Here is an 84860-nt window from a genome sequence, read left to right as displayed (position 1 = left end):
GGCTCCCCGAACCGCCCGCGGAAAGCGAAGCCGCCTGGAACGGAAATCAACAGACTAGTTTAATGTAGCCAAACAAAAAAGACTGTCGATTTAAAACCCGAAATCCTTCGGATTTGTCGACAGTCTGAAGCAGGAACCCTTGTAGGGTTTCCTGCTTCATTTTTAAAGATTTACTTTTACATATTTTGCTACATAGATTTGTCCTTTTTGCTTGTAGTTTAGGAGAAATCCGGCAGGTACACAGTTGGACGTGATGGGTAATCCCACATCCGCGACAAGCCTATTTCCTTCTACTTTCCAGTTTACGGATTGATAGAGCGGGAATCGATGGTGATAATAAGTATTTTTACAAATATTGGCTGCCTTCCATTTTTGACCTCTCCCGGAAATTTGAATGGTTTTATTAGTTGCGGTAATTTTGAAATCACGTTCTATGGTGTGGACGGGGTTGTCGATGTCCATCTCCTCGTAAGCCTGCCTTCCATTTGTAGTTTCTACTCGCTGGAGAATGTGTGCTTCCTTCTGTACTACCCATGTCCCTGTGCCAAGAGTTATTATTACGACGACTTCTTTTATTCCATCATTATTGAGATCTATTACATGTAGTTCGGGAGTCCGTGATTCACTCATTGCCACTTCCCATCCGAATGTTTCTACCACTTCTTTCCCTATTTTGACTCGAAAATCAATATACAGTTCTTCTTTTGGATTAGGAGTAGCATATAAATAAACCTTTTCCTTCTCATTTGCTACGACGAGAGTTTGTCTCGGTTCGGTTGGTACCTCAGCAGATACTATATTTGATGCGATAAATATCATACAAGCTAGGATAGCCAGGATTCTTTTCAATGCTTGCCCTTCTTTCCATTCTTGTTGTAAAGTTTGTGGCATAGCTAAAAACATACTGTGAAATGCTTCCAAATTAATTTATTTTATTATGTGATTTTGAAGTGGAACTAGCTTGGTTTCCTTGATGCCTTCTAGCACTAGGCTTGCTATTTTCTGGGCACCGGTCTCCTTAAAATGTGTGTTGTCCTGAACACCATTTGGATAGTTCTTGTTCTCCCCAGGTTTTAGCCAAAGAAAAACATCCTTCGTCCTATCGGGTCCAAGCTCTTGAAACAATTCCTTGCTATTGGCAGTAAGGTCAATCACAGGTACATGTTCCTCCAAACCAAGTTCCTTCATAGCTGTTGGATACTCACCATGTGAATTACGTGCACTGCCTTCTTTGGTAAAGCTCCTTCGTTCAACGGGTGTAACAAGGACAGGAATAGCTTGTTTGGCACGCGCACCGTCAATAAATTGTTTTAAATAGCTTTTATATGTAGAGTACGGTTCAGTATAACGGCTCGGATCGTTTATTTTTTCGTCATTATGTCCAAATTGAATAAAAAGGTAATCCCCTTTCTTAATTTGCTTCAAGATGGATACGAGTCTCCTTTCAGCAATAAAACTTTTTGAACTCCTTCCTGGTATAGCAGCATTTTTCACCACAATGGTATCATCGAAATAGCGTTGAATAAATTGTCCCCAACCCGCTCGAGGTGCATACGAACTTGAATATTCAGAAACAGTTGAGTCTCCCGCTAGATATACTGTTATACGTTTTTTGTGGGGGTATTCGTTATTGGCCATTTTGGCAAAGCTATTTATTGATATTAATCCAAAAACTAGTAATAGCAAGGTTGCCATTACTATTTTCCAATTAACTTTTTTTCGCATACCACCACTCCTTGATGTTAACCTCTAGGTATATTATATCGGTGATTATGGACCAATTATGCATTATTGGTGACATTAATCGTTCGAGTGCCCCTATGTCAGGGAAAAAAATATTGGCGACCAAACCCATCAAAATGAAGGGGTCCAGTCGCCAATTGAGATGGATCCATTTCTCTGTATCCTTAGAACCTATTTCAGTTTGATACTATGTCTAAATTGATCATAATCCGTTTTAATAAAATGAAAGGCGGAAGCGTTTCCGCCGTGATCGGGGTGGGTTATTTTTAATAATTTTTTATACCTTGTTAAGACCTCTTTATCGCTCGCCATTTTTGAAAGTCCCAATTTTTGACGATAATCAATGGTGTGAGAAGGAGAAGGTGTATGGACTTTTTCTTCAAATTCAGGGTCTTTTTGTTTTCCTTTAAATAGTTCACCTTTTATTTTTAGCAGTTCATTCGTCAAATCAATATTCTCTTTTAGCAATTTCTTAGTTTCCATTTGAAATTCACTTTTCTCTTTTTCCAGTTTCATCAAATCTTTTTTTAAGATGTCTATTTGCTGGATTAATCTAGCTATTGAGGTTTGATGGAGATGTTCGATTCCTTTTATATGTTCATCCTGTGCCTTTAATTTTACTTTTAATTGACGGATCATCATATCCAAATCGGAAGGACGATTAGTTAACGGTTTTGATGCTGATTCTTTAAGCGGATAGGTAGGTTTCTGTATTCCACTGCCCACTTTTTCAATCTGTCCTTCACGCAGCATTCGACGAACGATTTGAACAGCTGTGCTATCGGCAACCCCTGCGTCCTTTAATAGATGAAAGGCTTGATCTGTATTGTTAAGTATGTACCCCGTATCCTGTCCTGAGCCCTTATAGGTAATCTTTCTTTCTCGAAACCAACGTCTAACGGTTTGAATACTATTATCTTCAGTGACTCCTGCTTCTATTAACAACTCGAAAGCTTGATCTGTGTTCAAAATGTTCCCCTTCATTCCCACTTTTTATCATTATTTTATATGAGGAAATTTATAATGTGAATGGATAAAAGAGACTATCATTTTCGACAAAGACCACTATCAATGGTCACGATTTACTATATAATTTAATAAATGCTTTAAAAAAGAAATATTGCGCGGTATCTCCTGCAATGATTCCATCGCCTGACAGTAATGTTCCCACATTTCTTTTCTAGCCCCTTCAGAACCTAGAATAGACACAAAAGTCGAGTTATTGTTTTCTGCATCCTTACCAATGGGTTTTCCTAATAAATTCGTATCCCCTTCAACATCAAGCAGATCATCCTTAATCTGGAATGCTATCCCGGCATGATGCGCGAATTTTTTTAAAGCGGCTATTTCGGACTCCTGCACTCGGGCAAGTATAGCAGGCATGATCAACGATGCTTCGAATGCTAAACCCGTTTTATAAAAGCACATTGTATTCAATTGTTCCAACGTCAATTGTTTCCCTTTAGAATTCAAGTCCATCGCTTGACCCATACACATAACTGCCGTCATCTCTGCCGAATAGTGGATTAATTGAAGGACAATGTTTGAATCAAATTGGTCAAGAGATGCTTGTTCTTCAATAGCTTTCTGAGTCAGGAAGAGGCCCGTTAACTCCGCGATCGAAACGTTAAATACCTGATGGAGAGTTGCGCGCCCTCTACGGGTAGAGGCATTATCCTGGGATGGTAAATCATCGAAGATTAAGGAAGCCGTATGCATATATTCTAATGATTTCAAAAGCGGCACGATGGCAGACCTATTTAATCCATATTCGTTTACTCCCATAACCCAAGTCATGATGGGCCTTAATCGCTTTCCATCCCCTTCTAGACTGTAATTGGCAGCATCAATTAGTGGCTCAACGTCCTTAGTTTTATGGATTTTCAAGAATTGATTGATCTCACTGCGAATGGATTCAACCGTATCTTTAAAAATTTCCTGCTCATTTCGTTGATTCCTCAGCGTTATTATCATATGGTCTCGGAGTAGTTTATCAAAGAAATCAACATCATCCGCTTTACGCACCATTTTTTGAATGACACGATTAAATGCAGGATTCCCAGCAGCAAAAAGCTGCATCACTTCTTTATATTTATCTCTGCCCATACGTTCTTTATAGCGCTTAAGGCCGTTTATTGCCCGATCGAGAATCACCTCACAGGCCTTGCTATCTGAATGATACACCTCATGGATCAAGTTGGAAATAACAGTCCAGTATACTTCAAAGGGATTTATCAAATCGGCACGTTGATCATGATATTTTAAATAATAGGTATAGGGTGTTACCCTGCCATCTTTCAAGTCTTCATACATATCAGCAAAATCATCCGCAAGCTGGTTGTAAATACCGTAAAAAAAGGTGCGATTATCAATGCCTTCATCTTCTGGAGCATTAATGACCGAGCGAACAATCAATCGAGATGAAGAGGATTTTAAAATGACTGGTATATATAATTCTTCATTTGTATAAGTTGGATTGGATAAATCCTTTATACGGTCTACTTCCTGAGAATGAAAAAACACGTAGGCCAGCTCGAAAAACTTCTGTCTAGTTTCTAGTCGCAGACTAGATGTTATGTACTCAAAGGCATCCCGAAGTTCGGAATGAATAAATCGGATCAGATTCACATTTTTTCCTGTCCAATTACCTAATTTAGGAACGATTCCTGTAATGAGACTGGTGCGTATCAAATTGGAATACTGTTTTTCCTCTTCTATAGATAAGATTCCTGCATCAAGAAGGTCGTCAATAAAGGGATAGGTCAAACCATAGGAATATCCTAGTCTAATTGCATCAGCAAGTTTCTGTGAGCGCTCTTCAGCTGATAACTCATCCCCCATTTCTTCCATTTCATTCATGAATACCCCAGCGATGATTTTAATGAGCTTGCGCTGAGCATTTTCAGCATCCATCCCGTTTGGAATATTAGCAGAGACAGTCTTGAGTTTGTTAAATACCCAAATCAGTGTGGATTCAATGCCCTCCTTTTGGGCCATACGGTATAATCCCGCCATACTAAACATCTCATTATTTGTCTTTCGTTCTGGAGAACCTGAATGAATCAGTTGATTTTTCAAGTTGTCAACAACACGTTTGACTCTTGTCTGTGTCTCTGGAGAATCAAGGGCCTTTCCTAAATCGCGCATGAAAATATAAGAAATGCTCCGATCTAAGTAATTATCTAATTTACCAGTGTAATTTAGCCATTGGATATAATTGTGATAAGTTCGAGAATCAGGTTTTCCCTTGCCACGAGATATGAAGGATAATATAGAGTGATGGATATGGTTACGTTTCCAGGATTGAATATCTTTTGTGATCGTCTGAACATAGCTTTTTTCTACAACCTGTTTATAAAGTGAATGAAAATAATGAGCAGCTTTCTGCTCACCAATCTGATAGCTTAAATTTGGTTTTTTTATTAACTCCTTATTCATACATTTCATTACCCTCTTCTTAAGGTTGTTTTATTCTAATTAACTATCAAACTATTCTAATTATATTTAATGTTATTGAGTTTAACAATATAGTTATTAAATAACGAGACCGTTTAAATAATAAACGGTCTTTAAAAAGTTAAAATAAAATTGTCGATAAAAATACAACTGTGGTTACTGTAATCGCGCTAAGTAAAGTAGATAACAATACAACTTGTGCAGCGTATTCTGGATGATTTCCATATTCTAATGCGAACAAAGCACTATTTCTTGATGTTGGAAACGAGCTTGCAATAAACAACGCCTGTGCTGTAGTTCCATCCAGTTTTAAAGTTAAAATAATAATAAATGCAATGGCTGGAGATAAGATTAAACGACCAAATATACTTAAAAACAGCGGTAAAGAAAAACGACTGATTTTTATATTAGCACTTTGTGCCCCTAATGTAATTAGCGCCACTGCCAAAAATGCATTGGAGGTATTGTTTATTGGAGTCCATAGAAAAGTTGGGACGTCGATATGATACATATGGAGGAACAATCCTAATAAAAAGGCATATATGACAGGGTTTTTTAGAAACTCCTTCATTGCATTTAATCCATTTTGATCAACGGAAACAGAATTCAGTAATCCATATGTGTAGGTAAGCAAATTTTGAAATATCATGACAACAATTTGTATGGATGCACCCAAAGGGTTATGTTGAAAAATGAGCTGACTAACAGGTAAACCAAAGTTTCCAGAATTATTTAGGACGACACTATTTTTAAAAGTGGAAGACAGTCCGTTATCAAATCTTGCCACTTTAGATATTAGACTACTTATAATCATTAAGCATGAACATTGTATTACTAAAAAGCCAAGAATATGCAAAAGTGTTTCCCCGCCAACATTATTTTGATAAATATTGACAAAACTGACACAAGGCATGAGAAAGTATGTATTTAGCTTTGATAAAGTGTTCATATCAAACTTAAATTTCCGATGGAGAAAGATACCAGCTCCTATTAAGGCAAATACAGGCAAAATGACATTTAATACAATAAGTAAGAATACTTCCATAAAACTCTCCTTTATTCTACTCCCTTAAAATCAAATTTAGTCCAAAAACTCTTATATGAGTCTTTGGACCATGATCTAACTTTTAGATTGGAATAATTGACAATAGAACCGCAACTAAAATCATCACCGCAGTTGATCCGCATGCCCATTTTAGAAATGTGCGCTGAAGATCGCCGAAATCTTCTCCAACCATACCAACTAATAAATAAGTGGACGGTACTAATGGGCTTAATAAATGAACCGGTAATCCTAATAGTGATGCTCTTCCAATCATTGCTGGATCAATTCCATACACACTTGCCGCTTTAGCAAGCAATGGTAAAACTCCATAATAAAAGGCATCATTGGACATAAAAAATGTAAATGGAGCACTAGCTATTGCTGTAATGAGGGCAAAATGGGAGCCCAAAACATCAGGAATATGAGTAATCATCGAATGTGCCATGGCATCCACCATTTTCGTCCCTGAAAGAATACCCGTAAAAATCCCTGCAGCAAATACCATGGAAACAACAGATAATGCATTATCCGCGTAGTGCATGATTCGTTCTTTTTGTTCATTTATATTTGGATAATTAAGCGTAATCGCAATGGCAAAACCTATCATAAACAATACGGTAGAAGGCAGTAATTCTTGGATTAAAGCAACTAAAAGTAGAATAGTTAATAGATAGTTTACAAGAATTAGTTTTGGACGTTTTAGATAAGCATCCTCAGAAGTAGCTGCCATCATTGACATCGTGCTATAATCTATTTCTGCAACTCCTACACGTTTGCGCTCTTTTCTACCAAGGCAATAAGCCATAAATAATACAAACAACACGCCGCCTATCATGCTTGGGATTACCGGTGTAAAGATATCCCCCATCTCAAGATGAAGTGCTGTCATTGCTCTAGCAGTTGGTCCTCCCCATGGAAGAAGGTTCATCACACCTGAAGAAGATACAGCAATTCCTGCCAGGACCAGAGGTCTCATGCCAATACGTTTATACAAAGGAAGCATTGCTGAAATGGTAATCATATATGTAGTCGTTCCATCACCATCAAGGGAAATTAATAACGCAAGGACAGCTGTTCCAATCGCTATTTTTACAGGATCCCCTTTTACGACTTTCAAGATTGTCGAGATGATCGGATCAAATACACCTGCATCTATCAAAATTCCAAAAAAGAGAATGGCAAAAAGAATCATGATTCCTGTTGGTGCTACGCTTCTTATCCCCTCAAGCGCCATTGGTCCTAATTCTTTTCCAAATCCACCTATTAATGCAAATACAACCGGCACCACCATTAAAGCGATCATAGCTGATAGACGTTTTGTCATAATAAGTATCATAAAAATAAAAATCATTAAAAATCCTAAAGTTGCCAGCATCATCTTCACCCCTTTTGTTAGTAAATTAATAATAATCTAAATATTCTAAGGTGAAAACGTTTCCAAAATAAAGTTATTATCGTACATTATTCTATATTTAGTTCATTTTGTTCACAGCTATCTTAACACGCAAAAAGGATGCCAATTAGCATCCTCACTTAACAGAATAATATTTTCTCTCTGGCCTCCCGACAATTCCATACACCACTTCCGCTTTTGCCTCTTTTATAGAGGAAAGATATTCAAGATATCTCCGTGCTGTAATTCGAGATGCACCAATTTCCTTTCCCACTTCTTCAGCAGAAAGACCCTGGTTTTTCAATTGAAGAGTGTTTTTCACCTTTTCAAGGGTAATTTCATCAATTCCTTTAGGTAATCCAGTACCCTTCCCCAACTTTTCAGTCGTATTTTTACCGAACAGAAGGTCAACATAATTCTGGTCAACCTCTTGGCCTGACGATAGAATAGAGTGTTTTTTAATAAATTCTAAGACCACTTCTTCAAATCTTTCTCTATTTACAGGTTTAATTAAATAATTTTCTACTCCGTAGCTTAAAGCTTTTTCGAGGAAAATCTTATCAGTCGCAGCTGTGACCATAATAATGCTTATCTTTGGGAAACGCTCTCGAATGATGGGAAGCAAATCAGACCCTAGCATATCTGGCATATAGACATCAAGAATATATAAGTCGGGGATTTTCTCCTTTAGCAGGTCTAGAGTTTGCTCACCATTTAATGACTTTCCCACAACCTCGATTTCCTTAAACTTATTTAAAAATTTTTCATGGATATCGGCTATTCGGAAATCATCTTCTGCAATCGCTACTTTTATCCTATTCAAGTTTTTCACTCCTCTCAATTTCCTTCGGCAGGTATACGGTAAAAATAGTTCCACTTTCCTTGGTACTCTGCACCTCAATCATACCATTCATTTCCAACACAGCATCCTCTGCATTGGATAGGCCAAATCCCCTCGGCTCAGACCCTTCTTTAGATGTAAACCCTCTTGAAAAAAGGAGTGGAATTTCCACATCAGTTATTCCTTTCCCATTATCCGAAATCTCAAATATGATATCACTGCCAATATCTGTAGCGAAGAATTTTACCGTGGGAGAATCCACACCATAAACAGCTTCAAAGGCATTGTCAATTAGGTTTCCAAGAATTACAATTAAGTTCGAAAGTTTAAAATGGGATGGCAATTCCTTTAAAAAGCTATCAGAAATGATCTCAAACTTTATTTTCTTTTCAGAAGCCTTACCCAATTTTCCTAACAGAATAGCTTGGACTTTCGTGTCTTTGATATGGTTAAAAACAATAGAATTCTGAAATTGCAACACCTGTGTTTCAGATTGGAGCATTTCAATGGCCTGTTCGGTTTCTCCTAGCTGCAGCAGTCCTAATAACACATATAACTTATTGGTATATTCATGTGTTTGCGCACGAAGATCTTCCGAATAGCTATTTACTTCTGATAGGGTGTTTAACATTTGCTCAATTTCTGTTTTATCACGAAAAGAAGCAACCACTCCACTTACGCCAGACTCTTCAAAGAGTGGAGTACAGTTGACAATAACAGTTTTATCTTTCCAGACCATTTCTTTATCAACTTGTGGGTTTCCTGATTTTAAAACTTCATATAAATAATCAGAAGGAAACAGGCCATCTACTTTTATATGACGGACTGACCCGTTTATTTGTAATAGTCTTTTAGCAGGCTGATTCATCATCGTGATGAATCCCTCTTTATTAATAGCTAAAATCCCTTCTTTCACTCCATGAAGTACAGCATTCTTTTCTTTATATAGTGCAGCAATTTCAAAAGGTTCTAGCCCCATGGTATCTTTGCGAATATTTTTTCCCAGAAGGATACTTCCAAAAAGAGAAACCAAAAATGCGAAAAGAGATACAAGAAGTACCTTGTTAAGATTATTTATAATTTGCTGATGGACATCTTCAAGCAAAAAACCTACAGAAACGATTCCGATCACTTCACCCTTTTTATTAAAAATAGGTGATTTTCCTCTTATTGAAGGCCCGAGTGAACCCTTAGCCTTAGACACATAATATTCCCCTTGCTTAATTGCCCTCTCATTATCTCCACCTTTCATTTTCTTACCAATCATCGATGGTAAAGGATGCGAAAATCTTGTCCCCTCTTTGTTTCCGATGACAACAAACTCTGCACCGGTTTCATTCCGAATCTTCTCTGCTAAAGGCTGTATTGTTTTGGATGGATCATTTGTCTGAACCGAAGAAATAATCGTGGGTATAAATGAAACCGTTCTCGAAATTTCAAGCGCCATCCTGCCCCTGTTTTCCTCTATTTGTTTACTTTCCATATAACTGAAAAATACTGTTAACAAAATGATTAAAAATAACCCTAGTAATAGAACAAGCCCAAATATTTTTATCTGTAGCGATATGTTTTTGGATTTCAGGTGGCATACCTCCTTATTGAACTGCGTGGAATCGCACAAAATTCATTATATCCTTTTAAGGCTCAGATTTCTTTGTGGAAGTTGCCGTTAGTAAAAATAAAAAAAGTACCCCTACGAAAGAGGTACATTGAGTAATTTAAACTATTTTAAAGTTGTAGCCACTGTACTTTCGGGTGATGTTACTTTGTCATAAAAATCGACGAATTTATCACGGTCGGCACTGTCACGGTAAGCCATGGCCACACGTGGATGTTCATTCAGTACACCTGAAATCATATAAGGAATGATATAGCCCCACTCCCACTTTTCACGCATTTCAAGCATATGTTTCTCAATAACTCCAAGAACTGGTTTAATCTCATAGCTTGATTTTTGGATGTAGCTAACGAGAAGTTCTGTATTACAGTTACCTGCTGCCCGTCCCATGCCATATACAGACGAATCCAAGTAGGTAACCCCATTTCTAAGTGCAGTTAATGTATTGGCAAAGGCTAACTGCATATTGTTATGTGTATGAATTCCCAGTTGTTTGTTAGGGATCATCTCTTTGAATTTCTTTACTTGATGCTCAATATCTACTGGGTCTAGACTACCAAAAGAATCAACAATATAGACCACATCAACAGGGCTTTGCTTCACCAATTCAAACGCTTTAATCAGCTGTTGTTCAGGTACACTTGATAATGCCATAATGTTAAGGGAAGTTTCATAACCCAAATCATGGAACATCTGGACAAGTTCTAAGCCCTTATCCACTTCACGGATATAGCAAGCCACACGAATCATATCTAGAACACTTTGTTCACGAGGGAGAATATCGTTGGGATCTACACGCCCAATATCTACTAGAGCTGATAGCTTGGTGAACTTTTTCACAGGGATAATTTCCTTCAAGAAGTTATCATCAAGAAATCTCCATGGATTTGGCTCGGTCGCATTAAGAAGTTTAGGAGAATTTTTGTAACCAATCTCCATGTATTCAACACCTGAAGCACTAAGACCTTCATACAAGTCTTGAACAAATTCGACACTAAAGTCCCAATTATTAACTAGCCCTCCATCTCGAATGGTACAGTCTAAAATTTTGCTACTTTGTTCCATAATCGTATTTCCCCCTGTATATTTCACTTTTTCAATATTATTTCACACTTTTATGCTTTTAAGCGCTAAAATTTCTTATTGTGTTTATATCACGGTTTGTCCAACGATGTCAACCTAATTTCCGAAAATTCGTAAAATCTTTGAATATATCAATATATTAGCCCTACTTTGATTTAAACATTTTCCCAGGATTTAATATACCAAGTGGATCAAATTGGTCTTTTATCATTTTCATTAGATGAATAGTACTAGCATGTTCTTTATATAGATAGTCAATTTTTCCAAGTCCAATTCCATGTTCGCCTGTAGCTGTCCCGCCACATTCAATCGCAAATTCTACAATTTTTTGGTTAACAGTATGTGCCATATCTGACTCAACAGGGTCCTTCGGATCAATCATAATTAATGCATGAAAGTTTCCATCTCCTACATGCCCTACGATACCGCCAATCAATCCATACTCTTCAAGTAACGAACTTGCATGAGAAATGGCATCCGGAAGCTTAGATAATGGTACACACACGTCCGTACTCATATTTTTCTTCGCTGGATAACCATGTTTAAAGGCATATGCAAGGGTATGACGTGCCTCCCACAACTTCGCTTTTTTCAGAGAGTCTGTTTCGTATTCAAATTGAGAACAACCTTCTAAGTCTGCTAATTCTTTCGCAAATTTAACATCGGCCTTTATCCCTTCTTCATTTCCGTGGAACTCCATAAATAGAGTTGGCTGCTCAGGGTATATAGTTTCGTTATGTATATTTACTTGTTTCATAGAACGAGCATCTACAAGTTCAATACGGGCTATGGGGATGCCTGATGAGACCATAGCATTCGCGGCCTTAATCGCATGATCGACAGAAGGAAAGACAGCTCTGCAAGCAAGTGTCGCTTCCGGAATTCCAAAAACTTTTAAAGTGATTTCAGTAAAAACTCCTAATGTTCCTTCTGAGCCAACAAATAAAGGTGTTAAATTATATCCTGAAGAAGATTTTGCCGCTAACCCGCCTAGGTTTACTATTTCCCCATTTGCTAAAACTACTTCAAGTCCTCTAACTACATCTTTCATGGCACCATATTTAACAGTGGTTGTACCTGAGGCATTCGTACTCGTCATCCCGCCAATCGTCGCGTCTGCACCAGGGTCAACTGGAAAGAAGAGACCATACTTTTTAAGTGCCTTATTTAATTGTTTTCGAGTCACACCTGGTTGTACCTTAATAAGAAGGTCCTTTTCCCTAACTTCAATGATATGATTCATGAATTGAAAATCCATTGAGATTCCGCCTGAAACGGGGATTGGATGTCCTTCTAGGCTGGAACCTGCCCCAAAAGGGACAACTGGTATTTTATACTTATATGCTATTTTCATAATTTCTGAAATCTCTATTTTACTTTTAGGGAAAACCACGATATCTGGTTTTACAGGTTGATGATACGATTCATCCTTGCTATGATGTTCTAAAATGGTAGGATTTTCACTTATTTGTTCATCAGGCAGAAGGTCTCTCAGAGCTTTTTTCCATTCCAAAGATTATACATCCTCTCATCGTAAGTAATTATTAATTCATTATTACTCTATTATTATCTTTTTACAAATAATTCACACAATTCTCCGCAATGTTTTTCTATTATCCAAATAGATTATGAAAAAACAGTGTTATTTTATCTTATGTTTGCTGGTCTAATTGTTTGGAGGCGACCAACTAATATAAAGGTAAATGTTAACGAATAATTTGCTATTAGACTAGTTGAAAAAGGCATTGGATTTTAAAATCCCAATGCCTGAATGTTTCCTTCTTTCATTTTAAACTGCTTTAGATAAGCTAATGTCTTGTACTTCAGTAGTTTTTCCTTTTTTCAAGCTAATCATTGCGATAAAGGAGATACAGTAGAGTAGTGCGAGATATCCCATTGCTGCCGTAACATTAGCATGCTGCAAGATATATCCTACTAATATTGGAGATAATCCTCCTAATGCTCGTCCAAAGTTAAAGATTGTGTTGGTTGCTGTGCTTCGAATTTCTACTGAATAGAAACTGCTTATTAATGCCCCATAACCCGCAAACATACCATTCGAGAAGAACCCGACGATTGCACCCCCGATTAATAGACCAGCACTCCCTGACGCATAGGCATATAAAAAGACAGCGACCGCTGATGCGAATAAGAAGACTCCATATGAGCGTTTCATCCCAAAGCGATCGATAAAGTGTCCAAAGGTTAACATTCCTGCAATCATACCAGCCGCAGTGCTAATCGTCCAAAGGGCAGAGTTTGAAACCGACAAACCTTGGGATTGTTGCAGCATAGATGGAAGCCAAATCATCAAACCATTATATCCAGCAATTTGGACAGTTGCCATGATCGCTAGAGCAATCGTTGTTACTGAGGTTCTTGGCGTCGCAAACAATTGCTTTAATTTCCATTCTCTGGGTACAAGTTGTTTTTTATTCTGGGTTTTCAACCATTCAGGTGATTCATCCAATTTCTTTCTGACGATAAAGGCGAAGATAACCGGAACCAATCCGGTGAAAAACAATCCCCTCCAGCCCCATGAAGGAAGGATGATTGCACTAAGAAGAGCAGCAAGAATCACACCGTATTGAGCACCAACGCTGACATAAGAAGAAGCTCGTCCTTGTTTATTTTTTGGCCACGCTTCCGCTACAAGCGCCATACCGATCCCGTATTCCCCTCCTGCACCTAAGCCGGCAATAAATCGAAAGATGTAAACTTGTTCAATATTTTCGGCTAAGCCGGTTAATGCGGTACCGATAGCAAATAGTAGAATTGTGTAAGTAAAGATTTTAACTCTCCCAAATTTATCTGCTAATATACCGAAAATGACTCCCCCAGCTAGCATTCCTAGATTTGTAATAGAAGAAATGAGACCGCCTGCCACCATGTCAATATGAAACTGAGCAATAATCATTGACATGGCAAAGGAGATAAACATGATATCCATGCCCTCTAATGTTAACCCTGCAACTGATGCGACTACTGTTTTTCTGCGATAATCCATTTCTGTCGTTCTCCTTTCAAGCCTCTCTGGACTATGATTAAAAGATAGTTGGCAAAAATAAAATGCCCTTTCATCCAAAGGACAAAAGGGCATTCATATACGTAACAAAGTATATATGAATTTTACTTTCGCCTTTTTGGCCTCTCTGGACCAATTTAAAGGAATTTAATTTCATCTAATAGTATCACGATAATTTTCATGTGACAATAAGAAATAACTAGTATTTTCTTTTGGAAAGAAGGTCATCACATTATTCACTTCTATTAAATGATTCACTAAGATTCTTTAACGTGTAAAGTCTGCCAGTTAACAGAAATAATTCATCGTAACTATTTTTTACGTATTCCTCAATAATTTTGAGCCCTTCTTTAAATTGATCCACTAAATAATACGTATACTTTTCATCCCAATCAAACTTATTAATTCTAAACAATTCATCTGAAAGGATCTGAAACTTATACTCTTCAATAAGAAGTTTTATTTGAAACAATTTGTCTGGTGCAAACCTGTTGCTGTTTTTATTGATATGACTTTTTTGAACATATGTTATAAACCCATTGATATTTTCAGCAAGCAAATTCGCCTTTTGCATCTCAAACTTCATAACGCACACTCCTCACTATCGAAAAAACATTATTATGAAGAGTGTATGTTTTGAGACATCAGTCTGACACCCTTTTTCTTTTTTAATGAATATAAAATGAATAAAAGAATGAACCAAACAGGTGTTAATAATAAAGCGGTACGAGTTGCTTCGGCAAATAGCATAATAATAAGAATGAGTGCAAATAACGTTAGGACGACATAATTGATAAACGGTGTGAACGGTGCTTTAAAAATCGACTTTTCATGTAAATCAGGACGTGATTTCCGGTAGCGCAAATGACAAATTAATATGATGCTCCAAACCCAAATAAAACAAATCGCACTGATCGTTGTCACGATACCAAAGGCTTGTTCTGGAATCAGTTTACTTAAAAGAGCACCGGCTGATAGAACAAGAGTGGAAATAAATAATGCGTTACTTGGTACATGGTTTTTATTTAATTTAGCAAATTTAGCAGGTCCCTGTTTATGACCACTTAAATTAAACAATATTCGGCTGGTTGAAAATAATCCGCTGTTACACGCTGAAGCAGCTGATGTCAAGACAACAAAATTAATAATTCCTGCTGCAATTGGAATACCTACTAAGCTAAACGTCTTAACAAATGGACTATTAGCTGCATTCAGTTCTGTCCAAGGATTGATACATAAAAGAATGAAAAGGGCTCCCACATAGAAAAATAGAATTCGCAACGGGATTTTATTAATGGCAGATGGAATATTTTTTCGAGGATTAGATGTTTCCGCTGCGGAGACACCCACTAATTCAACACCTACAAATGCAAAAACAACCATTTGAAAAGACAAAAAGAAACCTGATATCCCATTTGGAAAAAGACCACCGTGTCCCCAGAGATTCTTGATTGAAACTGTTCCCGAATCGGTTTGAAATCCAATAACCAATAAAATGATTCCTATTACGATTAAAGCTAGAATGGTAATTACTTTGATGATTGCAAACCAAAACTCTAACTCTCCAAATAGCTTTACGGTTAGTAAATTTAATCCCAATAATACAATTAAGCAGATTAAAGCAGGTATCCATTGCGGAATATCGAACCAATATTGCACATATACCCCCACAGCAATAATATCAGCCATGGCGGTCATGATCCAACAAAACCAATACGTCCATCCTGTCACATAACCAGCCCACGGTCCAATGTACTCTTCCGCAAAATCCGTGAATGATTGATAGCCCGCATTCGATAATAGCAGTTCCCCAAGTGCCCTCATCACAAAAAAACAAGCAATACCAACGATTAAATAAGCAAATATGATAGATGGACCTGCTAACTGGATCGCTCTTCCTGAACCAAGAAATAAACCTGTACCAATCGTACCGCCAATCGCAATGAGTTGTACATGACGATCTTTTAAATCTCGTTTTAATTCTTGCTGTGCCATTTTCATTTCCTCCTTATTTTTGTAAAGTTCATGTTGTGAATTGATGAGCAAAAGGTTAAAAACCATAAAAAAAGAGACTGGATCAGCTCCAATCTCATGGTCATAAGAATAACAAATAATATTTATCACTCTTTTATCAGAATAACAAATAAAATACGTACTCTTCTGTCCTTTTGCCTGAGATTGTGAACCCTTCGGCGCCGCAGATTTCTGCGGTCTCTCCAGAAGCTGCTCCTGCTATAGTTTGACCCATAGCAATCATAGCTTGCTTATTATTTAATTTTGAATAGAAGAACCAAAGGTTCAAAATCCCCACTAAAAATTATTCAACCATCATCAAGTCTTAAGATTTACATTATTGTTAAATAATTTTTAATTTTAGTAGTATTCAATCACTTTGTCAATACATATTTTCGGGGCCCAGATTGGAGAACAAAAAATAAACCCACCTCATTCGTGAAGGGGTTCATTTTTTTCTTAATCTCCTAGGACCAAAAAATATTGAATATGATTGGCTGAGATGGGAGTGACCGCCATAATGCGATAACCGATACTTAGTAATTGTGACAAAGTTTCTGCACAATTTTGCCGTGGCGGCTCAATTGGAGCATGGTAACTTTTATAAAGATTTAAGAATTGATTATGGTTTGTACAATGGAGCAAGATCACATGTCTACCAGTCCATGCTTGACCAATCATTGTTTGTGGTTGACCTTGAATTTCCCTTTTATTTCTCATAATGTACACCCTCGTGGATTGATACTATAGATTTTGGAAAAAACCTTGTACAATGTTCTTACCATTCCTAACACAAAACGATAATTCTATAAGGTGTGATTTGGGCGGGGATACTTTTGGTGGCTGGTCCATAAATGACAATAAGATTCCTGTTCGCGGGGTTTCTTGTAAAGGGTTGCCCATTTGTTAAAAGTATTTGGGTATATGGAGATATATTTAATCGTAACCGTCCATCACTACTCTCTAATTCACTATTAAAGTAATCAACTTTTACATTCTGATATGGGCTATCTTTAACCATGACAAGCGCTGGATATTGTGGAGGGTAAATAAGAATAGCAGGTGCATTTCCGTCATAATAACCAGTCACGCGATCTCCTATAGCCACAATTGCATGGTCAACAAAATAAGTCGTTGATGACACCACGAAATTCACAATTGCTCCCGTGCCGTTTTCTACAGATATTAATTTATTACAGCCTTCTCCTGTACCATTTTGACCTACAAGGTCAGTAATCATGGTGACAGTTCCATGAAACGAAAAAAATTTAGTCATCCATTTACCTCCTAGCTGATAAAAAATGCAGCTCGACACTAGTACGTACTGCTTAACTTTGTTCCAAAAATCTCTGTTGCCAATGATGTGGATATAAATTGAGTTCCATTCCATGTTAAAAGGTTTTCGACATAACCTAATGTATCCGCATTAGATGTACCAATAATCCGTTGAAGAACGAGTAAATCATAATTTATTCCTTTTCCATTTGTAACAATGGGATATAACGCAGTTGCTGCAAGAACCTCGCCCTGAACTGGCTGTTTTAATTTTCCATTTTCATCATAGAGCTCAGATAGATAATCATAACCTTTGTAACTAATGTCTAGGGTGAAAAGCAAATCTAACGAAGGGCTTCCTACAGTCACTTTATAAAAATCCTCATAATTGACTTTGAATCTATAACTTTTATTATATTTTTCAACATCAAACAATAGCATAGGGATATTATTTCTATAGGAGTAAATATAGAAAATACCGTATCCTCCGCTTCCCCCCGTTTCAATACTTACCAAAATATCCAATATATTATCATTAGAAAAATCCCCGAGAAAAAGCTGAGCATTATATCCAGTATTATTTTGAAGATTAATAGATGAAATCCGTTTCGAACGCCCGTCTTGAATGACGAGTGTAATTTGATCAGCAAAGACTTCAGTTTCACCGTTTTTTCTTCCATATAAATAGACGTAATCTGCTATACCGTCACCTGTAACATCACCTTTCCTCATGTCAAGCAACATAAAGTTTCCAGGATAAGTATCATTAACAAAGGTTTGTTCTTGAAATTGCCTGTACAAATAGATCCCCCCTTCAAACATTTGTATGACTTGATTTACCATATGCAGGTAAATGCCTAGATGACACCGTTTTTAGGTCCGGAAGGAGTTTTACTGAAAAATAAATACACTTATACGAAAGTACAAGTTGATAGGTAAATAACTATTGAATAACTTACGACAAATCCAATCGTTTACTTACTTTTAATAAGGCAACAGAAACTCAAAAGAGAGCGGATACTTTCCCCCTCTCTATTATTGATGCTTAGTTTTCATTCTTTTAGTCTAGGTTTAGCAGGATCACAGTTGGGTGGATCAAGTTTTGTCGATTCTGCTAACTTCATTAGATAATAACATTCTTCACGATACATATGATCCGCCATTAAGGGGGCAAAGGTACCTAATGCTTGCTTACTTAGTCTAAGTTCTTCTATTTCCTGTAGAAAGTTTTGAAATAACTTAATTTCTAATTGACTGTCTAAGTTCATTTTATCCAAAGCAGGAAAAGACGCTAAATTGGTTCTTAAATACCCTGCAAGCTCCACGGATTTTAAGTAGAAATTCTCAAAGTTCTTCAAATATGAATTACTTTTTTCTCTAAGTTTTTTTTCAACACCATCTAAATTGGTGGATATTGCTTCTGCATGCCCCGCCGCATCCAATAACCATAATAGGTGATGGTGGAGCTCGTGATACACAGGCGGGACTTCCCCAGCCTTTAAGTGCTCTAAAATTCTTAAATACTCCTCTAATTCATTTACCATATGATTTATAAAGGTAGGTGAAAGGTGAATTTTTATTTTTCCAATCAGATGTTTTCTTAATAATTCCAATTTAAATTCTCTTAATTTTATAACTTCGGATTCAGCTTCCCTGGATAATGTCCATAAATTTGCGGATTCCGTACGCTCAAGTAATGTGTCAAATTCTCTTATAAATGTTAAAGTCGTTTCAATTTCCTCTGTTTGAACGGGGGCTAACGATTCGTATATAAACCTTGAATGATCACCTAATATTTGGAGCCAGAAACGGTGTTCGAATCTAGCTGTTTTCTCAAAAACATCATTCATGTTTATTCCTCCCAAATAGTAATCCACACACTATATTAATATTATTCTTCTAACTTGCTTCTTATGAACAAAGTTAGGAAAAAGAATCAAGCATAACCCTGCCGCGAAAAGGTATAAACATCTTCTTGAAGGACTAGCATATGATTAGTAAGTAAAAAGGAGACCTATGTTTATTGACATTGGTCTCCCTTAAGTTTCATAATTTATTTGTATATTATTTTATGTCCTTCAGTAAATCCTCATAAATTTCGTTATATTCCTTAGCAGATTGCAACCAACTGTAATCTTGACCCATTGCCTTTTTTACTAAGTTAGTCCAGTATTCTTTTTGATGATAAAAATAAATGGCTCTTTTAATGGTATGGAGCATATCATGGGCGTTGAAATTCTTAAAAGTGAAGCCGTTACCATTACCAGTAAATTCATTAAAAGAATGGACGGTATCATTTAAGCCACCGGTTTCTCTGACAATGGGGATTGTTCCGTACTGTAAGGCAATAAGCTGTCCTAATCCACAGGGTTCAAACTGTGAAGGCATTAAAAATAAATCAGCCCCCGCATAAATTTGATGTGCCAGCGTTTCATTAAAGCCCAAGTATACTCGTACTTTATCCGGATACTTATGTGCCATTTGCTTTAAGAAGTTTTCATATGTAGGGTCTCCTGAACCAAGCACTATGAATTGGATATCTTCCTGAATCATATTTTGAAATACATGGAGTACTAAATCCAAGCCTTTTTGACTTGTTAAGCGTGTGACCATGGCAATGATTGGCGTACTTTCTTTTTCTGGCAGCCCAAAATATTGCTGTAATTCTTGTTTATTTTCCACTTTGCCTTCTAGGGATTCGAGGTCATAAGGTAGAGCAATATCACGATCTATTTTAGGATTATACACTGTATCATCAATTCCATTTACAATTCCAATTAGCTTATGACTATATTTTCGTAATAACCCGTCAAGTCTTTCCCCAAAATATGGATTTTGAATTTCCTCTTTATATGTGGGGCTGACAGTGGTTACAATATCAGATGCAATAATACCACCTTTCATAAAGCTAATATTCCCATAAAATTCAAGTTGTTCACTATTAAAATATTGATGGCCTAATCCTAGCTGCTCACTCATCACCTCATATGGAAAAATCCCTTGAAATTGTAAATTGTGAATCGTAAAGACTGTTTTAATATCCTTATACATTGGTATATGACGATAATTAGCATCTAGTACAAAATTTACCATTCCTGTATGCCAATCATGGCAATGGATCACATCTGGAATGAAATCGAGATGCGGAATACACTCTAGAACGGCCTTAGAGAAAAATGAGAATCGTTCACCATCATCATAATGACCATATAAGGAATCTCGAAAAAAATAATATTCGTTATCAATCAGATGATAGGTTATTCCATCATGCTCAGCAGTTAGGATACCGCAGTATTGACTGCGAAATCCTAACTGTACATTTATCGCTTGTTGAAAATGAAATAAATTTTTAAGTTTCTCAGGAATTAAACTGTAATTTGGTAAAATAACACGTACTTCAGTCACTAATTTTTTTAACGCCTTAGGAAGTGCACCCGCTACATCCGCAAGGCCCCCTGTTTTGACAAACGGAACACACTCTGATACTGCAAATAAAACTTTCACGTATTCTCAACGCCCCTTTTGGACTTTCCCTTTTTCTACTAGGTAGGGTTTCTCTCTCGTACCTACCAATTGTACACCATTATCAATCTTGACATCCTTATCCAAAATTACACTATCTAGAATACAATTCTCTCCTATTTGACACTTCTGCATAATAATAGAATTACGAATCACAGCTCCTTTTCCAACTTTAACCGAACGGAAAAGAATACTATTATCTATTTCTCCTTGAATAATACAACCATTTGCAATCATCGAGTTCGTAACCTTTGCAGCATTTTTATATTGTGTTGGCGGCTCATCCTTTACCTTCGTAAAGATTGGCTCATTCTTAGTAAAAACCTGCTTCCATACGGTTGGCTGCAGCAAATCTAAACTATTTTGATAGTAGCTTTGGAGAGAGTCAATTGTGGTAATATAGCCAGCCCATTCATACATATTAATTTTAAATTTATGACGTTTATCATGTATAACATCAAAAATCGTGTAATATCCTTGATTTTTGTATTGTTCAAACAGAGAGAGTAATAAATTCTTGTCCAAAATGTAAGTTTGCAGCGATTGTCCATTATGAAAAACTTCAGTAATATCTGCTTCATTTTCGATATGGTGATCTAATATTTTACAAAAATCAATGGATCCGATTGTATTGCAATTCGTAATTACTACGTATTTTTGTTTACTTCGTAAAAAATAAGTAATATTTTTCGCAAAATGGGCAAAGGAACCAAATCGCTCGATTCTAGAAGTGCCCTCAGGAGAAAAGACAAACAGACCATCACGCTTTCTGTCCAAGTCCCATTGTTTACCGGATCCTAAATGATCTATCAGTGAACGGACTTCTTTTCCCGTAAAAATAGCTACATTCGTAATGCCTGAGTTCACCATATTTGATAACATAAAATCGACTAATCGATATCGGCCGGCAAAGGGAAGTGATGCGAGAGACCGATGAGCAGTTAGGTTTTTAAACGTGTCAAATTCATTAGTTGCATTAATAATTCCAAGCATTGAGCACGGCATAGAATCGCCCTTCCTTTTCTGAATTTTTAACTAATCTTCCTCCGCATACAATATGACGGCATCACTGTTCTTTGAAGGGCGAATTACGGCATTGTCCTCCACTTTCATTCCTGGAGCGATAATAGCGCGCTCAATCACCGCATTTTTCCCGACTCGGGCATCTGGCATGATCACAGAGTCATGGATTACACTTCCTTCTTCCACTGTAACTCCTTGGAACAAAACGGAATGCTTAATTGTCCCTTCTACAATACAGCCTTCATTTATTAATGATTCTTCGATGTGAGCAGTCGGTGCGATATATTGTGGCGGATGGTTTGGATTAACCGAGTAGACTCTCCAATTCCGGTCATAAAGATCCAAGTTCGTTTCCTCTTTTAATAAGTCCATATTCGCCTCCCACAGGCTGCCTACAGTCCCAACATCCTTCCAGTAACCTTTGAATGGATAAGCCACAACCTTTTTCTTTTCTTCGAGTAGTAGTGGAATTATATCCTTGCCAAAATCATTGGATGATTCAGGGTTTTTATCATCCATTTCTAAAAAGGTTTTTAAAACCGGCCATTTAAAAATGTATATTCCCATCGATGCTAAGTTACTTTTTGGATCTTTCGGTTTTTCCTCAAACTCAATAATGTCTAAATCCACATTTGTATTCATAATCCCAAAACGGCTTGCTTCCTCCCAAGGCACCTCAATGACAGAGATGGAAACATCTGCCTCCTTATCAATATGATAATCGAGCATTTTAGAATAATCCATTTTATAAATATGGTCTCCAGACAGAATGAGGACGTATTCTGGATTGTATTGTTTTAAATAATTTATATTCTGATAAATCGCGTTCGCCGTACCTTTATACCACCTAAGACCTGCCGTCTCCGAATAGGGAGGCAAAACGGTAACGCCGCCACTAATTCTATCTAAATCCCAGGCGTTTCCAATTCCAATATAAGTATGCAATACAAGGGGCAGATACTGAGTCAATACTCCAACCGTATCAATTCCTGAGTTTGTGCAGTTACTTAATGGAAAGTCAATAATTCGATATTTCCCTCCAAATGAAACCGCCGGCTTTGCTTTATCTCTTGTTAGTGCACTCAATCGGCTACCTTGACCGCCTGCTAGCAGCATGGCTACGCACTGTTTTTTCTTTCCCATATCTTTTACTCCCCTTTCTTGTTTTCACTGGTCGTAAGATGGATATACCGAAAGGCGGGATAGTCATTTCTAGATGACTTGTCTGGTTATGAAACGCTTTATCAACGGATTTGATCTTCTTTTTATTTATTTGCCCAGAGCCACCAAAGGAAACCGCATCACTATTAAAAATTTCATGGTAATAGGTGTAGGATGGAACCCCAACTTTAAAATTTTCATATACGATTTCGGTAAAATTACAAACGATAATAAGAAGATCACTTTCTTTTTTTCCTTTTCTTATAAAAGAGAAAATACTTTGATCTTTGTTATTAGCATCAATCCACTCAAATCCTTCATTTGAATGATCTAGCTCCCACAATGCTTTCGTACGTTTGTAGAACTGCATCAATTCTTTAAAGTAATGATGTAAAACGCGGTGCATCTCAAATTCGTCTAATTCCCAATCTAAATCCTCTAAATCCTTCCATTCATCAAACTGACCAAATTCTCCACCCATAAATAGGAGCTTTTTACCGGGGTGCGCCATTAGAAACCCATATAATAAGCGTAGTTGGGCAAATTTCCGCCAATAATCGCCCGGCATTTTATTTAAAAGTGATTTTTTACCGTGTACAACTTCATCATGTGAGAAAGGTAGGACGAAGTTTTCAGAGTAAGCATACATAATGGAGAAAGTTACTTTATCATGCAAATACTTTCTATCCCGAGGTTCCGCCTCCATATATTTCAAAATATCATTCATCCAACCCATATTCCATTTATAGTTAAAGCCTAAACCACCTTCATAAGTAGGTCCTGTAACAAGCGGCCAATCTGTCGAATCTTCTGCAATCATTAAGACTGTAGGATCTGTCTCAAAAACTACTTCATTCAGACTTTGTAAAAAGGAAACAGCGTATTCATTTTTTTGAAATATACCCCCAGCATTCCAGTACAGCATATTGGCAACCGCATCCACACGAAATCCATCAACGTGGTAGTATTTCATCCAAAATAAGGCGTTAGAAATTAAAAAGCTTTTTACTTCACCTTTCCCCAAATCAAAATTTGCTGTTCCCCACACCTCATTCTCTCGGACAAATACATCTTTATATTCATAGGCAGGCCGGCCATCAAACATATATAAACCATGGGCATCCTTACAGAAATGTCCAGGAACCCAATCAAGAATAACACCGATACCATTTTGATGGCATTGGTCGATAAAATACATTAAATCGTGTGGATTGCCATATCGACTTGTCGAAGAAAAGTATCCTGTTCCTTGATATCCCCATGAACGATCATACGGATGTTCAACGAGAGGCATCATTTCAATATGTGTAAAATGATGCTCTAGTACGTATGGAATCAGTTCATCAGCTAACTCGCTATATGTATAAAATGTTTCCTTATCCTTTTTCCTCCAAGAACCTAAATGAACCTCGTAAATGGCAAGTGGTTCTTCGTAAACACTTTTCTTTCTTTTATTTTCGAACCATTTTTGATCTTTCCAATTATATCCTTCAATATTATAAATAACAGAAGCAGTATGAGGCCTGAGCTCTGAATAAAATGCATAGGGATCTGCTTTTAAGAACGTATTTCCGGCGGCTGTATAAATTTGATACTTATAGATTTCATCTTCTAGGAGGCCTGGTATAAATATGGACCATATTCCTTCGTTATTGAGCTTAGACATTCCATGATTGCTGCCATCCCATTTATTGAAGTTTCCGACCACTTTAACTTCAATAGCATGAGGAGCCCAAACAGTGAAGCGAGTACCCTTTACCCCTTTTTGCGTTTCAAGATGAGCACCAAATACTTTGTAGCTTTCATACAAACTTCCTTCATGAAAAAGGTGTACTTCATAATCTGTAGGATTTGTTACATTCACATTTTCACCTCTTTCTTTCAATGTTTTGGCTCTCTTGTAGTTTTTCATAAATGAAGTGTTTAATGCATAACAAATAGAGTTTGCAAGAAGATGAAAACGACTCCGAAAAATCAGAGTCGCCTATATTAATTATCAGTATTTTTCAAGAAATAATTTATTACTTTTCTATACCGCCAAATATCTTTAGTATCAACTGGGAATTCCTTTATATCCCAATACGTTTGGTATTTCCTATGCGCAGTCAGTGTACCATCAGGATATTGCATAAAGGTAAGTACTCCATTATTTTCTTCATCTTCTATGGCGATGTAGTGTTTAGAACCATCCCAGCTCGCCAAATCACCAAATCTCTCACAAAACTGCTCCACATTTGCTTTGCTTCGAATAATCATAACATTCCCTCCCGCCTCATTTTAATTTGATAGTATTATAACATACTAGAATGGTATTGCATTATTACAAGAGTTATAAAAGTCATAAAAATTCGCAATATTCATTAGATTTAATCATAGAAATAGTACAGAAGTATTAATTCGTTCCGTTCAAGCTCCAGGAGGGGAAATGAGCATGGTATTGGCAAGTAAACAGACAGAGTCAATTCAAACCATTAATGTGGTACTTGAGGCGATGAAAACCCACACCATATTAAAACTAACAATAAAAAAATCCCCAGCTAGATAGATATGAATATCTAACGCTAGGGGATTTTTTATATTATTAAAATCGTCTTTTTCGATTACGTAAGAACGCTGGAATATCTAGAGATTCTTCTGGCTGTTCTGGGTGTCTGTCATAATCTTGCATTGGTTCACTTCGGTGGATTGGATTACGTTGTACTCGTTGCTCCCTTTGATATGGATTGGGTATTTCTTCAATTGACGGCTGGGTAGCTGTTGGAATTATTATATCTTCTTTCTCAGTGAAACCAGTGGCAATAACCGTCACAATAATCTCTTCTACTAAGTTCTCGTTTATAACTGAACCAAAAATCATATTTAATTCTTCATGAGAAGCAGAAGCAACGATATCTGCTGCCTCCTGTACTTCAAACAGACTTAAATTATTCCCCCCAGTTATGTTCATGATTACACCATGAGCACCATTAATAGAAGTTTCAAGTAATGGACTATTTAAAGCTTTCTGTGCAGCCTCAACAGCACGATCTTTACCTTTGGCAATCCCAATTCCCATTAACGCAGTTCCCTTATGGGACATAACCGTCTTCACGTCAGCAAAATCCAGATTGATTAAACCTGGTACAGCAATTAAATCGGAAATTCCTTGAACACCCTGACGTAGTACATTATCCGCTTCACGGAAAGCTTCAATCATCGGTGTCTTTTTATCTACTATCTCTAATAAGCGATCGTTAGGGATAATAATCAAGGTGTCTACCGCTTCCCTCATACCGCTAATTCCATTTTCTGCGTTAGTTGCACGCTTTTTGCCTTCAAATTTAAACGGACGTGTTACAACCCCAATTGTCAGGGCACCAAGATTTCGGGCAATTTCAGCAATGGCAGGCGCTGCGCCTGTTCCTGTTCCACCTCCCATTCCTGCTGTAACAAAAACCATATCTGCGCCTTCCAACACTTCCTTGATTTGCTGTTTACTTTCTTCCACAGCTCTTCTGCCTATTTCCGGATTTGCTCCTGCTCCCAAACCCCTTGTCAATGCTGTACCGATTTGCATTGTGACGGCTGCCTTTGATTGATGAAGAGCTTGTGCATCGGTATTAACGGCAATAAATTCTACACCCTCAACGCCTTCTTCAATCATACGATTCACGGCGTTATTTCCCCCGCCGCCTACACCGATGACTTTAATCGTGGCGAGTTGGTCCATAGATGTATCAAATTCTAACATGTTCATTTCTCCTCTATAGTAATTTAGGTGGCAGGATTTTTCCTGATGCTTTCCAATAATCGCAGACCAAAAATTTTTTTCCAGATCGAAAAAAAAGGCGGCATTTTTGATTTAGTTGTAGTCTACTTAACTATAAATATATTGTCCAGTTAAGATACACCTATTTATCTGATAAAAAAATAGTAAAAAAAACTCACCTTCAATTACTGAAACTGTCTTCTCTTTTTTATTATTTGGCTGTGTTAAACAAGTCTTTTGATTTCCGTTCCAGGCACTTCGCTTTCCGCGGGCGTGCCGGGGAGCCTCCTCGTCGCTTTGCTCCTGCGGGGTCTCCCCTGCCCCGTACTCCCGCAGGAGTCTTCGTGCCTGGAACGAAGAGAAACAGAGTGTTAATATCAACATTAATCTTTAACACAGCCTATTATTTAAAAGTAAAAAAAGGGAAACCAGTGTGGTTTATTCACATTGGTTTCCCTTTTCATTCATACCTTTAAGCGATTATTATAATGAGTAAGTCTGTCTAAATCCGCAGTCATTCTACGACACCTAATATAGTCCTTTTTACGGCGTTTTTCGACTCTCATTCTCACTGTATGATCTCTACTGTAGTCTTCATAACCTACTCCATGGGCACTACGCATCGCTTTTTCCATTTCGCTCGTATAACTTAATTGTAAATGATTAATAACAAAATCATTCCTTTCAGTTTTTTTCACTTGGCGAATTGTTCTTTAATGTAGGTTTCATCTTATCATTGAATGCTGGGTCACACAAAGTCGAAAAAACGGTGTATTTTGCTGTATTAAGGAATGTCATCCAAACTCGAGAATATATCTCAGACATTCTAACTTTTTTAGCCATATCCTTCCATATAATGCTTAACCTATAATTCCCATTACTGATTATCAGTGACTGAGTTGACCATCAAATAAAGAAAACATCTATATAGTTCAGAAGATTGATTTTCTAACAAATAAAAGGAAATTCTCAATGAATTATAGAAATGTTAAATTGGAGGTGCAGTGTTATGACGATCATATATACACCTAGTGACGTACAGGAATTGCTTGGAATTGATGCAATTACATTACGGAAGTATGCTACCCACTTGGAAGGTCATGGGTATCTCGTTCAGCGTAATAGTAGAGGACATAGAACATATTTTGATAAGGATGTTCTCACCCTCCGCAAAATAATCGAATTCACTAAACAAGAGGGTATGACGATGGACCGTTCTGTCGAAGCAGTACTGGCATTGGCCTATGAAGAAAATAATTCGGTAACCTTTAAGGAAGAAGTGCCCATACAGACAATTAATGATGGCGATGCTGAGCAGAATACTAATACTAATACTAATGAGCTATTGAATCGTATAGAACATTTGGAGGAAATAAACGTAGAATTAATCAAACTTTTGAAGGAGAAGGCAGTACGGGAAGCTAAGCAAGAAGAGAAAATTAATCAAATATGGAAGTATGTAGACCGGATGGAGCACCAGGAGAAGGAACGCGGGCTAATGATTGATGAAGAAACAAGAAAGCAAATCGCAGCCGCAGAGCAAAAGAAATGGTGGCAGTGGTGGAAATGAGAAGAGCCGTGCTAAAGATAAGCATGGCTTCTTTTTACAAGTATATGTCAGCAATGAAAAATTTTTTCATCTCGGGCATTAGTCGCCTCCACTTGTTACCGGTGTTGTTGATTTCTTGTTTGCACTAGCCGGCTCCGGCATTTTGACCTTCCCACCTGGCTCATACACAGTCACTACACTTATAAAAATAACAACAATCCCCCAAATTAATCCTTTACTACCTAATACCTTTTTCCTTGATTCAAGAGCTAATGGTATGATGATAATACCGAACGGCTGATACTCTCATTTGCATACAATCCTTTGTAAAAATCATTTAATCCTATCAATAGCGAAATGAAAAATTTGAACACGCACTTCTTCATTACATAGTGAAAAAAACTATACTGTAAAATTTATTTAGTTTCCCCTACCTTATTTTATTAGGAAAAAATTATCTTTTCTTTTCCATACTAAAAAGAAGAATTACTATTATACTTTTTCTAAAGTGAACAAGGCACTACAAAATACTAAAAATAATTATTAAATTATCATGAAATTAGGTTGACCTCCCTTGGCCGGAGTCAACCTTAGATTACCAGTTAAAATTTATCTAATCGACTCTTGACTTACTAAAGGTTTCAACCCAGCTGTTTCCATATAATCTTTTCCCCAGTTATACATAGCATCGAGAATCGGCATCAAGCTTCTCCCTTGCTCAGTAAGGGAGTATTCTACTTTTGGAGGAACCACGGGATAGACTTCGCGTTTTACAATCAAGTCTTCTTCCAGTTCACGCAATTGATTAACTAGCATTCTCTGTGTGATCCCTGGCATAAGAGCTTTCAGTTCACCAAATCGCTTCGTTCCCTCTTTGCCTAGATGCCATAATATAAGCATCTTCCATTTACCACCGATAACGGAAAGAGTTAATTCTTTTTCACAATTAAACATCTTATCCTGCATTCGTGACATTTCACTTCACCTCCATATTTATTATAACTCACAGTATACTTTTTTCACTATATAAAATAAAAGTATGTACTTGTAATATACTTCCATACATTATATATTAGCAGTGAATACAGAATTCTATTCTGCTGCTCAAGAAAGGAGTTAAAAAAAATGGAACAATTTAAAGCATTGATGATTGATAAAAATGAAAACGATTTTTCTGTTCAAGTCAAAAATATTACCTTAAATGAGTTACCTCAAGGTGATGTTTTAATCAAAGTTGTTTATTCTGCTATAAACTATAAAGATGGTTTAGCAAGTATTCCGAATGGGAAAATCATTACAACCTATCCCTTTATTCCAGGTATTGATTTAGCAGGGGTAGTCGTATCCTCTCAAGACCCACGTTTCCGTGAAGGGGACGAAGTCATTGCAACAAGCTATGAAATTGGTGTTTCCCATTATGGTGGTTATAGTGAATTTGCCCGAATTCCTGGTGATTGGATTGTCCAATTACCCAAAAATTTAACGTTGAAAGAATCAATGATTTTGGGGACAGCAGGTATTACTGCAGCCCTCTCCATTCAAAGGTTAGAAGATAACGGTTTAACACCAGAAAAAGGCAAAGTTCTTGTTACAGGAGCAACTGGCGGCGTAGGTAGTTTAGCTGTTTCCATGCTTTCAAAAAGAGGATACGAAGTAGTCGCTAGTACTGGTAAAAATTCTGAGCATACTTTTTTACATAAGATCGGTGCAAAAGAGATTATTTCTCGTGAAGATGTCTTTAACGGTAAAATCAAGCCCCTTGATAAACAAATATGGGCTGCGGCGGTTGATCCAGTAGGGGGGGAGACACTTGCATCCATCTTAAGTAAAATCCAATACAATGGTTCTGTTGCGGTCAGTGGTTTAACTGGTGGAGGAAGCATTCCTACCTCCGTGTTTCCGTTTATTTTACGTGGCATAAACCTTCTCGGTATTGATTCTGTTTATTGTCCAATGGATGTTCGGCAAGAACTATGGAATCGCATGACAACCGATTTAAAACCTTCTACTCTTTCTGAAATTATACAGAAAGAAATTACACTTAAAGAATTACCTCAAAACTTGCCTACTATTTTAAAAGGACAAGCAAGAGGTAGAATCATTGTAAAGATATAAAAAAAAATAAGAGAAGAGAGGGACTCAAATTCTCTCTCTTATGTTCTTACCTACTTAACATGACCACATTTTTACTTGATCTAAAGTGATCACCAAGTCAGTCATTCCAACAAACAACCCATTTTCAACGACTCCCGGTATCATGTTAAGCATTCGTTCTAACATTTCAGGCTGAACGTGCTCAGGAATTTGGCAGTCAAAAATATAGTTCCCATGATCTAATTCTTTGCCAAACTTTCGTGATCATTGGCAGAGGGAGGTTGTTCCATCCATCCCTTTTCTATTAATAGATTTATACTTATACCATCTTCAGCAATTAAGGCAACTTCGTTAATCATTCGTGCGTAATCTGCCGTTAAGTCTCTTCTTTGTCCCATTGAATGGTTATTTCGGAAACTAGTGAGATCTCTCAATATGAGCACTTAAAATGTCTTCTATTGTAATTCCAAGTAATTTCTCCAGGAACCCTATTGTTCCTATTATATTTTCCTCCGTTTACCATACTGTGTATTTATCATTTTTGCATCCAATACATTCATGGACTTCACATCCTTCTCTACCATCATATTCATTATTTTCATTACCATTTCACAAATAATGAGCTATTTTTCTTCACCTATTTTTATTGACTCTTTTTCTATTAAATGTGACAGATGTAATTTGTTAATTTTTTTCAACAACATGTCCACCAAATTCGGTACTTAATGCAGCTACCACTTTACCTGTAAAAGTATCGCTGTCTAATGAACGGTAACGCATCAAAAGAGACATTGCGATAACAGGAGTGGCTGCTTGTAAATCTAAAGCTGTTTCAACTGTCCATTTCCCTTCACCAGAAGACATGATAGCAATCAGGCAGAAGGAACTTCTTGAATCACTCAGTTAATGTCGGTACCAAGAACATCAGGTTCTTCAGGAAAGCAAATATTTATACCTATTCAGCCAGAGCATACATTCGAACAAACAAGAAAAATAAATACCTTTGTTGCACATTATTTTGCAGAGCAAATGCCGCAAAAGGTAACTCTTGAACGAGTCGTTTCCAAAAGGGGGAACAAGCTTTATTTTGATTACATGCAGCTATAGAGTGGACGGACGATGCCGGTGGGGTTACTCGGCTAGAGCCAACTCGGAAGCAAATGGGGCCAAACGCTTACCTGGTCAGAGGTAGAAGCGGGTATTAAGCCTACGGATTTTACCATTTTAAATACGAAGACAAGGATTCAAGAAAAGGGGGATTTGTTTAAGCCAGTACCAACAGAAAAACACAATCAGTCTCTAAAAATGATATTCTTAGATTTATTGAAAAAAACAAACTTTAGCTGGTCAAAAACAGTGTTAAGTCATAAAAGAGACCCCCAACCAAATCGGTTGAGAGCCTTTAAAACTCCACAATTAACGTTTTGAGAACTAAGGCGCACAGCGGGCACATTTAAGATCATTTTTTTCGCTCAGATTATATGCCTATTGAAATGTATTTTACTTCCAAAAATTCCTCAATACCGTAATGGCCGCCTTCACGTCCTAAGCCGCTTTCTTTTAATCCACCAAATGGTGCCTGTGAAACAGATGGAATACTGTCATTCACACCAACGATTCCAAATTCCAAGCCCTCACTTACACGAATCGAACATCCAAGATTTTCAGTATATACATATGCAGCTAATCCATAAGGAGAGTTATTTGCACGCTCAATCACTTCTTCTTCCGTTTTAAAGGTCGTAATCGGTGCAAGCGGTCCAAATGTTTCTTCTTTCATACAATCCATTTCATCTGTTACCCCACTTAACAACGTTGGTTCAAAATAATAGCCGTTCTTTGCAACAAGCTGATTGCCCCCTACTAATACTTCAGCGCCTTTATCGACTGCATCAGAGATATGGCTTTTCACTTTTTCTATTGCATTGTAGTTAATGAGCGGACCGATGTCAGTACCTTCTTCAAAGCCGCTACCGACTTTTAATAACGCAGCTGCTGCAGCGAACTCTTGTATAAATGATGCAGCGATGCCTTCTTGCACATAAATACGATTTGTACATATACATGTTTGACCTGCATTTCGGAATTTTGATTGAATAACGCCCTCGACCGCTTTTTTGATATTGGCATCAGACATAACAATGAACGGAGCATGACCGCCCAATTCAAGCGAAACCTTTTTCACGGTATCTGCTGCACGCCTCATCAAATATTTCCCCACTTCCGTAGATCCGGTAAAGGTAATCTTCTTTACACGTGGATCATCTAGCCAAACATTTCCGATTTCTTTCGGATCTCCTGTAACCACATTGATAACCCCTTTGGGGATACCTGCTTCGTGTGCGAAGTTCGCTAATAGCAAAGCGGTTAACGGAGTAGATTCTGCTGGTTTAACAACAACCGTACAACCAGCCGCTAATGCCGGGGCTACTTTTCTTGTAATCATAGCCGCAGGAAAGTTCCAAGGCGTAATCGCTGCGACAACGCCAACTGGCTGTTTTTGAATAAGCAGGCGTTTATGTGAATGAGAAGCTGGAATCGTTTCCCCATATACACGCTTAGCTTCCTCAGCATACCATGATAAAAAACTATTGGCATACTGCACTTCACTTAGTGCTTCTTTTAATGGTTTTCCTTGTTCCATCGTCATCGTTTTAGCAATTTCTTCTTGATTTTGCTCGATGAGAGTAAACCAATTTTTTAAGTATTCACTGCGTTCATATGCTGTTGTTTTCGACCACGTAGAAAATGCTGCATGTGCCGCATTTACTGCAATTTTTGCTTCGTCACTCCCACCATTTGGAACTGACGCAATGATTTCTTTTGTGGCGGGATTTTCCACTTCTAATACGTTACGGGTGTTAAACCACTCGCCGTTTATGTACATGTTGTAATGTTTCATCCTTCTTTCGTCTCCTTTTTACTTAAATACTTGTCATCTGTTATAAAAGGATAAAAAATAACAGAAGAGACGACTTAGCGCCTCCCCTGTATGATATCAAACAAAACTTGACGGTCTATTTTATTACTAATGCTTTTTCTTTCATTAAGATATCTTGAAGAACTTCTTCTAAGTATTTAACAAATACCTCATAATTTTCACTCATTGGAAAATGCCCGATTCCCTTCATTTCCACAAATTTTGCTCCAGAGATTTGATCGGCAGTACGTTTTGAATCCGCAGGAGTAGATAGGTAATCATATTCACCTGTCATTAAATATACAGGGCATTTTTCAGCATCGATTAGGTGTAGTTTTCCACGAAGGTCATGATCAACACTATAGAAATAAAGATCCCCCTTAAAAACACCTGGTGCTCCTTGGCTATAATACCACCATGTTAGACGACGATCTTTTTCAGGGCTTTGTGGCGCCATAAGACCCCAGGTCCCAGATGCACAAACCTCTCCGCCATGCGTATGAGGATGGTTCCACCAATCCACGAAATAGCCTGGAGTATAATCGGCTCCTTCGACAGGAATGGTTGCTCTAAAGTAATCCGGGTATTCAAGAGCGAGTTGCAGGGCTACATTTCCACCAAACGAACTTCCCATGAATACAGGATTTTCAAGTTCAAGCTCCTCACAAAAACTTCTAACAAATTGAAGAAACCACTGGGTAGTAAGTTTATATTCTTCCTTCCACCACTCAACAGCATGTGGAGGATCTGATTTTCCATGACGTGGTAAATCATAAGCAATAACCCTGAAATTTTTGGTTATGTTTCCATCCTCTAAAAGTCCGCGCCACTGGCGGTTATCAGAACCTGCCGTATGTTGACAAACAAGAGGGATACCTCGGCCATTTTCCTCAAAGTAAACCTTGTATTCAACATCTTGTACATTTACGTAAACATAACGACCTTTAACCGTAGATAATTTACTCATTTTTCATCCTCCTTTTTATGCTACTGTAAGTTGAACTTCTCTTGTTACATCTAGAAGGCGAGTCATTGCCCGTAGGTTTGCCATTAACTCCTTGATATCGCCATCTATCTGTAAGTTACCTTGGAACATGGCAGCGAATAATTCGTGATACATTGGAGGTGGAGTCGGCTGAGTAAACTTCACCCAAGCGTCTTCTGTTCCACGGATTGCAAATTTCCAAGGTTCGAGTGGAGTTGGATTTGAAATAATATTCTTAATTTTTCCTTCTAAAACTTCAATCACGTAACTCTTTGGGCCAATCTGCCAAAGGAATTTTGTAGTGAAGTACTTTCCAATAACATTAAGTTCCTGGTCATTGTTTACCGTTTTCTGGAACTGACCCATCCATTCTATTGTTCCAACATGCATATTGCTTGTCCCCCTTATGAAATTGTTAGCCTTATAAGCGGCTACACTATTTATTAATGCAATTACCATGCCAATTAATTATAGTATTCAAAATAGAGGGAAAAAGCAGATTAGAACAGTCCTGTTCATTTTTTAATACAAGATTCCGCCTTCATATCGTGTATATTTGACCGGTCTATGTTCGGACGAGTGAACAGTATATATACCATTTATTCGATACTATATTTTTGGATTTTCCGATACAAAGCACTGCGAGATATACCCATTTCCTTTGCAGCCTCAGTACGATTGCCATTCGTTTTGTGGAGAATGTATGTGATATATTCACGCTCACTAGTTTTTTCAGCTGATTGGTCTGCTCTTAAAAACTCATGTGCATGAAATGAATCGAACGTATCTTCATCGTGTAGATAAACAATTCGTTCAATTACATTTCTGAGTTCCCTTAAATTCCCCGGCCATGTATGTTGTTGAAATAAACTAATTGCTTTTGCAGTGAGGGAGATTTTTTTTCGTTGCGCTTTTTCGCAAGCTTTGAACAACATGGTATTAAAAATACTTTCTAAATCTTCGATTCGTTCTCTTAAAGAAGGGATCTTTATATTAAACACGTTTAAGCGATAGTAAAGATCTTCTCGGAATTCCCCTTTTTCAACTAGTTCTTTCATATTTTTATTTGTAGCAGCTAAAAAACGTACATTAACTGGAATTGGTGTAGTACTGCCAACCCTTATGACTTGTTTCTCTTCCAAAGTTCTAAGAAGAGTAGCTTGTAAATCTAATGGCAAATCTGCTATTTCATCTAAGAATATTGTGCCTTTGTTAGACGCTTCAATTTTCCCTTGATTCCCTTTGAGTTTAGCACCTGTAAAGGCCCCGCCTTCATAACCAAATAACTCTGTACTAATTAGTTCTCGCGGCAATGCTGCACAATTAATTGCGGTATAAGGATAGTCCCTTCTTTTGCTTTGATTGTGAATAAAACGAGCCATATAATCTTTCCCTACTCCACTTTCCCCTTGTATAAGAATGCTTGCATCACTTTTTGAAACCTTTACAGCCATTTGTATGGTCTTCTCAAAAGCTTCATTTTTAGTATTAAAGGCAAAATAATCGGGGTTTACTATAGTATTGGGTAAAGTTAACTTTGTTTTGGGATGTATAAATATGACGGTAGCTAACTGTTTGTCTTTACTCAATATTACTTCTGAATCGATAGCAAATTTCTTCCCATCCACTTCAATTTCATTCAATACCGAACCATTATCAAAATTACTAAATATTTTCTTTTCTTTTGATTTCAAATCAAATTTGTTTTTTTCAAACAACATTAAAAAGTCTTGAGCCGGCTTATTTTTGAATAACTCAATACCATTTTTATCAAACGAAATAATACCTGTTTTTTCGTTCAACTTATTAACGTAGTCGGTTAATACACTTGATAAAACCTGTTCTTTGATTTTTGTTTTATTAAACTGGTATCTTTCCGTAACGGCACGAGCACCGGCACCTGCCAGTGTATATAACTCTTTCAAATCATTTTTGGGACCTATGCGGCAAACGTCAAATGTTCCTATATAAACTCCATCAACAAAAATAGGACATGCAGAACAATCCCAGCCCCGAAGAGCTAAACAGTAATGCTCATTCCCTGAAGTAGCCATAGCAGTCCGTGTTCTAAGCGCAATTGATAATCCTGTAGAACCAACATTTTCTTCTGTCCATCGTGCCCCAGGACATATTCCGGACCGGTCAGCTAATTTTTGTGATTTATGATCGGCCATCACTTCTAATAAATATCCATCTGCATCCGCAAGCAAAAGAAGGTATCCTCCCCCTTTTAAACGTTTACAAAATTCCTCCATAACTGGTACTGCGGCGTTAATCAGGTCGAAATTTTTTTGTTGTCTGCTTACAAAATCACTTTGTTTAAGATGTGAAAAAATTTCTTCCTTTTCATAGGAAACGCCCAATTGCTTACACCTATTCCACGAATCTAAAATTTCTTCTCTTACGTTGATATTAGTAGTTCCCTCAAGAACAAACTGTGTCCAATTCTCATCTGCCATTGTCATATATATTCCTCTCCGCAAAACTGAATTTTTTATATCCTGTTACAGTCAATGTATATATTTACCAGATCCAATAGCCTTGATAAGGTTCAAAAAAAAAGTTTCTTGTTTTGATGTGAACCGAATATTAACGAATATGGATAAAGCCCTTTTCTAGTATCGGGAAGGGTTTTTTTTACATTTTAAAGATCTCTCATTAAAGCTTTCTATAAATTTTCATCATAAAAATGCCATTTTATCAGCTATTTCATCCAGAACCATTCCGCTTTAAGATAAAGGCATAATCAAGTTTATTCTTTGATGTTGAAGGACGACCCTCGAGTCTTCCTTTCATCATACCAAAATTAATAGAATCCACTTCCTTTGAACAAATCGTATCAAAAAGGATTTTTAAAGTAAATTTTACAGTATTAATTGTTAGATTATTTTGTCTATATTGTCACACCATACATCAAGTGGTCTAGGGATTTCCCAAATAAACAAGACCCCCAACCAAATGGGTTAAGAGCCTTTGAAACCTAAAACCTATAACAGTAAGTAATAATTAGGAAAATTCTCCCCCTCTTGAAAGTAGTTGCAGTTAATAGAGGAGATTGGAGTAGATTTATGATATTTATTCTCAAAGCACACTCGATTAGCAACATTATATTTTCGAGGGATTACCTGAGTTCTTATATTAAGTCTTCTAAGGATCTCCTTAGTGTCCTTGGATACATATTTCTTATTTCTTGGTTTTCCATCCCGTCTTTTTAAGGTGGAATCTTAAACAATTGGAATTTTTGGATTGAAGCATCAGAATACGCTACAAACATTCCATCCCACCTAAATATGATTTAATACTAGCTTAATTGTACTAAACCAGAAGTTTACTGGAACACGATTGAAGAAACTAGAAAAACGAAGAAATATCAAGGAAATCTCATTAAATAATTGGATTTGCGGGTAAATTCACTTTTTTAAAGATTAAAGAGAACAGTCATTTGACTGCTCTCTTTCACTTTCCTAAATATATTTCAAGGAAGATTCAACCTCTGGGAAGGTCAACTATAATGAAGCTTAAATCATTTCATTCAAAACTCGTTTTTAAAAAGCAAACGATGATTACGATAGGGATTCCTAGACCGCCTATAGGTGGGTCTTGCCTTTTCCCCCTCTTGAGCCACTTTCTTTGTGTAGTAGGCAATGTGCTTCATTTGCTTATTCATTCTCATTGCTTCTTAAAAAGTAATAGAAGTAAGCTAATCACACCATTCCGCTACTTAGTGAAGGGAGGGCTCATAGTTAAAAAGCAATTGGCTCCATGTGCTCGCTTTCCGCGGGCGAGCCGGGAGCCTCCTCAGCGCTGCATCTGGAGTAAATCTTCCCAATACCTCTGTTGATATACACATTCAATCCCTTCTCTCTTGTCTATCCTCAAAATTTCTATAAAATGTCCAAAGGCATTTTTCTAGTCGGTTGCGGAAATACTTCATCAAGTCTATTTAAATCCTCTTTTGTTAATTCAATAATAGCAGCTTCCGCATTTGCTAGTACATGTTCTTCTTGAACAGCTTTTGGAATAGCCAGACAATTGTTAGAACGGATTGTCCAAGCGAGAGCGATTTGTAAGGGTTGTACAGTGTATTTTTCTGCAATCTCTAAAATGGTTGGATCCGTTAACAGTTGTCTTCTTAAAGAACCTCCTTGAGCTAGCGGGCTATATGCCATAATAGGCATGTGATGTTCTCGCTGCCATGGTAAGAGATCATACTCTATACCCCTTGAACCAAGATGATATAATACTTGATTAATCATACAATTTTTTCCGTTAGTGGTGTTCCATAACTCTTTCATATCATCGGAATCAAAATTGGAGACTCCCCACCTTACTATTTTTCCTTCCTTGCGTAGCTTTTCCATTCCTTCAATGGTTTCTGCTAATGGCACACGTCCTCGCCAGTGTAAAAGGTACAAATCAAGAAGTTCGGTTCCCAGCCTTTTTAGACTGTTTTCACACGCTTTGGCAATCATATCTAATCCTGCATGATGAGGATACACCTTTGATACTAAAAAGACGTCATCTCTTCGTCCTTTAATTGCTTCACCTACTAAGCGTTCAGAATCGCCATCACCATACATTTCCGCCGTATCTATTAGTTTCATGCCTAATTCTATTCCGAGTTGTAAAGCTTTGATTTCCCTTTCTCTCATTTGAGGATTTTCTCCCATGTACCAAGTTCCTTGTCCTATTCTTGGCATAGAAGTTCCATCAGGCAATGTAACTACACGACTTTCAAGGGAATTTTTTATTTTTGTTAATTTATTTTCGTCCTGTACACTCATTAAAAATCAACACTTCCTTTTGTATCTTTTTCATGTACCTAATAACAAAAAAGGCGGCAATACTCTTTTGCAGTATTGCCGCCAGTAAATTACTTAATTCTTAACTTATTTCTATTTTAGTTAGAACCGCTGCTTGGCAGGGTGATAAGCTTCAATTCAACATCCATTTAGGCCATTATACTAAGTGGGCTCCACCATCAATAAGAACAGCCGTACCAGTAGTAAAACCATTTTTAGCAAGGTATACATAGGTTTCAGCTATGTCTTCCGGCTTTGCAATCCGTCCAACAGGGAGCTGTTGTGCAATGCCGTTGAACAGTGCTTGCCTCTGATCATCTGGCATTCCTGCATAGATTGGAGTGTCTACAATTCCAGGTGAAACCACGTTTACCCTAATAGGGGCTAGGTCTACGGAAAGTCCTCGAACCAATCCTTCAATGGCTGAATTGATTGCCGCTAACGTAGTAGCGCCTTGAGGAGGACGAACGCCATATACACCAGAGGTTAAGGTGATTGAGCTCTCATTGTTTAAATATGGAAGTGCTGAGCGGACGGTAATATATTGCCCCCAGAACTTACTATCAAACGCCTCTTTAGCACTTGCCACAGGCAATTCGCTAAAGTGCCCCATTGCGCCTTCTCCTGCTGTTACCACAAGGTGGTCAAATTTTCCAACCTTGCTGAAAAATTCTGCTACTTTTTCTTCGCTTCGAAAATCGATTTCATTTCCTTCTACATTGCCACCAAGAACTTGTTTTGCTTCATTTAATTTGGAAACAGAACGGCTGGCAATGATCACTTGAGCTGATTGATCGAGAAACGCTTTGGCAGTTGCTAAACCAATACCAGAAGTACCCCCTAAAACAACTACTCGTTTACCATTTAATGACATAGTAAAACCCCTTTCTTATTAAAACCTTTTTTGTATTGAAATTTATTGTGAAATATTAATTTCTAAAACGATACTATTGAGTACTTACGCTATTATTCAGCTAATAATTTTAAGGATTCACGATTAAAGGCAGGAATGTCATCCGGAAAACGGCTTGTTACAATATTATTGCTTACCACAACTTCTTCATCTTTGTAGTTAGCACCTGCATTTTTGAGATCATTCCTTATTGATTTGAAACCTGTTATGTCGACGCCTTTTAATAGGTCTGTATCAATTAATACTTGTGGGCCATGGCAAATGGCAAAAACAGGTTTACCTTCTTGTATAAATGCTTTTGCAAATTCACCAAAACGGTCGTCTTCTCGTAATAAATCGGGAGAGAAGCCGCCAGGGATGAGTAAAGCATCAAAGTCTTGAGGATTAACTTCCCCAATTCCTTTATCTATTTTTACTACTTCACCTTTTTTACCAGTAATATCTTTTCCAGCCTGTATGTCGATTGTGATCACTTGATGACCAGCATCTTTAAATGCTTGTGCTGGTTCTGTGAATTCTACATCTTCAAATAAGTCTGTTATTAGTGTAGCGATTTTTTTGCTCATTATGATGAGCCCCCTTATAATTGTAAAAGCATCGTTGGTATTATTCTCATTTAACACAATAAATACAGTAATCTACTGTGTTTATTATATGATACTGCTAGATATATGAAGGTATAAAAACATTTAGTATCGCTCTGTCACGTGTTTAATGATGGTGATGCCCTTTGGAAGAATTCGTGATGTCAAATCCTGCTTGCGGCACATAGAAATACTTGATTCAAACCCCATCTAAAAACGGTTCCCTTTTATCAAGTAAAACATCAATGCCTTTGTTTGTTTTCAAAATTTCATCATGGTCCGTGGGCGTATCAAGTTTTACTTCATAATGGGCATGGTCCCCATGGTCCAATGTAACGTAGACACGAACCATTTTCCCTTCAGCCTCTTCACTTTCCAACATTTGTTTCAGCACTTTAGCAGCATTTCGGTTAATTTTGCAGTTCATATCATTGTCTCCTATTCTAACAACTTTTATCTTTTTAATTAAGGAATCCTGTAAACAACCTCATAACCTGATTTCACGGTTTCATCCATATTCAATTCCCTAGAAAAATCAAAAAGGTTTCCTTGCTGATGTCCTCCTTTTTACCTTTCGCTTTTTGTAATTTCTGCCAGAAGCTCGTATGAATGCAGGCGAGCTTTGTGGTCGTAAACTTGGGCAATGGCCATGATTTCATCTGCCTGGCTCTCCTCCAAAAATGTATGCAGCTTGTCCTTTACCGTCTGCTGACTGCCAACATTCGATGAGCCTAATTGCTGCTCGAGAGCCTTTAATTGGTAGCTGCTGGCCACTTCGGATATGTCATCTACCGGTGGTTGAAGCGGTGTAAGGTTGCCACTCATCAGATTCAAAAATTGCTGCTGTATTGTTGTAAAAAGGCGCTTTGCCTCTTTATCCGTTTCTGCTGTAATGATATTCAATGCCACCATCGCATACGGCTTATCGAGAACATTCGAAGGCTTAAACGCCTTGCGATAGATCTGTAGAGCACCCAGAGTGTTAAGTGGCGAGAAATGGGCGGCAAACGCGAATGGCAAACCCAGTTCTCCGGCCAGCTGCGCACTGAAGCCGCTTGAACCCAGCAGCCAGACTGGAATATTCAAACCTTCACCTGGAATCGCTTTTATAGGGTTCCCTTGTGCCAGTGATGGATCAAAGTAACCGCGGAGTTCCGCTAATTGCTCAGGAAAGTCATCTCCGGTACTTCCCAAGTCGCGTCTCAATGCACGAGCGGTCCCCTGATCTGTACCGGGTGCCCGCCCCAGACCAAGGTCAATTCGCCCAGGATATAATGATTCAAGAGTGCCAAACTGCTCAGCGATGACGAGCGGTGCGTGATTCGGCAGCATGATTCCTCCTGAACCAATCCTGATTTTTGATGTACCTGCTGCCACATGGGACATCACCACAGAAGTGGCGGAACTGGCGATAAACGGCATATTATGATGTTCTGCGAGCCAAAAACGGTTGTAACCAAGTTTTTCAGCAAGCTGTGCGAGTTCCAATGTATGGCGGAAAGAGTCAGCAGGAGTACTTCCGGCTGTTATCGGTGAAAGATCAAGCACCGAGAATGGAATTTCGTTTAGTTTATTTGCATGTTTAGACATAAGTTCATCTTCTTCCCTATCTAATTTTTTAAAAAACTAATCTAATACTGGAATTTTATGCGTCGGAAAGTAAGGCAACACAAACTCTCCAAGCTCCTGGATGACTTCCTCGGGAGGGCGCTTTGAAAAATACAATACAAATGCCAGGTGATTGACACCAATGGATTGAAATTGATATAGAATTTCTAATAACTGTTTGCGCCCTACACGAAATCCTAACGGAATCGGAACAGGAAACGAATCGATATTTTCCGATAAATCGATAAATAAAGTCTGAGTGAAAGGTTTAAACACTCCTGGAGCGTGAATTTCCGACAACTCGCGATATTCGTTAATCAATTGAGTTTGTTGTGGGAAAATCCTCGGGTACTGGATCCAGCCGTCCCCATTCTGGGCGATCCATTCAATCGATTGATTGCTGAATCCTGTCACCATGGTCGGAATCGAAGAAAAAGGTTTGGGGATCATTCTCATATCCGTTCCATCGATGATGCCTAAATCGCTGTTGATTGTCGGATTGTCCTCCTTTAACAGCCGTTCAAGGAATGCATAATTCTTTTTAAACAGCCCTCCACTTTCCAGCTTGGATATTCCCAAAGCTGTGAAATCTTTATCCCGGTCTCCTGAAGCCACTCCCATGATCAGGCGTTCAGGAAACAACCGGTCAATAGATGATGCTTCCTTTGCCACTCGGACAGGATGGCGCAGCGGGAGGACCACACTCGCCGTCCCAAGTGCAATATCCTTGGTATGGGCCGCAAGATAGGTCAAATAAATCCATACATCATACATTTGACCATTATCATCAATATTCAAATTCTGAATCGTAACGTCCCGAAGCCACAATGCCGCGAAACCATGGTCTTCAATTTTGCGGGCAAGCGACAGCTGATTTTCCATAATCGGATATTTGGACATCCTTGCCGTCGGAATCGCGAAACCAAGCGTCATTTTATCCTGTTGGTACAACCTGTTAAATGCTCGATGCTGTAATAAACTCACTTCAATTCTCCTTATATTTTTGTACCAATGTATTTTTCGAACTTTTTAATCGTCTCCTCATTACGGCGATAATACGTCCATTGTCCGATTCGCTTCATTTCAACCAGTCTGCTTTGCAGCAGAATCGATAAATACTGTGAAGTAGTGGATTGCGAAATCCCGGCCTTGCTTCGGATATCCCCTACGCAAACCCCGCCTTCAAATCCTTCATCAGCAATAATATGGGCTTGCGGTGAAAAATGACTGTCGGGATCTTTTAACATTTGAAGAATGCTCACCCTCGTCTGGTTCGACAATGCCTTAAAAATTTCAACGGCTTGTTCATCATTTAAGCGTTCCAATTCCTGCTTCAATGTCATTTGCCTCTTTCTATATCGATTATCACTATCCCAATGGAAGCTGGATAGATGATCTGAAAGTATAACGCCAAATCGGTAATTCGCGATATTAATATATTAGCCATCTGGTCCGTCCAAATCAAAAGATTTGTTTCGAAGGAGATACGGCGAAAAACTCCCATCTTAAAAAAGACGACTAAAAAACCTGCATATAACAGGTTTTTCCGACGGTTCCGCCACTCCATCTTTGTAAACTTATTCCATTATCTTTAGCTTATACACTTCTCTAGTTGATACAAGGTCTGCAATATTGTTCCTGTATTCCTGATAATGAGCCGACTGAATATGGTGTTCCAGCGCTTCCTCATCCTTCCACACTTCATATAAAACAAAAGTTTGGTCTTCAGATTGGTGCAAGTCATACTTTATACAACCCGCCTCTTCCCTTGATGCAGCTTGGACCTTTTTGAGTTCTGATAATAGTTGCCCCTGCAGGCCTTCTTTTGGTTTTAATACAGCAGTAATTACAATATGCTCCATTTTCATCCCCCTTAATAATGAATAGTTTGTCCGTGTTACGATATTTATAAAGTTTTACTAGGTCGTCTTTTAAAGGTATATTTTTTACACGATGCTGGGTTCATATTGAATCAGAGTTAATTTTTGGTGTATTTTTCTTACATTTGGATAGCCGAAAGCCTACGAACCCGAATAATGGACACTTAAAAAAAGTCCCTTATTCGGGTTATTGTTTTCGCTGGACAAAAACCCGTTTATAATCATTTAGAGGAATAACCGGAGGAAATTTAAAATGAGTAAAATTATATTTAACGAGATTCAGATAAAATTATTAGAGAGTAATCCGAATGTGGACCATGTGTCCGAACGTTCTATTTCTTATACACCCGACTTTAAAATAAGAGCTGTAAAAGAGAATTTTAATGGAAAGGGCCCCGCACAAATTTTTATTGAGCAGGGGTTTGACCTTCAAGTTATTGGTTCGGCCATATCGGTCAATCCTGTTGATACAAAGGTACGTGCTCCTAAGGAAAGAGTTGAGGAAGTTCCTAAAATTCTAGGTTGGGATGTAGCAGGAGTCGTCGAAGAGACAGGACCGGACTGTTCATTGTTTCGTCCGGGAGATGAAGTTTTTTATGCTGGCAGTATTGCACGACAAGGAGGAAACAGTGAATACCATCTGGTCGATGAACGAATCGTTGGGCGCAAACCTGTTTCCTTAAGATTTGTGGAAGCCGCAGCTCTTCCCCTAACCTCCATTACAGCTTGGGAAGCGTTATTTACCCGAATGTCTATTTCCCAAGATCCGGGCCCTAACAAAGGAAAGGCTCTGCTGATCATTGGTGCAGCCGGGGGTGTAGGTTCCATTGCCACTCAGCTTGCAAAACAAGCGGGGCTTACTGTAATCGGGACTGCTTCCCGGTCGGAAACTGTTAGCTGGGTTAAATCAATGGGCGCTGACTATACCATTAATCACCATGACCCGCTCCTTCCACAACTTCAAGCAATTGGATTTACAAACGTTCCGTACATTTTTTGCCTTAATGCTTTGGAAAAACACTGGGCCGGTATTACCGAAGCTATTTCTCCGCAAGGAGTTGTGTGCGCAATCGATGATCCAGCCTCTCCGCTGGACCTCAAATTGCTTAAGCAAAAAAGCGTCACCTTCGTGTGGGAGTTTATGTTTACTCGCCCTGTTTACGAAACAGATGATATGATTGAGCAGCATCTATTGCTTAATCGTATTGCTGATGCTGTGGACCATCAAAAATAAAAGACAACACTGGCCGAAGTCCTTGGACCGATCTCAGCAGAAAATCTCCGTCTAGCCCACAAACTTTTGGAGAGCAATAGGACGATTGGTAAAATTGTACTAGAAGGTTTTGTTTAAAAACCTGTTTGCAGAGAGTATAAAAAACAATGAGGTTTCCCGATAAATAGGTGATTCGATAATTGCAATTGGATATAAATATAAAGCCGACTGATCGCAGCCGGCTTTAATTACACAAAGAAACTTTCTTTTACTTATGATATGGTCCAGATGGTACTTCTTTAAAGATACTTCCTATACTGATTGATTCCAACGTTCTATCCCAATCTGAAACACAAAAATAAGATCTTTTTTAGGATATACATTAAACCTAAACTTTGAACTAAGAGTACTCTAGTTTAGGATACTATGTTTAAGGGGTCTCTGCTTGGGTGTTGATGGCTGACCATACTAGAGGCCGCATTATTTAGAATAGCGCATTTCACACCGGATGAACAATACTCGCATTTAAACTCCCAATATAAGCTCTATGTAACCCCACTACGTATTTTTTAAGTATTAACACAAGGAGCACTTCCCGGTCTTACGCTATGTAAGAATCCGCTAAATTTTGAGGATCCTCAGGTGAACGGATAGAATATTTTACAAACTGTTCCTGCGATTCCTTAATTTCCTGCTTAATTCGTACTACTTCAAAAATTGACATAGATTCCATTTCTCCAAACTCCCTTTCCTTCTTGTTTTTCGTTTTTCCATTTTTTCTTTTGCTTTGCGAAGCGAGTCGGGAATAAATGTGATTCAACGCTCCTCACACAGCAGGGAAGGTTCATACGTTCCTCCTGGACGAGATGCCCAAGTGAGCTGGAATGGGCCTGATTTAATTTTTAAAAATAATTACAACCAGCCTATCCTCATTCAGGCGAAAACACTAGAGGACAAATTGATTGTTAATGATTATTCTTCTGATGTCATTACTTATAGGCCTAAAAATGTTCCATCTCTTCCAAAGGATTGAAATTACATGCCCAAGTGAGGTTGCTTACTTGGGTTTTTATGGAAAATTTAATCTTTGAAGTGTTAAGAAGGATATCTCACCACTACATGTAACACGGCCTCTTCATCACCGATATTCTTATAAAGATGTTTGCTCGCAGCTTCAAACTTAATGGAATCAAACTGTTTGAGTTGGTATACCCTCTCCTCGACTTTAAAGCTGATATTTCCCCTCATTACCGTCACAAATTCCATTGCTCCTTGATGATGCGGCTCCGGCGAGTACATGGCTTGCAGTCCAAGAAATGCTCGATATATTTCCATTGTTGGTCCATCTGTATTCCGAAAAACTGTCTCTACTCTCCATGTTTGGTCTGGCCCATAAATCATAAAGCCCTCTCCACATCTCGAAAGATCGACATGGTCGTCCATTACTAAAATTCTTGTTAAAGGGATCGATAACCCTTCTGTAATTTTCCATACAACTCCTAATGTAGGATTCGTTTCTCCCCTTTCAATCTTTCCTAACGTGAGCCTGCTAACACCTGTTTTTTCGGCAAGCTCCTCGAGGCTCAATTTTTGTTCGCTTCTAATGTTCCGAAGCAGCCCGCCCATTTGTTGAATTAATTTTCTTGTTTGTTCATCTTCTAATCCCATCATTAGGTCCTCCATATTTTCGTATATTATTATATACATTTTATCAGTTTTAATATATTATACTATACTGTAGCTTATTTTAGGAGTGAGTACTTTGTGGAAGAAGAATATTGTTGAATTTCCCCGATTATTATCGATTGGAAATATTTCAAATGGTTTTGTGGCCTGGCTATTCGGCGCAACTGGACCATTACTGATTGTTTTACAAGCTGCTTCGAAAGGCCACCTATCTGATTCAGCGATTACATCCTGGATCTTTGCTATTTATGGAATTGGGGGATTGCTATCGATTGGTCTCTCCTTTTATTACCGCCAGCCGATTGGATATGCTTTTTCAATTCCTGGTGCAATTCTTGTCGGAGCATCCTTATCTCATTACACATTTAGCCAGGTAGTTGGTGCCTATCTCGTTACAGGCATCGTCATTTTTCTTTTAGGAATATCTGGAATGATCCATAAATTAATGAAGGTCCTACCTATGCCAGTCATGATGGGAATGGTTTCCGGCGTCCTTCTTCCCTTTGGTACAGATATGTTTCGTTCTGTTCTCGACAATCCCTTGTTAAATGGAATTCCTTTTCTAGTATTTCTTGTTATTTCTTTTTTCGGCAAGCTGTCAAAAAAATTCCCTCCCATTGTTGGGGCAATTCTCACATCTATTGTTTTATTAAAAGTATTACCAGGAATTCAAGTTCATGGTGTATCATTTTTTTTGGCGGTACCGCACGTGGTCTTTCCTTCCTTTAATTTATCTGTGATGGGCGAACTGGTTATTCCGTTAGTGCTTACGGTCATCGCAATACAAAATGCTCAAGGAATTGCTGTTCTGGAGAGTGCGAATTATCTCCCGCCCATTAATTCTATGACGAGTTGGAGCGGGATTGGATCGATTCTTAATGGTTTTATGGGCGGCCATTCTGCTTGTATTGCCGGTCCAATGACTGCCTTATTAGCAAGTAAGGAATCTGGATTGAAAGAAAATCGTTATGCCGCTGCAATCGTATTAGGAATTTTGTCATGTTTATTAGCTGTTTTTGCACCAATGGCAGCAGCCGTTCCCCATTTGATTCCCTCCTCATTAATTAAAATGCTGGGGGGGCTGGCCATGATTAATGTCCTGATTGACTCTTTGAAGACGAGCTTTTCAGGGCGTTTTAAAACAGGTGCTTTATTTTCATTTTTGATTACGATTTCTGGAATTTCTCTCTTTCATATCGGGGCACCTTTTTGGGGATTGGTTGGAGGAACCTTAGCTTCCTTCTTCTTAGATCGAACAGATTTAAAAACTTCTGCTTCACAGGATCAAACAACTCAATCGGTTTAATAGTCACAAAAAATGGCTTGGAGTTTCCTCCAAGCCATTTACCATTATTCCCCTTTTGTAATATCTGCCAAAATTTCATGAGAACGAAGGCGGGCTTAGTGATCATACACCTGGGCAATCGCCATAATTTCATCAGCCCCGCTTTCCTCTATAAAGTTCTGAAGCTTTTCTTTCACTGTTTTAGGGCTGCCCACAATAGATAAACCTAATGAATTTTGAAGAGCCTCTATTTCATAGTTGCTTGCCATTTCATGAATGTTATCAACTGGTGGTTGGAACGGCACATCCTTACCACGCATTAAATTCAAAAACTGCTGTTGGAGAGTAGTTGCAAGAAGCTGTGCTTCTTTATCCGTTTCTGCTGCAATCACGTTTAACCCGACCATTGCATACGGCTTGTCCAGTACTTTAGAAGGTTTAAATGAACGTCGATATAAGTTTAGAGCAGGCAGCGTGTTATGTGGTGAGATATGGCCGGCAAATGCGAATGCAGACCAAGTCCTCCGGCCAGCTGGGCACTAAATCCGCTTGAACCTAACAACCAAATTGGAATATTCAAACCTTCAACTGGAACAGCCTTAACATATTTGTTTCCTTGTACTAAGTCAGGATCAAAGTAACCGCGGAGTTCAGCTAACTGTTCTGGAAAGTCATCTCCAGTACTTCTCAAATCACGTCTTAATGCACGGGCAGTAAGCTGATCTGTACCTGGCGCACGGCCAAGACCAAGGTCAATTCGGCCAGGATATAAGGATTCAAGGGTCCCAAACTGTTCAGCAATCACGAGTGGCGCATGATTCGGCAGCATGATCCCGCCTGAACCTACCCGGATTTTTGATGTACTTGCAGCGACATGTCCTATCAATACAAAAGTGGCAGAGCTGGCGATAAACGGCATATTATGATGTTCAGCGAGCCAATAGCGTTATACCCAAGTTTTTCAGCAAGCTGTGCTAACTCCATTGTATTGCGAAATGAATCAGCTGGTGTGCTTCCGGCCACAATCGGTGAAAGATCAAGTACCGAAAACGGAATTTCATTTAGTTTTTTTATATGGTTAGACATACGTTCATCTTCTTCCTTAATGTTTGATTTATAGAGGATAAATACCTGGGTTAATTCAGCATGGAGGCAGTCGGCCTTTTTAGGGGTCCGATGCCCCTAAAAAGCCGCCAACACACTTTTAGTCATTAGGAGCAATGCATAGCGAGCGACACGATTCCTGGCGTAGCCGGGAATTTTCTATGCTCTTAGGTACACTAAAACATCCGATTAACATCTTCCCATTCGTCCAAACAAAGCTACTCCGGTCTGTTGTTGTTTTAGAGGATCCTTCATTAACGCTATCGCGGCAACAACTGCCATAAATGCCTTTTGTGCTGATTCTCAATCCTGAGCAAATTTCTTACTGTCGGGTATGTTCCTATCCTTATTTTTATTTCTTCTCCCACTGCTGAATTTGATGGATGCTGCTGAAGTCGCTGTATAAATTCAAATTTTTTTGAATTTTGTTGAATTTTAGCTTATAATTATTGTCGACTGATTTCATTAAAAATTTACATTGTCCTAATAAACGAATATTTCTAAACAATCCTCTTTTCTTATTTAACGCACTTTATGACAAAAAACGTAAGCGTATACACTATCCCTAATTTTTAAAAGAGGTGATATAGAATGAAAAGTCAATTTATTTCATTAAATGTTAACGAATCTCCAACCGATGAAAAAGTGAGGCTTTCAAAAGTTTGGGGAAATTTTGTTTCCGGAAAAGAATTGGATGTAAAAGTGAGACCTCTAACCCAGCAATCATGGATTCGTTCCTTAGAACACGGTATCAATCCGATAAGAGGAATAGCCCCATTTACTTTAACAGAGGAAAAGATTTTAGAATATAAATCGTCTATGCCTCTTTATTCCATTATAAAACCTATATTTTCAGAATTAAAAGAAGTAGCTATCGACTCAGGTCATCTAGTGGTTTTTTGCAATAATAATGGAGAAATTATTGATTTAGAAGGAGATTCGTTGCTTAAAAGGGCAGCGGAAAGAATGAATTTTACAGTTGGAACTTCATGGTTAGAAAATAATATTGGAACTAATGGTATTGGTACTGCTCTCGCTACAGGTTCTCCTATGCAAGTTTTTGCTAGTGAGCATTTTTGTGAACCCGTCCATAATTGGACATGTTCAGCCGCTCCTTTTAGAGATCCTGCAACAAATGAAATTATTGGAGTAATTAATTTAACAGGGGAATGGAGGCTGATACATCCTCACTCGTTGTCTACTGCTATTTCAATAGCACAGACCATTGAAGGGAAACTTCTTAATATACTTGAACTTGAACGGTATAAGTTATTGGACCATTATATGGAATCAAGTATTAGAAACCCAAATAGAGTAACAGCAATACTTGATCGTGCAGGTCAAGTAATAAAGGCTAACCATCTTTTTTATGCAAATGGATGGGTCGAGGACAATAGCAACTGTATAACTGATCTAGAAAATCTAAATTTAATAAATGAGCAAAGATGGCAGTCGAAAAAAAGTGAAGGTTGGTGGTTCGAATTAGTTCCTTTTTATTATAGGAATAAACGAATCGGATCCGTTGTACAGGCTATTTCACCAAAGGTTTCCGCGAAGATTTCTGAAAATAATGTAAAATATTCTTTCTTAAATCTTATTGGTGAATCTAAAGATTTTCAATCTGTGATTTCAGAAGCTCGTACTATTGCAGACCTAAATTTACCGGTACTTATTGAAGGAGAAAGCGGAACCGGAAAGGAATTATTCGCACAATCTATTCATGCTGCTAGTTCTCGTTCTTCAGGACCCTTTATTGCTGTTAACTGTGGGGCAATTCAAAAAGACCTTGCAGAGAGTGAATTATTTGGTTATGAAGAGGGAACCTTTACAGGAGGACAAAAGGGAGGAAGATCAGGGAAATTCCAACAGGCCGAAGGCGGAACTATATTTCTAGATGAAATAGGGGAAATGCCGTTAAATTTGCAAACCATTTTACTACGAGTTCTTGAAGAAGGAGAAATTGTTCGCCTTGGTGGTAAGAAGCCTATAAAATTAAATGTAAGAGTTATTGCAGCTACTAATCGTGATTTAAAAAAAGCTTCACAAGAGGGAACATTTCGTCTTGATCTTTATTATCGACTGAACATTCTTTCGCTACAGATCCCACCATTGCGTGGTAGATCGGAAGATATTCCTCTGCTACTAGACCATTTGTTAAAAAACGTTTGTAGGCAGATGGGACGCCCCCAACTTAAGATCGATAATGAAGCATTACAATTCCTTGAACAATACGAATGGCCTGGGAATGTTCGAGAACTGCGAAATTTCGTTTATAAAATGGTTGTGAAAGTACTAGATAATAATCCAATAACTATTTCTGATCTTCCAAAAGAAATTATTGATCATAAAAACAATAAACAGCATGACTATAATACTTCAAATCATAACAATACTAAATATGGGCAATCTCTCTTAACCCCACAATATGATTCCAAAACTAATATCCAACTTTTAAAAGATCAGGAACTACAGACAATATTAAAGGTGCTTGATGACGTAAATGGTAATGTTAAAGAGGCTGCTAAAAGACTAGGAATACATCGAAGTACAATATACCGAAAGCTCTCGCGTCTTAATGAACTTAAAAATCAAGGGAATGTTACTACGTTTACTACATAAAGTACTTACACGAAAAATGTTGTGAATTATATAAATTTATAAAATAAAAAAATCACAAAGTCATTTCAGAGAAGTGATATTATTCCTTTTGTGTAGACAGTTTAGACCTATGGCTATCCTAGGATTACAGCTGTCATCAGATAAAATTCCTATTCTTTATTTTTTAGAACTTGACTGCAGACTTTTCGGTGAATAACTACCTTTTTAGAATTAAGGACAGACGTAATTTCTAGCGTCTGTCCTCAAGAAATGTTCAGTTTTATGGTACTAAGATAGCTCGGCCATTTATTTTACCTTCATGGAGTAATTGTAGAACTTCGTTCACTTGATCAAAAGGAAACTTAGTAGAGTGAAGTTTTACTTTACCTCGACCAAACAGTACCATAAGTTCGTACAATTCGTTATAGTTACCAACTAAGCTACCAACAATGCTATATTCATTATTTATAATATTTAAAGATGGGACGTTTACAGTTCCACCATAACCAACCACAAAATAATGCCCACCCTTTCGAAGCATCTTCATACTATCAGCATGGGTTTGGTCCGATCCCACAAAGTCTATAATGATATCGGGTCCTTTGTCTTCTGTTAATGTTTTTATGTTTGGAATCATGTTATGGTCTGCTTTTACTGCGTTGGATGCTCCTAATTCCAACGTCGCATTTAAACGTGCTTCATCTCTATCAACAGTGATAATGTCAGCGTTTCCAAGTTCGCGCATGATTTGTACACCAATATGTCCAAGTCCGCCCATCCCGATCATCACAACTTTAGTTCCAGGCATAGCTAATGGTGCTGCTTTACGAACCGCACGATAAGCTGTAATGCCTGCATCTGCGAATGGAGCTACATCCGCAGGATCCACAATATCAGGTAATTTAATTAGTGCACGTTCAGAAGTTTTTAGGTATTCTGCATATCCTCCATCAACGGTAAGTCCGGAAAATTTTAATTTTTCACAATGCATATCTTCTCCAGCTCTACAACTCAAACATTTTCCACAACTAGATACAGGATGAAGAATTACTGGATCTCCAACTTTAAAATCAGTAACAGCGGAACCCACTTCATGAACCCATCCAGCATTTTCATGTCCAATAATATGAGGCAATTCAGTTTCTAAGGTTTCAGCCCATACGCCTTCTATTAAATGTAAATCGGTATGACAAACCCCAGCGCCAGCAACTTTAATAATGACATCCGTCGGGTCGGTTATCACTGGATTGGGGACCTCTTCAATAACTAATGGTTTGTTATATTCATATAATCGTGCTGCTTTCATTCATTTCCATCTCCTTTTTCTGATTATTTTGTTTGATAACGTGTATCCAGTAGGCCACGACAATAGATACCATTAAACTCCATTGACATACGTGTTCTTCTAGCTTCTAATAGATAGTCTTTAAGTTCTAACGGTTCGATTCTTTCTCCTGTATGCTTTTTAAAAGCTAAATCATTAGGATGACTACTTAATCCTAAATCTTTATTAAGGGTTAAATAACGATTTAAAACTGCTCTATCTTGAATAGCAGAATGGGATTCTAGTTCATTTATAGTAAGGCTTAATAATTCCTTATCCATTCCAAAGTTAATCAAGTCACGAAGTAGCTTCTCTTGTCTTGCAATATACGATTTGATTTGGAACTTTTTCCGCACTTCATTTAAATCTCCTGATGCCATATCACTAAAAACTTCACTGAATGATTTTCCTTCAGCCACTCCTTTATTTATTGCCTCTGAAGCAGAATGATCTTTAAGATTAAAATTGAAGTTTTTTACCCAGGGAATTTCCATTACTCGATCCCTGATGTCTTCGGCCATTATAAAAGCGAAATTTGGAGAACACCAATAAGTGGGAAGACGCATTGAAACACTGACATTATCTCCTTCAATATTCACTTCATCTATGAAATTCATCTCTACAACAGACTTGTCAAGCTCAGGGTCGTATACTAAATTAAGTTTCTCCATAACTATTTCGTGATGTCGCATTTGGAATTCTCCTTTCCTAAACTGATTTCTATTATAGAACAGCTAATTTTTCCTTACGTAATAGTGCTTTCTGTGTTTCAATATCAATGTTATAGAGGGCAGCCGCGTTTTGGCCTAAAATTTTCTTCTTTACATTTAGATCCAACTTAGCTCCTGTCTCTTGAGCAATATCATCAGGTAATTCAAAGGCCATAAATTTCTCAATTAGCCAACCTGGTTCCCAAATCGCATAATCACTACCAAATAGAATTCTGTCTTCACCTACCCAGTAAAGTAATTCACTTATGATTTCTGCAAAATATCGAGGTCTATCGTGAATGAACGGCATAACCACAGCCAATCCGGCATACACATTTTTTTCCTGAGTAGCGATCCAACAAAAATCTTCTAATCTAGGAAGGCCGCAATGCTCTACTATAAAATTTAATTCAGGATAACAACTAGCTGCATCGTCTACGTCAGCAACATCAAAAGCATCTCTATTTAAAGGAGTAACTGTTGGTCCTTTATGAACATGAATATTTTTAATTCCTAGTTCGATACATTTCTCAAGATATCTCTTAGTCCGAGGTTCTGATAATTTATAACCTTTTGATTGCCCATACCAGTCAGCGGTATAAAGTTTAATACCTTGCCAACCATACTTTTCTATATTTTCTTCTAATTTTTCTAGGCCAAGTTCACCGTGTCGAGGATCAAGCGTACCGTTACAGATAAAACGATTTTTATACTGTTTAGCTAAGCGGTCATTGGCTTCAAAATCTCCGAATCCATTTTTATAAAATTCATTAAGCCAAACGGGTTGAAAAATAGCCATGTCTGCGTAGCCTTTTACTATAACATCATTAACTAAGTCAACAGGATTCATTTTTCTAAACTTTTCATAAGGCCATAAAAGATCTTTAGGAGTATGATCTTTATGGTAATCATAAAAACAACTAATAAATTCTTCACCATGTCGATTTAATTGGTTTTCTGGACTTCCATCCCATAGGCCTATATGTGCATCAATAACAAAAATTTCTTCTCCGTTAGCAGTTTTAAACATTTCAATTCCTCCCGGTTTTAATTTTTCAAAAATTAAATTCTAAGAAAATTCACTACAGTTATTTTAGTAGTTTTATAAATTCCTTTATAAATTTGGGATGATCAATCCATGCGCGTGATGTAACAAAGTTTCCATCTACAACCACTTTTTCATCAACAAACGTTGCTCCCGCAGCCTTTAAGTCTGGCTCTAAAGACCAAAATGCTGCACATCGTTTTCCTTTTAGATAGCCTAACGGAATAAGAGCAATTGCTGCATGACATTCGAAGGCTAATGGTTTATTAGACTCTACAAAATGTTTCACAATTTCATTAAAAGATTTATCATTTCGAATATATTCAGAAGCTCTTCGACCAGGAATGACAGCGCCTTCATATTCACTCGGATTAACTTCGCTAAAAGCGAGATTCGCTTCTACACGGTATCCAAGTTTTTCTGTAAAAGTATCAATTCCTGGTTCAAAATCATGAACAACAGTTTGAATGACCTTTTTTGTTGGTGCAGCAATATGAACCGTATAGCCTTCCTCTTGTAACCGATGTAAGGGGTACATAACTTCTTGAGACTCTGCCATGTCCCCTGTAATAATTAAAATTTTCCTATCCAACTTAAAAACCTCCTTCCTTTTTCATTAACCTCATGTATATTACTTGCAATTAACGTGCCAATTTAAAATTGAAGATCTTTACTATTGAAATACCATAGATACCGACACTATCACAGATAAAGATTTCGAAGGTTCTTTCCATTTTTTTAGATAGTTGAGACAACGAAATGCATAAAGGAACATCATTATTATGTTGTTTTTATAAATTTATTTTCGTGCATGTTTATGAAATAAAACTTTAAAAAGTAGTAAATAGTACTTTTTCCAAATTCGCAATATTCAACTTTTGTCTTAAATTGCGACATTAATTACTTTATTTTGCGACAAATTTTAGTTATTAATCTAGTGAAAATGGTTTAAATGCTAGATAAATATTTGCATAAAACTTGCTTATATAATTTACGAAAGTGTTTTAACTAAAACCTATGAAATCAACAAGACGAAATAACGCTTACTTAGAAATTCCTCAAATAATTAGAAATAATAAAAAAATGATGATTTAGGTATGGTTAGGTTACTGGTTCACTATCGGTCACTAGGGAGTATTTAGCCTTAACATCCATAGATCAGGACTAATTTGCGGTAACGGAGAAGCCTCTAATACGGTCCCTTCATTATCTATGTATCCAATAACGTGAATATCCTAATGTCTCCCCAATGCGTGCGAGATTCATTGATTCCTGTAATGCTTCATTTACCGTTTGATTAGTAGAGATGGGAGACTGATCTAAAATGCTTAATTTCATAAGATGAAAATCCCCTTTTCTATTATTCCGCTTCTTTCAATGTCAGTTTATATTCACCAATTTGCCCTTTTTCGTATAGATTCGTAATTGATGTTGAATATTCTTGAATCGTTCCGCGGAACTCAAGATGTCTCTCGAGTACGATTACATCAAATCTTCCTTTGTATAATAACGTTGCTATGTCATGGTAGTCGTCACTTGTAACATAAAAAGTTAACGATATCTGAGTTTTACCTTCTATCTTTTTTTCATCATATTGTGTGATTTTAATTTTAGTATCATTTAGTTGGATTTCTGTAACCATTTCATCATCGTCCCTTTCTAAAAGATAACATCTTCCTTATACATTTAACGTACTCTAACTTAGTTAGAAATGACGCCGTATGATATGATTTTTCTAGAATATCGTGACGAACGTAAACTTTCTACGTTCGTCACAACCATGTAAAAAGTTAATCAACCGGTAATACACCCGTTCGTAATATAAGGTTAGCCAGAATTTTCTGGTTGACCTTTTTGTTTATGGTCTTATTATTACGGTAGTCGGGGTAGAACGTCGCACCCGTGGAACTCGATTCCGTCAGCTAAACTGTTCACCCCCTACTTGTATAAACATGTTTCAGGCTGGTTGGGACCATGATCCCGTTTAACAAGCGAACCTATGACATTACAAGCAGCTATAGGGGATACCGACTAATATGTATTTCTAGGAGGAGGAGAAATCAATATGAATCCAGTGATTGGTCTGGATGTATCAAAAGGAGAAATCCAAGTTCAAGCATTTTTAGATAAAGGTAAACCATATCGTAAGAGTTTTAGTATTAAACATGCCAATTTGGTGGATCTTTCCGTTTATACCAAAATACCCAGTAGAATACTAAGTTAGATTAAAGGTAAATGATGATATATTCCTATTAAGTACTCTTTTGCTTTAATAAGTGGTTTGTATTCTTCCTCCATCAAATAGTCGAGAATAAATCGATCGTTTTCTTTTTTTATATCCCTAAGAGTAAAGAAATAAGGTGAATCTTCTTGTAGATCTTTTAAATCTTCAATTCGTTCCGCCAACACTTTGTTTTAAAGTTAAATAGTAAGACTATATAAGCGGTTTGTCTCATAGTATACTTTTTAACACTATGTAAAATAAAAGTGCGTACTTTAATTGTTGTTATATACGTTGTATACTTGCAATTGTTCAGTGAAGGGACATGATATCCCTTATTGCTGGCAGGTACAGATAATGCACTATAAGGATAATATTACTGTAAAAGTATAATTACCCTTTGGGAACATTATCACTGTACAACAATAAAAAAATTATAGGAGTGAATATAGATGGAATTACAATTAGCATTAGATTTAGTCAATATCCCAGAAGCAATTCAGTTGGTAAAAGAAGTGGAGGAACATATTGATATCGTAGAAATCGGAACACCTGTTGTTATCAATGAAGGTCTCCATGCAGTAAAGGCAATAAAAGAAGCATTCCCTAATTTAAAAGTTTTAGCAGACCTAAAAATCATGGATGCAGCTGGTTATGAAGTAATGAAAGCTTCTGAAGCAGGTGCAGATATCGTCACAATTCTTGGTACTGCTGAAGATATGTCTATTAAAGGTGCTGCTGAAGAAGCGAAAAAACAAGGTAAAAAAATCCTTGTTGATATGATTGCTGTAAAAGATCTTGCTGGACGTGCAAAAGAAGTGGACGCTATGGGTGTTGATTATATTTGTGTGCACACTGGCTACGATCTACAAGCTGTTGGAAAGAACTCATTTGAAGATTTACAAACTATTAAAAGTGTTGTAAAAAATGCTAAAACTGCAATCGCAGGTGGTATTAAATTAGACACACTTCCAGAAGTCATCAAAGTACAACCAGACCTTGTCATTGTAGGTGGCGGGATAACTGGACAAGCTGATAAAAAAGCTGCTGCTGCCAAAATGCAACAAATGATTAATCAAAGGTAATTCAGATCATGAATACAACTCAATACCTAGCTGAAATCATAAAAGAGTTAAATCGCTCCGTAGATTTAATTTCGGATGATGAAGGTGAAAAATTAGTAAATGGGATTCTTGAATCAAAAAAAATCTTTGTTGCAGGCGCAGGTAGATCTGGATTTATGGCCAAATCATTCGCCATGCGAATGATGCACATGGGGATAGATGCCTATGTGATTGGCGAAACAGTAACCCCTAACTTTGAAAAAGATGACATCTTAATCATTGGATCAGGTTCAGGAGAAACAAAAGGTTTAGTTTCCATGGCTGAGAAAGCAAAAAGCATCGGTGGGACGATTGCAGCTGTAACTATTTTCCCTGAGTCCACTATTGGACAATTAGCGGATATCACAATTAAGTTGCCTGGCTCACCTAAAGATCAGTCGGAGAGTGATTTTAAGACGATTCAACCAATGGGCTCATTATTTGAGCAAACACTTTTACTATTTTACGACGCTGTGATTCTTCGGTTCATGGAGAAAAAAGGTTTGGATACCAATAAAATGTACGGTAGACACGCCAACTTAGAATAAATATATTATTCCTCGAGGGAAAGACCTAAAGCTGTTTCCATGCAAAATTGCGGTCTTTCTGTTAGAATGAACTACTTCAATTTGTAATAATTTTAGGAGTGATAAAATGATTTCTTTAAATGGAAAAACTGCAATAGTTACTGGCGCAGGTAGAGGCATTGGACGTGCTACTGCTATCGCCTTAGCAAAAGAAGGCGTTCATTTAGGCCTAATCGGCTTAAATATGGCTAATCTAGAAAAGGTAGCTGCTGAACTAGCACAATTTGATGTAAAGGTTTCTGCAGCAACTGCAGATGTGACCGATCTTGAATCCGTTACCCATGCTGTTGAACATATCAAATCAGACTTAGGCCCAATTGATATCCTAATCAACAATGCTGGTGTTGCTAAATTTGGTGGGTTCCTTGATCTAACACCAGAAGAATGGGAAAAAATCATCCAAGTCAATTTAATGGGTGTGTATAATGTAACAAGAGCAGTATTACCAGGAATGATTGAAAGAAAATCAGGAGATATCATCAATATCTCTTCATCTGCTGGCCAAAAAGGTGCTCCTGTTACAAGTGCTTACAGTGCTTCTAAATTCGCTGTTTTAGGGCTAACAGAATCACTTATGCTAGAAGTAAGAAAACATAATGTCCGTGTTACTGCTTTAACACCAAGTACGGTCGTTACAGATTTAGCCATTGATACAAATCTTGTTAAAGGCAATGAAGAAAACGTGATGCACCCAGAAGACCTTGCAGAATTAGTCGTGGCTAGTTTAAAATTTAATCCAAGAGTATTCGTTAAAACAGCTGGATTATGGTCAACAAATCCATCATAAAACGAAGCAGATCCAGTGGGGTCTGCTTCTTTAGTTCGTACAAAATACTCTTATATGTATCTATGATACAAGGACATTACTTTCTATAAATCAACAATTAACTGGTTAACTTCATTCTGTGCTAAGCGTACAAGTATTTAATCGTATAAAGTAATAATTTGCCCATCCATGATTTTAATTAAAATATAATTTTTCCTATTAGTTCTTCCCTTTTATATTTATATCGCAAAACTTTTCATTTACATGGCCTTTTCAGCTATTTATTCTTTAATCTATTAAATCGATTAATTTTATATTGTTCAAAATCCCATTTCGATAAAAATGCTTTTGTAGAAAAATAGCCCGACCTATAGAGAAAATCGACTTCATCCCTATCCAAGTCAAAATCAGTAGCATTGATGTCACCTGTTGGAATTTGAATGGTCCGTTCAATTGCATCCTTGTTCAAATATCGTAAGTCATGGGCCTGAATCATTGTTTTAATTATGTTTTTAAAAAGGTGGAGGGGGGTTGGAATAACAGCATCTATGTTCACTTTATCTTTAACAAAACGAAAGCCGAACGTTGGAAACCGAGGATTGGCCGTATCAAATAACCATATTGGGAAGTTACTAAGTAAACCGCCATCTAAAATATAAGATTTTTTGCTGTCTTTTGATTTCCAGATAACAGGACGGTAAAAAAATGGCAACGATGCACTCATCATAACGGCGGATGAAATTTTTAAATCAGCAGGAGTCATCCCATAGCGGTCCAGATCATCTGGTAAAATAAGCATTTGCCCATTCGAAACATCAGAAGCAATGATTTTTAATTTATCTTTTGGAAGATCCGCAAACGTCTTAATCCCTTTATTTGTAAGAAGCGAATCCAGCCATGTTTCCAAATAATCATTTTTATAAATACCAAGATGAAACATTAGTTCTAATAAGGAGCCAAAAATAGGAATTCGATTCAAGTACGTCCTGCCTCGAAGCTTTGAAAAATCTAGTTTACTTAATTGATCTCTAATTTCATAACTTTTATAATCGCTGGCCAAAAGTGCAGCGATGATAGCTCCAGCTGATGTTCCAGCCAATCTCTGCCATTCAACTTTTTCCTCTTCCATCGCATGAATCGCTCCAATAAAAGCAATTCCCCTAGCCCCACCACCTTCAAAAACAGCATCTGCCTTCAATATTTTCCACCTCGCTATTTATTCATTCATTATATATCCTACATATTTCATTGATAATCAAATGAAAATTAATTACTCTATAATATTATCTTTATAGTATACTGCCTGTGATTATACGTCGAAAGTCATATTTCCCATTTCTTTCTACCTCATCTTTTTTAAATAGTAAAATTAAACCTTCCATGGAATATACAAAAAAATGAAGGATTAACATCCCTCATTTTTTTGTATATTTCATCGAATAGTTTTTGGCTGCTCAATACCTATTCTTGATCCGGCAATCTGACATCTTCTGTTTTTGATTCTATTACATGAACAAGTTCTTCAATAATATCGTTTAGTCTCATAATGCTGGTATCTTTTCTTAATATATTTGAAGTTTTATATATTAAAGTCATTTCTTGTTCACTCATTAATAAAGTCTTTTCTTGGTCACTCATAAAAATGCCTCCACTTTTATTAGATATCAAAAAGTCAATTGAATCTTCTTACGGTGCAAGTAATCTATGACTGAAATACATTCCACATATCTACGAGAAAGGTTTCTAATCAGAATTAATATACTGATCTAAAATTTTTCTATAATCATTTTTAAGTGATGATTCATTAATAAATCGTGTATTTAACTCATTAGCCAATAGCAGAACAAAGTCTTTGCAGAGATTTAACTTAATAGCAGAATCAAAGGCTTCTAGCAATTGTTCAGTGCTAAGGTTATGCATACTTGCTCACTCCACTTTACTCAATTACCTACATTCAAGTAATAATATGAAGATGGAATACTCAGTTGTAAAATCGTTATTATTAAAAAAAGCAGCTTGCCTTGAAGGTAAAGCTGCTTTTTTGTGCAATTAGGTTATCTATTAACAAAGAAAGGCACATCTTTAATAAAATGTTGTTTCTTTTAGAGATGTATACTATTTACTTGGGGCAACTAGTCCACGTACGCTATCTTCCAATCTACGAGCAATATCTTCATGCGTTTCTCTAGCTTGTTTTAAATAGTTGTCTGTTACAGATTCCCAAGCATTCAGTGCTTCATTTGTAGATTCGATGAATGCCTCGCTGCTTTGTTCTAAACGCTGCTCTGTTTTTTCAATTAATTCAAATGCAGAGTTAATTGGAGTTAAATAAAGCTCCTCTAATTTACTAGCTGCCTCATTTACTTGATTTTTTAAAGATTCAGTCATTACTTCAGTAGATTCATTTCCGTTAATAACATTGTATTGGAATATCCCATTACGCAAATTGCTATTTATTGTTGTAGCTTGTTCAAAAAGACCCTTTAAAGTATTGCGGTACACTCCATTGAACTTGGTTGTTTCTTTTATAGCCTTTAAGTAAAGTTCTTGCTGTTGTTCTCTAAGTTCTCTTGTACGAGAAACTGCAGATTCAAATTGTCCCCAAAAAATATTAATAAATGAATCTGTAACATAGCTTGTTTCGTTCTGCTTTTCTACCTTTAGAACTTCCACTTTTGGTACTTCCACTTTTGAAACTTCCACTTTTTTAACCTCTCCTTTTTTAACTTCCTTTTTTAGGACTTCTTCTTTTTGATCAATCACCTTTTGGCTCATCTTCGTTCCTCCTCATTTGTTTCGTTAATTTCTCTATTTTATCCTCCATATGAAAAGGAGGAAGGTAGAGCTCGAGAAAACTCATGTACATGTTGAAGAATTTATCGAGCATGGATTGGTATTGCTCGAGTTGTATTGCATGGCCCTTTAAATAACCTTTTCCAGTATCAGTTATTGAATAACATCGTTTGGCAGGACCACTTCCATTTGTATGCCACTCTGATTGCACAAGATTGTCTTTCTCTAGTTGTCTCAATAAACGATACAAGTTTCCTTGGTCAAGAGTGTGAAAACCGAGAGCTTGAAGCTTTTGAATGAGTTCATAGCCATGAAGTGACACCCTACTAAGAAGCAATAATATAAATGGAAGGATAAATTGCTTAGATGGAGTAACATTTTTTTCATTATTGTTATTTGTCATGACTACACCTCAATAAAATTACTATAGGTGTATTTTACACATATGAGCTAGATTTCGTCAATAGCACAAAGACAAAAAATGTATAATATTTATACAATTTAATAATGAATAAATTTTATGACTATTAAAAACAGCTTTGTAACAAATGCTTATGAATTAGGGAAGTTGCTTTCAACTCCCCGCTTCATCCTTTCAGTTTTACGAGATTGAGAGATTCTTGGTTTGAGATATTTTTGAAAATCACATACATACATTTAATATCGTTAATAATAAATTAAAAAGGCAGATGAAAGTTCAATTCCATTGAAACTTTCATCTGCCTTTTTAGATATTGAGCTTTTTCAGTGCCCTCGCCTAATACCGGATTCATCTACTAACTGCATAAAAGGTTTTATATTAAACAGTCCACTTTATGGATCACAGTTCGGTTAAAGGGGTAGGTGCCTTTTCTAATAAAAAGAGTTTATTTAGCTGAAAAATGAAAAAGCGTTTCTAATTGACGAACTATTTCATCTTTATCCGACTCAACCACTTTGAATTGCTGTGGTTTATTAAACAATTCACTAATTTGTTCAGGGAATGGCTGTTTAATATCACAACGTTCAATAGACTCATTAAATTTTGCAGGATGAGCGGTTGCAAGAGTGACACAAACCTCATTAGGTTTATTACACTTTTCGTATGCCGCGACTCCACAAGCAGTGTGTGGGTCTAATAAATACCTTGTTTCATCATAGTACTTACTGATGGTTTGTAAGCATTCTTCCCCATCAACTCCATGTGCCGCAAAATCCTTTTTCACCTGATGGAGCAATTCCTCGTTCACGACAATTTTTCCTTCTGTCTTGAATTTCTCCATTAAGGCAGACACTTCGATTGGATTTTCATCAAGCAAGTAGTACAAATAACGTTCAAAATTGCTTGCTACTTGGATATCCATAGAAGGACTATAGGTACTGCGGAACTCACCTGGCTTATACACACCATCACGGATAAACCCTTCTAAAATATTATTTTCGTTTGTCGCCACAATGAGTTTACCAACTGGTAGACCCATTTTCTTGGCAAGATATCCAGCAAAAATATCTCCGAAATTACCGGTCGGCACACTGAAGTTAACACTCTCTATGTCATGCTCTTTTTTAATTTGGAAGTACGCATAGAAATAATAAACGGTCTGCGCTAAAATACGAACAAAATTGATGGAATTGATGGCACGCAGGTGATATTTATCCTTTAGATCGACATCTGCAAACAATTCTTTGATAATTCTTTGACCATCATCAAACGTTCCTTTTATAGCCAAATTCAATACACTTTGGTCATCAATCGTCGTCATTTGTAATTCTTGCACCTTACTTACTTTACCGTGGGGATGCAAAATACAAATGCGAATGCCTTCTTTTCCTCTTACGCCTTCAATAGCTGATGCCCCCGTATCTCCCGAAGTTGCACCAAGAATATGAATCGTTTCACCCTTCTTCTTTGAAACATAGGAATATAGGTTTCCTAAGAATTGCAGAGCAATATCTTTAAAAGCAAAGGTTGGTCCATGGAAAAGTTCTAATACATACATATTATCCTTAAGCTTTTGTACCGGTGTTACCTCTGGGTGGCGGAAGCTAGCATAGCTTTTTTGGATCAACTCCTTTAACTCATTTTCTGGAATTTCACCGTCAACATAATAGGAAAAGATTTCGAAAGCTAATTCTTGATAAGTAAGTTTTGACATTGCCTTTAACTTTTCTGCAGGAAGTTGAGGGATTTTCTCTGGTACCAATAATCCCCCATCGTTTGCCAATCCCATTAAGACTGTATCAATAAAACCAATTTTATTTACGCTTCCGCGTGTACTAACAAAGTTCATAGTTATCCTCCATTGTTGATAATTTTTTAGATTAATATTGGTGCTGTTGTTTTTCTTCTAATATTCTTGGCACTTTAATATATAAAATTTATTGTAACATAATTGAGCGAATAGTCTATAAATTGTCGTTTTTGAAAGCGTTTTTATATTAATTACATGTTTCGATAGTAGATTTCCTCGCAATTACTCAACAAATAGGGGTACTCCTCGTATTTCATAAGAAAGTGACGATAAAAACTCAACACACATTTACAGGAATAAAAAGGATTATATGGAATATTACTCTTACAAGAAAAAAATCTTGTGACAAAAATTGAAAGGTTGTGAGTTAATGAGACTTTCTGATCTACAACCTAAGAAAAACTTCAGCTACATCTTCATTCAATTTCCTGGAATGAAAATGAATGTCCCTATGCTCTCGAGTGAGGAGAGAAAGGCGGTGAAAGAAGAGGTTGCTTTATGTCTCCAATTAAATAGCAATAAAAAGGTTCATCAACTCTATTTTGTCCGCACAGAAAGTATTAAACCCTTTGACTTTACCGATGAAGGAATTGGAGCAAAAGCATTTTATAGAGTTGTGAAGCTAAATGAAAACACCCAAAACTCAAACACGAATGAATACGTAGAATTTGCCACGATTATTACAGATGAAGTAAAAATTGTACAGAAGAAAACAGAAACAGGCTTCGACTTCGTCTTAATGTTAAATAAACGTGAAATCGGAATAGTTGCTTCGATGGAAGTAGAAGTTGCTAAAATAGAATATGAATCAGTGCTAACCACTAAAGAATCGAATGAGCTTGTTGCTACTAAAGATAATAGTAAAAAAAATAAACCTGTCCTTGACAGGAGAGCAATCATGGAGATTTTCTTAGGAGACAATGTCTTTCAGGATATTGGAGTTATGAAATCGATCCGAATACTTTTGGAGGGCGTTAAAAGAAAAGTGCCGGTCTTTTCTCCTGCCGCATTAGACTTTCTCGGTCCGGGTGATCAGAACCAAACCATTTTAAACATGAGGGGGTGTAAATTAGAGTCGTTACTTTAATAAAAACTTCATAATAGTAAAATCGAATCAAAAGGATTAAATGGATAATCCTTTTCGATAGAATACACTTTAGGAAAGGAATGAATATAGGCCTCAAGCCTGTTACTTAATAAGGAAAACTAATCGAATCCATTTATTATAGGGACTTAACCAATGAGTTAAGTCCTTTTTACTTTTCAGACAATTACATACTCAGCTTTTTGGTGCCTTGAAACATATGGATTATTCGTAACCCAAAAGCGCCATGGATAATCCCGTGCTTCACCCGTTTTGTCAATTCCAATCCTTTTGCCGACGGATATGCTTTCCGGACAAAAGCCTTTGGCGATATATAAGGGTGGAAGTGTAAGGGGATGGCTATAATCCTCCATGGTAATCCCCAAGGATTTTGTCAAATTGCCAGGGCCATTGGTCAATTTTATTAGCTCTTCCACACCTCTCCTAATTTTCATTAACTCGAGACCCGATTGAGGTTCAAGGGCCCGGATCAAAACTGCTTCTGGTTTTTCTACACCGCCGCTTACCACATTGAAAAGACAGTGTGTGTGCATTATATAAGTATACGCAAGGCCCGAATGTTGGAACATGACTTCGGTTCTAGCCGTCCTTCTATTATTGTAACTGTGTGCAGCCCTATCCCCGGGACCTATATAAGCCTCTGTTTCAACTATGTATCCTGCTGCCATCCCCTCACTCGTTTCTTTTACAAGGAGGCATCCGAGCAATGCCTTTGCCAGTTCAAGGGTGGGCTGATCATAAAAATCCTCGGGTAATAGTTTTAAATCTTTTGTAAATTCTACCACGTTCTATGCCCTCCATTTGAATGATTTTCTTTCACGAAAATATTTGAATGTCTATAAAAAATTGTTTGTTTATTATTAACATTTAATCCTCTCGTTATATATTAACTTTATAGATGTTGATTTTTGTTTCATTTATCGCCAATTTCTTCATTTATTGACTAGGAGAATTTTGACCTGTATTGTATCAAATAACGGACCGATTCCAGGGGAACGTATATAGAAATTTTTGCAGGAGAGAAGGGGTATGATTAATGAAGCAATATAATACGCGGGCAATCATGGCGTCGCTGCTCATTTGCGGTTTTGTTGGTATGTTTAGTGAGACGGCACTTAACATTGCGATTAGTAATTTAATGGATGTGTTTCAAATTTCGGCCGCGACCGCACAGTGGTTGACGACGGGATTTTTGCTTACACTCGGCATTCTAATGCCGATGACTGGGTTGCTGCTACAATGGTTTACAACTAGGCAATTGTTTATCGGGTCGCTCGTGAGCTCTATTGTCGGCACAGTGATTGCGGCGCTCGCGTTCAACTTTGAAATGCTAATGGTCGCTCGCATTCTACAGGCGGCAGGCATGGGTCTTTTGATTCCGCTCATGTTCAATACAATCCTCGTCGTGTATCCACCTGAGAAACGTGGAGCCGCGATGGGCTTCGTTGGACTTGTCATCATGTTCGCGCCGGCAACTGGCCCAACTGTTGCAGGTCTCCTAATCGAATATTTTACATGGCACTACATCTTCTGGCTCTCGCTTCCATTTTTGGTTATTGGGCTGTTGGTAGGGCTGAAATATTTGGAAAATGTCACCGATGTAACAAAGCCTCGGATTGACTTACTATCCGTGGTATTATCAACCATCGGTTTCGGAGGGGTTGTCTACGGTTTCAGCAAAGCAGGAGAAGGTTCCGAGGGTTGGACCAGCACAGTCGTGCTTGCTTCTATTGCTATCGGGTTAATCGCGCTCGCTTTGTTCACACTACGGCAGATGACTATGAGGGACCCGATGATGGACCTGCGCGTCTTCAAGTATCCAATGTACAATGTAGGATTACTTATGGTGCTCTCGTGTATGATGATCATTTTGTCGAGCATGATTATTCTGCCAATGTTTCTTCAAAATGGTATGAAACTGTCGGCATTTACTGCTGGACTCATGCTGTTGCCGGGCAGCGCGCTAAACGGCATCTTATCACCGCGGATGGGACGTTTATTCGATAAGTATGGACCGAAGTGGCTGGTTATTCCCGGACTTGTTGTCGTTGCGGTAACGTTATGGTTTTTCTCCAGCATATCGACCACATCATCGGTCGCTTTTATCGTCGTCCTTCATATCGGATTAATGATCGGCATTTCCATGGTGTGGATGCCTGCACAGACCAACGGCCTGAACCAGCTGCCACCTGCCTTATACCCACACGGAACGGCAGTCATGAACACGTTGCAGCAGGTCGCGGGTGCGATTGGTACAGCAATCGCAATCATCATCCTCACATCTGGAATGGAGAAGTATTTGCATGACTCCTCTGCACCAACTCAGCAGACAGAGGTTGCTAACGCTATGACGGCGGGCTCACAGCATGTGTTCTTGTTTGCGATGATCGTGACGCTGGTCGGTCTCGTTTTGGCCTTCTTCATCCGCCGCGTTGTCGTCAACCATTCAGCAATGAATCCAATGCATTAATGATTATTTCTAATATTGTCTGAGGACTTCCTATAGCTTCTCACAAAATAACAAAAAGCCACCAATTGGTGACTTTTTGTTATTTAATAGTGTTGATTTAGTCCTATAACTTATATTACTCCCTGTGCAATCATTGCATCCGCTACTTTTACGAATCCAGCGATATTAGCACCGACAACTAGATTCCCAGGTGCTTCATAATCTACTGATGCCTTTATACTCTTAGAATATATATCTTTCATAATTCCTTGTAATTTTAAGTCCACTTCTTCTTGTGTCCATGCCAGCCTTGCACTATTTTGCGCCATTTCTAACGCAGAGACTGCAACTCCACCTGCATTTGCTGCTTTGGCAGGAGCAAATAAAACATGATGTTCGATAAACGTCTCGATTGCCTCCAGAGTTGAAGGCATATTTGCACCTTCTCCCACTGCCTTAACACCATTCGAAACTAAAATGTCTGCCGCTTCCTTATTTAACTCATTTTGCGTTGCACAAGGTAATGCAATATCACAAGGGATGGACCAGATGCCTGAACACCCTTCTTGATAGATTGCATCTGGATGTTCATTAACATATTCAAAAATTCTTTTATTCTCTATTTCTTTTAATCGTTTGACCGTATCTAGATTAATACCGTTTGGATCATAAACGTAACCGCTTGAATCACTGCATGCTACTACTTTTGCTCCAAATTCCAATGCTTTTTCGATTGCATAAATAGAGACGTTTCCAGAACCCGATACTACCACTGTACTTCCTTCGAAGCTTAATCCATTATCCTTGAGCATTTCTTCAACAAAATATACTAATCCATATCCTGTTGCCTCTTTCCGGCCTAAGCTCCCGCCATAACCAATACCTTTCCCAGTAAGAACCCCTGCTTCATATGCACCTTTTAGTCTTTTATATTGTCCGAACATATACCCGATTTCTCTAGCTCCTACTCCAATATCACCAGCGGGAACATCAACATCCGGCCCGATATGTCTGCTAAGCTCCGTCATAAAACTCTGACAGAATCGCATAATTTCAAAATCGGATTTCCCTTTCGGGTCAAAGTCAGAACCGCCTTTTCCACCGCCGATTGGCTGACCTGTTAATGAGTTTTTGAAGATTTGCTCAAACCCGAGAAATTTTATGATGCTTGCATTAACAGATGGATGAAAACGTAGTCCCCCCTTATAAGGTCCAATCGAGCTGCTAAACTGAACACGATACCCGCGATTCACTTGTACATTCCCTCGATCATCTACCCATGGGACACGAAAGCTAATTAAGCGCTCAGGTTCCATCATTCTTTCGAGGACAGCTTGCTTAATATATATTGGATTTTTCACAAGGACAGGTACTAAAGAATCAAGTACTTCTTTAACAGCCTGCTGGAATTCCCCTTCATTTGGATTACGCATTTGAACCGTTTTAAATAAACGATTTACGTATTCTTTAACGATTTGCAATTGATTCTCTTCTACTCTGTCCAGCATTTTCATATCGGTCAGCCCCTAATGTATTATAAAGTTAAGAAAATTCCCTTTTCTTACGTGTGTTTTCATTTTATAATTTTATAATTAATAGTTTCAATCTTAATTTTCGATGAAATTAATGCGTTTAACGCATTAAACGGAGTGATATAAAAATGGAAATAAGGCAAATTCAATATTTCTTGGAAGTGGCAAAAAGAGAACATGTGACTGAGGCTGCAGTCGCCTTGCATGTTGCTCAATCTTCGGTCAGCAGACAAATCTTCAATTTAGAAGAAGAATTAGGTGTAAAACTTTTTATACGTGAGGGAAGAAGTGTAAAGTTAACCCCTTTAGGCAGAATTTTTTATGAACGAATGAAACAAGTGTGGTATTTAATGGAGGACGCAAAGCGAGAAGTAGAAGAAAATTTAAACCCTGAAAAAGGAACCGTTCGAATTGCATTCCCGATTAGCATGGCGGCCCATACATTGCCTTCTATCATTTACGCATTCCGTATTCGGTACCCAGAAGCGAAATTTCAAATGAGTAATGCCCTTTATTATGATTTAATCGATGGTGTGATAAACGGTGAATTTAATTTGGCCATGATTGCCCCCATGCCCAATCAGGAAAAAGAGAAAAAAATCAAAGGAGCTACGTTATTTACAGAAAATATCGTTGCCCTCCTCCCGCTCCATCATCCATTATCTGATCGGAAAACAATTCGGCTGCGGGATTTAAGGAATGACCCATTTTGTGTCCTTCCTGAAGGGTTTGTATTTCGCGAACAGGTGGTTCAAGCATGCAATGATTCAGGTTTTTCACCACAAATCGACTTTGAAGGAAAAGATATCGATGCATTAAAAGGCTTAGTCTCTGCAGGCTTAGGTGTAGCATTGATGCCTGAGATGACATTGGTAGATAACACCCCGCGTTCTACCGTGGTGCTTCCAATTTCCGATGCGAATCTCACTCGAACAGTCGGTGTCATCTATCCGACCCAACGTAAACTGCTCCCAACCGAAGCATTATTTTATGATTTTCTGCTTGAAACTTATGAAAGATTAAATGAGTTTCGGAATTAATATGTTCTTATCCGCCAGAAGTAAAAAAAGAGGCAGGCCTTTTAAAAGGTCCTGCCTCCCGATCCTTAATGATTATTGTACCTGTAATGGACACTGCCGTTTGAATTTGATGGTAAAAAATATCAAAGTTGCAGTTAGGAATAAAACAAAGAAAATCGCAATGTGCCCGATATTATTCCACATATAACCGAAATCACCAGTTGAGATAATCGACCTGAAGCCAGAAATCGAATAGGTCATAGGTAAGAATTTCATTATATTTTGCAGGAATGTTGGGCCTAGTTCAATCGGGTACGTTCCTGCACTGCCTGTTAACTGTAATATTAAGATAATAACCGCTATGAAACGTCCAGGATTATCAAGAGCTGTAACAAGGAATTGAATGATGGCTAAGAATGCCCAGCTCGTAAAGATACTTAGCATTATGAAATATGGAATGCTCTTCACTTCGAGACCAAGACCCGACAGCATAACCGCATCTACTAAAAGCGCCTGGCCAATTCCTACTGCTAAAATAACACTGGTTTTTCCAATGAACCATCTAAAACCGTTCTTCGGCTCCGAGGCTGGTTCAAACATTGGAAAAATAACGGAGAGCATTAGAGCACCGACAAAAAGACTAAGTGACAAGAAATAAGGTGCTAATCCACTGCCATAGTTTGGAACATGGTTCATCTTGTTGTTTGAAAGTTTTACTGGATCAGCGAACATATCATAAACTCGATCATTGGCTTTTACATCACTGGCATCCTTAGCTCCTTCAGATAGTTGATCGCCCAATTCCTTCGATCCATCCACTAGTTTAGTCATCCCGCTGTTCAAATCCTTCGAACCACTCGCAAGGGCGGACATTCCGTTATTTAAGTCTTTTTCACCCTGATATAGCGATGTGGTGCCAGATGCTAATTTATTTGCCCCCTGTGCTAACTTATTTGTCCCTTCATTCAATAAAGCGGAACTGGATGATAATTTCCCTAACCCTGAAGTTAGACTGTTTGAACCACTTTCAAGTTGACCGAATCCTTTTTGTGCTTCATCAATCTTTGCACCAAACTGGGTAAGTCCTTGAGTTATCTGTTCTTGGCCATTTAATACCTGTTTTGCTCCGCCAGATAATTGGGTAATACCATCAGCCAGTTTCTGTTGTCCTTGATTCAACTGATTAGCCCCTTCGGCTAATGAATCGGAGCCTTGTTTTATCTTCTCAGCACTGCTAGACAAATCTCCTACACCAGAAGCAACCTGCTGGCTGCCTTTCGACAATTTGGTCAGGCTATCCTTTAGTGCGTTTATTTTTTCCTTCTCTGTTGGATCAGTCGTACTATCCTCCATGCTGCTTACTTGATCGAGCAGCTGCTGAAGTCCTTGACTGACCGTATCTGCACCGGACTTGGTATGGTCAGCTCCTGTCTTCCAACTACCTAAGGAAGCTGAGAGCTGCTCAGAACCATTTACAATCTGCTTTGCTCCGTTTTGCAGACTAGGAACATTTTCTGCAGCAGATGTTAATCCATCAGCTAATTGCTTCGTGCCATCCTCCGCTTTTATCGCACCTGCTATCAACTTCGTATTGGCATCATTCATTTGGCTGAGACCATTGCTGAATTGCTGCAATCCGCTTTGGAGCTGTTTTGAACCCGACGAAGCTGAAACCACTCCATTTGAAAAAGCAAGAGATTTATCTGCTAAAGCCTCAAGGTTTTGCTTAATCGTTTTAGCGCCATCGTCCACTGATTTTGCACCATTCGCTAATTTTTCTGCACCACTGTTAGCAGATGTAATTCCATCTGATAAACTACCGGCCCCTTCTTTGGCTTCTGCCATCCCGTTTGAAAGTTCCCCTGCTCCATCACTAGCTTTGTTCAACCCTTTAGCGACATCCTTTAAACTGTCAAACATGGACTCGGCATAGGTCTTGGTGACGGATTCGGAAACGGCTGCTTTTATCTTTTCAACAGCTGAATCGCCGATTTTGGATGATAAATAGTTATTACCTTCATTTACGGTATAAATTAGATTTAGTTTTTTAGGACTTTCACTTTGTAACGTCGTGGCATTTTTTGAAAAGTCTTTTGGAATTTCAATTTCCAAATAATAATCTTGACTCTTCAAACCTTGTTTTGCCTTTTCTGTACTGACAAAATTCCAATTAAAAGTTTTTTTCTCTTTCAAATTCTCAACTAAATCACTGCCAACTGTTAAGTGCTCTCCATTGTACTCGGCACCTTGGTCATTATTGACAATTGCTACAGGCATTCTGTCCAAATGGGAATATGGATCCCAAAAAGCCCATAAGTAGGTTCCACTATAAAGAACAGGAATCGTCATTACACCGATAATGGCGATTAGCAATTTACGCGTCCGAAAAATCCGTAGAAATTCACTTTTCACAGAAGGGAAAAATTTCATGTAGATCACCTCATTCAAATTCTTATTTCAGTCCGTTGTGACCGTAATCCCCATTTAGTCATTTTGAAACAAAAAAATATTCACCCGATTGACCATTTTAGTTTTTTAGTCATTTATAAGACTTTGTTATAATACCACAACTTATTTTTAGTTTCAACCATTTCAGTATTGATTTTTGTTTTGAGAATAGACCATCAAGTCAATACTAGTAGCGGAGAAAAATGGCAAACAACTATTCCCGATAGGATGGATCGGTTGATTCATGAAGGGAAATTGTGTTAGGAGAACATCACTATGACCAAGGAAGAGGTAGTTAAACTTTTAATACTTATAGAATCGGTATATCCCAACTGCGTATTAAAGGGCGAGACGGTCCAGCAATGGTTCCAATTTTGTTCAGAAATAGATTACGAAATAGTAATGGGCCAGGTGAAAAACCACATTCGAAAAAGCCCCTTTCCACCTGCGTTTGCTGATATCGCAGTATTCACATCAGCAGAAAATGATTTCCCAGAAACATTACAAAATGGAAAGAAGAAAATAAAACGTGAATGGAAATCTGACCATCGAAATTCAATACCTGAATGGCTTTCCGAATATTCAGCAAGAAAAAATGTTTAACATAATAAAAAATAAACCGAAAATATAAAGCTTCCAAAAGAAAACTTATATTTCGGTTTTTATAGTTTATCTGTATAAAGTTATAATAGACCCACCATTTGGAGACCATGAGTAATTCCATTGTCGTCAACGGATTTTGTCACATATTTTGCAACTGCCTTTACTCTTTCTTCCGCATTCCCCATTGCCACACTATTTTTAATGGTGGTCAGCATTTCCAAATCATTAAGCCCATCACCAAAGGCAAATTGGTTTTCTTTTGGGATACCTAATTTTTCAACTATTTTTTCAATCCCTTTTGCTTTTGAGCCGCCGTTAGGGAGTACATCGACTGAAACAGGATGCCATCTTACAAAATCAAATTCACGAAACTCCTGTTCATATTGTTTCTCTTCTCCTTCTGGACAAAAAAGGAGAGATTGAAACAGCTCGCGTCCTTTGTAATAATGCGGATCGTGCGAAGGAAAACGGCTAATTTTTAATGTAGCAATACTTTCTGTAATGTAGCTATGCTCTGGTACATTCGTTTTCATATCCTCGTGATCCATAAAGACTACCGGATGATTGTTAAGAAGAGCTGCTTCTGTTAACTTTTCAATTGCTGAGGCATTTAAAGAATTTTTATATAACTCTTCCCCTCTTAACACGACGTATTGTCCGTTATAACTTACAAATGTAGTAATATCCAATTCTTTTCGCAGATCCTCAAACATAAACGGGGCTCGTCCTGTTGCTATGGCTACTTCATGTCCAAGTTCTTTTAATTTAAAAATGGATTCTTTCGTTGAAAGCGGTAGTTCTTTATCATGATTAAGCAGCGTGCCATCTATATCAAAGAATATAATACTTTTATTGGTCATTTTATGATTCCTGCTTTCGATGTGTATTTTTCTTATTAATTCCCATTGGGTTTATTTATTATTTTACCTGAGCGACTGCCTCCCCTTGATAAATCCGAAAGGCTGGAACAATCGTGTCTGAAACAATTTCTTTTCCTTTTTCACGAATGAAATCTAATTTATAATAGGCGTCAAATCTTTGGCTGATTTCCGTTTTTACCAGTTCAGGCGGAGTAACGACGATGAATTGGAACTTCAGTTTTTCGGCGACTGCGAAGATCGGGTCAAGGACATGTGCGGAAGCGGCCTGACCGAACGGATTATCACAGACTAATGGAACCCAGCTTTGAATGGTTTCGCTTTTGACGGATAATAACATCATCATCATTACCATTCGGGCAGATAACTTCTGTCCCCCACTGCCATCGGACTTCGTTTTAGAACCCTGATTAATCGTCTGCCAGGTAGAATAATGTTCTTTTTGCGGTTTCCCGTACATAAAGGCATTATCTGTTCGCATATTATAGACCAGCAGTTCAGGGTATCGATTTCGAAGTGAAACAAATAAAATTTGCTCATCACTTATCAGTTGTTTGATTTCTTCATCTAATAATCGGTTATTGTCATCAATCATATCAAATTGTTTGGTAATTTTGTTAATGGCAGTTACAAAGTGCTGCTTTAGCAGTGGTTCGATATCTTCAGCCTTTTTAGGTAAGATATCTTCTTTGAGCTGGACAAGTGGAAATGATCCTCGTTCATTTTTTAGCTTCATTTTCGAAACCATCGAACGAATGGCCTCTGAAATGCTCATTACTTTCATGCTGGCACGGCTGGCCCAAAAGTTTTGAGCTCTTTCTGCTCTTTCTTTGTCGCGTTCTAATTGTTCCAATCCACTTTGTGAAAAACGTTTCATATTTTTAACGATGGACTGGATATGCGAATAATGCCTTGTATCCAAATGGTCTAGTGTCGTTAACACTTCATTTTTAAAACGTATCTCCCAATCTTTCCCTTCAATCGTGAGCTTTAAATTCCTTAATGATTGATCGATTTTCGCATGCTTCTCTTGGCCTTCATCCTGAATCGCTTGATGTTCTTCACACCAGGCTAGGATACACGCTTTTCCTTGACTCTTAATTTTCTCTAGATCATCATTCGTAAAAACTGCAGCATCCTCTTTTAAGATAACGGAAAGCGTTAATAAATCGCCTTCATAACCCGTAATTTTGGAGCCCGTTTCTTTTTGGCGTTTCTCAGCCTGCTTGATTTCTTCTTTCGCTAATCTTGTTTGGTCTTTAATTTCTACTTCCTTGACTTCTAAGTCAAGGGCTTCCCACTGTTCAGGCTGTTTTTCATGTTTCTCGACTTTCTTCCCTAACTTATCACGCTGTTCACCCGCATGCTTTAAGGACGTTTCCGCCACCGTTACAGCCGTTCCTTGTTCCCGTTCTTCTTTTTCTGCTGTCTTCGCTTCCTTCTGTGCCGTATGCAGCATAGTCTCTAATATACTTAGAGGTTCATCAGGTTCTGCTGCTTTATTCCAGTCCTGATCATGGGTAGTCAGTTTTTTCTCTAATTTCTTTTGCTGCTTTTGTTCGGTTTCTCTTTTTGCTTGAAGAACGAGTAATTCTCTAGCCTGTTCTTCTTTTGATTTTTGAAGCTGTTTTAACTCTTCCGTACTTCCGTTAATCTCTTGTAGTAAATGCGTTGAAAGATGAGGGACCTCTTCGGATTGTTCGGCTTTTTCCTCAGCAGGAAAAGCTGCTTCTTTAATAAAAAACCGGATTTCCTTAATATTTTGCTCGGTTGTAAGCTTCCATTCCACATACGTTTGATTCCACTGGTTTTGTAGTTCAACTGTATTCTGGTGCTCTTTCCCTATTTCTTGCTGCTGAGCTCCTAAGGCTTCCTTTAGCATTTCTTTCTCGAGTTTCACCCGTTTATTTTCATGATGAAGAGTTTTTTCTTGATCAAACTCCTCTAATTTTTCTACATTTTTAGTAAGTTTCTCAATTTTACCTTTTGTCTTTTCTAGTTGTTCTTTTAACCCAAGCTGTAATACTTTTTCTTTTTCTTCCTGTGTTTTAATTTCCTGCAATTGTGTCTTTTTAGTAAGTAGAGCGTTTTGTTCCTGAGTGAGAACTTTTTCGATATCAGTCGAAAGTTCGCTAGATAAAAATCGATCAATTTCTTTTAAAATACGACGCAGGGAGATTTCTGTCTTTTCAATTTCTAGAAGTGTATCTTTCTTTTCGTCTATTTGTTTAGCAATCGTTATTTTCCAACTGGTGAATTGATTTTTATCACTTAATAGATCTTTTTCCGATCCATTAATAATCACAAAGGACGGGTGGTGGTATTCGCTGTTCATTTCCTCACGCAAGAAAATTGGTACAGGACTTTTAAACATCCTTCCTGTAAGAACCTGCTGATTAATTTTTTGCCATTGCTGCCCGCTTACGACCAACCCGTATGGAAGGAGCGGATACGTCATAAGGGAATGAGCCACTTCCTCTGAACTTAATGATTGGAGAAATTGGGTTCCATAAAATACATCAATTCCCGTCTTCTCATCGATCCATTCCTTTAATTCCTTCACATCCTTGTTTGCGATCCAGAAGGGCTCATCGTTTAAGGAATGGTCGAGTTGTGTTTCCCAAAGTTCCTTCTTTATTTGTTCAGCTTGTTGGCGGTTATTGCCTAGAATTTCTTCTATTTGTAATGCGTACTTCGACAAGAGTGATTGAGTAAATGGTGCTGTGACATCATCAATTAAACCAAGTAGCTTATCAAAGAGTTTTACCTCTTTTTGTTTTTGCTCTTCATTTGCTATGTTTAAGTCTTCACATTTTTCCTGTGAATACTGAATCGATTGGACAAGCGTACCATGTGAAGTGGCAAGTTGATTTTGCTTTTCACTAGATTCTTTATCTTTTGCCTGCAGCTCAACTAATCCAGCCTTTTTATCTTCAATTTGTTTCAAAAAACTCTCGATCAAGCCCTTTAAGTCATAGGTTAAGCGATCGCCAAATTCTTGGATAAGTGCCGCTTCCTTCAACTCAAACCTATGCATTTGTGTATAAAGAAAATCAATTTCCGTACTTAGTTGAGCTATTTCTTTTGTCTTTTGTTTATCCTGCTGCAACAGCCCCGATGCTTTTTTATGTAAGAACTTTTGATAGCCCAAATACCGTTTTACACCATCTTGAATCAACAAATAGGATTGCTCCCATTGCTTTCTAACTTCTTGTTTAATTTCTTCCATTCTTTGATTCACTTGCTCTAAGCCGCTGTTTTGCTCTAATGTCGCAATCTGCTGTGATAGAGAGCGAATAGTTTGTTCGTTTTCACTCCACTCTTTTAATAACAGCTGAAAGTCTAGTTGTGCTTTTCGTTCCTGTTTCACTTTAACAATTGTTTGTAAGGAAGTATGTTTCTCCCTTTCTTCCACTAATTTCTTCTCCCAGTCCATGACCTCTCTATGAGCTTTCGCAAACTCTAAATTATCTTTCTGATAGCGCAAATCTGCCTGTCTAATCGCCAGTTTTTCCAATTTTTTCTCTAAACCATGCAGCATTTCCTCTTCCGATTGCTTCAAGTGTTCTAATGCACCAAGCAGTTGTCTTCCGGTCTGTATACTTGCATGAACAATTTCTTTATGTTCTACTCCTTTAGCTACGTACTCTTCAAATGGGACAATGTCTTCTAAAAATTCTTTATGGGCTTGCTCTCTTTTTAACAGAACAGGCAGGTCCTTCGCGATACTAGCCTGGCTTTTGAAAATTTCTACTAAATCGTTCTTTTGATGTTCAGCTCGATGCAACACTTGACTTACTGTAGGAATGATTCGTTTCTGAAAGAGAGAATGATCATCCTCAGCGCCCTCGAAATATTTTCCAACGCCGCCTTCATCCTTGTTAATGTCCTTCATAATATCCCAGTCTTTACGATTAATACCATATGTATCAAGGATGCGATAGTGCTTCTTCGGATCTCGGTAAACGTCATATCCATTCCATTTTAGATAGTCCTTTAAGCTTTCCGTTTCAGCAACCTCACCATTTTCATAAAGTGGAATATGCTCAAGCGATGCCTCTTCTTTCCGTTCAAATTCTCTGGTATAAAAGGTAAAAATAGGGAGGATTTTTGCTTCCTGTTCCAATGGTATCCCTTCATGTCCACCTTCATCATTCATCGAAATCCGCTGCTCGGCTGAGAACATCCCGCCCGTCACCAGATGCCGGTTGTCCGCCCCATCTAATTCCCACTGAATGAGAACATGGAAGGTATAGGGAATAAATTGCTCTTTATTGTTAAAGAAAAACTGCTGATAATATCGATTGTTTTGTTTTCCCCACGATGTTCCAGGTTTGAGTACTTGGAAAATAGTCTGGAGGAACACACCTTTCCCTCCCCCATTCATCATGGCAATGAGCCCATTTGTTGATGTCTCATCATTATGAAAATTAAACGTGGTATCTTTATATTGCTTTTGCATGCCATCATACTTGAGGCCGACAATTCTAATTCGATGGATTTTCGGCATGCATATCCTCCTCTGTAGTCAATAATTTTTTAAAAACTTCATAACGATCATAATCATGATACAAATATTCAATTCGCTCAAAAAGCTCTTGTTTGGGAATAACCTTAGCTATATCGTCCCGATCAAGAATGACAATAAGCCCCTCTGTCTCTAATAAGCGCATAGCGCCGGCAATTAAACCGATACGGGTCCGTCTATTGCCTTTTTTACTCCCATAATCATCCGAGTCAACCTCCATGTATTTCCATGTTGTTACAACTTCCTTCATATCAATCCGTTCTTCTTCTCCGAAGGTCGGTTCAATTTTAAGAATGCTCTCCCATTTCATCATTAAGTCATTGACTTGCCGTTCTAATGCATAGTAACTAATCCCTTCCCGCTTTGTGCGGATTTTTGCTGCCTGGTTGCGGTCTATGGCTGCTAAAAAGGACATAATGACAACGCTAATCAGATGAAAATGTTTCTTCGTTTCAACTTGTCTATGCTTTTCCTTCATATGGGTAAAATTCGTAGCAAAGACAGATCCGGTTGGCTGAACAACTAAGTGGATCCGTTTAGGCGATTCAATGATATATGTACCTGATTCGTCTGCCAATAAAAGAACGGTCTGTCTCACTTCCGGATCAAAATATGTCTGGAAGTGTTCGCTATTTTCGTCGATGACTTTATCTTTCAATAAAGAAAAATAGACAGCTGATGCTCTTTTGATCGTTTCTGCATTCATCATTTCTCCTCCTGAACACAAATTTTAAAAGGGGTAATTTTCATTTGATACCATTGATGCGGCTCTGCCCGATGGTCAAACATGGTATAAATCTTTAAGCCTTCGAAGACTTGAAATTGCGGATATTCCTTCATTAATTTATAAAGAAGAATTTCCCTCTCATCTGTTAAGGTTTCTTCCTTTCGATGCAGCACTTGAATCTTCAGCGGTTTTTTATCGAACATCATCCACAAATCAATCGTTTCAGATTCTTCAAACCATAAATCCTGTACTTCTAGTGGCAGCTCGGCTATATCAGCTAACGAGAACTCACGGTTTGTTTGTAAAAATTGAAAAACATAACTCCATGCCTTAATAACTGAATCCCAGTTCGTCACTCGCAACCGAGTAATGTTTTCTTCTGCCTCTTCTTCAATAATGGCATCAGTTAGTTGTTTTTCATCAAATTCTTGTTCTCCCCAAATCCAATCGAGCGGCAGAATAAATTCATTCTTCGGTGAAAATAACGGGGAAAGGACACCCTCTATTATCTCGAAATTTTTGATCCCTTCTTGCCTGAACCAATTTTCATAAAAATGCTCCCGAAATGAAACCAGACTGTTTTCCCAAAACAATGAAGGGTTTTCCGCCTTTAATTTCATTTCATAGGAAATATTTTGAATGACTAGCTTAGCAAAACGATCATGCAATTGTCTTGTATGGCCAATTTTTTCTTGAAGAAGAATCAATTCTTTCTGCATAAAATCATCTTCTTCATTCCTGCGTTTGGTCTTTTCTATCATATTAGTAATGGTCCGGAAGTGATTCTTTTCTTCTTCAAATTGCTTTTCAATTTCAACCCGATTGTCGGCCCTTTGCCATTCCTCTTCCATTAATAAGATTTTGGGATTGTTAATCATTTCTTTTTGAAAGGTGAATTCATTTGCCATTAAGCGGTTTACTCTTGAAATGAGGTGATCGAGGTTTCGTGTAGCTTTTCGAAAATTACCGTTTTTAATCAACTGCATACTATAGAGCTGTTCTATTGTAATGGAGAATTCCTCTGCCATTTCTCTGCTCATAAAAATCATTTCCTGAGAGACATCCGTGAGTTTATAAACAATGGATCCGCCTATTTCTAAGTTCGTATATAATTCATCCATCGTGACATATCGATAGGTTTGCGTTTCCCACGATTGTTTGATTTCATCGTAATATAGGGCTTCAAACGGTTTACTATACTCTTCCTTTCCCTGATATAAAAGGCCACTGGTAATTCGTTCAATTTGCTTTTCGTCTGCTAAAAGCTTCATTTGCTTTATGGAATCTTCCACCATGTATTTGATATCGGATTTACTTCTATGATCATCATCATTTAATTCTCGATAAAAAATGGTGAGAAGCACATGCATGAGAATGGTTTGGATATGAGGTTTTAGATCCCCCACCTCCATTCCTCTGCCAAGTTCAAATAATGGATTTAATCGTTGCATCCGCTGGGCGAATCCTTCCCATGACTCGTTCACATCCATCGCCTCCATGATTCGATCGTTAACACTTCTTGCGCTATCCGCTTATTTTCCTGCCATAAATCCTGTAATAGCGCTTGCTCTTCTTCTGTAAACCATTGAAAGAATAAATCACGGTATTTGAGGTTTTGTGTTTGACCTTGTTTCTGTTCATTCCTTCGTTCTATACATTCGAGCATCTTTCGGTAAATTTTTAAGGCAGGCTGAATACAGCAATCTGGATATTTTTCGATAAGCCGAATAAGGATTCCGTAACCTGCAGCATCAAGGTCTCCTGCATAATAGAAAAGATAGGATTTAGGTGGAAACATTCTAAAGAAAAAGGAGAAGCTCCGTTCAATTTTCGTTCCTTCACCATAAATAATCAGTTCCGGTTCATAGTCGAGTTGATTTGCTTCCAATAACTTAATGGATGTATGAAAGAAAGATAGATTTTCGACGATTAGAACTCTCTGAATATCTTTCATTTCTTTCCCTTGTTTCATCCAAAAGACAAAAGGCTCGCCGTAGTTTACCATTTTAAGCTGGTCTTCTCCAATGCCAATTCTAGCTAAAAAACCTTTTCCATCAGGAAAGCTATCACTGTCGAGTAAGAATTTTTCATGACCAAAAAGCTCCAGGCTTCTTTCTTCGACTGACACGACCTCCCGTTCCTGACTGGACTTTAGAAATGTATAGACATTCTGGATACGATTCCATTCATCTTTCGTTTGCCATTCAGGATGCCGTTCATAAAAGGAAAAATCAAACTGATCACCTAATTTCATCATTTCAAGACGATTCCATTTGTTTTCCTGAACTTTTAAATTTACCCAGTGATATAACGATAGAGATGGTGTTCTTCCATTATATTGATTATTTAGAATGGGGATTAGTTGTCCTTCTTCTTTCAATGTTTCAATGGCACGATAAAACAGCGAATAACCATCCATTTCAAAATAATCATCTATTAGCTTCCGCAACTGAAGTTCTAAATCGTTAATATTTATTTTCTTTTTTTGTTTAGGGTGTTGAATATCAGCTATAAAACTTCTCACCCGTGTTTCAATGATGTCGATTGTATTCACCTACTTAGATCTTCTTAGTTTCATAGAAATAGACTATTACAGCCAATTTGGACATCCTTTTATTATAAACTAGTTGTGATATGGTTGGTAAATGAAATTTTCTTAAAATAGTGACCGGATGCGAAAGGACAAAAAACAATGCTAAAACACTCGAACCTAGGAGTGGAAGTTAATCAAAAAACCGCACAAGTGAAAAATCACCGTGCGGTTAGTTTTTAACTTCATGTATATCAATACTGATAAATTAAAGTCCACTAGTGTCTTCATCTGTTTTGCCCCACTGACTTGTCAGTTGATCAAGTTTTTCCATACAAACTTTAAGCCGATTCACCTCGGTATGGAGTAATGAAACATGGTGGTGTAGACCTGCTTCTCTTTCCACAATCGCCCGCTGCATTTCTTCCGGTGCAGGTCCTCCAGGAAGCGACCGAATTTTCACAAAGTGTTCTGGGTCCATTGCTGTGCGAATAATTCCATCCGATAAATTCAATGGAAATCCGACAACTGTTTTTGCAGCTTCGTCTACGAGTACAGATGTGACATGAGTCGCATTTAGTCCCCTTGCCAAGGCAATTTTCACCACCTGGCTGGCAATGGAATGTGAGGTTCGGAACGGTATGTTTGCTTTCCTAAATAGCGTATCGGCCAATTCAGTTATCGTGGCAAAACTTTCTTGGGCCCTTCTTTTTAAAAGTGCTTCATTTACTTCCAACGTTCCGACCACCACTTTTGCTAACCGAAAAACTTGATCAATGAGGTGCAGGCCCTTCCATAAATATGGCTGAAGGTCATCCTCAGTATCATTTATATCTCCGTACGGTGTGTTATGTAACATTTGAAGTACGGTTTGGGCATTTCCAATTCCGCTTGAACTTAATGCACGAATATGCTCTAGTGATACAGGATTTCTTTTTTGCGGCATAATGGAACTCTTCTGAACATAAGGGTCTGCCACACGAATCGCTGAAAATTCCTGGCTGGACCATAAGAGAAGGTCTTGTGAAAATCGGCCGAGATTGATAAAGGTTAATTGGATCGCTGTGGCAATTTCCCCTAAATAATCGGCACCGCCAATCGAATCATAGGCACTCTTGATGATTTTCGGAAATCCTAATAGCTCTGCGACTGTTTTTCGGTCAATCGGAAATCCGGTTGTAGTAAGTGCAGCAGCGCCGAGTGGACTTACATTGCAAGTATCATAGGCTGCTTTCAATCTTTTTAAGTCACGGTCAACGACATCGTACATACCCAGAAGATAATGGGAGAACGTCATCGGCTGGGCTTGCTGCGTATGGGTATGCCCCAAGACAATGGTTTCCTTATAGTTCTCGATCACCCTCAAAAGTGTTTCTTGAAACGAGAGCAGCGCCCGGGTGGCGAGGAGAATCTTGTCCCTAAGAACCATCCTGTATATTGCAACACCCATATCGTTCCTACTCCGGGCAAGGTGCAAACTTCCGCCAATCTCGCCAGCTACATTCATAATTTTACTTTCCACAAGAAAAAAAAGATCCTCATACTGTCCATCATAGGTGGAATTAAGAAGTGCTTCCTTATCAAGTGCGGAAATCCCTGCCAAAATTTGGGATGCTCCATTCTCCTCCAACAACCCTTGTTCTACCAACATAATCAGGTGGGCTTTATGGACAGCGAGCATCGGCTCTAGTAAAGTTTGTTTGGCATGCTCATAAGCAGGTGCCAATACTACCTCTGAATAGGTCGCTCCTGGAAACTCTCGTCCTTCATTTTCAAAAATGCTATCCTTAATATTCATCACAATACCCCCTATTAATAATTATGTTACTTCAGTTCCCTCAATCCCCAATTTCTGCAGATTTGGGGGCTTTTCTTCCGCTTGTCAGCATAGAATGTAGACAAGCGGAAGTGATCTCTCAATGAAAATAGTTAACCTGGAGGGAATAACCTAATGCAATTTATTGAAGATGTTAAAGACGTCAAATTTAGCTTTTTGGAAAAACCGCCAGCGTCGTCTATGACTTATGCCTTTGTTTATGTTAATGATCACAACGAATACTTTGCAGTCAAAAATGGAGAGCGTTTGTCACGTAG

At 37.8% G+C, this 84860-nt stretch carries 76 protein-coding genes, 5 pseudogenes and 1 riboswitch (1 of these 82 only partly in view); of the genes and pseudogenes, 16 read left to right on the top strand and 65 right to left on the bottom strand.

Annotated elements, in window-relative coordinates; all coding sequences use genetic code 11:
- Nucleotides 1-162: 162 nt before the first annotated feature.
- The 25 genes from ACE198_RS15905 to ACE198_RS28035 all read right to left on the bottom strand — a co-directional run bounded on the left by ACE198_RS15905 (nucleotide 163) and on the right by ACE198_RS28035 (nucleotide 27569).
- On the bottom strand, nucleotides 163-903 hold the full coding sequence (locus ACE198_RS15905; RefSeq protein ID WP_375376197.1) for a hypothetical protein: 741 nt from the start codon (nucleotides 901-903) through the stop codon (nucleotides 163-165).
- Between the two features lie 24 nt (nucleotides 904-927).
- A complete protein-coding gene (locus tag ACE198_RS15900; RefSeq protein ID WP_375376200.1) occupies nucleotides 928-1638 on the bottom strand; it encodes a rhamnogalacturonan acetylesterase in 711 nt (236 codons plus the stop codon).
- Nucleotides 1639-1914: 276 nt separating this feature from the next.
- Nucleotides 1915-2712: a hypothetical protein gene (locus tag ACE198_RS15895; protein ID WP_375376196.1), complete on the bottom strand. Its 798-nt coding sequence runs from the start codon at nucleotides 2710-2712 to the stop codon at nucleotides 1915-1917.
- Between the two features lie 99 nt (nucleotides 2713-2811).
- On the bottom strand, nucleotides 2812-5181 hold the full coding sequence (locus ACE198_RS15890) for a polyprenyl synthetase family protein (RefSeq protein ID WP_375376195.1): 2370 nt from the start codon (nucleotides 5179-5181) through the stop codon (nucleotides 2812-2814).
- Nucleotides 5182-5320: 139 nt separating this feature from the next.
- Entirely contained in the window at nucleotides 5321-6244 is a 924-nt protein-coding gene (locus ACE198_RS15885; RefSeq protein WP_251463440.1) for an AEC family transporter, read from the bottom strand.
- Between the two features lie 82 nt (nucleotides 6245-6326).
- Nucleotides 6327-7619 carry a CitMHS family transporter gene (locus ACE198_RS15880; protein WP_251463452.1) on the bottom strand — a complete coding sequence of 431 codons (1293 nt, stop codon included), beginning with the start codon at nucleotides 7617-7619 and terminating at the stop codon, nucleotides 6327-6329.
- A gap of 154 nt (nucleotides 7620-7773) precedes the next feature.
- On the bottom strand, nucleotides 7774-8460 hold the full coding sequence (locus ACE198_RS15875) for a response regulator (protein WP_375376194.1): 687 nt from the start codon (nucleotides 8458-8460) through the stop codon (nucleotides 7774-7776).
- Nucleotides 8453-10099 carry an ATP-binding protein gene (locus ACE198_RS15870; RefSeq protein WP_311315861.1) on the bottom strand — a complete coding sequence of 549 codons (1647 nt, stop codon included), beginning with the start codon at nucleotides 10097-10099 and terminating at the stop codon, nucleotides 8453-8455. The genes ACE198_RS15875 and ACE198_RS15870 overlap by 8 nt, the downstream gene beginning before the upstream one ends.
- A gap of 102 nt (nucleotides 10100-10201) precedes the next feature.
- Nucleotides 10202-11161, bottom strand: coding sequence for an aldolase catalytic domain-containing protein (locus tag ACE198_RS15865; RefSeq protein ID WP_098575207.1), 960 nt, complete (start codon nucleotides 11159-11161; stop codon nucleotides 10202-10204).
- 163 nt (nucleotides 11162-11324) lie between these two features.
- Complete coding sequence (locus ACE198_RS15860) at nucleotides 11325-12692, bottom strand: FAD-binding oxidoreductase (protein ID WP_251463438.1); 1368 nt, start codon at nucleotides 12690-12692, stop codon at nucleotides 11325-11327.
- A 276-nt stretch (nucleotides 12693-12968) separates the two neighbouring features.
- Nucleotides 12969-14186, bottom strand: a complete 1218-nt coding sequence (locus ACE198_RS15855; RefSeq protein ID WP_251463437.1) for an MFS transporter — start codon at nucleotides 14184-14186, stop codon at nucleotides 12969-12971.
- 250 nt (nucleotides 14187-14436) lie between these two features.
- Entirely contained in the window at nucleotides 14437-14790 is a 354-nt protein-coding gene (locus ACE198_RS15850) for a hypothetical protein (RefSeq protein ID WP_251463436.1), read from the bottom strand.
- A 32-nt stretch (nucleotides 14791-14822) separates the two neighbouring features.
- A complete protein-coding gene (locus ACE198_RS15845) occupies nucleotides 14823-16199 on the bottom strand; it encodes an amino acid permease (protein ID WP_251463435.1) in 1377 nt (458 codons plus the stop codon).
- 155 nt (nucleotides 16200-16354) lie between these two features.
- Nucleotides 16355-16434: riboswitch (glycine riboswitch) on the bottom strand.
- A gap of 242 nt (nucleotides 16435-16676) precedes the next feature.
- Nucleotides 16677-16937: a hypothetical protein gene (locus tag ACE198_RS15840; protein ID WP_251463434.1), complete on the bottom strand. Its 261-nt coding sequence runs from the start codon at nucleotides 16935-16937 to the stop codon at nucleotides 16677-16679.
- A 67-nt stretch (nucleotides 16938-17004) separates the two neighbouring features.
- A complete protein-coding gene (locus ACE198_RS15835) occupies nucleotides 17005-17493 on the bottom strand; it encodes a hypothetical protein (protein ID WP_251463433.1) in 489 nt (162 codons plus the stop codon).
- A 38-nt stretch (nucleotides 17494-17531) separates the two neighbouring features.
- The gene (locus tag ACE198_RS15830; RefSeq protein WP_251463432.1) at nucleotides 17532-18293 is read right to left on the bottom strand and encodes a VCBS repeat-containing protein; all 762 of its coding nucleotides are present in this window, start codon (nucleotides 18291-18293) and stop codon (nucleotides 17532-17534) included.
- A 251-nt stretch (nucleotides 18294-18544) separates the two neighbouring features.
- Nucleotides 18545-19342: a DUF2935 domain-containing protein gene (locus tag ACE198_RS15825; RefSeq protein ID WP_251463431.1), complete on the bottom strand. Its 798-nt coding sequence runs from the start codon at nucleotides 19340-19342 to the stop codon at nucleotides 18545-18547.
- Between the two features lie 214 nt (nucleotides 19343-19556).
- Nucleotides 19557-20996, bottom strand: a complete 1440-nt coding sequence (gene glgA, locus ACE198_RS15820; RefSeq protein WP_375376193.1) for a glycogen synthase GlgA — start codon at nucleotides 20994-20996, stop codon at nucleotides 19557-19559.
- A gap of 6 nt (nucleotides 20997-21002) precedes the next feature.
- Nucleotides 21003-22019: a GlgC family sugar phosphate nucleotidyltransferase gene (locus ACE198_RS15815; RefSeq protein ID WP_098575198.1), complete on the bottom strand. Its 1017-nt coding sequence runs from the start codon at nucleotides 22017-22019 to the stop codon at nucleotides 21003-21005.
- 30 nt (nucleotides 22020-22049) lie between these two features.
- Complete coding sequence (locus tag ACE198_RS15810) at nucleotides 22050-23180, bottom strand: glucose-1-phosphate adenylyltransferase (protein WP_251463429.1); 1131 nt, start codon at nucleotides 23178-23180, stop codon at nucleotides 22050-22052.
- Nucleotides 23128-25062 carry a 1,4-alpha-glucan branching enzyme gene (glgB, locus tag ACE198_RS15805; protein ID WP_375376192.1) on the bottom strand — a complete coding sequence of 645 codons (1935 nt, stop codon included), beginning with the start codon at nucleotides 25060-25062 and terminating at the stop codon, nucleotides 23128-23130. The genes ACE198_RS15810 and glgB overlap by 53 nt, the downstream gene beginning before the upstream one ends.
- Before the next feature lie 125 nt (nucleotides 25063-25187).
- A complete protein-coding gene (locus ACE198_RS15800; RefSeq protein WP_098575195.1) occupies nucleotides 25188-25454 on the bottom strand; it encodes a hypothetical protein in 267 nt (88 codons plus the stop codon).
- A 325-nt stretch (nucleotides 25455-25779) separates the two neighbouring features.
- Nucleotides 25780-26928 (bottom strand): cell division protein FtsZ, encoded by a 1149-nt coding sequence (ftsZ, locus tag ACE198_RS15795; protein ID WP_375376191.1) that lies wholly within the window; start codon nucleotides 26926-26928, stop codon nucleotides 25780-25782.
- A gap of 229 nt (nucleotides 26929-27157) precedes the next feature.
- Complete coding sequence (locus tag ACE198_RS15790) at nucleotides 27158-27343, bottom strand: hypothetical protein (RefSeq protein ID WP_375376190.1); 186 nt, start codon at nucleotides 27341-27343, stop codon at nucleotides 27158-27160.
- 67 nt (nucleotides 27344-27410) lie between these two features.
- Nucleotides 27411-27569: a YuzK family famiily protein gene (locus tag ACE198_RS28035; protein ID WP_483870334.1), complete on the bottom strand. Its 159-nt coding sequence runs from the start codon at nucleotides 27567-27569 to the stop codon at nucleotides 27411-27413.
- Nucleotides 27570-27955: 386 nt separating this feature from the next.
- Here ACE198_RS28035 and ACE198_RS15785 point away from each other — a divergent pair, with 386 nt between their 5' ends.
- A complete protein-coding gene (locus ACE198_RS15785; RefSeq protein ID WP_375376189.1) occupies nucleotides 27956-28516 on the top strand; it encodes a MerR family transcriptional regulator in 561 nt (186 codons plus the stop codon).
- 588 nt (nucleotides 28517-29104) lie between these two features.
- Here the strand turns inward: ACE198_RS15785 and hxlR are convergent.
- A complete protein-coding gene (hxlR, locus tag ACE198_RS15780) occupies nucleotides 29105-29470 on the bottom strand; it encodes a transcriptional activator HxlR (protein ID WP_098575191.1) in 366 nt (121 codons plus the stop codon).
- 150 nt (nucleotides 29471-29620) lie between these two features.
- On the opposite strand from hxlR, the gene ACE198_RS15775 reads away from it, so the two are divergent.
- Entirely contained in the window at nucleotides 29621-30610 is a 990-nt protein-coding gene (locus ACE198_RS15775) for an NADPH:quinone oxidoreductase family protein (protein ID WP_251455819.1), read from the top strand.
- Between the two features lie 54 nt (nucleotides 30611-30664).
- On the opposite strand, the pseudogene ACE198_RS15770 reads toward ACE198_RS15775, so the two are convergent.
- From ACE198_RS15770 to ACE198_RS15760, 3 genes and pseudogenes are all read right to left on the bottom strand, one after another.
- Nucleotides 30665-30817: pseudogene (locus ACE198_RS15770) on the bottom strand (ribose-5-phosphate isomerase A); the annotation flags it as partial.
- A gap of 11 nt (nucleotides 30818-30828) precedes the next feature.
- Entirely contained in the window at nucleotides 30829-31032 is a 204-nt protein-coding gene (locus ACE198_RS15765; protein WP_375376188.1) for a DUF3231 family protein, read from the bottom strand.
- Between the two features lie 241 nt (nucleotides 31033-31273).
- Nucleotides 31274-31450, bottom strand: a pseudogene (locus tag ACE198_RS15760) (phosphogluconate dehydrogenase (NAD(+)-dependent, decarboxylating)); the annotation flags it as partial.
- A gap of 45 nt (nucleotides 31451-31495) precedes the next feature.
- Between ACE198_RS15760 and ligD the strand changes: the two are divergent.
- A complete protein-coding gene (gene ligD, locus ACE198_RS15755; RefSeq protein ID WP_375376187.1) occupies nucleotides 31496-31696 on the top strand; it encodes a non-homologous end-joining DNA ligase LigD in 201 nt (66 codons plus the stop codon).
- A gap of 370 nt (nucleotides 31697-32066) precedes the next feature.
- Here the strand turns inward: ligD and ACE198_RS15750 are convergent, their stop codons facing one another.
- The 12 genes and pseudogenes from ACE198_RS15750 to ACE198_RS15695 all read right to left on the bottom strand — a co-directional run bounded on the left by ACE198_RS15750 (nucleotide 32067) and on the right by ACE198_RS15695 (nucleotide 44263).
- Nucleotides 32067-33476: an NAD-dependent succinate-semialdehyde dehydrogenase gene (locus ACE198_RS15750; RefSeq protein WP_251456709.1), complete on the bottom strand. Its 1410-nt coding sequence runs from the start codon at nucleotides 33474-33476 to the stop codon at nucleotides 32067-32069.
- A gap of 130 nt (nucleotides 33477-33606) precedes the next feature.
- Nucleotides 33607-34476 carry an alpha/beta fold hydrolase gene (locus ACE198_RS15745; RefSeq protein WP_251455826.1) on the bottom strand — a complete coding sequence of 290 codons (870 nt, stop codon included), beginning with the start codon at nucleotides 34474-34476 and terminating at the stop codon, nucleotides 33607-33609.
- Between the two features lie 15 nt (nucleotides 34477-34491).
- Nucleotides 34492-34884 (bottom strand): hypothetical protein, encoded by a 393-nt coding sequence (locus tag ACE198_RS15740; RefSeq protein WP_375376186.1) that lies wholly within the window; start codon nucleotides 34882-34884, stop codon nucleotides 34492-34494.
- Nucleotides 34885-35093: 209 nt separating this feature from the next.
- Nucleotides 35094-36959 carry a sigma-54-dependent Fis family transcriptional regulator gene (locus ACE198_RS15735; RefSeq protein WP_251455830.1) on the bottom strand — a complete coding sequence of 622 codons (1866 nt, stop codon included), beginning with the start codon at nucleotides 36957-36959 and terminating at the stop codon, nucleotides 35094-35096.
- 1419 nt (nucleotides 36960-38378) lie between these two features.
- Nucleotides 38379-39278: an aldo/keto reductase gene (locus ACE198_RS15730; protein WP_251455832.1), complete on the bottom strand. Its 900-nt coding sequence runs from the start codon at nucleotides 39276-39278 to the stop codon at nucleotides 38379-38381.
- Nucleotides 39279-39453: 175 nt separating this feature from the next.
- Nucleotides 39454-40170 carry an SDR family oxidoreductase gene (locus ACE198_RS15725; protein ID WP_251455834.1) on the bottom strand — a complete coding sequence of 239 codons (717 nt, stop codon included), beginning with the start codon at nucleotides 40168-40170 and terminating at the stop codon, nucleotides 39454-39456.
- A gap of 92 nt (nucleotides 40171-40262) precedes the next feature.
- A complete protein-coding gene (locus tag ACE198_RS15720) occupies nucleotides 40263-40775 on the bottom strand; it encodes a type 1 glutamine amidotransferase domain-containing protein (RefSeq protein ID WP_375376185.1) in 513 nt (170 codons plus the stop codon).
- A gap of 145 nt (nucleotides 40776-40920) precedes the next feature.
- Nucleotides 40921-41220, bottom strand: a pseudogene (locus ACE198_RS15715) (iron-sulfur cluster assembly accessory protein).
- Nucleotides 41221-41360: 140 nt separating this feature from the next.
- Nucleotides 41361-42383, bottom strand: a complete 1023-nt coding sequence (locus tag ACE198_RS15710) for an LLM class flavin-dependent oxidoreductase (protein WP_375376184.1) — start codon at nucleotides 42381-42383, stop codon at nucleotides 41361-41363.
- A gap of 36 nt (nucleotides 42384-42419) precedes the next feature.
- Nucleotides 42420-43385, bottom strand: a complete 966-nt coding sequence (locus ACE198_RS15705; RefSeq protein WP_251455840.1) for a TIGR03571 family LLM class oxidoreductase — start codon at nucleotides 43383-43385, stop codon at nucleotides 42420-42422.
- Nucleotides 43386-43396: 11 nt separating this feature from the next.
- Nucleotides 43397-43744, bottom strand: a complete 348-nt coding sequence (locus ACE198_RS15700; protein ID WP_098575185.1) for an ArsR/SmtB family transcription factor — start codon at nucleotides 43742-43744, stop codon at nucleotides 43397-43399.
- A 234-nt stretch (nucleotides 43745-43978) separates the two neighbouring features.
- Nucleotides 43979-44263, bottom strand: a complete 285-nt coding sequence (locus ACE198_RS15695; RefSeq protein WP_098575183.1) for a putative quinol monooxygenase — start codon at nucleotides 44261-44263, stop codon at nucleotides 43979-43981.
- A 271-nt stretch (nucleotides 44264-44534) separates the two neighbouring features.
- Between ACE198_RS15695 and ACE198_RS15690 the strand changes: the two genes are divergently transcribed.
- On the top strand, nucleotides 44535-45515 hold the full coding sequence (locus ACE198_RS15690; protein WP_375376183.1) for a zinc-binding alcohol dehydrogenase family protein: 981 nt from the start codon (nucleotides 44535-44537) through the stop codon (nucleotides 45513-45515).
- Nucleotides 45516-46095: 580 nt separating this feature from the next.
- Here the strand turns inward: ACE198_RS15690 and ACE198_RS15685 are convergent.
- Nucleotides 46096-46227 (bottom strand): hypothetical protein, encoded by a 132-nt coding sequence (locus ACE198_RS15685; protein ID WP_285850866.1) that lies wholly within the window; start codon nucleotides 46225-46227, stop codon nucleotides 46096-46098.
- A gap of 54 nt (nucleotides 46228-46281) precedes the next feature.
- Here ACE198_RS15685 and ACE198_RS15680 point away from each other — a divergent pair, with 54 nt between their 5' ends.
- Nucleotides 46282-46527: a VanW family protein gene (locus ACE198_RS15680; protein ID WP_285850867.1), complete on the top strand. Its 246-nt coding sequence runs from the start codon at nucleotides 46282-46284 to the stop codon at nucleotides 46525-46527.
- Between the two features lie 62 nt (nucleotides 46528-46589).
- Here the strand turns inward: ACE198_RS15680 and ACE198_RS15675 are convergent, their stop codons facing one another.
- Nucleotides 46590-47165 (bottom strand): helix-turn-helix domain-containing protein, encoded by a 576-nt coding sequence (locus ACE198_RS15675; RefSeq protein ID WP_375376182.1) that lies wholly within the window; start codon nucleotides 47163-47165, stop codon nucleotides 46590-46592.
- Between the two features lie 91 nt (nucleotides 47166-47256).
- Here ACE198_RS15675 and ACE198_RS15670 point away from each other — a divergent pair, with 91 nt between their 5' ends.
- Nucleotides 47257-48486, top strand: a complete 1230-nt coding sequence (locus tag ACE198_RS15670; RefSeq protein ID WP_375376181.1) for a benzoate/H(+) symporter BenE family transporter — start codon at nucleotides 47257-47259, stop codon at nucleotides 48484-48486.
- A gap of 95 nt (nucleotides 48487-48581) precedes the next feature.
- On the opposite strand, the pseudogene ACE198_RS15665 reads toward ACE198_RS15670, so the two are convergent.
- Nucleotides 48582-49551: pseudogene (locus ACE198_RS15665) on the bottom strand (LLM class flavin-dependent oxidoreductase).
- Nucleotides 49552-50160: 609 nt separating this feature from the next.
- On the opposite strand from ACE198_RS15665, the gene ACE198_RS15660 reads away from it, so the two are divergent.
- A complete protein-coding gene (locus ACE198_RS15660) occupies nucleotides 50161-52188 on the top strand; it encodes a sigma-54-dependent Fis family transcriptional regulator (protein ID WP_375376180.1) in 2028 nt (675 codons plus the stop codon).
- A gap of 259 nt (nucleotides 52189-52447) precedes the next feature.
- On the opposite strand, the gene ACE198_RS15655 is transcribed toward ACE198_RS15660, so the two are convergent.
- The 6 genes and pseudogenes from ACE198_RS15655 to ACE198_RS15630 all read right to left on the bottom strand — a co-directional run bounded on the left by ACE198_RS15655 (nucleotide 52448) and on the right by ACE198_RS15630 (nucleotide 56888).
- A complete protein-coding gene (locus tag ACE198_RS15655; protein ID WP_375376179.1) occupies nucleotides 52448-53473 on the bottom strand; it encodes an NAD(P)-dependent alcohol dehydrogenase in 1026 nt (341 codons plus the stop codon).
- 23 nt (nucleotides 53474-53496) lie between these two features.
- Nucleotides 53497-54183: an iron-sulfur cluster assembly protein gene (locus tag ACE198_RS15650; protein WP_257148553.1), complete on the bottom strand. Its 687-nt coding sequence runs from the start codon at nucleotides 54181-54183 to the stop codon at nucleotides 53497-53499.
- 31 nt (nucleotides 54184-54214) lie between these two features.
- The gene (locus ACE198_RS15645; RefSeq protein WP_251455878.1) at nucleotides 54215-55231 is read right to left on the bottom strand and encodes an amidohydrolase family protein; all 1017 of its coding nucleotides are present in this window, start codon (nucleotides 55229-55231) and stop codon (nucleotides 54215-54217) included.
- Between the two features lie 58 nt (nucleotides 55232-55289).
- Nucleotides 55290-55838, bottom strand: a complete 549-nt coding sequence (locus ACE198_RS15640; protein WP_375376178.1) for a DJ-1/PfpI family protein — start codon at nucleotides 55836-55838, stop codon at nucleotides 55290-55292.
- A 623-nt stretch (nucleotides 55839-56461) separates the two neighbouring features.
- Nucleotides 56462-56584: pseudogene (locus tag ACE198_RS15635) on the bottom strand (LLM class flavin-dependent oxidoreductase); the annotation flags it as partial.
- 22 nt (nucleotides 56585-56606) lie between these two features.
- Entirely contained in the window at nucleotides 56607-56888 is a 282-nt protein-coding gene (locus ACE198_RS15630) for a DUF3219 family protein (protein WP_251455883.1), read from the bottom strand.
- 423 nt (nucleotides 56889-57311) lie between these two features.
- Between ACE198_RS15630 and ACE198_RS15625 the strand changes: the two genes are divergently transcribed.
- The 4 genes from ACE198_RS15625 to ACE198_RS15610 all read left to right on the top strand — a co-directional run bounded on the left by ACE198_RS15625 (nucleotide 57312) and on the right by ACE198_RS15610 (nucleotide 59944).
- The gene (locus ACE198_RS15625; RefSeq protein WP_375376201.1) at nucleotides 57312-57470 is read left to right on the top strand and encodes a hypothetical protein; all 159 of its coding nucleotides are present in this window, start codon (nucleotides 57312-57314) and stop codon (nucleotides 57468-57470) included.
- Nucleotides 57471-57919: 449 nt separating this feature from the next.
- On the top strand, nucleotides 57920-58552 hold the full coding sequence (hxlA, locus tag ACE198_RS15620) for a 3-hexulose-6-phosphate synthase (RefSeq protein ID WP_375376177.1): 633 nt from the start codon (nucleotides 57920-57922) through the stop codon (nucleotides 58550-58552).
- An 8-nt stretch (nucleotides 58553-58560) separates the two neighbouring features.
- On the top strand, nucleotides 58561-59118 hold the full coding sequence (hxlB, locus tag ACE198_RS15615) for a 6-phospho-3-hexuloisomerase (protein ID WP_375376176.1): 558 nt from the start codon (nucleotides 58561-58563) through the stop codon (nucleotides 59116-59118).
- Between the two features lie 106 nt (nucleotides 59119-59224).
- Nucleotides 59225-59944 carry a 3-ketoacyl-ACP reductase gene (locus ACE198_RS15610; RefSeq protein ID WP_098575175.1) on the top strand — a complete coding sequence of 240 codons (720 nt, stop codon included), beginning with the start codon at nucleotides 59225-59227 and terminating at the stop codon, nucleotides 59942-59944.
- Between the two features lie 256 nt (nucleotides 59945-60200).
- Here the strand turns inward: ACE198_RS15610 and ACE198_RS15605 are convergent, their stop codons facing one another.
- From ACE198_RS15605 to thrC, 6 genes are all read right to left on the bottom strand, one after another.
- Nucleotides 60201-61121 carry a patatin-like phospholipase family protein gene (locus tag ACE198_RS15605; RefSeq protein WP_375376175.1) on the bottom strand — a complete coding sequence of 307 codons (921 nt, stop codon included), beginning with the start codon at nucleotides 61119-61121 and terminating at the stop codon, nucleotides 60201-60203.
- A gap of 263 nt (nucleotides 61122-61384) precedes the next feature.
- The gene (locus ACE198_RS15600; protein ID WP_375376174.1) at nucleotides 61385-61561 is read right to left on the bottom strand and encodes a hypothetical protein; all 177 of its coding nucleotides are present in this window, start codon (nucleotides 61559-61561) and stop codon (nucleotides 61385-61387) included.
- Between the two features lie 105 nt (nucleotides 61562-61666).
- Nucleotides 61667-61843 carry a sporulation histidine kinase inhibitor Sda gene (gene sda, locus ACE198_RS15595; RefSeq protein WP_375376173.1) on the bottom strand — a complete coding sequence of 59 codons (177 nt, stop codon included), beginning with the start codon at nucleotides 61841-61843 and terminating at the stop codon, nucleotides 61667-61669.
- A gap of 195 nt (nucleotides 61844-62038) precedes the next feature.
- On the bottom strand, nucleotides 62039-62698 hold the full coding sequence (locus ACE198_RS15590) for a hypothetical protein (protein ID WP_375376172.1): 660 nt from the start codon (nucleotides 62696-62698) through the stop codon (nucleotides 62039-62041).
- On the bottom strand, nucleotides 62679-63119 hold the full coding sequence (gene phaQ, locus ACE198_RS15585) for a poly-beta-hydroxybutyrate-responsive repressor (RefSeq protein WP_375376171.1): 441 nt from the start codon (nucleotides 63117-63119) through the stop codon (nucleotides 62679-62681). The genes ACE198_RS15590 and phaQ overlap by 20 nt, the downstream gene beginning before the upstream one ends.
- A 463-nt stretch (nucleotides 63120-63582) precedes the next feature.
- Nucleotides 63583-64986, bottom strand: coding sequence for a threonine synthase (gene thrC / locus ACE198_RS15580; RefSeq protein WP_375376170.1), 1404 nt, complete (start codon nucleotides 64984-64986; stop codon nucleotides 63583-63585).
- A gap of 331 nt (nucleotides 64987-65317) precedes the next feature.
- Between thrC and ACE198_RS15575 the strand changes: the two genes are divergently transcribed.
- A complete protein-coding gene (locus ACE198_RS15575; RefSeq protein ID WP_375376169.1) occupies nucleotides 65318-66034 on the top strand; it encodes a hypothetical protein in 717 nt (238 codons plus the stop codon).
- A gap of 176 nt (nucleotides 66035-66210) precedes the next feature.
- On the opposite strand, the gene ACE198_RS15570 is transcribed toward ACE198_RS15575, so the two are convergent.
- Complete coding sequence (locus tag ACE198_RS15570) at nucleotides 66211-66837, bottom strand: DNA-3-methyladenine glycosylase (protein ID WP_375376168.1); 627 nt, start codon at nucleotides 66835-66837, stop codon at nucleotides 66211-66213.
- A gap of 251 nt (nucleotides 66838-67088) precedes the next feature.
- On the opposite strand from ACE198_RS15570, the gene ACE198_RS15565 reads away from it, so the two are divergent.
- On the top strand, nucleotides 67089-68522 hold the full coding sequence (locus tag ACE198_RS15565) for a DHA2 family efflux MFS transporter permease subunit (protein WP_375376167.1): 1434 nt from the start codon (nucleotides 67089-67091) through the stop codon (nucleotides 68520-68522).
- Between the two features lie 110 nt (nucleotides 68523-68632).
- Here ACE198_RS15565 and gdhA read toward each other — a convergent pair whose 3' ends face one another.
- Complete coding sequence (gene gdhA / locus ACE198_RS15560) at nucleotides 68633-70015, bottom strand: NADP-specific glutamate dehydrogenase (RefSeq protein ID WP_375376166.1); 1383 nt, start codon at nucleotides 70013-70015, stop codon at nucleotides 68633-68635.
- 146 nt (nucleotides 70016-70161) lie between these two features.
- Between gdhA and gltC the strand changes: the two genes are divergently transcribed.
- Entirely contained in the window at nucleotides 70162-71073 is a 912-nt protein-coding gene (gene gltC, locus ACE198_RS15555; RefSeq protein ID WP_098575164.1) for a glutamate biosynthesis transcriptional regulator GltC, read from the top strand.
- A gap of 72 nt (nucleotides 71074-71145) precedes the next feature.
- Here the strand turns inward: gltC and ACE198_RS15550 are convergent, their stop codons facing one another.
- Nucleotides 71146-73482 carry a YhgE/Pip family protein gene (locus tag ACE198_RS15550; RefSeq protein ID WP_375376165.1) on the bottom strand — a complete coding sequence of 779 codons (2337 nt, stop codon included), beginning with the start codon at nucleotides 73480-73482 and terminating at the stop codon, nucleotides 71146-71148.
- 294 nt (nucleotides 73483-73776) lie between these two features.
- Here ACE198_RS15550 and ACE198_RS15545 point away from each other — a divergent pair, with 294 nt between their 5' ends.
- Nucleotides 73777-74103 (top strand): replicative helicase loader/inhibitor, encoded by a 327-nt coding sequence (locus ACE198_RS15545; protein WP_251456001.1) that lies wholly within the window; start codon nucleotides 73777-73779, stop codon nucleotides 74101-74103.
- A gap of 80 nt (nucleotides 74104-74183) precedes the next feature.
- On the opposite strand, the gene ACE198_RS15540 is transcribed toward ACE198_RS15545, so the two are convergent.
- From ACE198_RS15540 to argH, 6 genes are all read right to left on the bottom strand, one after another.
- Nucleotides 74184-74963: a Cof-type HAD-IIB family hydrolase gene (locus ACE198_RS15540; RefSeq protein WP_251456003.1), complete on the bottom strand. Its 780-nt coding sequence runs from the start codon at nucleotides 74961-74963 to the stop codon at nucleotides 74184-74186.
- Between the two features lie 58 nt (nucleotides 74964-75021).
- On the bottom strand, nucleotides 75022-79491 hold the full coding sequence (locus ACE198_RS15535; protein WP_375376164.1) for a hypothetical protein: 4470 nt from the start codon (nucleotides 79489-79491) through the stop codon (nucleotides 75022-75024).
- Entirely contained in the window at nucleotides 79469-80215 is a 747-nt protein-coding gene (locus tag ACE198_RS15530; protein ID WP_375376163.1) for a DUF6063 family protein, read from the bottom strand. Before ACE198_RS15530 ends, ACE198_RS15535 begins: the two co-directional genes overlap by 23 nt.
- A complete protein-coding gene (locus ACE198_RS15525) occupies nucleotides 80215-81726 on the bottom strand; it encodes a hypothetical protein (RefSeq protein WP_375376162.1) in 1512 nt (503 codons plus the stop codon). Before ACE198_RS15525 ends, ACE198_RS15530 begins: the two co-directional genes overlap by 1 nt.
- The gene (locus ACE198_RS15520; RefSeq protein ID WP_375376161.1) at nucleotides 81717-82790 is read right to left on the bottom strand and encodes a Wadjet anti-phage system protein JetD domain-containing protein; all 1074 of its coding nucleotides are present in this window, start codon (nucleotides 82788-82790) and stop codon (nucleotides 81717-81719) included. Before ACE198_RS15520 ends, ACE198_RS15525 begins: the two co-directional genes overlap by 10 nt.
- A gap of 244 nt (nucleotides 82791-83034) precedes the next feature.
- Complete coding sequence (argH, locus tag ACE198_RS15515; protein ID WP_375376160.1) at nucleotides 83035-84564, bottom strand: argininosuccinate lyase; 1530 nt, start codon at nucleotides 84562-84564, stop codon at nucleotides 83035-83037.
- A 153-nt stretch (nucleotides 84565-84717) separates the two neighbouring features.
- On the opposite strand from argH, the gene ACE198_RS15510 reads away from it, so the two are divergent.
- Nucleotides 84718-84860 carry the 5' end (the start) of a hypothetical protein gene (locus ACE198_RS15510; RefSeq protein WP_375376159.1) on the top strand. It continues 778 nt past the right edge of the window, so the window shows 143 of its 921 coding nt (coding positions 1-143); its start codon is at nucleotides 84718-84720; its stop codon lies beyond the right edge, outside the window.

Source organism: Neobacillus sp. KR4-4 (assembly GCF_042136325.1).
GTDB lineage: Bacteria > Bacillota > Bacilli > Bacillales > Cytobacillaceae > Neobacillus.
Note: the sequence above shows the minus strand (reverse complement) of the source record. Positions and strands in the feature narration are given on the sequence as shown.

Coding starts and splice junctions, on each gene's coding strand:
- ACE198_RS15730 (WP_251455832.1), bottom strand. CDS start 39,278: ATGAGTGTACAGGACGAAAATAAATTAACAAAAATAAAAAATTCCCTT.
- ACE198_RS15575 (WP_375376169.1), top strand. CDS start 65,318: ATGAGACTTTCTGATCTACAACCTAAGAAAAACTTCAGCTACATCTTC.
- hxlR (WP_098575191.1), bottom strand. CDS start 29,470: ATGTCACGAATGCAGGATAAGATGTTTAATTGTGAAAAAGAATTAACT.
- gltC (WP_098575164.1), top strand. CDS start 70,162: ATGGAAATAAGGCAAATTCAATATTTCTTGGAAGTGGCAAAAAGAGAA.
- ACE198_RS15625 (WP_375376201.1), top strand. CDS start 57,312: ATGAATCCAGTGATTGGTCTGGATGTATCAAAAGGAGAAATCCAAGTT.
- ACE198_RS28035 (WP_483870334.1), bottom strand. CDS start 27,569: ATGCGTAGTGCCCATGGAGTAGGTTATGAAGACTACAGTAGAGATCAT.
- ACE198_RS15530 (WP_375376163.1), bottom strand. CDS start 80,215: ATGAATGCAGAAACGATCAAAAGAGCATCAGCTGTCTATTTTTCTTTA.
- ACE198_RS15815 (WP_098575198.1), bottom strand. CDS start 22,019: ATGCCGTGCTCAATGCTTGGAATTATTAATGCAACTAATGAATTTGAC.
- ligD (WP_375376187.1), top strand. CDS start 31,496: ATGTCGGTACCAAGAACATCAGGTTCTTCAGGAAAGCAAATATTTATA.
- gdhA (WP_375376166.1), bottom strand. CDS start 70,015: ATGAAAATGCTGGACAGAGTAGAAGAGAATCAATTGCAAATCGTTAAA.
- argH (WP_375376160.1), bottom strand. CDS start 84,564: ATGAATATTAAGGATAGCATTTTTGAAAATGAAGGACGAGAGTTTCCA.
- ACE198_RS15535 (WP_375376164.1), bottom strand. CDS start 79,491: ATGCCGAAAATCCATCGAATTAGAATTGTCGGCCTCAAGTATGATGGC.
- ACE198_RS15855 (WP_251463437.1), bottom strand. CDS start 14,186: ATGGATTATCGCAGAAAAACAGTAGTCGCATCAGTTGCAGGGTTAACA.
- ACE198_RS15850 (WP_251463436.1), bottom strand. CDS start 14,790: ATGAAGTTTGAGATGCAAAAGGCGAATTTGCTTGCTGAAAATATCAAT.
- ACE198_RS15690 (WP_375376183.1), top strand. CDS start 44,535: ATGAGTAAAATTATATTTAACGAGATTCAGATAAAATTATTAGAGAGT.
- ACE198_RS15845 (WP_251463435.1), bottom strand. CDS start 16,199: ATGGCACAGCAAGAATTAAAACGAGATTTAAAAGATCGTCATGTACAA.
- ACE198_RS15900 (WP_375376200.1), bottom strand. CDS start 1,638: ATGGCCAATAACGAATACCCCCACAAAAAACGTATAACAGTATATCTA.
- ACE198_RS15720 (WP_375376185.1), bottom strand. CDS start 40,775: ATGAGCAAAAAAATCGCTACACTAATAACAGACTTATTTGAAGATGTA.
- ACE198_RS15840 (WP_251463434.1), bottom strand. CDS start 16,937: ATGAGAAATAAAAGGGAAATTCAAGGTCAACCACAAACAATGATTGGT.
- ACE198_RS15650 (WP_257148553.1), bottom strand. CDS start 54,183: ATGCGACATCACGAAATAGTTATGGAGAAACTTAATTTAGTATACGAC.
- ACE198_RS15565 (WP_375376167.1), top strand. CDS start 67,089: ATGAAGCAATATAATACGCGGGCAATCATGGCGTCGCTGCTCATTTGC.
- ACE198_RS15710 (WP_375376184.1), bottom strand. CDS start 42,383: ATGTCTAAACATGCAAATAAACTAAACGAAATTCCATTCTCGGTGCTT.
- ACE198_RS15630 (WP_251455883.1), bottom strand. CDS start 56,888: ATGGTTACAGAAATCCAACTAAATGATACTAAAATTAAAATCACACAA.
- ACE198_RS15725 (WP_251455834.1), bottom strand. CDS start 40,170: ATGTCATTAAATGGTAAACGAGTAGTTGTTTTAGGGGGTACTTCTGGT.
- ACE198_RS15675 (WP_375376182.1), bottom strand. CDS start 47,165: ATGATGGGATTAGAAGATGAACAAACAAGAAAATTAATTCAACAAATG.
- ACE198_RS15735 (WP_251455830.1), bottom strand. CDS start 36,959: ATGACAATGGCAGATGAGAATTGGACACAGTTTGTTCTTGAGGGAACT.
- ACE198_RS15540 (WP_251456003.1), bottom strand. CDS start 74,963: ATGACCAATAAAAGTATTATATTCTTTGATATAGATGGCACGCTGCTT.
- ACE198_RS15750 (WP_251456709.1), bottom strand. CDS start 33,476: ATGTACATAAACGGCGAGTGGTTTAACACCCGTAACGTATTAGAAGTG.
- ACE198_RS15880 (WP_251463452.1), bottom strand. CDS start 7,619: ATGCTGGCAACTTTAGGATTTTTAATGATTTTTATTTTTATGATACTT.
- ACE198_RS15800 (WP_098575195.1), bottom strand. CDS start 25,454: ATGATTATTCGAAGCAAAGCAAATGTGGAGCAGTTTTGTGAGAGATTT.
- ACE198_RS15825 (WP_251463431.1), bottom strand. CDS start 19,342: ATGAATGATGTTTTTGAGAAAACAGCTAGATTCGAACACCGTTTCTGG.
- ACE198_RS15810 (WP_251463429.1), bottom strand. CDS start 23,180: ATGGGAAAGAAAAAACAGTGCGTAGCCATGCTGCTAGCAGGCGGTCAA.
- ACE198_RS15550 (WP_375376165.1), bottom strand. CDS start 73,482: ATGAAATTTTTCCCTTCTGTGAAAAGTGAATTTCTACGGATTTTTCGG.
- ACE198_RS15740 (WP_375376186.1), bottom strand. CDS start 34,884: ATGCATGTTGGAACAATAGAATGGATGGGTCAGTTCCAGAAAACGGTA.
- ACE198_RS15785 (WP_375376189.1), top strand. CDS start 27,956: ATGACGATCATATATACACCTAGTGACGTACAGGAATTGCTTGGAATT.
- ACE198_RS15525 (WP_375376162.1), bottom strand. CDS start 81,726: ATGGATGTGAACGAGTCATGGGAAGGATTCGCCCAGCGGATGCAACGA.
- ACE198_RS15545 (WP_251456001.1), top strand. CDS start 73,777: ATGACCAAGGAAGAGGTAGTTAAACTTTTAATACTTATAGAATCGGTA.
- hxlB (WP_375376176.1), top strand. CDS start 58,561: ATGAATACAACTCAATACCTAGCTGAAATCATAAAAGAGTTAAATCGC.
- ACE198_RS15655 (WP_375376179.1), bottom strand. CDS start 53,473: ATGAAAGCAGCACGATTATATGAATATAACAAACCATTAGTTATTGAA.
- ACE198_RS15685 (WP_285850866.1), bottom strand. CDS start 46,227: ATGGAATCTATGTCAATTTTTGAAGTAGTACGAATTAAGCAGGAAATT.
- ACE198_RS15695 (WP_098575183.1), bottom strand. CDS start 44,263: ATGGAGCATATTGTAATTACTGCTGTATTAAAACCAAAAGAAGGCCTG.
- ACE198_RS15645 (WP_251455878.1), bottom strand. CDS start 55,231: ATGTTTAAAACTGCTAACGGAGAAGAAATTTTTGTTATTGATGCACAT.
- ACE198_RS15890 (WP_375376195.1), bottom strand. CDS start 5,181: ATGAATAAGGAGTTAATAAAAAAACCAAATTTAAGCTATCAGATTGGT.
- hxlA (WP_375376177.1), top strand. CDS start 57,920: ATGGAATTACAATTAGCATTAGATTTAGTCAATATCCCAGAAGCAATT.
- ACE198_RS15660 (WP_375376180.1), top strand. CDS start 50,161: ATGAAAAGTCAATTTATTTCATTAAATGTTAACGAATCTCCAACCGAT.
- ACE198_RS15600 (WP_375376174.1), bottom strand. CDS start 61,561: ATGAGTGACCAAGAAAAGACTTTATTAATGAGTGAACAAGAAATGACT.
- ftsZ (WP_375376191.1), bottom strand. CDS start 26,928: ATGTTAGAATTTGATACATCTATGGACCAACTCGCCACGATTAAAGTC.
- ACE198_RS15835 (WP_251463433.1), bottom strand. CDS start 17,493: ATGACTAAATTTTTTTCGTTTCATGGAACTGTCACCATGATTACTGAC.
- thrC (WP_375376170.1), bottom strand. CDS start 64,986: ATGAACTTTGTTAGTACACGCGGAAGCGTAAATAAAATTGGTTTTATT.
- ACE198_RS15700 (WP_098575185.1), bottom strand. CDS start 43,744: ATGACATTGAAGCAGGAATTGGAACGCTTAAATGATGAACAAGCCGTT.
- ACE198_RS15745 (WP_251455826.1), bottom strand. CDS start 34,476: ATGAGTAAATTATCTACGGTTAAAGGTCGTTATGTTTACGTAAATGTA.
- ACE198_RS15610 (WP_098575175.1), top strand. CDS start 59,225: ATGATTTCTTTAAATGGAAAAACTGCAATAGTTACTGGCGCAGGTAGA.
- phaQ (WP_375376171.1), bottom strand. CDS start 63,119: ATGACAAATAACAATAATGAAAAAAATGTTACTCCATCTAAGCAATTT.
- ACE198_RS15885 (WP_251463440.1), bottom strand. CDS start 6,244: ATGGAAGTATTCTTACTTATTGTATTAAATGTCATTTTGCCTGTATTT.
- ACE198_RS15590 (WP_375376172.1), bottom strand. CDS start 62,698: ATGAGCCAAAAGGTGATTGATCAAAAAGAAGAAGTCCTAAAAAAGGAA.
- sda (WP_375376173.1), bottom strand. CDS start 61,843: ATGCATAACCTTAGCACTGAACAATTGCTAGAAGCCTTTGATTCTGCT.
- ACE198_RS15865 (WP_098575207.1), bottom strand. CDS start 11,161: ATGGAACAAAGTAGCAAAATTTTAGACTGTACCATTCGAGATGGAGGG.
- ACE198_RS15905 (WP_375376197.1), bottom strand. CDS start 903: ATGTTTTTAGCTATGCCACAAACTTTACAACAAGAATGGAAAGAAGGG.
- ACE198_RS15775 (WP_251455819.1), top strand. CDS start 29,621: ATGGAACAATTTAAAGCATTGATGATTGATAAAAATGAAAACGATTTT.